97 protein-coding genes, 3 pseudogenes and 1 riboswitch (1 of these 101 running past the window's edge) are annotated in these 115,343 nt (G+C 70.8%); of the genes and pseudogenes, 55 read left to right on the top strand and 45 right to left on the bottom strand.

Annotated elements, in window-relative coordinates; genetic code table 11:
- Together MXD61_RS02075 and MXD61_RS02070 are read right to left on the bottom strand one after the other, a co-directional pair.
- Positions 1-149: the 5' portion of a PPOX class F420-dependent oxidoreductase gene (locus tag MXD61_RS02075; protein ID WP_248811171.1), read on the bottom strand. It extends 256 nt beyond the left edge of the window; the window shows 149 of its 405 coding nt (coding positions 1-149); its start codon is at positions 147-149; its stop codon lies beyond the left edge, outside the window.
- Between the two features lie 164 nt (positions 150-313).
- On the bottom strand, positions 314-1,081 hold the full coding sequence (locus MXD61_RS02070; protein WP_248811170.1) for an SDR family oxidoreductase: 768 nt from the start codon (positions 1,079-1,081) through the stop codon (positions 314-316).
- A 153-nt stretch (positions 1,082-1,234) separates the two neighbouring features.
- Between MXD61_RS02070 and MXD61_RS28620 the strand changes: the two are divergent.
- Positions 1,235-1,435, top strand: a pseudogene (locus tag MXD61_RS28620) (methyltransferase domain-containing protein); the annotation flags it as partial.
- A gap of 162 nt (positions 1,436-1,597) precedes the next feature.
- Here MXD61_RS28620 and MXD61_RS02060 read toward each other — a convergent pair.
- The 3 genes from MXD61_RS02060 to MXD61_RS02050 form a co-directional block, all read right to left on the bottom strand.
- Entirely contained in the window at positions 1,598-4,066 is a 2,469-nt protein-coding gene (locus tag MXD61_RS02060; RefSeq protein WP_374628288.1) for a UvrD-helicase domain-containing protein, read from the bottom strand.
- Between the two features lie 263 nt (positions 4,067-4,329).
- Positions 4,330-4,524 (bottom strand): hypothetical protein, encoded by a 195-nt coding sequence (locus tag MXD61_RS02055; protein WP_248811168.1) that lies wholly within the window; start codon positions 4,522-4,524, stop codon positions 4,330-4,332.
- Positions 4,525-4,647: 123 nt separating this feature from the next.
- Positions 4,648-5,034 (bottom strand): VOC family protein, encoded by a 387-nt coding sequence (locus MXD61_RS02050; protein WP_248811167.1) that lies wholly within the window; start codon positions 5,032-5,034, stop codon positions 4,648-4,650.
- Positions 5,035-5,504: 470 nt separating this feature from the next.
- Here MXD61_RS02050 and MXD61_RS02045 point away from each other — a divergent pair, with 470 nt between their 5' ends.
- A complete protein-coding gene (locus tag MXD61_RS02045) occupies positions 5,505-6,335 on the top strand; it encodes an alpha/beta fold hydrolase (RefSeq protein WP_248811166.1) in 831 nt (276 codons plus the stop codon).
- Positions 6,336-6,363: 28 nt separating this feature from the next.
- Here the strand turns inward: MXD61_RS02045 and MXD61_RS02040 are convergent, their stop codons facing one another.
- On the bottom strand, positions 6,364-6,600 hold the full coding sequence (locus tag MXD61_RS02040) for a DUF6457 domain-containing protein (protein ID WP_248811165.1): 237 nt from the start codon (positions 6,598-6,600) through the stop codon (positions 6,364-6,366).
- Positions 6,601-7,203: 603 nt separating this feature from the next.
- Here MXD61_RS02040 and MXD61_RS02035 point away from each other — a divergent pair.
- The 10 genes from MXD61_RS02035 to MXD61_RS01990 all read left to right on the top strand — a co-directional run bounded on the left by MXD61_RS02035 (position 7,204) and on the right by MXD61_RS01990 (position 27,128).
- Positions 7,204-9,945 carry a vWA domain-containing protein gene (locus MXD61_RS02035; protein WP_248811164.1) on the top strand — a complete coding sequence of 914 codons (2,742 nt, stop codon included), beginning with the start codon at positions 7,204-7,206 and terminating at the stop codon, positions 9,943-9,945.
- Between the two features lie 95 nt (positions 9,946-10,040).
- Positions 10,041-13,220: a tubulin-like doman-containing protein gene (locus MXD61_RS02030; RefSeq protein WP_248811163.1), complete on the top strand. Its 3,180-nt coding sequence runs from the start codon at positions 10,041-10,043 to the stop codon at positions 13,218-13,220.
- Positions 13,217-16,180, top strand: a complete 2,964-nt coding sequence (locus tag MXD61_RS02025) for a hypothetical protein (RefSeq protein ID WP_248811162.1) — start codon at positions 13,217-13,219, stop codon at positions 16,178-16,180. Before MXD61_RS02030 ends, MXD61_RS02025 begins: the two co-directional genes overlap by 4 nt.
- A complete protein-coding gene (locus tag MXD61_RS02020) occupies positions 16,177-16,545 on the top strand; it encodes a hypothetical protein (RefSeq protein WP_248811161.1) in 369 nt (122 codons plus the stop codon). The genes MXD61_RS02025 and MXD61_RS02020 overlap by 4 nt, the downstream gene beginning before the upstream one ends.
- Entirely contained in the window at positions 16,542-17,732 is a 1,191-nt protein-coding gene (locus tag MXD61_RS02015) for a hypothetical protein (RefSeq protein WP_248811160.1), read from the top strand. Before MXD61_RS02020 ends, MXD61_RS02015 begins: the two co-directional genes overlap by 4 nt.
- A gap of 5 nt (positions 17,733-17,737) precedes the next feature.
- Positions 17,738-18,832, top strand: coding sequence for a hypothetical protein (locus MXD61_RS02010; RefSeq protein ID WP_248811159.1), 1,095 nt, complete (start codon positions 17,738-17,740; stop codon positions 18,830-18,832).
- A 7-nt stretch (positions 18,833-18,839) separates the two neighbouring features.
- A complete protein-coding gene (locus MXD61_RS02005; RefSeq protein WP_248811158.1) occupies positions 18,840-20,306 on the top strand; it encodes a hypothetical protein in 1,467 nt (488 codons plus the stop codon).
- A 107-nt stretch (positions 20,307-20,413) separates the two neighbouring features.
- Positions 20,414-23,521 carry an FtsW/RodA/SpoVE family cell cycle protein gene (locus MXD61_RS27845; protein ID WP_285223123.1) on the top strand — a complete coding sequence of 1,036 codons (3,108 nt, stop codon included), beginning with the start codon at positions 20,414-20,416 and terminating at the stop codon, positions 23,519-23,521.
- A complete protein-coding gene (locus tag MXD61_RS01995; RefSeq protein WP_248811157.1) occupies positions 23,518-24,984 on the top strand; it encodes a hypothetical protein in 1,467 nt (488 codons plus the stop codon). Before MXD61_RS27845 ends, MXD61_RS01995 begins: the two co-directional genes overlap by 4 nt.
- A gap of 5 nt (positions 24,985-24,989) precedes the next feature.
- Positions 24,990-27,128, top strand: coding sequence for a hypothetical protein (locus MXD61_RS01990; protein WP_248811156.1), 2,139 nt, complete (start codon positions 24,990-24,992; stop codon positions 27,126-27,128).
- A gap of 25 nt (positions 27,129-27,153) precedes the next feature.
- On the opposite strand, the gene MXD61_RS01985 is transcribed toward MXD61_RS01990, so the two are convergent.
- The gene (locus MXD61_RS01985; RefSeq protein ID WP_248811155.1) at positions 27,154-28,938 is read right to left on the bottom strand and encodes a DUF4407 domain-containing protein; all 1,785 of its coding nucleotides are present in this window, start codon (positions 28,936-28,938) and stop codon (positions 27,154-27,156) included.
- A 194-nt stretch (positions 28,939-29,132) separates the two neighbouring features.
- On the opposite strand from MXD61_RS01985, the gene MXD61_RS01980 reads away from it, so the two are divergent.
- From MXD61_RS01980 to MXD61_RS01970, 3 genes are read left to right on the top strand one after another with little or no spacing between them, the layout of a single operon-like run.
- Positions 29,133-29,501, top strand: coding sequence for a hypothetical protein (locus tag MXD61_RS01980; RefSeq protein WP_248811154.1), 369 nt, complete (start codon positions 29,133-29,135; stop codon positions 29,499-29,501).
- Between the two features lie 8 nt (positions 29,502-29,509).
- A complete protein-coding gene (locus MXD61_RS01975; RefSeq protein WP_248811153.1) occupies positions 29,510-30,445 on the top strand; it encodes a tetratricopeptide repeat protein in 936 nt (311 codons plus the stop codon).
- A complete protein-coding gene (locus MXD61_RS01970; protein ID WP_374628284.1) occupies positions 30,430-31,068 on the top strand; it encodes an MOSC domain-containing protein in 639 nt (212 codons plus the stop codon). The genes MXD61_RS01975 and MXD61_RS01970 overlap by 16 nt, the downstream gene beginning before the upstream one ends.
- Positions 31,069-31,115: 47 nt before the next feature.
- On the opposite strand, the gene MXD61_RS01965 is transcribed toward MXD61_RS01970, so the two are convergent.
- Positions 31,116-32,075, bottom strand: coding sequence for an Lrp/AsnC family transcriptional regulator (locus MXD61_RS01965; RefSeq protein WP_248811151.1), 960 nt, complete (start codon positions 32,073-32,075; stop codon positions 31,116-31,118).
- A gap of 213 nt (positions 32,076-32,288) precedes the next feature.
- Here MXD61_RS01965 and MXD61_RS01960 point away from each other — a divergent pair, with 213 nt between their 5' ends.
- From MXD61_RS01960 to MXD61_RS01950, 3 genes are all read left to right on the top strand, one after another.
- Positions 32,289-33,782 carry an FAD-dependent oxidoreductase gene (locus MXD61_RS01960; RefSeq protein ID WP_248811150.1) on the top strand — a complete coding sequence of 498 codons (1,494 nt, stop codon included), beginning with the start codon at positions 32,289-32,291 and terminating at the stop codon, positions 33,780-33,782.
- Between the two features lie 188 nt (positions 33,783-33,970).
- Positions 33,971-34,050: riboswitch (cobalamin riboswitch) on the top strand.
- 56 nt (positions 34,051-34,106) lie between these two features.
- Entirely contained in the window at positions 34,107-34,319 is a 213-nt protein-coding gene (locus MXD61_RS01955; protein ID WP_248811149.1) for a CbtB-domain containing protein, read from the top strand.
- A 17-nt stretch (positions 34,320-34,336) separates the two neighbouring features.
- Positions 34,337-35,263: a CbtA family protein gene (locus MXD61_RS01950; RefSeq protein ID WP_248811148.1), complete on the top strand. Its 927-nt coding sequence runs from the start codon at positions 34,337-34,339 to the stop codon at positions 35,261-35,263.
- A 13-nt stretch (positions 35,264-35,276) separates the two neighbouring features.
- Here MXD61_RS01950 and MXD61_RS01945 read toward each other — a convergent pair whose 3' ends face one another.
- The 6 genes and pseudogenes from MXD61_RS01945 to MXD61_RS01925 all read right to left on the bottom strand — a co-directional run bounded on the left by MXD61_RS01945 (position 35,277) and on the right by MXD61_RS01925 (position 39,337).
- On the bottom strand, positions 35,277-35,549 hold the full coding sequence (locus MXD61_RS01945; RefSeq protein ID WP_248811147.1) for a hypothetical protein: 273 nt from the start codon (positions 35,547-35,549) through the stop codon (positions 35,277-35,279).
- A gap of 124 nt (positions 35,550-35,673) precedes the next feature.
- The gene (locus tag MXD61_RS01940; RefSeq protein WP_248811146.1) at positions 35,674-36,474 is read right to left on the bottom strand and encodes a hypothetical protein; all 801 of its coding nucleotides are present in this window, start codon (positions 36,472-36,474) and stop codon (positions 35,674-35,676) included.
- 49 nt (positions 36,475-36,523) lie between these two features.
- Entirely contained in the window at positions 36,524-36,922 is a 399-nt protein-coding gene (locus tag MXD61_RS01935) for a hypothetical protein (protein WP_248811145.1), read from the bottom strand.
- A 97-nt stretch (positions 36,923-37,019) separates the two neighbouring features.
- Positions 37,020-37,274, bottom strand: a pseudogene (locus MXD61_RS28615) (SDR family oxidoreductase); the annotation flags it as partial.
- Positions 37,275-37,785: 511 nt separating this feature from the next.
- Positions 37,786-38,811 (bottom strand): oxidoreductase, encoded by a 1,026-nt coding sequence (locus MXD61_RS01930; RefSeq protein WP_248811144.1) that lies wholly within the window; start codon positions 38,809-38,811, stop codon positions 37,786-37,788.
- A 100-nt stretch (positions 38,812-38,911) separates the two neighbouring features.
- Positions 38,912-39,337, bottom strand: coding sequence for a nitroreductase/quinone reductase family protein (locus MXD61_RS01925; RefSeq protein ID WP_163548404.1), 426 nt, complete (start codon positions 39,335-39,337; stop codon positions 38,912-38,914).
- Between the two features lie 368 nt (positions 39,338-39,705).
- Between MXD61_RS01925 and MXD61_RS01920 the strand changes: the two genes are divergently transcribed.
- The 4 genes and pseudogenes from MXD61_RS01920 to MXD61_RS01900 all read left to right on the top strand — a co-directional run bounded on the left by MXD61_RS01920 (position 39,706) and on the right by MXD61_RS01900 (position 44,892).
- Positions 39,706-41,277, top strand: a complete 1,572-nt coding sequence (locus tag MXD61_RS01920; protein ID WP_248811143.1) for an aldehyde dehydrogenase family protein — start codon at positions 39,706-39,708, stop codon at positions 41,275-41,277.
- A gap of 208 nt (positions 41,278-41,485) precedes the next feature.
- On the top strand, positions 41,486-42,718 hold the full coding sequence (locus MXD61_RS01915) for a type III polyketide synthase (RefSeq protein ID WP_285223122.1): 1,233 nt from the start codon (positions 41,486-41,488) through the stop codon (positions 42,716-42,718).
- Complete coding sequence (locus tag MXD61_RS28295; protein ID WP_248811142.1) at positions 42,651-43,901, top strand: cytochrome P450; 1,251 nt, start codon at positions 42,651-42,653, stop codon at positions 43,899-43,901. Before MXD61_RS01915 ends, MXD61_RS28295 begins: the two co-directional genes overlap by 68 nt.
- Before the next feature lie 35 nt (positions 43,902-43,936).
- A pseudogene (locus MXD61_RS01900) lies at positions 43,937-44,892 on the top strand (Fic family protein).
- A 48-nt stretch (positions 44,893-44,940) separates the two neighbouring features.
- Here the strand turns inward: MXD61_RS01900 and MXD61_RS01895 are convergent.
- Positions 44,941-45,417, bottom strand: a complete 477-nt coding sequence (locus MXD61_RS01895) for a MarR family winged helix-turn-helix transcriptional regulator (protein ID WP_248811140.1) — start codon at positions 45,415-45,417, stop codon at positions 44,941-44,943.
- Between the two features lie 179 nt (positions 45,418-45,596).
- Here MXD61_RS01895 and MXD61_RS01890 point away from each other — a divergent pair, with 179 nt between their 5' ends.
- Both MXD61_RS01890 and MXD61_RS01885 read left to right on the top strand, forming a co-directional pair.
- Positions 45,597-46,292: a response regulator transcription factor gene (locus MXD61_RS01890; protein ID WP_248811139.1), complete on the top strand. Its 696-nt coding sequence runs from the start codon at positions 45,597-45,599 to the stop codon at positions 46,290-46,292.
- Positions 46,285-47,424: a HAMP domain-containing sensor histidine kinase gene (locus tag MXD61_RS01885; RefSeq protein WP_248811138.1), complete on the top strand. Its 1,140-nt coding sequence runs from the start codon at positions 46,285-46,287 to the stop codon at positions 47,422-47,424. Before MXD61_RS01890 ends, MXD61_RS01885 begins: the two co-directional genes overlap by 8 nt.
- 74 nt (positions 47,425-47,498) lie before the next feature.
- Here the strand turns inward: MXD61_RS01885 and vanX are convergent, their stop codons facing one another.
- Genes vanX through MXD61_RS01870 form a run of 3 tightly spaced genes read right to left on the bottom strand, consistent with a single transcriptional unit; the run spans position 47,499 to position 50,104 of the window.
- A complete protein-coding gene (gene vanX, locus MXD61_RS01880; protein ID WP_248811137.1) occupies positions 47,499-48,107 on the bottom strand; it encodes a D-Ala-D-Ala dipeptidase VanX in 609 nt (202 codons plus the stop codon).
- On the bottom strand, positions 48,100-49,143 hold the full coding sequence (gene vanA, locus MXD61_RS01875; protein ID WP_248811136.1) for a D-alanine--(R)-lactate ligase: 1,044 nt from the start codon (positions 49,141-49,143) through the stop codon (positions 48,100-48,102). Before vanA ends, vanX begins: the two co-directional genes overlap by 8 nt.
- A 1-nt stretch (position 49,144) precedes the next feature.
- Positions 49,145-50,104: an NAD(P)-dependent oxidoreductase gene (locus MXD61_RS01870; protein WP_248811135.1), complete on the bottom strand. Its 960-nt coding sequence runs from the start codon at positions 50,102-50,104 to the stop codon at positions 49,145-49,147.
- A gap of 568 nt (positions 50,105-50,672) precedes the next feature.
- Between MXD61_RS01870 and MXD61_RS01865 the strand changes: the two genes are divergently transcribed.
- The 4 genes from MXD61_RS01865 (at position 50,673) to MXD61_RS01850 (ending at position 54,226) form a co-directional block, all read left to right on the top strand.
- Positions 50,673-50,855: an alpha/beta hydrolase domain-containing protein gene (locus MXD61_RS01865; RefSeq protein WP_248811134.1), complete on the top strand. Its 183-nt coding sequence runs from the start codon at positions 50,673-50,675 to the stop codon at positions 50,853-50,855.
- A 783-nt stretch (positions 50,856-51,638) separates the two neighbouring features.
- A complete protein-coding gene (locus MXD61_RS01860) occupies positions 51,639-52,514 on the top strand; it encodes an alpha/beta hydrolase fold domain-containing protein (RefSeq protein WP_248811133.1) in 876 nt (291 codons plus the stop codon).
- Between the two features lie 112 nt (positions 52,515-52,626).
- Positions 52,627-53,160 carry a TetR-like C-terminal domain-containing protein gene (locus MXD61_RS01855; RefSeq protein ID WP_248811132.1) on the top strand — a complete coding sequence of 178 codons (534 nt, stop codon included), beginning with the start codon at positions 52,627-52,629 and terminating at the stop codon, positions 53,158-53,160.
- A 130-nt stretch (positions 53,161-53,290) separates the two neighbouring features.
- The gene (locus tag MXD61_RS01850) at positions 53,291-54,226 is read left to right on the top strand and encodes a methyltransferase domain-containing protein (RefSeq protein WP_248811131.1); all 936 of its coding nucleotides are present in this window, start codon (positions 53,291-53,293) and stop codon (positions 54,224-54,226) included.
- A 153-nt stretch (positions 54,227-54,379) separates the two neighbouring features.
- Here the strand turns inward: MXD61_RS01850 and MXD61_RS01845 are convergent, their stop codons facing one another.
- Positions 54,380-55,996, bottom strand: coding sequence for an MFS transporter (locus MXD61_RS01845; protein ID WP_248811130.1), 1,617 nt, complete (start codon positions 55,994-55,996; stop codon positions 54,380-54,382).
- 130 nt (positions 55,997-56,126) lie between these two features.
- On the opposite strand from MXD61_RS01845, the gene MXD61_RS01840 reads away from it, so the two are divergent.
- Positions 56,127-57,059 carry a helix-turn-helix domain-containing protein gene (locus MXD61_RS01840; RefSeq protein WP_248811129.1) on the top strand — a complete coding sequence of 311 codons (933 nt, stop codon included), beginning with the start codon at positions 56,127-56,129 and terminating at the stop codon, positions 57,057-57,059.
- A gap of 241 nt (positions 57,060-57,300) precedes the next feature.
- Here MXD61_RS01840 and MXD61_RS01835 read toward each other — a convergent pair whose 3' ends face one another.
- The 10 genes from MXD61_RS01835 to MXD61_RS01790 all read right to left on the bottom strand — a co-directional run bounded on the left by MXD61_RS01835 (position 57,301) and on the right by MXD61_RS01790 (position 66,700).
- Positions 57,301-57,753, bottom strand: coding sequence for a dCMP deaminase (locus MXD61_RS01835; protein WP_248811128.1), 453 nt, complete (start codon positions 57,751-57,753; stop codon positions 57,301-57,303).
- Positions 57,754-57,856: 103 nt separating this feature from the next.
- Positions 57,857-59,074, bottom strand: coding sequence for a cytochrome P450 (locus MXD61_RS01830; protein ID WP_248811127.1), 1,218 nt, complete (start codon positions 59,072-59,074; stop codon positions 57,857-57,859).
- A complete protein-coding gene (locus MXD61_RS01825; RefSeq protein ID WP_248811126.1) occupies positions 59,055-60,293 on the bottom strand; it encodes an aminotransferase class I/II-fold pyridoxal phosphate-dependent enzyme in 1,239 nt (412 codons plus the stop codon). The genes MXD61_RS01830 and MXD61_RS01825 overlap by 20 nt, the downstream gene beginning before the upstream one ends.
- A gap of 47 nt (positions 60,294-60,340) precedes the next feature.
- Positions 60,341-61,417 (bottom strand): aldo/keto reductase, encoded by a 1,077-nt coding sequence (locus MXD61_RS01820; protein WP_248811125.1) that lies wholly within the window; start codon positions 61,415-61,417, stop codon positions 60,341-60,343.
- Positions 61,414-63,147, bottom strand: a complete 1,734-nt coding sequence (locus MXD61_RS01815) for a carbamoyltransferase C-terminal domain-containing protein (RefSeq protein ID WP_248811124.1) — start codon at positions 63,145-63,147, stop codon at positions 61,414-61,416. The genes MXD61_RS01820 and MXD61_RS01815 overlap by 4 nt, the downstream gene beginning before the upstream one ends.
- Positions 63,144-63,854, bottom strand: a complete 711-nt coding sequence (locus MXD61_RS27450; protein ID WP_248811123.1) for a methyltransferase domain-containing protein — start codon at positions 63,852-63,854, stop codon at positions 63,144-63,146. Before MXD61_RS27450 ends, MXD61_RS01815 begins: the two co-directional genes overlap by 4 nt.
- Entirely contained in the window at positions 63,814-64,476 is a 663-nt protein-coding gene (locus MXD61_RS27840) for a hypothetical protein (RefSeq protein WP_285223120.1), read from the bottom strand. The genes MXD61_RS27450 and MXD61_RS27840 overlap by 41 nt, the downstream gene beginning before the upstream one ends.
- Positions 64,477-64,492: 16 nt before the next feature.
- On the bottom strand, positions 64,493-65,476 hold the full coding sequence (locus MXD61_RS01800) for an iron-containing redox enzyme family protein (protein ID WP_248811122.1): 984 nt from the start codon (positions 65,474-65,476) through the stop codon (positions 64,493-64,495).
- Positions 65,457-66,284 (bottom strand): phytanoyl-CoA dioxygenase family protein, encoded by an 828-nt coding sequence (locus MXD61_RS01795; RefSeq protein ID WP_248811121.1) that lies wholly within the window; start codon positions 66,282-66,284, stop codon positions 65,457-65,459. The genes MXD61_RS01800 and MXD61_RS01795 overlap by 20 nt, the downstream gene beginning before the upstream one ends.
- Before the next feature lie 269 nt (positions 66,285-66,553).
- A complete protein-coding gene (locus MXD61_RS01790) occupies positions 66,554-66,700 on the bottom strand; it encodes a hypothetical protein (protein ID WP_248811120.1) in 147 nt (48 codons plus the stop codon).
- 221 nt (positions 66,701-66,921) lie between these two features.
- On the opposite strand from MXD61_RS01790, the gene MXD61_RS01785 reads away from it, so the two are divergent.
- Positions 66,922-67,344 (top strand): hypothetical protein, encoded by a 423-nt coding sequence (locus MXD61_RS01785; RefSeq protein WP_248811119.1) that lies wholly within the window; start codon positions 66,922-66,924, stop codon positions 67,342-67,344.
- Positions 67,345-67,464: 120 nt separating this feature from the next.
- Here the strand turns inward: MXD61_RS01785 and MXD61_RS01780 are convergent, their stop codons facing one another.
- Complete coding sequence (locus MXD61_RS01780; protein ID WP_248811118.1) at positions 67,465-67,695, bottom strand: hypothetical protein; 231 nt, start codon at positions 67,693-67,695, stop codon at positions 67,465-67,467.
- A gap of 201 nt (positions 67,696-67,896) precedes the next feature.
- Complete coding sequence (locus MXD61_RS01775) at positions 67,897-69,246, bottom strand: IS4 family transposase (RefSeq protein ID WP_248811117.1); 1,350 nt, start codon at positions 69,244-69,246, stop codon at positions 67,897-67,899.
- Between the two features lie 134 nt (positions 69,247-69,380).
- Between MXD61_RS01775 and MXD61_RS01770 the strand changes: the two genes are divergently transcribed.
- The 7 genes from MXD61_RS01770 to MXD61_RS01740 all read left to right on the top strand — a co-directional run bounded on the left by MXD61_RS01770 (position 69,381) and on the right by MXD61_RS01740 (position 78,230).
- On the top strand, positions 69,381-69,605 hold the full coding sequence (locus tag MXD61_RS01770) for a hypothetical protein (RefSeq protein ID WP_248811116.1): 225 nt from the start codon (positions 69,381-69,383) through the stop codon (positions 69,603-69,605).
- Between the two features lie 904 nt (positions 69,606-70,509).
- Positions 70,510-71,718 (top strand): ABC transporter substrate-binding protein, encoded by a 1,209-nt coding sequence (locus tag MXD61_RS01765; protein ID WP_248811115.1) that lies wholly within the window; start codon positions 70,510-70,512, stop codon positions 71,716-71,718.
- 405 nt (positions 71,719-72,123) lie between these two features.
- Positions 72,124-73,353 carry an ABC transporter substrate-binding protein gene (locus MXD61_RS01760; protein WP_248811114.1) on the top strand — a complete coding sequence of 410 codons (1,230 nt, stop codon included), beginning with the start codon at positions 72,124-72,126 and terminating at the stop codon, positions 73,351-73,353.
- Between the two features lie 151 nt (positions 73,354-73,504).
- Positions 73,505-74,050: a nuclear transport factor 2 family protein gene (locus tag MXD61_RS01755; RefSeq protein WP_248811113.1), complete on the top strand. Its 546-nt coding sequence runs from the start codon at positions 73,505-73,507 to the stop codon at positions 74,048-74,050.
- 188 nt (positions 74,051-74,238) lie between these two features.
- Positions 74,239-75,096 (top strand): DUF72 domain-containing protein, encoded by an 858-nt coding sequence (locus tag MXD61_RS01750; RefSeq protein WP_248811112.1) that lies wholly within the window; start codon positions 74,239-74,241, stop codon positions 75,094-75,096.
- Between the two features lie 277 nt (positions 75,097-75,373).
- Positions 75,374-76,672 (top strand): HNH endonuclease signature motif containing protein, encoded by a 1,299-nt coding sequence (locus tag MXD61_RS01745; protein WP_248811111.1) that lies wholly within the window; start codon positions 75,374-75,376, stop codon positions 76,670-76,672.
- 328 nt (positions 76,673-77,000) lie between these two features.
- Positions 77,001-78,230: an ABC transporter substrate-binding protein gene (locus tag MXD61_RS01740; RefSeq protein ID WP_248811110.1), complete on the top strand. Its 1,230-nt coding sequence runs from the start codon at positions 77,001-77,003 to the stop codon at positions 78,228-78,230.
- Between the two features lie 74 nt (positions 78,231-78,304).
- Here the strand turns inward: MXD61_RS01740 and MXD61_RS01735 are convergent, their stop codons facing one another.
- Both MXD61_RS01735 and MXD61_RS01730 read right to left on the bottom strand, forming a co-directional pair.
- A complete protein-coding gene (locus tag MXD61_RS01735) occupies positions 78,305-79,789 on the bottom strand; it encodes a glycoside hydrolase family 27 protein (RefSeq protein ID WP_248811109.1) in 1,485 nt (494 codons plus the stop codon).
- Between the two features lie 45 nt (positions 79,790-79,834).
- Positions 79,835-81,001 carry an ABC transporter substrate-binding protein gene (locus MXD61_RS01730; RefSeq protein ID WP_248811108.1) on the bottom strand — a complete coding sequence of 389 codons (1,167 nt, stop codon included), beginning with the start codon at positions 80,999-81,001 and terminating at the stop codon, positions 79,835-79,837.
- Positions 81,002-81,592: 591 nt separating this feature from the next.
- On the opposite strand from MXD61_RS01730, the gene MXD61_RS01725 reads away from it, so the two are divergent.
- Positions 81,593-82,039, top strand: a complete 447-nt coding sequence (locus MXD61_RS01725; protein ID WP_248811107.1) for an NUDIX domain-containing protein — start codon at positions 81,593-81,595, stop codon at positions 82,037-82,039.
- 34 nt (positions 82,040-82,073) lie between these two features.
- On the opposite strand, the gene MXD61_RS01720 is transcribed toward MXD61_RS01725, so the two are convergent.
- The 8 genes from MXD61_RS01720 to MXD61_RS01685 all read right to left on the bottom strand — a co-directional run bounded on the left by MXD61_RS01720 (position 82,074) and on the right by MXD61_RS01685 (position 92,402).
- Complete coding sequence (locus tag MXD61_RS01720; RefSeq protein WP_251079268.1) at positions 82,074-82,652, bottom strand: GNAT family N-acetyltransferase; 579 nt, start codon at positions 82,650-82,652, stop codon at positions 82,074-82,076.
- 79 nt (positions 82,653-82,731) lie between these two features.
- Positions 82,732-83,382, bottom strand: a complete 651-nt coding sequence (locus MXD61_RS01715; RefSeq protein ID WP_248811105.1) for a flavodoxin domain-containing protein — start codon at positions 83,380-83,382, stop codon at positions 82,732-82,734.
- A gap of 168 nt (positions 83,383-83,550) precedes the next feature.
- A complete protein-coding gene (locus MXD61_RS28285; protein WP_248811104.1) occupies positions 83,551-85,293 on the bottom strand; it encodes a CYTH and CHAD domain-containing protein in 1,743 nt (580 codons plus the stop codon).
- A 144-nt stretch (positions 85,294-85,437) separates the two neighbouring features.
- Entirely contained in the window at positions 85,438-86,298 is an 861-nt protein-coding gene (gene fdhD, locus MXD61_RS01705) for a formate dehydrogenase accessory sulfurtransferase FdhD (RefSeq protein WP_248811103.1), read from the bottom strand.
- Positions 86,298-88,718, bottom strand: coding sequence for an FdhF/YdeP family oxidoreductase (locus MXD61_RS01700; RefSeq protein ID WP_248811102.1), 2,421 nt, complete (start codon positions 88,716-88,718; stop codon positions 86,298-86,300). The genes fdhD and MXD61_RS01700 overlap by 1 nt, the downstream gene beginning before the upstream one ends.
- 51 nt (positions 88,719-88,769) lie before the next feature.
- On the bottom strand, positions 88,770-89,639 hold the full coding sequence (locus tag MXD61_RS01695; RefSeq protein ID WP_248811101.1) for a CoA ester lyase: 870 nt from the start codon (positions 89,637-89,639) through the stop codon (positions 88,770-88,772).
- Positions 89,640-89,907: 268 nt separating this feature from the next.
- Positions 89,908-90,999 (bottom strand): glycosyl hydrolase, encoded by a 1,092-nt coding sequence (locus MXD61_RS01690; protein WP_248811100.1) that lies wholly within the window; start codon positions 90,997-90,999, stop codon positions 89,908-89,910.
- Positions 91,000-91,154: 155 nt separating this feature from the next.
- Positions 91,155-92,402 (bottom strand): acyltransferase, encoded by a 1,248-nt coding sequence (locus tag MXD61_RS01685; RefSeq protein ID WP_248811099.1) that lies wholly within the window; start codon positions 92,400-92,402, stop codon positions 91,155-91,157.
- A 502-nt stretch (positions 92,403-92,904) separates the two neighbouring features.
- On the opposite strand from MXD61_RS01685, the gene MXD61_RS01680 reads away from it, so the two are divergent.
- The 16 genes from MXD61_RS01680 to MXD61_RS01605 all read left to right on the top strand — a co-directional run bounded on the left by MXD61_RS01680 (position 92,905) and on the right by MXD61_RS01605 (position 109,761).
- Entirely contained in the window at positions 92,905-93,189 is a 285-nt protein-coding gene (locus MXD61_RS01680) for a hypothetical protein (protein ID WP_163550740.1), read from the top strand.
- Positions 93,186-93,491: a hypothetical protein gene (locus MXD61_RS01675; RefSeq protein ID WP_248811098.1), complete on the top strand. Its 306-nt coding sequence runs from the start codon at positions 93,186-93,188 to the stop codon at positions 93,489-93,491. Before MXD61_RS01680 ends, MXD61_RS01675 begins: the two co-directional genes overlap by 4 nt.
- An 89-nt stretch (positions 93,492-93,580) precedes the next feature.
- Positions 93,581-94,270, top strand: coding sequence for a nitroreductase family protein (locus MXD61_RS01670; protein ID WP_248811097.1), 690 nt, complete (start codon positions 93,581-93,583; stop codon positions 94,268-94,270).
- 229 nt (positions 94,271-94,499) lie between these two features.
- Positions 94,500-95,555 (top strand): amidohydrolase family protein, encoded by a 1,056-nt coding sequence (locus MXD61_RS01665; RefSeq protein ID WP_248811096.1) that lies wholly within the window; start codon positions 94,500-94,502, stop codon positions 95,553-95,555.
- Positions 95,556-95,703: 148 nt separating this feature from the next.
- Positions 95,704-96,675: an aldose 1-epimerase family protein gene (locus MXD61_RS01660; protein ID WP_248811095.1), complete on the top strand. Its 972-nt coding sequence runs from the start codon at positions 95,704-95,706 to the stop codon at positions 96,673-96,675.
- Between the two features lie 845 nt (positions 96,676-97,520).
- Complete coding sequence (locus MXD61_RS01655; protein ID WP_248811094.1) at positions 97,521-98,486, top strand: ABC transporter substrate-binding protein; 966 nt, start codon at positions 97,521-97,523, stop codon at positions 98,484-98,486.
- Between the two features lie 47 nt (positions 98,487-98,533).
- Positions 98,534-99,550: an LLM class flavin-dependent oxidoreductase gene (locus MXD61_RS01650; protein WP_248811093.1), complete on the top strand. Its 1,017-nt coding sequence runs from the start codon at positions 98,534-98,536 to the stop codon at positions 99,548-99,550.
- Positions 99,547-100,701, top strand: coding sequence for an iron ABC transporter permease (locus tag MXD61_RS01645; RefSeq protein ID WP_248811092.1), 1,155 nt, complete (start codon positions 99,547-99,549; stop codon positions 100,699-100,701). Before MXD61_RS01650 ends, MXD61_RS01645 begins: the two co-directional genes overlap by 4 nt.
- Positions 100,692-101,690 (top strand): ABC transporter ATP-binding protein, encoded by a 999-nt coding sequence (locus MXD61_RS01640; RefSeq protein ID WP_248811091.1) that lies wholly within the window; start codon positions 100,692-100,694, stop codon positions 101,688-101,690. The genes MXD61_RS01645 and MXD61_RS01640 overlap by 10 nt, the downstream gene beginning before the upstream one ends.
- Positions 101,691-102,424: 734 nt before the next feature.
- Positions 102,425-103,336: a hypothetical protein gene (locus MXD61_RS01635; protein WP_248811090.1), complete on the top strand. Its 912-nt coding sequence runs from the start codon at positions 102,425-102,427 to the stop codon at positions 103,334-103,336.
- A 333-nt stretch (positions 103,337-103,669) separates the two neighbouring features.
- A complete protein-coding gene (locus MXD61_RS01630; protein WP_248811089.1) occupies positions 103,670-104,785 on the top strand; it encodes a hypothetical protein in 1,116 nt (371 codons plus the stop codon).
- A 43-nt stretch (positions 104,786-104,828) separates the two neighbouring features.
- Positions 104,829-105,620: an iron-containing redox enzyme family protein gene (locus tag MXD61_RS01625; RefSeq protein WP_248811088.1), complete on the top strand. Its 792-nt coding sequence runs from the start codon at positions 104,829-104,831 to the stop codon at positions 105,618-105,620.
- A gap of 23 nt (positions 105,621-105,643) precedes the next feature.
- Complete coding sequence (locus MXD61_RS01620) at positions 105,644-106,546, top strand: hypothetical protein (protein ID WP_248811087.1); 903 nt, start codon at positions 105,644-105,646, stop codon at positions 106,544-106,546.
- A 94-nt stretch (positions 106,547-106,640) separates the two neighbouring features.
- On the top strand, positions 106,641-107,447 hold the full coding sequence (locus tag MXD61_RS01615) for an SDR family NAD(P)-dependent oxidoreductase (protein ID WP_248811086.1): 807 nt from the start codon (positions 106,641-106,643) through the stop codon (positions 107,445-107,447).
- A gap of 56 nt (positions 107,448-107,503) precedes the next feature.
- Entirely contained in the window at positions 107,504-108,568 is a 1,065-nt protein-coding gene (locus MXD61_RS01610; RefSeq protein WP_248811085.1) for an aspartate-semialdehyde dehydrogenase, read from the top strand.
- Positions 108,559-109,761 (top strand): hypothetical protein, encoded by a 1,203-nt coding sequence (locus tag MXD61_RS01605; RefSeq protein WP_248811084.1) that lies wholly within the window; start codon positions 108,559-108,561, stop codon positions 109,759-109,761. Before MXD61_RS01610 ends, MXD61_RS01605 begins: the two co-directional genes overlap by 10 nt.
- A gap of 77 nt (positions 109,762-109,838) precedes the next feature.
- On the opposite strand, the gene MXD61_RS01600 is transcribed toward MXD61_RS01605, so the two are convergent.
- The 3 genes from MXD61_RS01600 to MXD61_RS01590 all read right to left on the bottom strand — a co-directional run bounded on the left by MXD61_RS01600 (position 109,839) and on the right by MXD61_RS01590 (position 113,280).
- Positions 109,839-110,933 (bottom strand): M14 family metallopeptidase, encoded by a 1,095-nt coding sequence (locus tag MXD61_RS01600; protein WP_248811082.1) that lies wholly within the window; start codon positions 110,931-110,933, stop codon positions 109,839-109,841.
- A 16-nt stretch (positions 110,934-110,949) separates the two neighbouring features.
- Positions 110,950-112,368, bottom strand: a complete 1,419-nt coding sequence (locus MXD61_RS01595; RefSeq protein WP_248811081.1) for an MFS transporter — start codon at positions 112,366-112,368, stop codon at positions 110,950-110,952.
- A gap of 228 nt (positions 112,369-112,596) precedes the next feature.
- On the bottom strand, positions 112,597-113,280 hold the full coding sequence (locus tag MXD61_RS01590) for a TNT domain-containing protein (protein WP_248811079.1): 684 nt from the start codon (positions 113,278-113,280) through the stop codon (positions 112,597-112,599).
- A 192-nt stretch (positions 113,281-113,472) separates the two neighbouring features.
- Between MXD61_RS01590 and MXD61_RS01585 the strand changes: the two genes are divergently transcribed.
- On the top strand, positions 113,473-114,387 hold the full coding sequence (locus tag MXD61_RS01585; protein ID WP_248811077.1) for a PhzF family phenazine biosynthesis protein: 915 nt from the start codon (positions 113,473-113,475) through the stop codon (positions 114,385-114,387).
- A 25-nt stretch (positions 114,388-114,412) separates the two neighbouring features.
- Here MXD61_RS01585 and MXD61_RS01580 read toward each other — a convergent pair whose 3' ends face one another.
- Positions 114,413-114,835, bottom strand: a complete 423-nt coding sequence (locus MXD61_RS01580) for a cold-shock protein (protein WP_163549287.1) — start codon at positions 114,833-114,835, stop codon at positions 114,413-114,415.
- Positions 114,836-115,343: the final 508 nt, after the last annotated feature.

Raw genomic sequence — 115,343 nt, 5'->3', positions numbered from 1 at the left:
ATGAGCACGACGTCGCCGCCGTCGGAGTCCGAGTCGAGGGTCGCCCAGACCGCGGTGACCTGCGGCTGCCCATCCTTGCCGACGGTGGCGAGCACGACCGTGATCGGCTTCTCCAACAGGTCACGATGACTCGGCGAAATACTCGGCATGTCCTTTGGCTCCCCGGATCGCACGTCCACGCACGTTCACCCGCGCCCGCGCACGTCCATACGCGGCCTGCGGCATGACTCCAACCCTGCCAGGGCTGTTCTCCATGTTCGCGGTCGGGCCGGTACACGACCTCCGGCCCGAGCCGGCGACCACGGCGATGCTGCTACGCGGTGGGGCCGCCGGCGAGAACGGACCAGCCGGCGTCGAGGCGCAGGACGGTGCCGGTCGCCGGGTGCAGCGCCGGGTCGAGGGCCAGACCGACGGCGGCGGCGACGTCCGCCGGTTCGAGTACCCGGTGCAGCACGGAGTTGTCGGTCAGCACCTTTTCCCGCGCGGCGTCGAGAACGGCGGCTGTCGCATCGGTGCGTACTGCGCCGGGTGCGACGGTCAGGACACTGATTCCGTCGCGGGCGGTCTCCGCGGCGACGTGGCGGGCGAACGTGGCGAGTGCCGCCTTCGCGGTGCCGTGCGCCAGACGGCCACCGCCCACGTAGTCGGCGGCGGTGCTACCGATGAAGACCAGCCGGCCCGCGCCCTGCGCCCGCATCACCTCCACCGCCTGCCGGGTGATGTGGAAGGCACCGGCCAGCTCGCCGGTGACCTTCGCGGCAAAGTCCGACCAGGCCAGTTCGGCCAGTGAGGCGAACGGCGGCGGAGCGGTGTTGGCGTTCACGACCAGGGCATCGATGCGACCCCGGTCGGCCTTCACCGCCGCGACCAGCGCGGTGACCGCATCCTGATCCGTGACATCGGCAGCGATGGCCGTGGCGCTACCTCCGGCGTCCGAGATGGCGGTGACAACGCTCGCCGCCGCAGCGGCGTCCCGCCGATAGTTCACGATGACGTGCCAACCGCGACGCGCGAGCTCCGCGGCAATCGCCGCTCCGATTCCCCGGCTCGCGCCGGTGACAATCGCTGTCTGTTCCACCATGCCGCCGTCCTCCTCCTGCTGCTGCTCCCGTTCCGTATTCCCGTTCCGGGGCAGGATCGGTGCGTCGCAGCGCTGTTATCACGGATGACCCTCGTTCCGGAAACGTTACAGAACGCGGCCGGTCCGGAGGCTGTCGCTGACTACGATGCCCTGGTGCCCGACGCGCTCTTTTCCCATCCGTTGCTCGCCCGGGTCTACGACGCCTTTGACGGAAACCGCGACGACCTGGCCGCCTACCTCATGATCGCCGGCGAGCTGGGTGCCGGACTGGTGCTCGATGTGGGTTGCGGAACCGGATCCCTGGCCGTTCTGCTCGCCGGCAACGGCCATCGGGTCGTGGGCATCGACCCGGCAGCGGAACCCCCTACGTCTCTTTTCGCTATACCTATTGATTCCTGGCTGACGGCACCATCGTCACGTCGGAGTCGACCCTTCGGTGACGTACGGCAGGCCCCGGACCGCCCGGGCCGCGAGTTCGTGTTCCTCACCGAACGTTCGTCCTGAACCGGCCCGCGGTCACCCCGTCGGGCTCGGCTGTGCGTCGCTCGTGGTGCGCAGGCCGGCCCAGACGCGGTCGCGGGCGCGGGTGATGGCGACGTAGAGCTGGCGGCGTTGGAGGCGGAGACGTTCGCGCAGTGCGTCGTCGGACTCGTCGGCTTTCCGCGGGCGTGGGAACAGGTCGCGGTCGGGGATCCACACGTGCGCGAAGTCGAGGCTCTTCACCCGCGCGTACGTCCCGACCTTGACGCTCTCCTGGCGGCTACCGTCATACGCCCGCAGCGCCATTGCCGGGATCTGACGGCGACGCAGCACCGTCAGCCACCGTTCGACGGCCTGGTCCGTCGGGACGAGCACGGCCATGTCGCTGAGGCGGGCACCACGCTCGGTGTGCAGGCGCAGCAGGTCGTCGCACAGGCGCTCGTCCTGCGCGGCGGCGCTGGGCAGCCGCTCCTCGCGGACCTCTCCGCCGGCACGTTCGACGTCCACAGCCCGCCGGCCCTGCACCTCGACCCCGTCCAGGTCATCGAAACCGTCGTCGGCGAGGACGGCCTGGGCGTACCGCAGGATGTTCGCGCCGTTGCGGTAGTTACGGCCGAGGATCGTGGACCGTCCGACGACGGAGACACCGGCCTCGGCCAGCGTGAACCCACCCGGGTAGATCGACTGCTGCCCGTCGCCGACGACGAGCAGCCCGTTCGGCCGGTCTCCGACCAGGGCGTGCAGCAGCTGCAGGCCCACGCAGGTGAGGTCCTGCACCTCGTCCACGATCACCGCGTCGTACTGCCCGATACCACCGGACGGGCCTGGCACCCCGGAGGCACGCACGAGGTCGCGGGCCAGCAGCAGCAGGTCGTCGAAGTCCAGGACGTCACTCTCGATGCGCAGGGTCTCGTAGCGCTCGTACAGGTCCCAGACCGCACGCCGGTGCACCGGCTGCAGTGCGGTGCTGCGCCCAACCCTGGACAGGGTCGCGTACTGCTCGAACCCACGCAGCCCGCGGCCCTTGATGACCTTGGAGATCTCCTCCTGCCAGTAGGACAGCGGCAGCCCCAGTCCCGACAGCACCGACTGCCGACCCACCTGGCCCCAGGCACGCCTGAAGCAGAGCCTGACCCTGTCCTTCTCGACGAGGCCGGCCAGCCCCCGCGCCTCCAGGCAACGCCGGGCGAGCTGGTGCACCGTGACGAAGTCGACCCGTTCCACGTGCTCCGGCGCCATCCGGGCCAGCAGTGCCCGGTTGACCGGTCCGAGCGTGCTTACCAGCGAGGTGAACAGCACCCGTTCCCCGCGGGCGGCCAGGTACTTGGCCCGGTGCAGCGCGACGACCGTCTTGCCGGTGCCCGCCGCACCCCGCACCCGCGCCGGCCCCGACCAGCGCCGCCCCGCCAGTCTCGCCTGGGACGGGTGCAGCCACGTCATCCAGGTCTCGATCGGCTCCCGCGCCGCCGCGACCAGCAGGTCCTGCCACAGTTCGTCCATCCCCGGCAGCGTCTCCAGAGCCGCCGGCGCCATCTGGACCGCCGACCTCATCTGAGCCGCCGGCGTTGTCCGGACGGCCGGAGTCATCTGGACCGCCGGAGCCGCCGGAGCCGCCGGAGCCGCCGGAGCCGCCGGAGCCGCCGGAGCCGCCGGAGCCGCCGGAACGGCCGGAACCGGCGGGGTGACGGGCGCCGGGTGCGACGGCGGCGTCGTCCGCGTCCGGGCAGCACTGCGGTCGCTGTTCGCCCCGGTGCCGCGGGGGGATGCCGTGACGCCGTGCGCCCGCGTGGGTGTCGGCCCACCCGGCCGCCGGCCCTCGTCGCGCGGCATCGGCGGGCAGCCCTGGTCGAGGCATTCCAGCAGGCGTTCCACCGGCTCCGGGCCCAGACGAACGCCCTGGCGCAACAGATAGCCGGTGAGGTCCTGCTGCCCGAGGATGGTCACCCGGTCGAGCTGCTCGTGGATGCCACGGCGCCCGGCCATCACCAGCAGTGGCACGACCTCGGTCGGTGGCAGCCCCGCCTCGGCTACCACCTCTTCGACGGCGGCGGTCTGCCTCAGCAGCTTCTGCACGTTGTCATCGGCGTCGACCTGCCCACGCCACAGCCGGCCGCCCTCGATGCTGAACTCGCGCCAGTTCTTGACGTCCACCACGAACACCCCGGCGGGGCCGACCACGATCACGTCGATGTTGGCCTTACGGCTCCCCGGCCAGCGCCGATCCGCCAACACCTGCCAGCCGACGTCGACCATGCCGACCAGCACCCGCACCACGCTCTGCTCACCGTGCCCACCGGCGGCCCAGCGATCCCGGGTGCGCACCAGCCCACGGAGCAGGTCCTCGAAGTGGCGCACCTGCCGCGCCACCCCGTCGATCTCGAGCTCGAGCTGTGCGACCTGCCCGAACGCCGACGGTTCGACCAGCTCAGCCTGCTCGGCCCGCCGCACGCGGCCAGGAACGGATGCGGCGGGCAGGGACCTGGAGGCCGGCGGGTCCGAATACACGTCACAGCCTCCTCACGGATCGTCACCATTGACCATACGACACATCACCGCCGTTTACCCCTGTTTGCCATCACATGCGCTCCGCCGACAGAGGATGTGCCCACAGACCGTCGAGCGGTCGGTGCACCGCTCGACGGTCTGTGGATCCACACGGACCGCCTCGGCGGCGGGCCGGTCAGGCCGGCGGGCCACCGCCGGTGACATGGGCGACGTAGAGCGGATGGCCGCCCTCGGACACCGACATGTTCCAGGCGGCCGAGGGGTCACCGGACTTCGCCCAGGGTGACCCAGTCGGGTTGGCTGGAGCCGGCGGCGTTGTCGTCGAAGCCGGTGGGGCATGCGAACGAGAGGTCCACGGACGCCATGGTCAGATCGGGGGTGGCGTACCGGTAGGTGACACTGCCCTCGGCTCCGTGGATGCTGGGTTTCGGGTCCTGCAGGACCAGGCGGGCGGTCATGCCTCGGGGTACGACGTCTTCGTGTCCTGTCCCGCGCCGCCCACGACGCGTGGCGGCCGAGTGGATCGCGTCCGCGGACGGCCCGGCGGACCGGTGAGGACCGGCCTGGCCGGTCAACCCGGCTCAGTGCGTCTGGGTGAGCTGGATGAGGTTGCCGCAGGTGTCGTCGAAGACGGCGATGGTGACGGGGCCGGCATCCTGTGGGTCGAGAGTGAAGTGGACGCCGAGGCCACGCAGGCGGGCGGCCTCGGCGCGGATGTCGTCCACGGCGAACGAGGTGAAGGGGATGCCGTCGGCGGCCAGCGCCGCCTTGAAGGTCTTCGACGCTGGATGGGCATCCGGTTCGAGCAGAAGCTCGACGCCGTCGGGTGCCTCTGGCGAGACGACCGTCAGCCAGCGGTGCTCGCCCAGCGGGACCTCGGTCTTCTTCACGAAGCCGAAAACCTCCGTGTAGAAACGCAGCGCCCTGTCCTGGTCGTCCACGTACACACTGGCCAGGTTCACTCTCATCCGGTTCCGCCCGTCTCTGTGCCGACCGCCGCCCGACGCAGGCTGGTGTAGCCCGCTCAGCCGCCTCGGTGGCCCGCTCTGCCTGCCCCGTCATCGTGGATGTTAGGCGGACCCACCGACAGAAACGGCCAGGCGAGTCGCCGCGGACGGGCTCCTCGTGCCGGGGCGACGCCGGTGCCGGTGCCGGTGCCGGGTGGTGCCGGTGGTGCCGGCGGACCCGGTAAGGCAGCGATCGATGGTGTCGTGGGTGGTGTGGGAAGCCGAAGGTCGCGCGGTGACGTCAGCCGGACCGCGCATACCGGTGCCAGAAGCCACAAAAGACGTGCGTCCACCAGCCCTTTGGTAGATCCCGGTGAACCCGGGCTCGACTGGGTAGGCGTAGCACGGTCGGGTGGCGCCCGGTTGGACCGTTCGCCCGGGGTGCATCCGCTGCACGCAGCAGCCGCTTCACGCAACCTGAGGAGAGATCCATGGGGTTCATCACCGTCGGACAGGAGAACAGCACGCCGATCGAGATCTACTATGAGGATCACGGCACGGGGCGGCCGGTCGTGCTGATCCACGGCTATCCGCTCAACGGGGCGTCCTGGGAGAAGCAGGCCCGGGCGCTGCTGGCCGAGGGCTACCGGGTCATCACCTACGATCGGCGCGGCTTCGGAAAGTCGAGTCAGCCCACCGTCGGCTACGACTACGACACCCTCACAGCCGACCTGAACGCCCTGCTCGAACAGCTCGACCTGACCGACGTCTCGCTCGTCGGTTTCTCGATGGGCACCGGGGAGGTCACCCGCTACCTGGGGCGTTACGGCTCCCGGCGGATCGCGAAGGCGGCCCTGCTCGGTGCCATCCCGCCGTTCCTGCTCAAGACCGACGACAATCCGGACGGGGTCGGCGGATCCGTGTTCGACGGGATCAAGGCGGCGGTACTGGCCGACCGGCCGGCCTATTTCAAGGAGTTCCTCGACAACTTCTACAACGTCGACGTGCTCGGTGGCACGCGCATCAGTGGCCAGGCCTGGCAGAACAGCTTCGTCGTCGCCCTCGGCGCCTCCCCCCACGCGGCGCACGCCTGTGTCGACTCCTGGCTGACCGACTTCCGCGACGACCTGCCGAACATCGACGTGCCGACCCTGCTCATCCACGGCGATGCCGACCGCATTCTCCCCTACGAGAACACCGCCGCCCGGCTACCGGGGCTCATCAAGGACCTGACCACCGTCGCCGTCCACGACGGCCCGCACAACATCGCCTGGACCCACCCCGACGAGGTCAACGCCCCCCTGCTGGACTTCCTGCGCTGACCACGTCGATCAGCCCGGCGCACGTCGATCAGCCCGGCCAGGTGACGGCCAGCGAGGTGGCTGCGGCGAAGGCGTCGGCGGGGTCGGCTCCGCGTCCGATGGCCAACCCGACGAGGAAGGCCGAGACCGGCGCGGCCGGGCGAGCGATGCCATGGGCGGCGTCCCGGGCCAGATCCAGCACCGCTGTGGTGTCGACCTGACCCGGGTCGAGGCCGAGCCCGCCGCACAGCGCGGCCACCCAGGCACTCAGATCAGGCTCGCTCATCGGGCTCCTCCACCTCCACCAGGCTGGCGAACCACCTGTCGCAGGAACGGGATCCAGAGGCAGTCCCGACTTCCCCCATTCTGACCCCCGCCCAGCCAACGGTGGCTACTCCCACCCCCATCACCTGGCCAGATCGGTGACTCAGGGTGATCAGTGCCGGCGGCGCCGGCCCGACCGCTCGCCAGAAAGGGCTCGCCGGCCGGCCGGTACGGCCACGCCGAAACAGGCCGCCCGGATTTCTCAACGGGAGCCGACTGTCCACGCTCTCCACCAAGGCCGTACATGGTCGTACGTTGGCCAGGCAGCTCCCGCCAAATCCCGGACGGAAAGCAAAAAAAGCCCCCTGACCAGGGTCGATATGGACGACGGCAGCCAGGCATCCACTGCGGCACAGCATGATCGCCAAAAGATGACGACATGGTGCCCACTCGGCGCCCGCAACACGACAGAACACGGTGTATCTTGCGACGGTGCGCAGACATACCCTGCCTCGTTACACGAAAACGTGTTTCGGCGGGTATCTCGTGACTCAACCGCGAGCGCATGAGTGACCTGGCACCCGGGGGGTCGGGCGCTGCGTGAGCCTTGGGGGAGGCCACACTGATGGCGAACCGAACCGTTGGCTCCGTTCGCGGGCTGGCCCGTGCGCTGATGGCCGCCGCGGGTGCCGTTGTGCTGGTCGCGCCGCTGGGGACGCCGGCTGTCGCCGCACCGGCCGGCGGGCCCGCGACCGTGGGTGCCGACGGTCGGCCGCGGGTGCACGCCGTGGTGCTCGTCGACGAGTCGGGAAGTGAGACTCCCGAGACCATCCGGCAGGAGGCCGAGGCCGCGGGCCTGATCGCCAGCAGTCAACAGGTCGACAAGGACTCGAAGATCGCGGTGGTCGGGTTCGGCACCGACGACTTTCCCGAGGTCAGCCGCGAGCAGCATGGCGCGACCGATGAGGTCTGCCCGCTCGCACAGGTCGGCAGCACCGACTTCCGGACCTGTCTGGGCAAGCTGCACCCGCGCAGCATCGAGGAGGGCAACGGCACCGACCACGCCGCGGCCCTGACCAAGGCGCTGGACATCCTCGAGGCGGCGAAGGACCCGTCCTACTTCAACGTGGTGTTCCTGCTGACCGACGGCGGTCTGCGCGTGGACAACGTCCAGCGTTACGGGGCGAAGCTGCCCAACGCCGACGCGACGACGCAGTCGCGGATGACAGCCGCGATGGGCGTGACCGAGAGCGACGTCGCGCCGCGGGCCAGGGCGCTGGGCGTGCAGATCTGGCCGGTCGGTTTCGGGAACGGTTTCAACCGGGAGTGGCTGGCCAGGCTGCCCGGCTTCGGCGCCGGCACCAGCCAGGACTGTCAGAGGGTCCCGGTGGCCGCGCCAGCGCCCCTGTACGCCGAGTCCGCCGCGGACATCGCCGAGGCCCTCGACCGGGCGCTGGCGAACGCGAGCTGCATGGGCTTCGCCACCAAGCGCGGCCAGGGCGGACCGGGCAGCCCGGTGACCCTGGCTCTGAACATCCCGGCCACCGCGTCCAGTGCCACCATCAACGCGCTCAAGCGCGAAGCGGGCATCAAGGTCAGCTACACCGACCCCCGGGGCCGGGTCATCCAGGGCTCCGGCCAGCAGGACGGCTCGTTCTTCACCCTGAACAACAGCGCCCCCACCTCCGAGTCGCTGTTCATCGCCAACCCCTACCCGGGCACCTGGAAGGTCGTCTTCACCTGGCCCCCGGACGCCAGGCCGCAGACGGTGCAGGCCGACCTGACCTGGATCGGTCAGCTGAGCTCGGTGGTCCGCCTCTCGCCGGCGTCCCCGAAGCCAGGCGAGTCCGCGACGGTGCACGTCACGCTGCAGACCAGCCGCGGGCAGGCCGCCGACCCCCGCGACCTCGCCGGGCTCGTGTTCGACGCGCGGCTGGCCGGGGACGGCTTCATCCCCGTGCCGGTGGCCCTGAGCGACAACGGCCAGGGCGGTGACGAGAAGGCCGGTGACGGCGGCTACGCCGGCCAGGTCACCGTGCCCGCCGGTGCGACCGGGCTGCTGTCGCTGACCGGCAGCATCACCGGTACGGGTCTGCGGGGCACCGTGCAGCGCGCGACCTACCGGATTCCGGGGGCTCGCGGCGGCGGCGCGGTCGTGGAGATGCGTACGCCGGCGGACGTCCACCGCGGGGCCTCGGTCAGCGGGGTGCTGCGGGCGGACAACCCGTCGGGCACGCCCCGTGAGGTCGCGTTGAGCCTGGCAGGCCTGGCCGGGGTGTCCCTCGACCCGGTCACGGTGACCGTGCCGGCCGGGGCCAGCGGCTTCGAGCGGAAACTGACCCTGTCCGTGGCGTCGGACGCCGCCTACGGACCGCGGCGCGGCGTCATCCGCGTCTCCGTCACCCCCGGCGGCTCGAACGGCGGCGGCGCGACGAACGGCGACAGCGCCACGAGCACGGGTGTCGTGCTCACCGAGGAGCCGGTGAGTTTCGACGTGGACGAACCACCCGGGTGGTTCGCGACGTACTGGTCGTACCTGCTGCTGGCCGCCGTCGTCCTGCTGCTCGCCGTCGGCGCCGCCCTGCTGCTGCTGGCCCGGCGGCGACGCGACGGCGACGTCTCCCAGCTGCGGGCCTTCGCCACCCGCGGGGACGGTGTCGGCGCGGACCTGCCGGCGTCGCGGCAGCGCGCGTCCGTGTTCCGGTTCACCCTCAACGACGTGCCCGGGGTCGCGCTCACCCTCACCCAGGCGAACCCGGGCGAGACCGGTGTCTACACCGTGCGCCGGGTCAAGCACGGGCAGCTCGCCGTGCAGACGCCGGGTGGTGAGGTACGCACCCTGCCCGCGGGCACCCGGTTCCCCGCCGGCATGTCCGGCACCCAGCTGTGGGTCGAGGACCGGCGGCTGCAAGGTGGCGCCGCGGCCCTGCCGCCTTCCGACGATCCGTGGAGCGGAGGCGGCGCCCACGCGAACAGTGCCGACCCGTTCGGTGGTGGCGGCGCCGAGGCCGATCCGTACGCGACCATCGGCGGCCAGGACCCGTTCGGCGGCGCCGGCAACGATCGACACGTCAACGGTCACAGCAGCACCCCGCCCGGCAACCCCGCCCACAACGACAACCCGTATGGCGGCGATCCCTACGGCGGCGATCCCTACGGCGGCAGTCCGTATGGCGGCAGTCCGTATGGCGGCAGTCCGTATGGCGGCAGTCCGTATGGCGCTCCGGCCCGATCGGCGCCAGACGACGACTACCGAAACATGTCCGAGGCACCCACCGTCCAGCCCGGCCAGCGTCCGGCGGTTGGGCCCGGGCAACCGTCGGCGACCCCTCGGCCGGCCGACGACTGGAACGACACGCAGTTCTGACCGGCAGCAGGCAGCAAGGCACCAGGCAGGAACGGGCAGGAGCGACCCGCCCGACACCGGGCACGACCCAGCGCAGAACACGGATCGGGATACGTATGCCGACACGCGACACCGCCTTCGGGCTGAACATCTACCAGCCGCTGGTCTTCGTGGGGCTGGGGGGCACCGGCTGCGCGATCGGCACCGAACTCGAGCGGCGGCTGCGTGAGTCGCTGTGCGGGCCGGACGGCATGGCGTTCGCCGAGCGGATGGGCACCCACGGCAACTCCGGCTATCTGCCCTACCAGCTGCCCGGCTGCCTGCAGTTCGTCTACGCGGACCTCAACGAGGCCGAACTCGACCGCATCCACGGCGCGACCGTCCCCGCGCCGACGCACCATCAGGCGGCGGCCCGTAACGCCCAGCTGGTCCGCGGGCTGGTGCCGAAGTTCCAGACCTACGCGGAGGTCGCGGCGAACCTGCGGATGACCGCCGGGCAGTTCGTCCAGTCGTGGCTGCCGCCGATCCTGGACGAGCCGCTGGTCGCACCGATCACCAAGGGTGCGGGGCAGCTGCCGACGGTGGGCCGGGCGGCGCTGTTCGAGACGGTGCGCGAGGACATCGGCCCGGGCCAGCAGCCGCTGCGCGATGCCATCGACGCCGTCAGCCGGGCCGGTGCCGAACTCGGTGTGCTCGGCGGGCGGTCGAACCGTTCGTGCGACGTGTTCGTCGCCTTCTCGGTCGCCGGCGGCACCGGCACCGGCATCTTCTACGACTACCTGCATCTCATCGCGGACGCGTTCGACCGGGCCCGCATCGGTGCGCAGATCTATCCGCTGGTGCTCATGCCGAGCGCGTTCGACGAGGGCCGCGGCGGGGGGCGTTCGGCGCAGCTCAACGCGGGACGCGCCCTGCTCGACCTGTTCCGTCTGGTGGACGACCAGAACGCCCGCAAGGCCCGGCGGGTCCTGGGCCATTCGGACAACATCGGCCGTCCGATCGACGTCGCCTACCCGGGACGCAAGATCCAGATCGCGTCGGGCACGGTGCAGACCGGGTTCCTGTTCAGCCGCACCCCGGGCATGGACAAGGACGACATCCACCGTTCGATCTCGTCGCTGGTGCTGTCGCTGATCACCTCCGAGCAGCAGGCCGAGCAGGCGGCGGTGGTCGGTCAGTCGTTCCAGTCGTTCGCCGACTCGTTCATCAACAGCGCGGCCGAGCGCCATACCGCCGCCGACTCCGGCATCGGCCATCGCGGCGTGTCCACGGCGCTGGTCGCGTCGCTGACCGTGCCCGGGGACGCGCTCGCCGAGCTCGTCGCCGGCCGGCTGCTGGCCCGGGCCGTCCCGCTGCTGGAGGGGCCGACGCCGGGCGGGGAGCGCAACGTCCCGTTGATCGGGAAGATGGCGCGGGCGGCGAACCTCGACGAGATCCTCGACCGGCCGGACCTGCCGGTCAGCACGCCACGGGTCACCGACGGCGCCGCGGAGATCAAACGTTCGCTGACCGACTACTCCGACACCATCGGCGCCGTCCTGCGGGCGCAGGCCACCCAGCTCAGCGGCCAGGTGCAGGAGATCGCCGGGCAGCGGTTCCAGCCGGTGCAGGCCGCCCGGACGATGCTCGGCGAGGTCGACGTCCTGCACCTGCGCCGGATCATCCGTGGGCATCCGGAGCTGCTCGACCCGCCGGACCGCAGCGGCCTGATCGGCCTGCTCGAGGCACGCAAGAACACCCCGCCGCAGGTCCCGAACCGGCCGCCGGTCAGCGCCGCGGCCCCGGTGCTGCCCGACATCCGCAACCGGTTCCCCGGCAAGGCGAAGTGGGGCGACCCGCCGGTGCAGCAGGCCATCGCCACCCTGCAGCACTGGCACCGCTGGAACACCTGGCGGCTGTGGCATGAGGCGTGGGGCCGCCAGACCCGGGTCTGGCAGCAGAAGGTGAACGTCGCGATCGGCCATGTGGACGACTTCGCCGACGCCCTGATCGTGTTCGCCCGCGCCGAACCGGACGAGTTCGATCGCCGCACGGTCGCGCTCAGCCAGGACCGCACCGGTATCCGCCAGCTACTGCCCGCCGGTGGCAACCTCGAGGTGTTCCACCGCACCGTGCTGCGGGCGTTCCTGCAGCGTGGCGGCCTGCCCGAGGGTTCCACCGAGGCGGATGTGCTGCGGCTGCTGCTACGCGGTTCCGACTGGCAGAAGGCGTTCGAGGAGATCACCGAACGGTCCGCGCCGCAACGGGCGGTGGCGATCCTGCGCGACCGGCTCAAGCAGGAGGTCCGGTCGCTGTTCGCCGAGGCCGAGGGCGGTGGGGTGCCGTTGCTGCCGTCGATGGGCCGGCTGCTGGCCCGGGCCGCCAGCAGCGCCGCACCCGACGTCGACCCGCTGGACCTGCGCCAGTTCCTCGACCAGCTGCGCGCGCTGCTGCCCGGCGGGTTCAGCCCCGACGGCTCCGGCCGCCTGAAGATCCTGATCGCGCATCCGGCGGTGAAGCACGCCGGCGCCGGCGAGGTCGAGGCCTGTCTGCGCGACGAGTTGGCGCTGCCCACCGGACAGGGTGTGACACCCGACTTCCGGCCCGGGCAGCCCGACTCGATCGTCGTGGTGCTCTTTCGCAGTTCGATGGCCGTCAACGAGGTGCGGGAGGTCCGGGAGCTGCTGCGGTTCTGGTCGCAGGCGGTCACCCACAACGACCCGGCCGACTATCTGCGCTGGCGGCAGCGGCTGAGCTACAACTACGGCTGGCTCGCGATGACCGAGGACAACCGCACCACGATCCTGCACCGGCTGCTGTGCGCGATGTGGAACGGGCGGGTGCGGGTCACCGGGTCGCTGGAATCCCCGGAGTCGATCCAGGTCAGCGCGGTCGAGTACGACGAGGCGCAGGCCATGTACCTGCCGCTGCATCGGATCGGGCAGACCTCGTCGTGGGGGTCGTTGCTGCGGGTCTACGAGCAGGCGATCGTCGAGGACGACGACGAGGCGCGCCGGGCGTTCACCCGCAGCCTGCGGATGATCCGTCCGGAGGGGCTCACCCACGAACCGGTGCCGCCCGCCGCGGTGTTCCGCGCCTTCGTCGACGTGGCCGGGTCGGAGGTCGCCCGGATCGAGAAGTTCCGCGCGGGGCTGCCGCCGGCCAGCCGTGGCCGGCTCGACCAGGCCCTCGAGTTCTGGTCCACCACCGTGCCCGCCGCGCTGCACCGACCGTTCACCGAGGAGGGTGCGATCCGCGGCAACCTGCACGACCTCCACACCTACCTGACCGAGGTCGAAGGGGCGGACGAGCGATGACGTCCACCGTGGCGCCGCCCGGCGCCGGCGATGACCATGCCGGGCGCGACGAGGACGACGCGTCGATGGTGGTCGTCCTCGACCTGCGTGACGATCCGCGTCGGGTGCTGTCCACCCCGATCGGTACCCTGCAGCGCGAGCACGCCAGCCAGGCGGGCCGGCGCGACGTGGACACCAGCCGGATCCTGGTCGTCGCCGACGTGGCCCGCCTCGAGGAGTACAGGGACTTCCTCGTCCGGGTGTCCGCGGCGACGACGCAGCTGCTGGTGCTGGGCCTGGGCCGGCGCCCGCACCCCGAGCGGCTGTACCTGCCGGCCGTCGCCGAACTGCCCGTCCTGTGGGCGGGGGACCTGCGCGGGGTGCGCTGGACTCCCGGTCGGCCCGGACGGGTGCTCGGCCCGGACAAGGACGCCCAGCCGAACCTCGCGGCGCTGTTGCAGGCGTTGAGCATCCCCAGCGTCTTCAGCCGGGCGCGTGGTGTGGTCCTGCGCTGCACCTACCAGGTCGCCGCGCCGGCGATCCACCTGCTGCTCGGTCGGGTGAGCCGGGACGTCCTCGACCAGGCCGCAGGGCAGGCCTTCGAGCATTTCACCCAGGACGACAACGGCATCCCGCCTGGTCCCGGTGGCGCCGGTCCGCCGGGTGGGGCGGGCGCGGGCCCCGGCGACGGGACGAGGTCGGTGGTGCCGCAGGAGGCAGCCCGCCTCGACCGGCTGCTGACCGGGTCGGCCACCACCGATGTCGCTGGCATCGGCTCGATCATCAACCCGAACGGCCAGCTGCCGGCGGCCGCCGTCGCCGCGCGCCGGCATCTGGACGAAGCCGCGGCCCTGATCACCGCGCTGCGCGACGAACCGTTCGCCCCTCGCCGTTCGGTGGCCGCGGAGGGTCTCGTGCCCGTCGGGTCGCTGGTCTGGACGGAACTCACCCAGGCCGGCGCCCACCTGGGCACACTCGCCGTGGAACTGCACCGGGCACTGACCGATCAGGGTGGCAGCGACGGCGTCGGCCCGCAGCAGCGCCACACCCTGGCGCTGCTCGGCGTGCAGATGGTGCCCGTCCCCGCGGCGGCGGCCGCCCAGGTGCGCACGGCGCTGGCCCGCCAGACCGACGCGGCGCTGGGCGCCCGCGAGACGCTGGCCGCCACCGCTCGCCGCCTACGTGACCTGGCCGTACGGGCCCGCCCCACCGGCAGCGCGCAGTACGCGCAGCGGGTACCGCAGATCTGCCCGCCCGAACTCATCACGACCCTGCGGACCCCACCGCCGTTCCCCCGCTGGCTGCACCCCGGCATGCTCTCGACCGCGTTCCTGAGCACACTGCTGGCCGGACTGTGGTTCCCGGTCGGCGTTCTCGGTGCGCTGGTCACCGCCGCGCTCACCGTCGGTATCGCCGTGCGCCTGTACCAGCGCCGGCCGATCCCCCAGCCCCGCGAACCCGCCGACCCGCGGGACCTGCCCCTTTCCGCCCTGATCTGGTACGGGTTGGACGCGCTGGGCGGCGCCGTCGTCGGCATCGGCGCCGGCGTGGTCCTGCCGAGGCTGAGCCTGGGCATCGGTGTGGTGCTGCTGCTCGCCGGGCTCGCCCTCGCGTTCGCACCGCTGGTGTGGTGGCGGCGCGCGGTGAACGCCTGGCAGCGCAGGCTGCGGCTGAACGAGGCGGCGAACGCCATCAGCGGGCTCGGCGCGCTGCTGGTGTCGGTCGGTCTCAACGAATGGGTGCTGGCCGACGAACGGCTCGGTGCGGCCCGTCTGGCCAGCGCCGTCGCCGACGCGGTCGACGCCGCCCAGGCGACGCTGCGCGAACTGCGCCCGACGCCCGTCGGTCCCCGCGGTCCCGCCCGGCCCGGTGGTTTCGGCCCGGCCCCCGGCGGTGCCGCGGCGAACTCGGGCGTCCTCGGCCCGGCCGGCGACGGCAGCACCCTCGGCGTGGGCTCGGCCGTCGGCCGCCAGCTGCTGGCGCACCAGGGCGAGCTCGCGGACATCGTGACCGGGGACGTCGCCGCCGCCATCCGCACCGTGCTCAACACCCACGGCGAGGAGATCGCCCGGATGCGCCGCGAGGACCTCGGCCGGGACGTCCACGACGCCCTGCACACCCTGCTCACCGCCTACGACCGGCATCTGGAACGACGTGGCCCGCTGGCACCGCCGCCGTTCGACACCGACCAGCGTCGACGCGTCGAACTCGCCCGCAGGGTCTGGCAGCAGTCCCCCGAGCTCGGCCAGCTCGGCCGCGCCACCTCCAGCCACCCGCAGCTGCTGCAGCTCACCAACGAGGAGGACCTGCGCCTGCTCGATCCCACCCCGGACACGGCGGCGTACATCCGGTTCATCCCCCGCATCGCCAACCCCGGACGGGAGGAGGCCACCGGCTCCCCCGACATCGCCGGCCTCATCCGGCTGACCGAGCTCACCTCCGGCTCTGTCCGACGGGCAAGCCCCCCGTCCACACCACAGCAGCGGCCCACCTCCCCACCTACACCGCCGGTGCCGGCCGGGACACCGGATGTCGTGCAGGGGCCGACCGGCCCGGCGGAGAACGACGACACCTCGCCCTCCCTCGCCGCGCCGCCCACTCCACCAGCACCACCGACACCGGACGGCCCGCCACCCCAGCGCCCGGTATCCGACCCGCCGCCCCCCGCCCCGGCGCGCCCCGCCGACTCCGTCGCGGACGAGGTCTGGTCCGGGGAGACGACCGTCGGCTCCCCCGGCACACCACCCGCGGCCCAGCCGGTCGAGGCGCGCCCCGCCGAAGCCCTTCCCGCCGAACCCAGCCCCGCTCAGGCGCGACCGGCCCCGCTGACGGCGGCCAAACCGGATGTGCCCGCCCCCGTCCCGCCAACCGTGCGTAGCGCACCGCGGCCGGACGTGCCCGAGGCCGCATCCGCGGTGGTGCCGGATCCCGCTGCGGCACGGGTGGAGCGCACCTCGACCGAGGCGGACGATCTCTGGTGATCCTCCAGCTCCTGATCCTTCTCGCGATCCTCGTTGGCCTCGGCGTCCTGGCCGCCTGGCTGTGGTACCTCCCGAGCGACCTCGCACCTGGCCAGCGCTGGGACGACCCGGCCAGTCACGACGCCACCACCAGCGGTGCCGGCGCACCAACCGCCGCGCACACCGCGGCCACCACCGGCCCCCAGGACGCTGACCCGACCCGCCGCGCGGGTTCCCCGGAGACCGGCGGCAGGACGGGCGAGCTGCCGATGCGCCCGCCTCCCGCGCCGCTCGGCCACCGGGCGCGGCACCCCCCGCGCATCCCCGCGACAGGTCCGCGCACGTCGCGCCGGCGCGCCGACCCGAGAGACGAGCGGCCGCGGTGAGCGATCTCGAGACGTTGACGTTTCGCCGTCCGGATGGCGGCAAAGCCGTCTGGGAGGTCGAGATGGATCCGGGGCCACCCGAGGAGACCAGGAACTTCCGGACCCGGCGCGGGCTGTACCAGAACTTTCCGATCGCCATCCGCTACGCGATCGGCGGGGAGAACGCGGAACTGCCCCTGGAGAACGCGATCGCCACCGGCCTGCGGATGCTGCGCCGGTTCGACGCCGATCGACACTTCCCCTGGGAGCGGGGCGCCACGTACTACCCGTGGCAGCTGTCCCGCCTGTTCGGTTACGAGGTCGACCGGGACGAACCGTTCGCCATCACCGCCGAGTACGGGGCGCCGATCGAACAACTGACCAGTCCACTGGTCTCCCCGGATGATCTGGGGAAATTCGCCGGTGGCCTGGCCCGTGGCCTGATCCTGCTCGAGCAGCTGGGGATCTCCCACCGTCAGCTGCGCGGTAACACCCTGCACTGGGACCCCACGAGCCGGACGCTGCAGATCAACCGGTTCGAGTACGCCCGCCGCCTCGGCGAGCCACGTTCCCGGCTCGCGCAGATCCCCACACCGGCCGACCGGACGCCCCGCGAATGGGCATCGCCCGAGCAGATCCTCGGTCGCGGGTTCATCGATGCCGGCGACGACCTGTACGCCGCGGGTTGCGCGCTGCTGAGCGTCGTCACCCCGGGCGGCCTGCACATCGGTCTGGGTGGCCGACCCGATGTCGCCGCCAGCGGCATGCCGTGGCTCGGGCAGATCCTGCACGGCGTGTTCGACGCCCCCGACGCCCGACCGACCGCCACCGAGCTGCTGCGCCGGCTCGGGCAGATCATGGGAGCGGACGAGGTGCCCCGCCACGAGCCGGACACCCTCGCCGAGGGCCGCCGCGCCTACGACCAGCTGATGGCCGCCAAGGGGCAGCCGGCACCGGCCCGCCCGGCTCGGCCGTCCTCGCCGCCGCCGAACGAGCCGCCGGGCGGGCACCCACCGTTCGCAGCCGGCCCGGACGACCCGACCGGTCCGCGCACCACACCCCGCCAGGACGGCTACCCCACCCCGCACACGATCGCCGATCCGGGCGCGAGCACCGATCCGGAAACGCTGACGCGGCCACCGTCCCCCCACGGCGGTTCCACGAGCAGCACGCGTCCGGAGAAACGGCGCCGACGAGGCCGGAGGTAACCGCGATGGCCGTCAACAGCACATCCCCGGGCACGAAAAAGATCACCTGTGTGATCTGCCTGGAGGAATTCGAGTGGAACGAGCGTGACGCGTACCGCCGTGAGAGCAGTGGACCGGCCGTCCGCATCACTCTGCCGCCCCGGGACAGCGCCAAATGGGGGGCCGAGGTGCAGAGCGCCGTGCTGCGCTGCCCGAACGAGGTCAACCGGGTGCCGCACTACTTCCCGGTGGATTTCGTGCTCTACGAACGGCCGGTCGTGATCGGTTTCGTCGGTACCACCATGGCCGGCAAGACCTGCCTGCTCGCCGCCATGTCCGGTGAGATCGACCGGCAGCGGCTCACACCGCGGGGGCTGCGCACGGTACCGGTCAATCTGACCGAGCACTACAGGTACCGCACCGAGGTCGTCGATCCCTTCTTCGACGAGGGTCTCGCCCCGCCGCACACCCATCGCCGCGAACTGGTCAGTTACACGGACGCGGTGCTGATCACCACCGATGACGGACGCACGTTCCCGCTGGTCTTCTTCGACGCCGCCGGTGAACAGCTGCGCGGGCTGCAACAGGATTCGATGGCCCTGCGGTTCCTGCAGCGGGTGGACGGTCTGATCTTCGTCGTGGATCCGGACCTGATCGGCGACGGCAGTGGCCGCGCGGGCACCAGCATTCTGGACGATCCGACGTTCGGCGCCACGATAGCCGGTCTGCGTTTCCGCCCCATGCGGGGCGGCCGGTTGCAGCTTCCGGCCGCGATCGCCATCACCAAGTCGGACACGCTGCGTTTCACCGCACCGGTGGACCGTTGGCTGAGCCGGCCGACCCCGGCGAACGCCGACCGGGAGGCGATCCGACAGGAAAGTCAGGACGCCTACGCGTTTCTGCACCAGCGCCGGGCCACCGCCTGGCTCGCACCGGTCGACCGGTTCCAGTGGTGCACCCTGCACTTCGTCTCGGCCAGCGGCGCCTCCTATCTGAAATCCGACGGCACCCCGGGGGCAGGCCGATTCGTCCGACCAGCGCGGCCACGGCGCGTACTGGAACCGATCATGGCTCTCCTGGCCATGATCGAGGAGCACACCACGCACGCACAGGGGGACTGACGCTCCGATGACCGAACCGGCACAAAGCCCTGTGCACCAGGTGATCCTGCTCTACAGTCGGCAGGCGGGCGGGTTCCGCCCGGCCGCGTCCACCCTGCCGACGGACGATCCCGTGTTCGCCGGCAGCCAGTTGACCATTCTCGCCGATGCGGCCTATCGCCATCAGGACGCCCACGTCGGTTCGAGTTTCTGCTATGCCAGGACACCGGACGATCGCGGCATGATCCTGCACCGCTTCCCGGACGGCGACACCGATCGCCTTTCCGCCGCGACACACGTCCTGATCGGCGACAAGGTGGCCGCCGGCATGGCCCTCGGACTCGCCTCGGGCTGGCCACACTGGTGGCGAGGTGGCCCGTGGGGCGAGCTCTACCCCCTCGACCGCCACCACCTTCTCGAACAGGCCCAGGAACAACTACGCCGGCAACAGCGCACCGCCCGCGCCCGCACCATCGAGGAAGAACTCACCCGCCTGATCGTCGCGCTGGTCGACGTCCGCTCCGCACCCCTGGCCATCACCGGCCACACCCACGACCCCGCGCTGCTCCTGATCGCCGCCCGGGACATCCTGCGCGAATGGGCCAGCCCGGACTGGAGCTTCTCCACCGGCGAACCCGTCCAGCGCTCCGGCGTCCGCATCACCTTCCTGCTCCCCGACGGACAACCCCACTCCGACGGCTACGCCGACCTCGCCAGCTACCCCCAGCACTCCCCACAGCTCATCACCATCGCGAACCTCGTCCGCGCCTACACCAACTCCCCCGACCCCGCCACCTGGTCCACCCTCCTCGAAAAAGCAGGAATCAACACCCTCGACGACCTCCTCTCCTGGGCCGAAGGATTCACACCCACACCCGGCACCGAAGACCTGAGACGCACCCTCAACGACAGCCACAACCAGCAGATCACCGCGCTGAAAGCCACCGCACAGTCCGCCCAGGACGCACTGCGACACGAGATCTTCGAACTGACAGAACAGCGGGACGGCGCGGCTCGGGCCAGCGTCACCCTGCAGAAGCAATGGACCAGCGCACGGAACCAGTGGACCGAGATCCGCGAGGTTCTCGAGACCGAAAACCAGCAGGCAGCCACACGACTCGCGGAACTCGAACAGCGCGCGCTGAGCGCGGAACAGGACAACGAGCACCTCGCCGCGGAGAACGACTCGCTGCGCGATGACGTCAGCAGGATGCAGGACCAACTGGTGGCCGTCCCCCCACCGGCGAGTACACCCGCCGGGAACGCGGGCCTGATCCATCCTGATCCGGACGCGACGGTGAGTACGCTCCCCGGCTCCCGCACCGGACCGTTCACCCTCCCTCGCGCCGCCGTCGCACAGCCGCACGTGACGGGCGACAACGAGAACGGCGATGACCACCTGCCTGTCCAGCCCCTCGACAGGTTGCAGCTCATCCTTGTGGGTGTTGCCTACATCCTCCTGATCCTGGTCGCGTTCCTCAGCGAGACGCGGTGACGACCCACCAGCCAGGCGGCCCTGTCCCCACCTCGGCGACCGGACCCGCTGCCGGCCGGCCCAGCGGCACCCCCGCCAGGCGCGGTGCCCGGAGCGCATCCGCCGGCATGCTCCGGGCACCGCTTGGCGGAACGCCGAGCCGCTGGGCCTACACCGGGGCCGTCGCCTTCCTGCCAGCGCTCGTCGCCTACCTGCTCGTCGCCGGCCTGCAGCGACACCGCCATGATCTGGATCTGGCCCTGACGGCGCCCACCGTGGTGATCGTGGGGCTGGCCGGTTGGATCACCCTGCGTGCGGTCGTCTCCATCACTGACCGTCCGGCCCGACCCAGCCACCCTTCGGCCCGGCTGGCGCCACGCCGACTGGCCGGGAGTCGCTTCGCGCCGACACACCGACCCGAGTTCGGGAACCTCGCCCGGCTGGCGGTGCCACTGGTCGGCGCCGTCTACCTGCTGGTGGCGGTCGGCGTCCTGGTTCGGCTGCGACTGGCCGGGTTGCCAGGCAGCCCTCGCTATCCGCTCGCGGGTCTTACCGTGTCACTCGCGATCGGCAGCGCCGGTCTGATCGCGCTGACCATACTGGTGCGCTCGCAACCCGCCAGACGCGTCGTGCGGTTCACCGAGGACGGCAGGGGCACCCCCGGTCCGGCCGGTATCGCGATCATCGCGGTCACGCTGGTGGGTGTGGTGCTCGCCGGCCTCAGCCGGAACGACGACAACACGTTCGCGCTGGGCACCGAACAGATCCGACCCGCGTCCCTCGTAGCCCTGCTGACCCTGGCCACCTTCGCCATCGTCGTGGAGCTCTGGACCCGACCGCCCATCGACGACGATCAGAACCAGGCCTCGGTGTATCTGGTGCTGCTCCTCGTCGCCGTCGGCGCGGGGCTGGTCCTGGCCATCGGCCCCGACCGTCCCAGCCCGTCGATCGCCGCCGCCGTCGGACTGATCTGGCTCGTCGCCGCACGCACCAAGGACCGCTGGGCACCAGCCCTCGGACTCGCCGCCACCCTCGCCACCTACGTCCTGGTGGCCGCGCTCAGCCACACCTGGCACCGCAACCCCTACACCCCCACCCACGCACATGTCACCGCCCACGCACCTGACGACGCCTACGCCGCTCTCGCGCTGGCCCGTGCCAGCACCTTCGGCCGCGGACCTGGGCAGGGCCTGGCCGAGTCCTATGCCCCGCACGGCACCGTCCCGGACCGCTACGCCCTCAACGTCATCGCCGAAGAACTCGGTCTCCTCGGCCTGTTCCTGATCCTGGCCATCACCATCCTCGTCGGCGCCCTCCTCGTCCGACTCGCCGCCCGCTGCGGCCACGGGCTGCTCGGCGCCTGGGCCCGCGGACTCACCGCCGCCACCCTGATCACCCTCACCCTCCCCGTTCTCGCCCTGCTCTGCCCCACCCTCAACATCGACGCCTCCCCACCCGCCCTCGCCCCCGACAGCCTCGGCCTCATCGCCCTGCTCTGGACCATCGGCGCCCTGCTCGGCGCCGCCAGCCGCACCACCCACACCGCCACACCCGCACAGCGAACACCCCGCCCCACCGCCACCTCCACGCTGGACCGCCTGCGCGAACGCACCACCGGCAGGACCTGGGAACCCGCGGTCGCGGGCCTGTGTGTGATCGCCACACTCGTCGCGGTACCCCTGGCCGCCACCACCGCCGACCACCAGCGATCCACCACCGACCCGGGAAACACCTCCGCCGCCGCTGCCGCCAACACGATCCGCACCGCCAAAATCTCGGTGCGCTGGCCGCAGAGCCCAGGCCTCCTCGACAGCACGACCAGGCAGGCGGTCGACAACGTCGTCACACCAACACGCCAGTGCCCGGCGCAGACCGCCGACCGGCCCACCGACGGCACCTTCACCTTCAGAACCACCTGCTCGCCAGCACGCCTGGTCCCCACACTCGACGTCGCCCTGCAGACCGCCGCGAACAAAGCCATACAGGCACTCCCCACCGGCGTACGCGGCGCCACCATCGCGATCGACACCAGCGACGGACGCCTCCTCGTCCTCACCGACGGCACCGGAACCGCACCCCTCCCCACCGTCCCCGAACCACCACCCGGCACCCACGACAAACCCACTTCCGAGGTGCGGACGAATCCCAAAGGGCCCGCCGACCCTCTTATCAGCGCCGTATCCGTGGGTGCGGACGACGCGGGGGGCGAGGCCGCGGGTACGGATGGCGGCGCCGAGGCGGTCCGATGGTCCACCCCGGTACCCACCGGCGACAGACTGATCGGTGACCTGCTGAACGCGAGCCCCGCCCTGACGCAGGCGCTCCTCGCCGACCTGCGCGTCGACGCACTGACCAAGAACCCCGACGGCATCATGCACCTTCTCAACATTCAGAAGGGCCTGTTCGACCGGGCCGTAGCCCAACCACTCAGCAATGCAAAAGACGTCGCGCCCACACTCAGTGCGGCCGATACTGCGATCCGGGACGCGTTCAAGGGCTGCATCACTTTCGACAACCTTGACAAAATCGACACACCGAAAGAACACACCCTCCATTTCGCCCAGGGAACTGGCTGCGCGGTACGCCTGGCCAACGTCATCCTGGCCCGCGGCGCGGCGAACAGCCCCCAGCCCGGAGCCGTCCGCACCCTGATTGACCGATGGCTACTGACCGGACCGGCCGGCAGCGCGCTCAGCGGCGAGGGCCTGACCGCACCCGTCATCCAAGCCTCCGGCCTCCAGACCCTCAACAACCCCGCCTGCGGAAAAGACCCCGGCTGCCTCCGGATAAGCCCCCTGCAGTTCGCCACCGTCCTCGCTGGCCTCGTCACCCACACCAGGTCCATCGACCTGGCCAAACTCGACGACTCGCCAGCACCTTTCCTCCTCTCCGCCCGGCACGGATCCGCGACCCAGGCAGCACACGACGCGAAACCGTGGCAGCAACCACGGCCAGCCTCATCGGCAACGGACACTCCCCGCCCCGCAGCCGCTTCGAGCGCCGCCGGGCCCTCGAAGCTCCCCGCGCTGTGGAACGACGACACCGACTCCCTCAACGGCGCGGTCACCGGCGGCGCCAGCTGGTCGGTACGCGTCATGCCGAAGGGCGACAGACACGGAAAAATCGTGATCGTCAGCTACCGCACCTCCAACGGAACCGCCCAACCCGACGAGAAGCCAGCGTCCACCCTGACCGATCCGGTCGCCGCCGCCGTGACCAAGGGTGAACCCGGGTGAGCGAACCGACGGTGCCGCCGCGTGCGACCCGGCGGCGGGGGCGGCGCGACGACGATCGCACGTTGAGCCGGATCGGGTTGTGGGGGGCGACCAGCAGCGGCAAGACGACGATGCTCGCCAGCCTGCACACCGCGCTGTCCGAGTCGGACGGGGACGGGCGGGACTGGGTTCTGTTCAGTGGTAACCCGACGACCACGACGTTCCTGGCCCGCGCCCGCGCGCAGCTCACCCGGGGTGAGTTTCCCGCGCCCACCGCCTACGAGGCCAAGGAGCTGTCGCTGCGGCTGCTGCGCGCCCGGCCCGCCGGGGTGCTGCGCCGGCTGGCCCGTCGGCCCGCGCGCCGCATCGAGTTCGAACTCACGCTGATGGACGTCAGCGGCCGGATGTACGACCCCTCGGTGTTCGGCGTGGATCCCGACCGACCCCCGTCCGAGGATCTGTTCGCGGGCGAGGCGGAGGCCGGGGACGCCGTCGAGAGACTCATCGACCACCTGGCCCGCGCCGACGGCATGGTCTACCTGTTCGACCCCATCCGGGAACTCGGCGACCGCGACTCGTACCACTATCTGGAGACGATGCTCGAACGGGTGCTGCAACGGGCCGACGATCTCGGCCGGATGCCCGACGGGAAACTGCCGCACTATCTCGCGGTGTGCATCACCAAGCTCGATGACCGCCGCGTCTTCCACCGCGCCTACGACGGCGGCTTCGTCTCCGCCAGCGACGACGAGGCGATGCTTCCCCTCATCACCTGCGAGGATGCCGCCGACTTCTTCCAGTATCTGTGTTCCCGGGAGACCATGGGACGCCACGCCGGCAGCGGGCCGAAGGTGCGCGGCAGCATCGAACGGCATTTCCATCCTGGACGGGTCCGCTATTTCGCCAGTTCGTCGATCGGTTTCTATGTCGGTCGCAGCGGGATGTTCCGCATCCAGGATTTCGACAATGTCGAACAGGTCGGCGATCAGTCGCGGATACGTGGCGACCTACGTCCGACCGGGGTGATCGAACCGTTTCTCTGGCTGACCGAGTCGATCCGGTCGACCCCGCCGCCACCCGCCGAGCCGGACCCGTCCGACCGGCCCCGAGGCGGCGGTGGTCCGCCCACCGCATCCAACCCGCCGACCGGCTACAGACCGCTGCCGGGACCCGAGCTGCCTCCGCCACGTGCCGAGGACGAGGCGTTCACCTCCCCCGGCTACGACGCACCCGCGCCCTGGCACCGCGACGACGACCGCACCGCCGAGGGGACGGACCGAGCTGATGGGACGGATCGGGCCGAAGGGATGAACAGCGCTGGCGGGATGAGCAGCGATCCGGCCGCCACCCGTGGCGCCCCTGGCTCGTCCCGCGCCTCCTGGCTCGACAAGTTCCTGCTCGGCGGAACTCCCCCGCCGGAGGGCACCCGGGCGCGGGGCATCCGGGCCGACGAGGGTGACGAGGGTGACGAGGAAGGGGAATAGGGGCGGTGGGGACGCTAGTCGAGGCCGGCTGGGCCCTCTACGGCAAGACCGCGGGGTCCGCCGACGACTACCGCGTGCTGCGGGCGAGCGACGCCTATTTCAGCCGCTCCGACTACGACGCCATCCTGCGTCGGTTCGTCCCCGGCACACCGCCGGCGCCGTCACGGGCGGCGGAACCGGGTGCTCTGCCGTGGGCGACGATCAGTTACGCTCCGTTGCGTCCGGGCTCGGCGCCGACGGCCGGCAGCGCGACCGTGCAGGGCCTCGCGGTCTGCGACTGGACGCGGCTACGCGACGCCGCCGGCCGGCCGGTGTCCGTGACCGCCTACCTGTGCGCACCGTTCACGTCGCTGGCCGCCGTCCCCATGAGCTACCAGAGCCTCTACCGCACGCTGCGGACGGACCCGGCGGTGAGCGCGGTGCTCGGCGGGCAGGCGGCGGGCTCCGGCGCGGGCGGCCCGCTCCCACTCGACCTGTTCCCCGGCTTCGACCCGACCATGATCGCGGCACCGCTCGACGCCGACGACGAGACCTTCCGTCTCGCGGCGGGAATCGCCGCGCTGCTGCTCCGCCAACCGGTGGCGCTGGTCGGGGCGCCCGCGTCCGATCCGGCGACGCGGATCACCGAGCGGCTGCGGTTTCTGGACGCGGTGGCCGCGCTGCTGCCGTACGGGCAGCGCGCGCGGCTGGTCGCCAGTACCTGGGCGGACGCGGGCAGCACACACCGCATCCGGCTCGCCTACACCGACCGGGCCCGCCCCGGCGACGCCGAGATCATGCTCCCCGGCCCGCACCGGGCGGGCCGGCTACCACCGCTGCCGCGGGGCGCCGCGGAGTACTACGCGCTGCTGCTCGACCTGCACGGGCGCCACGGGCTGAGCGCCGCGCGGATCGTCGGGCATCTTGCCGCCGCGCCGTACCGGCCCGGCCATCCCGTCGACGACCCCGACCACGCCCTGCTCACCCTCGCCGACCTGCCCGGCCCGGGCTTCTTCGCCACCTGTCTGCCCATCGCCGCCCCCACCGGCGTTCCCACCGCCTCGCCTCCCCTGGTCGAGCCGCCCGTTTCAGCGGGCACAGCCGACCTGGGCGGTCCACCGGCCGCCGACATGCCCGCGTTGACCATCGCGCCGGTGGCGCGGCCCGGGGCCGCCCGGGAGCTGGTCTCGGCGACCACCGCGATGGTGCGGCTCCAGCGGGTCCGCCGCCGGCTGCTCGCCGGGACGTCCACCGTGGAGGTCGACCAGACGGTGCTCGGTCAGGTGGCCGCGCATCCGGTGGGCCCGGCGATCGCCCTCGAACTCGTCCGGCGGGCCATCGAGGACGACCTGCGTGACGAGGCCGCCGGACGCGCGCCGCAGGCCGCCGGGGTACCCGCCGCGGCCGCGCACACGGCGGGTTGGCTGGGCTGGCTCGCCGAGGCGCCACGGCTCGTCGAGGCCGTCCGTCCGTTCGCCGACATGGTCGCGGGCCCGCGGAGGCCGGTGAAGGTGGACTTCCCCGCGCTTACCCGTGTCGGCCGCGCGCTGTGGGGGGACAGCCGCTACCCGCTGGCAGCGGTCCGCCTGGCCCGGCTGACCGGGCACGGCCAGCAGGTGCGGCAACCGTTGCGGGAATGGCTCACCCGGGTGGCCGTGCTCGGCACCCTGTCGCCGGTGGAACGGGCCGCCTGGGCCGAGGAGATCGGCCGGGCCACCGCCGGCACCGGCGACGAGGAGGCCCACCTCGACTTCGCCTGCCTGCTCCTGGGCGCCAGACCGCTGCATCCGCTGGCCACCCGGATGACGAGCCGCTACCGCTTCACCTACCGGGCGGCCCTGTTCGAGGACTTCGACCTGATGGTCGAGCACCACGAATCCCGACCGGAGGCCATCGAGGCCGCCGGCCGGGTGATGGATGGCCTGGCCGCCTCCCTGGACGACACCGGCTGGCCGACCATGCCCGGCGTGCAGGACGAGATCCTGGACCTGCTGGAGATGATGGTCGTGCGGGTGCATCGCCTCCCGAACGGCCTGCGCGACACCATGGGCCGGTATCTGAGCCCCCGCACCGGTCAGAGCCGGCACCCACGCGGAGTTCACCAGACATGGTCCGATCTGATCAGGTCCTATGTGAGCGGCCCGAACACCCGCTCCGCCTCCTGACGGCGCCTCCTGACGGCCCCGCGCATCACCACAGGTCACCGGCGTCCTCCCCCTGCGGCGTGACGACGACCGTCTCCTCCAGGTCATCCGCCGGATCGGCCCGGTTCTGATGGGCCCGGTTCTGATCGGCCCGGTTCTGATCGGCCCGCCTGGCCGTACCGCCCGGCCCTGCCGGCGGGTGGGACGGTCCACCCGCGGCGCCATGGTGGACCACGGTGGGCTCGTCATCGTCGGATGGCTGTGCCCGGGCCGGGTCGCGGTCGGACTGGCGACGTCCGAGGCGTCGGTCGTTGCGGGCGTGACCGACCGGGGGCCACTGCCGCGGCTGGGGTGGGCCGAGCACGTCGTCGGCGCCCACCTGCCGCTGGTAGGCGGGCAGCACGCTCGGGACGGGCGACGGCGTGCTGTCGCGGTAGTTCGGGTCGTGCTCGACCCGGTCCATCTCCTCGTGCTTCCACCGCTCGAGCGCGCGCTCGGCGATCTCGACCTGGTCGCGCACGGTACGGCGGGCCAGCTCCTCGATCGCCTCGTCGCGTTCGTCCCGGGCGGCCTGGACCTCGCGCAACGTATCCGTCTGGTAGATTGTCTGCTCGGCGCGCAGGCGGCGGCTGTGCTGGCGGGAGATCGCCAGATGCTCGCGTTCCTCGGCCTCCAGGCCCTCCTCGTAGCGGTTTCGGTGGCCCAGCAGCATGAACAGTTTGAACAGGATCGGCAGGCAGTCGATGGCGGTGATGAACGCCAGCAGGGTGTAGTGCGTGGTGCGCATCGTCGAGTTGTGTTCGGTGAGATCACCGAGGGCCTGCATGCGGATCAGCAGGCCGGTGTTCTCCCGGTTCGTCGTCTCGAACGCGTTGCGCAGCCGGTCACGCTGCTCGACCAGCGGAGCGAGTTCCTTCTGGTCCTGGGCGATCTGGTCCTTCGCGTCCTGCACGGCCTTCGTCTGCCGGGCGGGCAGCGCCTTCGCCGCGTTCTGCCGAGCCGTGGCCAGCTGGGTTTCCAGGGGTTGCACGTAGTTGCGGTAGTAGTCGTCAGCGCGCTGCTTCGCCCGTTCGGTGCGGAAACCGTTGCCGGGGCGCCCCGAGCCGACCCCGTCACCGCAGTCGGTGCTGCCGGACTCCTCGCAGTTGACCTGTTCCTGGTACCGGTTGTAGGTCCTCACCGGGTCGATGGCCGGGTTCAGCTTCGCGACCAGGGAACGCACCGTCTCGTCGTTCTCGACGCTGGCACCACCATCGGTGTTGACCAGGACGGTCTGCCGGGTGATGTCCTCGCTCAGCTGGCCGATGCGACGCACGATGGGATTGTTCGGATCGCTCCAGTTCTCCTGCTGGCCGGTCGCGGCCTCGGCCTGGATCAGCGCGACCTGCTGCAGGATCTCCGGCTGGAAGATGCGCAGGACGAACGGTGTCGACACCACCAGCCCGATGAGGAACGCCAGCGCCGCTCGGGGCAGCAGCATCCAGATGTTCGACCGCCCCGCCGTCGCCAGCAGCCACCGGTCGAACCCCATGATGGCGCAGCCCCACAGCAACCCGAGGACGACGCACGCCACGATCGGCAGATCCAGCCCCATCCGCAGGGCGAAACCACTGGAGATGGCCGCCATGGCGGAGGTGATGAACACCGCGCTGCCAAGACCGACGTATTTTGGCCGGTCGGACGGAAACCGCTCAAGAACTTTCAGGTTCGCCGTGGACAACCACAGCATGAACTGCCCCATACCGTGGACCGGCGAGCGGACGAACCCACCGACCGCACCCGGCATCCCGCGGTATCCCGTCCCGAACCCCCGCATAGCTGACTCCCCCACGCACCGCATCCCCCGTAACGGCACCGCCTCAGCAGGATACTCCACCCCGCTCTACCCCAACCCGCACGTTTCCAGGGCCCACCGCAACGCACGCCTGATGGTTGGCCCGGCACGAAGGCCCGCGCCCAGGCGAGCAGCCCCGGCCAAGCCCGGGCCAGGCCCCGGTCGCTGGAGATTTCACGTGGCGACCTGACATGACCGCCTGTTCGCCAGCTCTCGATTCTCCCCGCTCACTGACGCCTCGCCGTAACCAGGACGCGCAGGCGTTCCCGAACTTCTGCCTCACCACGGCACCGGATGGTCGCGGCATGGTCCTGCACCGCTTTCCCGATGCCAGCTCCGGCTGTATCCGCGCTCCCGCGCACATCCTGATCGGTGATCACGTGCTCGCCGGGATGGCGCTCGGGCTGGCCTTCGAACGGCCGTCCTGGTGGTGCGACAGAATCCCACCCGACCTGCGGCCCCCGACCGCGAACATCTACTTGACCAGGCGCACCCACTGCTACACCGGCGACACGTCACGGCCCGCTCTCACGGGATCGAGGAGGAGCTCACCCGCCTGATCATCGCCTTGCTGGACGTCGGCTCGACCCTTCTCGCCGTCACCGGCCCCACCCACGCTCCCAGCGCACCCCGCCTCATCACCGTCGCAAACGTGGTCAGGGCCCACACCAACTCCCCGGAGCCCGCTGCCTGGGTCGACCTGTCGGCGAACGCCGGGATCCACAACCTCGGCGGCCCGCTCGCGTGGGCCGGAAGCTTCACATCCGCCACCGGCGCCGATTATCCGCGACGCGACCTCAGAGCCAGACACCAGCGGCATATGGCCATGACCGTGCAGACCCGGACCGCCATACAGAAAAACGTCGAAATCCAGACGGAGGACCTTGAGAAAACGCGTCGGGTTCATGCCGCAGAGACTGATGAACGATCCAGGGAGACTACCGGATCCGCAACGACCACGACCGTCTTGTCAAGCAGCACCACTCACTCCAGGTATACGCACAGAGCAGCGGGTTCGAAAACGTGCAGCTCATCCGAGAGGCCGAAGAACCGCGGATACCCTGCGAACAGGAAAAAGCAGAGCCCGCAATGCTCGAAGTCGCCGCTCGTCCTTTCCTTGATGGTCACGCGGGTCGCGAGGGCACTGGCCTTCACGTGGGATGCGCTCGGCGCGCAGCACGACCTGCTCATCCAGCGCGAACGCGTCTTCGGCGAGGAGCATCGCGATGTGCTGTCCACCGCCTACGAGCTCGCCGAACTCCTGGACCAGCGAGGAAGGCACGAGCAGGCGCGGGACCTGTTCGAGGATGCCCTGGGCCGCCGCTGGCTGCTCGGCGAGAACCATCCTGACACGAGGGCCACCGCCGACGAACTCACCGCCGAGCCAGGCCACACCTGCACCCTCGGTCACGACCGACGATGGTACGTTCGCCGCGGGTGGAGAGAACCGTGCCTCCACACCAGGTGCTGGACGGATGGGCTGACCGCATGGGATGTCTGTTGACGGTCAATCTGGCCGTCGTTCGCGACGGGGCGTGGACGGGAAAGATGGGCCGCAGCGGTATCGACAAGCGGCCGGTCAGCGGCCCGGTGCGGGCCGGACCCGAAGGTCTCGGCGGCGACACGATCTGCGACCGGCGCTTCCACGGCGGTGTCGACCGGGCCGGTTACGCCTTCGCCCACGAGGACTACGCCTGGTGGATCGAGACGCTGGGCCGGCCGATCCTGCCAGGCAACTTCGGCGAGAACCTGACCACGGTGGACCTGGATGTCACCGGCGCCCGCATCGGCGAGCTCTGGGCGATCGGGTCAGCGGTGTTCGAGGTCAGCGCGCCGCGGGTGCCCTGCCGGGTGTTCGCCGGCTTCTGGGACGTCCCCGACCTCATCGCCCGCTTCACCCGGCGCGCCACCCCGGGCGCCTACCTGCGCGTGCGGACGCCGGGGGAGATCACCGCCGGTGACCCGATCACCGTCGTGCACCGCCCCGGCCACGACATCACCGTCGGCCTGGTCTTTCGCGCCCTGACCACCGAACCCGAGCTCCTGCCCGACCTCGGCGACATCGCCGACGTCCTGGCCACGGACATCAGCCGCAAGGTCCGCCAGCGCCTGGCACGCTCGGTCTGACGCCGATCGAAGCTGGCGGGATCGACCTGCGGCGGCCTGCGGTCGGTCTACCGGAGCTGCTTGATCTGGCGCAGCACGGTGGCGGTCTCGACCTGGGTGACCGCGTGGAGGGCTGCGACGCGCCGGGTGAGATAGCTGTAGAGAGCGTCGGCATCACAGCAGATCACCGCGGCAACCAGGTTCGCGCCACCGGTGGTGGCCGCGACGAAGGCGACCTCCGGGTGCCGCGCGAGCTCCGCGCCGGTCGCCTCCAGCGCGGGCGGGACAACGGTCAGCCAGAGCAGCGCGACCATGTGGTAGCCGAGCCGGCCAGCGTCAAACTGAAGATCAAAATACACCGCGCCGCTCGCCTGCAGACGAGCGAGCCTGCGCCGGACGCTGGCTTCGGACAGCTGTACGGATGCGCCGAGGACGGGATAGCCCGCCCGGCCGTCCCGGCCCAGTTCCCGCAGCAGGAGGCGGTCGACATCATCCCTCGCTGGCACCGTCCTGGCTGGCACCGTCCTGGCAGATGACGCCAGCCGCAGGGCGGTGACCTGCTCGGTTGTCAGTGCCCCGCACTTCGCGAACCAGCCGTCCGGGCCGCCATGGACGGTACGCAGCAGCTGCTGGGCCGTGACGGAGACGATCGTCGGGGTGCGCGCCAGCCGGTCCAGCAGCACTGCCGCACTCTCCTCGTCCACGGCATCGAGGACGAGGAGCAGCTCGGAGGTTCCCGAAGTCAGGGCGACGAAGGAGGTGTCCGCGCGTCGGGCGATGCCGGCGGCGACCGTCCCCGCCGCGTCGGGCGCGCACCGGATCCGCAGCATCCAACGTGATCGGGTGGCTGCGCCGCGGCCCACCACCCGCAGACCGGCGGAGGCACGCATCCGGTGGTACCGGCGGGCGACGGTGTGCGCGGACACCCCGGTCACCTCCGCTATGGCGCTGAACGGGGCCCGTCCGTCGATCTGCAGCGCCTGGAGGAGCTGACGGTCCAGCTCGTCCACGGTGAGCGAATCCGTCACCCGCACCCCTGTTCCTGGCCGAACACGTCGGTTTTGCCGCCGGCTCGTTCCGCGTTTCCGATCATTCAAACACGCTTACCCCACCGCCCGAACCGGTCCGGGCCGCGCGCGGATCCGGGGCCGGAAACGGACGACGGACGACGGACGACGGACCGGCACATGGTGCGCGCAGCCGCATCTGCCCCGGGACCTGGACGAGGAAGAGGGAAGCGCATGAGGTGGGATGTTGCGGTGGTGGGCGGTGGCCCGGTCGGCATGTTCCTGGCCGCGGAGCTGCGGCGCGCCGACGTGTCAGTGGCCGTGTTCGAGCGCCGGCAGGCCGGCGCGTCGGCGGCCCCGGACGGGGGCGACCGTGGTCTGCAGGCCCGCACGCTGCAGCTGCTGCGGATGCGGGGGCTGCTCGACCCGGTGCGGGCCCAGGCGGCGGCCACGGGCGGGGCTGGAATCGCGGGCTTCGTCGGATCGCCAGGCAGCGCGGCTCCCGCCGATCTCGCCGAGCTCGTCGACAGCTGGGGCACAAGCCGGTTCAAGGGCCATTTCGCCATGCTGGCGCTGGTTGACCGGGACGGCGAGCTGTCCACCGTCCCGCACCAGCTCGCGGTGTGGCAGGACCGGCTCGTCGAGGTCCTCGCGCAGCGGGCACGCGAACGGGGCGCCCGGCTGCACCACGACAGCGAGGTCGTCGGCGTCACCGACCGGGGAAACCACGTCTCGCTCGAGCTCACCGACGGCACCGAGCATCAGGCACGTTGGGTGGTCGGGTGCGACGGCGGGCATGGCGTCGTGCGCCGGAAGTTCTCCTTCGACAGCACGGCGCCGGCGATGGTCGTGCTCATCGCCGACGTGTCGTTGGAACCAACCGGCGCGGTGCCCCCTGGTGTGCACCGGACGCCCGGGGGGCTGATGTTCGTGAACCCCCCGCCCGGCGACATCGTCCTGGTCGAGTTCGACGGGCCCACACTGGACGCGCGCGGGCCGGTGAGCCGCGAGGAGTTCGTGGCCGCGCTGCGCCGGATCAGTGGCACCGACGTCACGGTGACCGCGTTCCGGGGTGCTGTGCGCGTCACCGATCATGCCCGGGTCGCGCGCCAGTACCGCCGCGGCCGGCTCCTGCTCGCTGGCGATGCGGCCCACCTGCACTCCCCGATGGGCGGCCAGGGCCTCAACCTCGGGCTGCAGGATGCCGCCAGCCTCGGCTGGCGACTCGCCCGCATCGCCACCGGTGCCGAGCAGACGGCATCCCACCAAGCGGGATCCCACCGCCCGACGTCCGGGCAGCAGACCTTTGACCAGGGAGAATCCGGCCAGGTGGCGCCTGACGGGTGGCTGCCTGGCGATCAGCTGCTGGCCGACTACGAACGGGAACGGCAGGCGGCGGCCCGGCTGGTCCTGCGCAACACCCTTGCCCAGAGCGCGCTGCTGCGCACCGACGCGCACAGCAGCGCCCTGCGGGAGATCGTCGCCGAGCTGATCGAGCTTCCCGACGCCAAACTCCATCTCGCGTCCATGGTCGCCGGCCTGTCGACGAGGATCACCGCCGCACCCGGCAGCCATCCCCTGGTGGGGACGTTCGCACCCCCCGCCGCCCTGGACGCGCTGTCGGCGCAGGCGGGCTCAGCCGACGCGGTCGAGCCGGTGACCGTGTGGGTCGACGGTCTACCCGGCCTGGTCGTCCGGCCCGACGGTTACGTCGAGTCGGTGGCCTGAGCCGCACCCGGCTCGCGACCACAGCCGCGGCCTGCCCCACAGGGTGTGCCGCGCGGCCGCGGTCCCGCGACCCCGCGGCGGAACGAACGAGCGACGGCGGTACGGACCAAAAGGGCGTAAACAGTCCGTATCCACTGGCTGCATTGACAATGATCTGGGCTAACCACATACTTCGATCGCCTGTGTGAGGAAGCCGGTGGAAATCCGGCGCGGTCGCGCCACTGTGACCGGCCTGTCCGCACGTCCGCGGAGGGGTCGCAAGCCAGACCCAAGCGCAGGTGAGTCCGAACATCCGGGACGCACGATCCCCCAGGAGGATCCTTCATGACCACGCCTGTCGCCGAACCACGGCAGCATTCCGTCACACTCCCGCTGACCGCCCGCCGGGTGGCGCTGGGGCTCACCGCGCTGCTGTCGCTGGCGCTGCTGTACTTCATCGGCGTCGACCAGGGCGCGACCTCGCTGTTCGGGTCGGACACCCACATCCACGAGTTCGTGCACGACGCGCGCCACTTCATCGGCTTCCCCTGCCACTGAGCGGGAGGGCTGCCGCGATGGAACTTCGCTACATCTACCGCGGCCTGGGTGTGGGGCTGGTCGGCGGGCTGCTGGCGTTCGTGTTCGCCCGCATCTTCGCCGAGCCTTTCATCCAGGACGCGATCGACTACGAGGGCGGCCGGGACGCCGCCCAGGAGGCACTCAGCCACGCCGCCGGGCTCGGGCACGCGGGCGGCGGGCATGAGGAGGCCGAGGTCTTCAGCCGCTCGGTGCAGAGCAACATCGGCATCGGGGTGGGCATGGCCGCGTTCGGGCTCGCGATGGGCGGGCTGTTCATCGTCGCCTATCTGCTGGTCTCGCGGCGCTACCCGGGCGTTCGGCCGCGGGTGCTGGCGGGGCTGCTCGCCGGGGCGGGCTTCGTGAGCCTGTACCTGGTGCCGTTCGCCAAGTACCCGGCGAACCCGCCGGCCGTCGGCCACGAGGAGACGATCGGCGACCGCAGCATCCTGTACGTGACCATGGTCGCGGTGTCGGTGGTCTCGCTGGTGCTGGCCGTCATCGCCGGGCGGTGGCTGGCCGGACGGGTCGGCACCTGGAACGCGAGCCTGCTTGGCGCGGTCGTGTTCTTCGTGCTCGTCGGCGTGGCGATGGGACTGCTGCCACCGCTGGGGCATCTCGCGTCGAACAAGGCCGAGTACGGCACCCTCGCCACGGAGACACCGCAACCGCTGCGCGATGCCAGGGGTGCGATCGTGTATCCCGGTTTCGACGCCGACCTGCTGTTCCGGTTCCGGTTCTACTCGGTGATCAGCCAGCTGCTTCTGTGGCTGACGATCGGCTTCGGCTTCGGTGCACTCGCCGAACGCCTCGCCGGCGAGCCCGCCCGGGTGCGCACCCCGCGTGCCACCACCGGGGCGGCTGTCACCGACCGCGCCTCGGCCGGGGCCCCGTCGTCCACCGCAGCACCGTCCGCCGCAGGCTAGGTTCCACAGCAGGTCAGGTTCCACAGCAGGTCAGGTTCCACCCGCATGCGGTAGGACGGTTCTCGGCGTGGTCGTTGCGACTGCGCCGGGAACCGCTGTGCAACGACCACCACCGCCGGGTGTACGCGCGGTGACAGATCGCGACCGCCGCCGAGGCCAGGGCGAAGTGCACGAGCGCTCCGACGACCGCCACGAGGGTGATCGTCCACAGGGTGCCGCGCTCGGGTGCCGCGCTGTCCGGGTCGAGTGCCTCCTCGGCGAGCAGGTAGCCGGCGGCCAGCGGCACCTGCCAGGCCAGGGACGCCGTGCCCGCAGCAGCGCCGCCACCCGCAGGGCACCGCGCACCGGCGCCGACAGCTCCCGGAACGCCGCGGACGGCTTCGGCCGGGGCTCCCGTCCCCGCCGGGGGCTCACAGGCCGACCTTGCCGGTGGCCCAGTACGGCTTGGTGACGATGGCGCGGCGGTCCAGTGTCGTGGTGGCGCGCAGCATCGTACGCAGGGACTGGATGGTGCCGGCATGGCCGATCAGATGGGCGCGGTCGGCGAGGTCACCGCCCGCCTCGGCCGCCGCATTGCCCACCCAGCCGGCCAGGGCCTCCCCCGGCGCCGCCTGTTCGACGACCACGTCGATCCCGGGCAGCAGCTCGGCCGCCGCCGCCGCGTCCGCCTCGGCCACCTCCACCGCCCCGAGGTAACGGACACCCCCGGCGACCGCGGCGGTGGTGGTGGCCGGCGCACCGTTGTCGCCGCCCGGCCCGACGCCGTCCGCGGCCAGCATCGCCGCGAAGGTGCCGATCGTGCAGGTGTCACCCAGCAGCAGCCGCCGCTCGCCCGGCCCCCGGTCGAGGGCGTGCCCGGGGCCGAGCACAGCGACCTCGTCCCCGGCGGCCCGCCCGAGCAGCCACGTGGTGCCGGGAGCAGTGCCATGCAGATGGACGAGGACGGTCATCACGCCGCCGCCAGCACCACCACCATCAGCATCAGTGGCACCGGCGGGACTGTAGTCCATGACGCTGTAGTGACGGAACGCGCGCTCGCCGACCCGGAGCTCGATCTCGTGTCCCGGCTGCCACGGCTTGCGTTTCGGCTGCGGGCAGGTCACCTGTAGCCGGAGCAGGCCGGGTGAGAGCCGGGTGATCGTTCTGATCGTGCCCGCGATGCCGAACTTCCGCTCGGTGAAGTCCGCGATCGGGGCGGGGATGGACGGCATGGTTCTCCAGTCGGGGTCGTCGGGTCGGTAGTCGTCGGGGGGTGCGCCGTCAGGGGTCGGGCAGGAAGCCCGAGTCCATGGCCGCTGTCGGGTAGCGGTCGACGACGGTGTCGTCGACACTCGGACAGCGCAGCCCGGACCGGTCCAGCGCAGTGCGGGTGTTGCGGTCGTCGAAGCGGTATCGGCCGGACGCCTCGTCGCTCCGCGGACCCGCGGCCTCCAACGCCCGCACGGTGGCGATCGTGGGGCTCTCGGCGGTGGCCGCGGCCACCCGCAGCGCCTCGCCCCAGGCCTGTTCGGACACGACGGTGGACGGGTGGCCAAGCGCGACCAACCGGTCGAGCAGGTTCCCGAGCGGGGTCGGGCGCGGGTTCGTCAGGTGGTGGACGGTGCCGGTGGCCGGCTGGGTGAGGGCAGGTTCGACCAGGGCGGCGGCAACGTAGTCCACAGGGATGAGGCCCCGGTCGAGGCCGCGGCGATGCGTCGTCGGGTACCACGCCTGTCCGGACGACCGCCTGGACGTAGCTCCACGGCACGTCGTCGGTCGTGCCGACGCCGGTGCGGCTGTCCCCGCCGACCCGACCCGGCCGGTAGACGGCGACCGGCAGCCCACGCTCCACCGCCTGGGCGGCCAGTTTCTCGGCCACCCGTTTCGACAGCGGGTAGCCGCCCGGGATACCGAACGATCCAGACCTCGTGATCGTCCGGAAATCCCTGTGCGAACGCGTTGTACGCGTTCGCCCTCCCCCCGGCGTGCGGAAAGACGACCACCCTGCACCCCGGCCGCGAGCGCGGATCACGGCACTGCAGCCACCCGGCGAACCGCACCACCTTCACGACTCGTCTCCCGAGCTCGCCGCCACACCGGCGTCATTCCCGGGACGCACCGATGCCCGCTCGACAAGATTCCTCCAGCTGCACAGGGTCGGCTCCTCGATCAGGGCGCTGAACGTGGCGGGATGCGGTCGGAACATGCACCTGCGGCCGACCTGATTCCCACCTGAGCCCCTCACTACTTAGGTGAAGTTTACCTTAGTAGTGCGCAAGGCGGCTGGCAACCCCTTCACCCCACCTGGACCACGCGAGCGAGAAGATCGGCGGCTCGAGCTGCCGCCCGACCCCGCCCGCCAGACACAGCACGCCGACACCGCGCCGACGGCGGACCAACAGGGGGCCGACACCGATACACTCCGCACACATATCGATACCGCATGGTTGGAAGGTGAGACTACCCTTCCTTGCGATGCGAATGCGCATAGCCAGCAGTTGGCCGCGAAACGGCTCAACCCTTCCACCACAATGTGTTCTGTCTCATATAAGGTTGGCAGTGAGAGGTGGAACCGCGGAGGGCCGGAGCAGATAACGAATGCCGGTGACCCGTTCGGACTCGGCCCACAACAGGCGCTGGCCGGCGCGGTTACGGGCGGCCCGACTCACCCGGGCGAACGTCGGCGCCCCCGTCGTGCCGAACAGGCCGTCCGGGCCGTAGTACTCGCCGCCGGACGCGGCCGGGTCCACGGCCGCCCGGATCGGCGCCAGCGCTCCGGCCTGCGCACTGTGGATGAGCCAGCCCATCATCGGGCTCATCTGGTCAGTCATGAAGGCGCGCATGACCGCTGGCAGTTCCTGCGCCAGCCCGGTCCGGGCCACTCCCGGATGGGTGGCCACCGCGATGGTGGGCGCACCGACAGCGGCCAGACGCCGCTGCAGTTCGAAGGCGAACATCAGCATCGCAAGCTTCGAGGCCGGGTACTGCCTGCGCCCCGTCGACGCCGACACCGAGGCCGGGCCGAACGGCGGGGAGCCGGCGGCGAGGCCGACCGGGTCGATCCGCCCGACGTGGTGCGCAAGGCTGCTCAGGACGACGACCCGTGAGCTCGGGCTGGCAAGCAGGCGGTCCAGCAGCAGACCGGTGAGGGCGAAGTGCCCGAGGTAGTTGACACCCAGCGTCCGGTCGAAACCGTCCTCGGTGGTGGACTCGACCGGCCGCATCACCCCGGCGTTGTTGACCAGAAGGTCGAGGGCCGGATGTTCGACCCGGATCCGCTCGGCCGCCGCGCGCACCGAGGCCAGCGACGCAAGATCCAGGTGCTGCACCCGGACGTCCGCCGGGCGCGGTCCCGCCGCGGCGACGTCGGCGCGGATGCGGTCGGCGGCCTGTCGCGCCAGCAGGAGATCCCGGCAGGCCAGGATGACGGTGGCACCCCGCCCGGCAAGTATCCGGGACATCTGGAAGCCGATCCCGGAGTCGGCACCGGTGACGACGACACGCCGCCCGCGCAGGTCCGGCACCTCGGCGAGACCCCAGCCAGGCGTCTTCCGGTCACGACGGTACATGCGATCGACTCCCGTCCGTTCTCCCCCGACTGGTCTCACCCGACCGATGTCCCCCGACGAATCCCCCGCGTCCCGATGCTGCCCGGCTGCCGTGCTCAGCTCAGACCGGCTCCAGCAGGACGAGCGGGATGACACGTTCGGTCTTCGCCTCGTAACCGCGGTACCAGCGGTTCCTGACGACCAGCGGCCACAGCTGCCCGCGTTCCTGCGGGGTGGCCGGACGAGCCAGCATCGACCGCCACTGTTCGCCCCTGGCCCGCACCTGGACCTTCGGATGCGCGCACATGTTGAGGAACCAGTCGGGATCCCGGTCGTCGCCGCCCCGGGAGGCCACCAGCACGATCGTGGATCCCTGCCGCACCGGCGAGGTCAGCCGCAGGGTGTGCGGACGCCCGGAACGCCGACCGGTGGTGATCACCTCAAGAACCGGCATGCCGGCGGCCCGCCAGCCCAGGCGCCCCCCGGTCAACCGGACGAGCACACCATGCGCACGGTTGAGCAGCCTGAACTTCTGGTCACTCGCCATCCCTAGAACCTCCTGCCCGCGTCCACCGGGATATTCAACCGATCCTGTCGTCCGGCGCTCGGCGCGGGTACGGATTGTCTCGTTTCTGTCCCCCGAACGCGGGCCCCCGTCCCTCGGTCGAGCCTGCTGGTCATACCCGTCGGACGGACGGGTATGACCGGTATGACGGGTGAAACCGCCGGGCCGGCCCTACCGGTCGGATCCGCCGGAGGGGTCCATCGGACGAAGCGCGTCGAAGCGCCGGCCAGGATGCCGGACCGAGGTCCGCGGGCGAGGATCGGGTTGGTGCGCGGGCCGCCCCGCAGCTGCGGGCGCTGTCCCGCGCCCGTGACTCCGAGCCCGGCCGCCGCCGCGAAGGGACGCTGCCCATGAGCACGGTCGTCGTCGACCCGCTTGTGCTGCCGAGCACCGACGAGCTGCGGGAACGCGCCCTGGCCGCCCTGCGCCGCTGCGGCGTCACCGCGGCAGGGCACACTGGCGACACCGGCGACACCGGCGACACCGGCGACACGATCACCGTCCGGACGCCGATCACCGGGGCGGATCTGTTCGACATCCCGGCCGCGGACACCCGCGACGTGGCCGCGGCGATCGACGCGGCACACGAGGCGTTCGGACGCTGGCGGATGGTGCCGGCGCCCGCCCGGGGCGCGCTGGTGAAGCGGTTCGGCGAACTGGTGGGTCGACACCGCGCCGATCTGGCCGATCTGATCGGCATCGAGGTCGGCAAGATTCGTTCCGAGGCACTCGGCGAGGTCCAGGAGATGATCGACATCTGCGACCTGGCGGTCGGGCTGTCCCGTCAGCTCACCGGGCGCACCATGCCCTCGGAGCGGCCGGGCCACCGGCTGATGGAGACCTGGCACCCGCTCGGCGTGGTCGGCGTGATCTCGGCGTTCAACTTTCCGGCGGCGGTGTGGTCGTGGAACGTGGCGCTGGCGACCGTCTGCGGGAACACGATGGTGTGGAAGCCGTCACCGCGCGCCGTGCTCACCGCCACCGCGTGCACGGCTCTGTTCGACCGGGCGGCGGCCGACGTCGGCGCGCCGGCCAACCTGAACGTCCTGGTCATCGCCAGCGCGGCGGACGCGGCGGTGCTCGTCGACAGTCCGCGGGTGCCGCTGGTGAGCGCCACCGGCTCGCAGGCCATGGGTGAGCGGATCGCCCCCCGGGTCGCCGCCCGGTTCGGTCGGGTCATCCTCGAACTCGGCGGGAACAACGCGGCCGTGGTCACGCCGTCCGCGGATCTCGACCTCACGACCCGCGCCGTCGTCTTCGCCGCCGTGGGCACCGCCGGTCAGCGGTGCACCACACTGCGCCGACTGATCGTCCACGAGTCGATCGCGGACGAGGTCGCCGCCCGCCTGCGCGCCGCGTACGCCCGGCTGCCGATCGGCGACCCGTTCACCGAGAGCACACTCGTCGGCCCACTGATCGACGGCCAGGCCCACCAGAGCATGGCCCGGGCCCTGCGGCAGGCCGTCGCGGACGGCGGCACGATCCTCACCGGCGGCGACCGGCGCCCCACCGGCACGTCCGCGTTCTATGTGGAGCCGGCGCTGGTGCGCATGCCGGCGCAGACCGCGATCGTGCGCGCCGAGACCTTCGCCCCCATCCTCTACCTGTTGACCTACCGCACCCTGGACGAGGCGATCGCGCTGCACAACGACGTCCCGCAGGGCCTGTCCTCGTCGATCTTCACCACCGACCAGCGCGAGGCCGAACGTTTCCTGGCCTCGGACGGATCGGACTGCGGCCTCGTGAACGTCAACATCGGCACGTCCGGCGCGGAGATCGGCGGCGCGTTCGGCGGCGAGAAGGCCACCGGCGGCGGCCGTGAGGCGGGCTCGGACGCCTGGCGCGCCTACATGCGCCGCGCCACGAACACCATCAACTACTCGGGCGCCCTCCCCCTCGCCCAGCACATCGACTTCGCCTGACCCGCACCACCGAATCCGCACCCATAAAGATCGACAGGGGACGGTCCGGCGTTCGTGCGTCACGGGGATCCGACCGCAGGCCATTCGATACATGAAGCGACGATGCGAGTACGTGTAGCGACGCAGGGGTAGGTATCCGGCTCGGGGCACGGACGCGGGGAGCGCGGTGAACGTGCCGGGTTGACGCAGCTGCCAGAAAGGCGCCCTGATGCCGATTCTCTGCCGCCCGTCCGTCGCGGTGCCCGAACATGTGATCACCATGGCGCAGACCCTGGACCTGGCCCGCCGGCTGCACGCCGACCACCCCCGGCTCGACCTGGCGTTACAGCTGATCGCGCATACGGGGGTGCGGGAACGCCATCTCGTTCAGCCGATCGCGCAGACGCTGACCCATCCGGGACTCGAGGCCCGCAACAACCTCTACGCGCGCGAGGCACGGCGCCGCGTGCCACCGGTGGTACAGGGCGCGCTGCGCTCCGCCGGGGTCGGCGCCGCCGACATCGACGCGATCATCTTCGTCTCCTGCACCGGGTTCCTGATGCCGTCGATGACCGCCTGGATGATCAACAATCTGGGGTTCCGGTCCGACACCCGGCAGATCCCGATCGCGCAGCTGGGCTGTGCCGCCGGCGGGGCCGCGATCAACCGGGCGGCCGACTTCTGCCTCGCCTACCCGGACGCGAACGTGCTGATCGTCGCCTGCGAGTTCTGCTCGCTGTGCTACCAGCCGGACGATGTCGAGGTCGGCAACCTGCTGGCCAACGGCCTGTTCGGCGATGCGGTGGCCGCCGCGGTGGTGCGCGGTGGGGGCGAGCCGGGGCTGCGGGGCGTCGAACTGGAACGCAACGGCTCGTACCTGGTGCCGGACACCGAGGACTGGATCTCCTACGCGGTGCGATCGACGGGCTTCCACTTCCAGCTCGACCGGCGGGTCCCGACCACCATGGCGATGCTCGCCCCGGCGCTGCGCACCCTGGCCCGCAGTCACGGCTGGGAGGCCGGTGACCTCGACTTCTACATCATCCACGCCGGCGGCCCGCGCATCCTCGACGATCTGGGCGCCATCCTGGACGTCGAGGCCTCCGCGTTCCGGCACAGCCGGGCGACCCTCACCGACTACGGCAACATCGCAAGCGCCGTCGTCCTCGACGCGCTGCGCCGGATGTTCGACGACAACGCGCTCGACCCCGGCGCCCGCGGCATGATCGCCGGTTTCGGCCCGGGCATCACGGCCGAGACCTGTATCGGTACCTGGACCAGCTGCCCCGACCGCCCCCTGGACGACCGTTCCGAGGAAGGACGCGCGCATGCCCGCCAGAACCCGTGTGAAGCCGAACCCCACAGCACCGGCCGGCCCCCCGTCCGCCACGACGGTGTCCGTCACCTCGCGGACCGATCCGGCACCGGCCGACGTGGTGCACTGCCCGTTCGACCACGGTGACGCGCTCGAACCCGACCCGCTGCTGGAACGACTGCGCGACGAGCGGCCGATCACCCGGATCACGATGGCGCACGGTACGGACTGGGCGTGGCTGGTGACGCGGTACGACGATGTGCGCCGGGTGGTCAGCGACCCGCGGTTCAGCCGGGCCGCCACCGTCGGTCGGGACCTGCCGCGGATGACCCCCGAACCGATCGCCCAGCCCGACGCGATCAATCTGATGGACCCACCCGACCTCACCCGACTGCGCCGCCTGGCCGCCCAGGCCCTCGCGCCCGAGCAGATCGCCCGGCTGACCCCCCGCATCCAGACCATCGTGGACGGTCTGCTCGACGAGCTCGCCGCCGCCGGCCCCCCGGCGGAGTTCACCCGGCAGTTCGCCGCCCGGCTGCCCCTGGACACGATCTGCGAGCTGATGGCGATCTCCCCGCACGACCGGCCACAGATCCGCCGCTGGGTCCTCGACCTCATGTCCACCAGCGTCGGCGCCGAGGCCAGCCGCGCGGCCAAGGCGTCCCTGCGCACCCACTTCCGCGAGCTCGCCATCCAGCGCCGCTGCCACCCCGGCGACGACCTGATCAGCACCCTCGCCACCGCCCGCGAGGTCGCGAACGGCGCGAACGGCGCGAACGGCATGGACTCCCTCGACGACACCGAGCTTGGCGTGATGGCCCTCGTGCTCACCGTGAACGGCCACGACACCAGCACCTACCAGCTCAGCAACATCCTCTACACCCTGCTCACCCACCCCGCCGAGCTCGCCCGGGTCCGCGCCCACCCCGAACTGCTCGACCAGGCCCTCGAGGAGATCCTGCGCCACATCCCGTTCCGCCAGGGGGTCGGCATCGCCCGGATCGCCCGCACCGACGTGGACCTCGGTGGCGTGACGATCCGCGCCGGTGAGGCCGTGCACGTCTCCTACCTGGCCGCCAACCGCGACCCCGCGGTGTTCGACCACCCGGGCGACCTCGATCTCGACCGCCCGCCCACCACCCACTTCGCCTTCGGCCACGGCATCCACTACTGCCTCGGCGCGAACCTGGCCCGCGCCGTCCTGCGCCTGGCCTTCGCCACCCTGCTGGCCCGCTTCCCCACGCTGCGCCTGGCCGTCCCCGCGGACGAGATCCCCTGGCACACCGGCTCCATCTGGCGCTACCCCGAACGCCTCCCCATCACCTGGTGACACCCTCATCAACCGCAGGCCACGAGATCGATGGCATGCGTGAGACGCTGCGCCATCAGATCCAGGCCGCGCCGGCGACATGGACCGTGGGGCTCCGGAAGTTCCTGACCGCCGACGCCGTCGCCGCGTCGAACTCCATCGAGGGCGTAGCGACCATCGACGTCGAGGACCTGATGGACGGCGAGCGAGATGTCGAGGTCTCCGACGAGAACCGCGAGGAGACCCTCGCCTGTCAGCGGATGATGACCTACCTCCAGACGCTCCACGACGCCGAGGATTTCCGCTACGGCAAAGGCCTGTTCAACCACTGCACTGGATGCTGCAGGGCCACCATCACACCGTGCGCCGACCGACCGGTCAGTGGCGCCGCGGCTTGGTATACGTCACCGATGCCCGCGACCCCAGCATCGCGGCCTATACGGCGCCGGATGCCGAGACCGTTCCGGCGCTGATGGACGACGGCACCCCCGCGCTCGTGCGCGCGGCCATGGCGCATCTGCACCTGGTGTCCATCCACCCCTGGGCCGACGGAAACGGTCGGATGTCCCGTTCCCTGCGGGAGTACTACCGCGAACTCGCGGACCGGGGCCCGACCTACCTTCCCGACCAGGACGTCTCCAGCTGGATCAGGTTCAACCTGACCGCCTGTCACCAGCAGGCCCAGACCGTGGCGGGCCGGCTCGACCGCTCCGGGCGGGTATGGGGCGCACTCACCTCGTTCGCCGACAGCACCCGTCTGGACGAGCGGGTGGTCACCGCCCTGCACGACGTGGCCATGGCCGGACGGGTACGCCGCTCACGCTACGAACACGCGGAGGGCCTGAGCCTGCAACAGGCCCAACGCGATCTCCGCGATCTCACCACCGCCCAGATCCTGGCGCCGGCCGGTCGCACCCGAGCCCGCTACTACACCGCGGGCCCACGCTTCCCCCAGGCTGCCCTCGACCTCGCCCACACCCCCATGACCCTGAGACATCCCTACGCCACCTGACGAGAACCACCGCGCACCTCCAAGGATGATCCGATGCCCCCGCGGAGGTCAGCGTGCGGGCGCCTGGCGGGCGGCCTCGATGATCCGGGTGAGTGCGCCGTGCAGCTCCTGCAGATCGGCGACCTCGACACCCAGCCGATCGACGACGGCGTGGGGAATCCTCAGCGCCTCCTGGCGCAACGCGCTGCCGGCCGGGGTGAGTTCGAGCGTCAGCAGCCGCTCGTCGGTCGCGGCCCGGCGCCGGGACACGTAGCCCGCCGACTCCAGCCGCTTGAGCAGCGGGGAGAGCGTGGCCGAGTCCAGCAGCAGGGCGGCGCCGAGATCCTTCACCGAGCGCGGCGAACGTTCCCAGAGCGCCAGCATCACCAGGTACTGGGGGTGGGTCAGCCCGAGGGGTTCCAACAGCGGCCGGTACACCCCGATCACCAGCCGGGAGGCGACCGACAGGGCGAAACACACCTGCCGTTCCAGCGCGAGGGGGTCCTCTCCGAGGTCCTCGTCGACAGTCGCACCGTCCTCGAGCACGGGCCGCTCCCTCCGTGGCGTGTGTCATGGCCAGAATACCTGGCGAGCCAACGAAGCGATCGCGTACGATTCATGTGTGCACTAATCAATCGAGCACCAAGCTTCGGCCGGCAGTGCGGCGCGACACGCACCCGGTTTCGGTATGCCGGCGATATGTGCCGGCTCGTAGCATCGGGCGCGTGCGTGTACTGATCGTCGAGGACGAACCCTATCTGGCCGAGGCAGTCCGCGACGGGCTGCGTCTGGCAGCGATCGCGGCCGACATCGCCGGTGACGGTGACGCCGCGCTGGAGCTGTTGGACGTCAACACCTATGACATCGCCGTCCTCGACCGTGATGTTCCCGGACCGTCCGGCGACAGAATCGCCGAAAGCATCGTCGCGTCCGGCAGCGGTCTGCCGATCCTGATGCTCACCGCCGCCGACCGGCTGGACGACAAGGTCACCGGGTTCGAGATCGGCGCCGACGACTACCTCACCAAGCCGTTCGAGCTGCGGGAACTCGTGCTTCGGCTCAGAGCGCTCGACCGCAGGCGCGCGCACCGCAGGCCGCCCGTGCGGGAGATCGCGGGCCTGCGGCTGGACCCGTTTCGCCGCGAGGTCCACCGCGACGGCCGCTATGTCGCGCTGACCAGGAAGCAGTTCGCCGTGCTCGAGGTTCTCGTCGCCGCCGAAGGCGGTGTCATCAGCACCGAAAACCTGTTGGAACGGGCCTGGGACGAGAACACCGACCCGTTCACCAACGCCGTGCGCATCACGGTCTCGGCCCTGCGTAAACGCCTCGGTGAACCCTGGATCATCGCCACCGTGCCCGGCGTCGGATACCGCATCGACACGGCCCCCGGCACCGGACGAACGGGCGAACACCGTGGATAGGGCGCCCGGTACGAGTGTTCGCCTCAGACTCACCCTCAGCTATGCCGGTTTTCTCATGCTTGCGGGTGTTCTGCTGCTCGCGGTCGTGTGGGTGTTCCTGCTGCGCTACGTGCCCGAAACGATCTACACCGCACCGCCCGAGCCGGGGATGCGGCGCGGCCCGCTGATGTTCGTGCCCGACCGGCCGTTCGTACCCGATCGCTCCGACCTGCAGCAGGCCTTCGTGCCCAAGGCAGCCGCCATGCTGACGTTCCTGCTGATGTTCAGCCTGCTGGGCGGCTGGGTCCTCGCGGGCAGCATGCTCGCGCCCCTGCGGCGCATCACCAACGCGACCCGGCTGACCGCGAACGGATCGCTGTCCCACCGAATCCGGCTGGAAGGCCGCCGGGACGAGTTCCGCGAACTCGCCGACGCCTTCGACGCCATGCTCGCGCGGCTCGAGGCACACGACGCCGAACAGCAGCGATTCGCCGCCAATGCCTCCCACGAACTGCGCACCCCGCTGGCGATCACGCAGACCCTGCTCGACGTGGCCCGCAACGATCCGCACCGCGACACCGGCGAGCTGGTCGACCGTCTCCGTCTGGTCAACACCCGGGCAATCGACCTCACCGAAGCGCTGCTGCTGCTCAGCCGCGCCAAGGCGCGAACCTTCACCCGCGAACACGTCGACCTGTCCCTGGCCGCGGAAGAAGCGGCGGAGACGCTGCTGCCGTTCGCCGAACAACACGGCGTCACGATCGAGACCGCCGGCGACGTGGCCGCCACCGTCGGCTCGCATGCGCTCCTGCTGCAGACAGCCACGAACCTGGTGCACAACGCGATCGTGCACAACCTGCCCGAACAGGGCACCGTGTGGGTCACGACCAGCGTGCACCCGACGACGGTCGGGCTCACCGTCGAGAACACCGGTGAGAAGCTCACCCCGCAGCTGACCGCCACCCTTGTCGAGCCCTTTCAGCGCGGTACTGGACGCACCCACGCCGACCACGCGGGTGTCGGCCTCGGCCTGGCAATCGTCAGGAGCATCGTCCAGGCCCACGACGGGACCCTCACCCTCACCCCCCGAGCCGACGGGGGGCTCCGTGTCACCGTGCACCTTCCCCTCGCGCCCTCGCACACGGCCAGGTGAGGCCGCCGTCACCGCTGCCGCGACCGCCGAGGTTGGCTTCCGGTCTCCCTCCCCCCGCCCTCGGCCGGGCGCCGTCACCTGATGGGGACATCGAAGTACGTGTCCGGAAAGGGCTCGTCGTTCAGCGTGTAGTGCCACCACTCGCGGTCGTACCGGCGAAAACCGCAGTGCTCCATGATGGCGCGGAGGTGCTGTCGGCTTCGCATCTCGACCGGTGTGATTCCTTCGGCGTCGTGGTGCGAGATCCGGTCCATCAGGTCATGGCCACCGCCCATGGGGACACGTTCACCGGTGGCCAGCTGGTAGAGCGTCAAGTCGACGGTGCTGCCCCGGCTGTGACCCGACCGGGCAGCCACATATCCCCGTGCGAGGATCTCGGGTCGTTCGATGTTCGGGTAGTGCCGCAGCTTCGTCCGACCGTCCTCCGCCTGTTCCGACCAGCGCAGAAAACAGTCCACGGCGCGCTGCGGGCGGTACCCGTCCCAGAGCAGCAGGCCGAAGCCCAGCGAGGCGGCTTCCTTCTGTGCTTCCGCCAGGGCCGCACACAGCGCCCTCGTGCCGACAATCCTGTTCGCCACGTATCCGTCCACGGGTTTGCCGGTGAAGTTGTCCCAGGTGGCGTACTTCGCATCCCAGCGTATTCCGGGCACGAACTCGTCCACAAAAACGAGATTCTCATGCATGGGGCCTCCCGGCACGTGCCAACGACACAACTCGGTCGATCACCTCGGCCAGCGGCAGTCCGGCGGCCGCCATCATGCGCGGATAGCGGCTGTACGAGGTCAGGCCGGGCAGGGTGTTGACCTCGTTGAGCACCACTGTCGCGTCCGCCCGGAGAAACATGTCCACCCGCGCCAGCCCACGGCATCCCAACGCGCCGTAGATGGCTTTTGCTGTTTCCCGGACAAGCCGACTCGACTCCGCCGGAATGTCAGCGGGCACGACCGGCGTCGAGTTCCCCGAGCCGCGCTCGGGCTCGCTCTCCTGATGGATCCGGAAGAAGCCGTGACGCAGTGAGATTCGATCCACCTCGCCGGTGACCAGCTCCGGGCCGTTCCCCAGGACGGCGCAGCCGACCTCACTGCCGACGACGGCCTCCTCAACCAGCACCTTCGCGTCGTACTGTCGCGCGGTCGCCACCGCCGGCAGTAGTTCTTCCGGCCGAGTCACCCTGCTGACGCCGAAGGACGACCCCGAACGGGCCGGCTTCACGAAGACCGGGTAGGTGAACAGGTCGGGATGGGGATCCGTGTTCGCCGCGACCTGCCAGAAGTTCGGCGTGGCGATGCCCGCACCGCGGGCGACGAGATAGGTGAGGGACTTGTCCATGCACAGCGCGGAGCTCTGCACATCGCAGCCGACGTAGGGGATACCGGCAAGCTCCAGCAGACCCTGCAACGCGCCGTCCTCGCCGAGCCGGCCGTGCACAACGGGCAGCACGAGGTCCAGAGCGACCGCATCGTAGCGTCCCTGCTCGAGGACGAGCAGTCCGTGGATGCCGCTGTCCGGCGCCAGGACGGCCGGACGGCTGCCGTCGCCGTCCCAACCCGCGGCCGGGCCGTCGCACAACAGCCAGGCACCGTCGCGGGTGATGCCGATCCAGAACGGTTCGTACTTTTCGGGATCGAGGTGCCGGGCGATCTCCTGCGCGGACCGGACCGAGACCGGATGCTCTTCGGTGGAACCACCGAACACGATTCCCATCTTCAGTCTGCTCATGTCACTTTCCCCGCGCGAAGTTCAGACAGTTGAGCAGGCTGTTGCGAACGGCGTCACGCAGCGCGTGTTCCGTGTAGTAGGCGGTGTGCGGGCTGATCAGCACGTTCGGCAGCCGCTGCAGCCGCACCAGCAGGTCGTTGTCGATCGGCCCGCTGCCGTGATCGGTATAGAAGATGCCCTCCTCGCCTTCGAGGACGTCCAGTGCGGCGCCACCCAGCCGGCCGCTCTCCAGCTCCAGAACAAGCGCGCGGGTGTCAAGAAGTGAACCGCGCCCGGTGTTGACGACGAACGCGCCGGGTTTCATCCGCGCCAGACGTTCACGGTTGAGGATGTGGTACGTGTCCGCGTTCAACGGAGTATGGAGCGTGACAACGTCGCTCAGCTCCAGCAGGGCGTCGAGGGGAACATGGTCGGTGTCGGTCGCCGGGCTGCTGTCATGCGTCACCGTTCGGCAACCGAAGCCCCGCAGCCTGGCGACGACTGCCGTGCCGATGTGTCCTGTTCCCAGCACCCCCACGGTCAGATCGCGTAGTTCCCGTCCACGTGTCTCACCGAGCCGGTAGTCCTGAGCGTCCGCGCGACGGACCATCGACCTCGCATCGCGCACCGCCATCAGCACCAACATCAGCGTGTAGTCGGCCACGCTGTCAGGCGAGTAGGCGACGTTGCCGACCGTGATGCCGACACTCTCGGCATATTCCACATCGATGTGATTGCATCCGATGCTTCTCGTGGAGATGTACTCCACGCCGGACCGGGCCAGGGCGAGCAGAGTGGGATGCGCGATCCGCGTCCGGTGTCCGACGCTGATGCACCGGTTCCCGACGGCCAGGTCGACGGTGGCTTCGGACACCGCCACCTCGGTGATGGTCGCGGCCACGCCGAAGCAGGCCGCCAGTTCTCGGAACAGCACGGCCTCGTCCCGGTCGCAGCCATAAACCGTGATTCCAGGTGTCGGCACGGGCGTGGCGGGTGTGGACGCCGCCGATCGGGTGCGGGGGGCCGCCGTTCGGGCCGGTTCTGTTGGTACTGGTGCGCGGTGGCTCATGTCCGCCAGTCAAGGGGGCCTGGCGTTACCGGCACGTATGCGGGTTTCGATATGCCGACGATATGGTGCGGACCGGCGACGAGCGGGCTCACCACGATCACGACGTAGCTGGTCAGGTGGCCGGTGCCTGCGTCGGGCCCCCGGAGCGCGCCGGTTCTGCCTACCTCTTTCGGGGTCAGGACGAGGTAGTGGGCGATCGGGGTTGTCTAGCCAGCACGTGCCCCCGCCCCCGGCCCATGCGGCGTCTCCGGACGAGAACATCCAGCGACGCTCAGGAATCGACCAGATGGTGGTGACCGGTTAATGCGAGATTCCACAGTCCGACGCACGGCCGACGCACGGGCGACGGACGGGCGACGGACGGGCGACGGCACCCTGGTCCCGGGCCGACGTTGGTGGCAACGAACCACTCCCCTGCTCGGCGCGCTCGCGCTCGCGCTCGCGGCAACAATGTCGGGTACCGCGCTGGCGGTTGACCTGCGTGTTCTTTGGTTCGACCAAGCAGTTCACCCCCGAGCGGCTGGCAGCGCTCCATCCGTCCCGCTCGGTCTACCGGGCGCGCTACGCCGCCGACGCCGCCGCGACGACCGTCGCCGGTTACGCCCTGGCGGAGGACGAGGCCGCCCTGCTGGCCTATGCCCAGCCGGATCTGATCCACTCCTGATCCCGCACGCCGCCGGGGGCTCCGACTCCGCCGGCCGGACGCGGACAACATCGGCGGCGCGGCGGTCCGATCGGAAACCAGGCGTTTCGCGTCAGACCGACCGCTGGAGCATGGCGAGCTCGCGCTGCGCGAGGCGCTCGTGCTCGCTTTCGTCGTGACGGGCCCGGCGGGGGTTCCACCGGCCGGTCAGGACGAAGACACAGGGCAGGAAAGCCAGTTGGGTGGCGAAGCAGATCCACCACCAGCGTTCCCATTGCCCGGGGTTGTCGTGGAGTGCCTGCTGGACCTCGGCTCCGTGCTGGGCGAGGTACTGGAGGTCGTTCGCGGGGATCGGCTGGGTGGTGAGCTGAAGAAGCCGTTGTAGTGCTCCGGCGTTGTCGGGGGCCAGTGATCTGCTGCGGCCAGGTTCACGTCGTGTTTCCCGTCGTCCGCGGCGCTCCCTCGTGCGATCACGTTACAGCTCGTGGGTTGCCTCGCAGGTGGGAAGCGGCGTCGACCTGTCCCGGCCCACCTTCGTGCAGTCATCCTTGACAAGCGTCGTTACAAGGCCAAAACATGTGATTTACGTAGCGTAAGCTACTGGTCGGTGTTCGACGACCCGCTACGCGGCCGCTGTCCGGGGCATGACCGTCGGCGTCCTGTTCCGTGCAAGCCCGGACCCCCGGTGCTCCTGCACCGCCAGCTGGAAACATCGCACACCTGAATCGCCCGGCCCGGCCCGGCCCGGCTCGAAGCGAGGTCGTCATCAACGTTCGCTCCTGCGTCCTCAATTCTGCTGTCAACGTGGGCATCCGCCTGACCGGTGCCAAGCGATCCTTCAGTACTCCCGAGCGCACCCGCGCCCACGTCGAGCAGCTCGCGCTGCGCCCCACGTCCTACGCGCCGCCGCGCACCCTGTCGCAGGGCACCCGCCTGGGCGTTCGCCAGGTCGCCGGTACTCCCGTCTACACCGTCGCGCCCCCGGTACACCGCGTGGAGCACCGCGTGCTGTACCTGCACGGCGGCGCCTACATCCACGAGATCGGCCCGTTCCACTGGGCCTTCGTCCGACGCCTGGCGCTGGCGGCACCGGCCCAGGTGGAGGTGCCGATCTACCCCCTCGCCCCGCAGGTGACGGCCGAGCGCACCGTCCCCGCGATGACGGATCTGCTCGCCACCCTCGTGCGCTCCGGCCACGGGCCGGTGACCCTCATGGGTGACAGCGCCGGCGGCGGCCTGGCCCTCGCCGCCGCACAACAGCTACGCGATCGCGGCGACCCGCAACCGGCCCGCATCGTGCTGATCTCCCCGTGGCTCGACATCACCGTCTCCGAACCACGCCAGCGCGAGATCGACGCCCAGGACCGCATGCTCGCAGTCGACGGTCTGGTCGAGGCCGGTCGGCTCTACGCCGGCCCGCTCGACCCGCACGACGCCCGGGTCAGTCCCCTGCTCGCAGACCTGCGCGGTCTCGCCCCGATCGACGTGTTCACCGGCACCTCCGACATCCTCAACACCGACGCGCACCGGCTTGCCCACCGGTGCGACGAGGTAGGCCAGCCCATCACGCTCCATGAAGCGGACGGCATGCAACACGCCTATCCCCTCCTGCCACTGATCGCGGAAGGCCGCCGGGCCCGACGAGACATCGCACGACTCGTCGCATCCAGGTTCAGCTGAGGACGGGTGGGGCCAGTCCTTCGTCCTGGCCATGGCGGCGAGGATTTTCATCGATTCGGCGACGACCTGGGAGTCCTCGTTGGCATCGATCTCGACGATCTTTCCCCAGCGCATGCCGACGACATGCACGCCGCGGTTCTCGTGGGACGACCCGTCCGGCAGGGTCTGCGCGGCCGACTGCTTCAACACTCTGACCGGGCAGCTTCGCCAGATCCACGGCTCCAGCCCCGAGGAACACCTGGCCGGGCTCGGACGCTCCTACATCGACTTCGGCCTCGCCAACCCCGCACTGTTCGACCTGATGTTCCGGCCCAGCGAGCTGCGTCCCGAGGATCCCGTCCTGCAGACGGCGCGGGCAAGCGCGCTCGGCATCCTGGGCTCCGCCGTCCGCCACCTCACGCCGACGGAGCCGGCACCGCGGGACGTCCCCGCCCTTGCCCTCATCAGCTGGGCGCTCGTGCACGGCCTCGTCACGCTCAGCCGCAACGGATCCCTGCGGTCGGCGGCAGCCACCGGCGCCGCCGACGCGGACGATGCCAACACCGATGACACCGACGATGCCGAGCCTGCCCGCCGGCTCGGCGACCTCTTCAGCGCATACCTGGCGCGGGTACTCGCCGGGGAGCCACCACGGCCGACGCCCTGACCGGACGCTCACAGCCGTCGCAGTGACGGGGCCCGACGCGTGACCTGAAGCATGCCGGGGACGGCTCGAAAGAGGTTCGCGGCACCGCTGAACAGGACATGTCTTCAGGGACCGGAAGGAGCACCACCTGATGCAGCCGTCCTCGGCCAGCAACCTCAGCACGCCCGTTCTCGAGCACAGCGTTCCACCGAGCCGTCCGTCGGCATCCGACGGCGAGGCCCGGGTGCTTGCCGTCGTCGACGGCCCCGGTGCGGCGGACTACACGGACACCGCCGACTACGTGGCGCACACGGCGACCCTGCGGGGGATCGTCCGCCAGCGGCTGGTCACCCGTGCACTGGTCGAGCACCTGCCGCCCGCGCCCGCGCGGCTGCTGGACATCGGCGGTGGGAACGGCGTGCAGGCGTTGGAGTTCGCCCGGCGGGGATACCACGTGACTGTCTGCGAGCCCGACCCGCACATGCTGGCCGCGGCGCGACGTGGGCTGGCCAACGCCCCCGAGTCGGTCCGCCGACGCGTCGAACTGGTCGAAGGAGACGGACGCGACGCCGTCCACCTGGTGGGGACCGGCTGGGATGCCACCTTCTGCCATGGCGTCATCATGTTCGTCCCCGAGCCGGCGCCCCTGTTGAACGTCCTGGTCGAACTCACCCGGCCCGGGGGAATCGTCTCCGTGGTCGGTAAGAACGGCCCGGCGCTCGCCCTGCGGGCGGGACTGCAGGGTCGCTGGCAGGACACCACCGCGCTGCTCGGTGACCCCTGGCCCGCCGTGACCGCCCGGGCCGCCACCGGTGCCGGTGCTGCCGGTGCTGCCGGACCGGATCGGCAGCCGGCGATGCGAGTACCACCCGGCGACGATCCTGCGAACGTCGCCGGGATCCTCACCGCCGCCGGGACACGGTCACTCGCCTGGTACGGCATCAGGACCTTCACCGACCATCTCGGTGATGTTCCGCCCGGGCCGGACGTGGACGCCGTCGTCGACGCCGAGTGGGTGGCCGGCGCCCAGGACCCCTACCGCGGCATCGCCCGTCTCGTTCACCACATCCACCGCCGGATCGGATAGCACGGCACACAGGGGGCGTGCGGCCGGGTGGGCGGTGGCGGTCGCCGGTTTCGTCGTGGCCGCCCTGGCCGCTTTCGTCCTGATCACCGGTGGTGCCGGTGCGGTGGACGGCGGCAGCCCACGGTCGTCGACCACCGCCGGCGGCTGATCCGCCTACGCCGGGGCCGATCCGGCGGCTGCCGGCAGGGCGGCGCCCTGGGACGACGCTGCCACGCGGTCCTGCGCCAGGTCCCCCGGATCCGCCAGGTCTGCGCGGTCCGTGCGCCGGGGACGACCGGGGCGCACGAGGAAGACGGTGACCAGGACGACCACGACGGCGGTGACGGCGGCGTTCACGCCGAGCGCCAGGTGCAGACCGCCGAGAACGGCATCGGCCGGCGAGTGGTCGCCGTCGGCGCGCAGCGTGTTGGTGCGGGCGTTCGCGACCGCCGACAGGACGGGGATGCCCAGGGTCAGCGCGACCTGCTGCGTCAGCGTCGTCAGGCCCGTGGCCAGGCCCTGCTGGTCGTCACGCAGGCCGGAGGTGGCGGTGATCAGATAGCCGACGATGCCACAGGCGTGCCCGAAGAAACCGACGACCGAGGCAACCAGAAGCAGCGTCAGGGAACCGCGGTCCAGCCCGACGAACACCAGCGCGAGCGCGCACAGCCCCTGCAGGACCAGACCGAACACCAGCAGCGGCTTCGACGGGATGACCGTGAGCAGCCGGGGCGAGATCATTCCCGCGGTGAACGCCGCGGCCCCGGGAACCCCGAAGATGAGACCGGTGGTGACCGCCGAATAGCCGAGCACCTGCTGCAGGTAGAGCGTCATGATGAACACGATCGAGCTGCCCAGCGCGAACACGCCGAAGCCGCCGGCATTACCCCAACCGACATGGCGCATCCGCAGGACGTCCATCGAGACCAGCGGATGCGGGCTGGACCGTTCGATCCGCCAGAAGGCGACCAGCAGGACGAGGCCGAGGCCGATCGCGACCCACACCCACGGATCCGACCAGCCGTCCTCGCCGCCGCGGGACACCCCGTAAACGAAGGCGACGAGACCCGCGGTGACCGTGAGCGCACCCGGAATGTCCAGGCGCTGTCCCGACGTGCCGCGGTCGAGCGGAATGACCCGCGGCGTCGCCACGAGAATGGCCAGCGCGACGGGCACGTTCACCAGAAACGCCCAGCGCCAGCTCAGATAGCCGGTGAGCAGTCCACCCACCAGCGCGCCGACGGTGAACCCGGCGGGCAGCAGGGCACCGTTGAGGCCCAGCGCGCGGCGGCGCACCGGCCCGTCCGGAAAGGTCGTGACCAGCAGCGACAGGGCCGCGGGGACGGCGATCGCCGCGGCCAGCCCCTGCCCGACGCGGGCGACGAGCAGCTCCACCGGGGACTGCGCCAGCCCGCCGAGCAGGGACGCGACCACGAGCAGGCCCAGGCCGATCAGGAAGAGCCGGCGACGGCCGGAAAGGTCCGCGACCCGGGCGAACAACAACGTGAACCCGGCGGACGGCAACGCGAACGCGGTCGCGATCCACTGCAGGTCACCGTCGCCGAGGCCGACGCCGCTCCCGATCGACGGCAGCGCCACGTTCAGAATCGAGAAGTCGATCGCCAGCATGAACTGGCTACCGAGCAGCAGCACCAGGGCGAGCTGCTGGCGACGGGTCATCCGCGACTCGGCGCTCGGCGGCTGCGACCCGGCCGCTGGCACGTCGGCTGCCGGGTCAGGTCCGGACGATCCGGATCCCGCCGTGTGCGGGGCGAGGGAGGATTCGGTCATGCCTCTGCACACTGCCGCCGAATCGGCACGGCAGCCACGACCCTGCGATTGCCACCCCTGCCAGGGGTGGCAATGACAGGGTCACCCTGGGACGGATTATCCGGCCAGCTGGTCGGGGACAATAGCCGCCATGACCGAACTCGGCGAGTTCCTTCGTTCCCGCCGCGCTCGTCTCACCCCGGCCGATGCCGGGCTGAGCCGGCCGGGTGACCGCAGGCGGGTGCCCGGGCTGCGGCGTGAGGAGCTCGCGCAGCTCGCCGGGGTCAGCGTCACCTACTACACCCGTCTCGAGCAGGGGCAGAGCCGCAACGCCTCGGACGCGGTCCTGGACTCCCTGGCCCGGGTGCTGCTGCTCAGCGACGACGAGCAGGCGCACATGCGCTCGCTCGCCCGGCCGGCCCGAGCCGCGCGACGCTCGACGCGCCCCGAACGGGTCCGACCCGCCATCCTGCAGCTGATCGGCACGATGCGTGACGTCCCGGCGCTCGTGCTCGGCCGACGCACCGACGTCCTCGCCTGGAACCGGCTCGGGCATGCGCTGATCGCCTCACACCTGGACTTCGCCGCGCCGTCACAGTGCGCCACCCGGCCGAACATGGCCCGCCTGATCCTGCTCGACGCGCACACCCGTGACCTGTACGTCCACTGGCGGCGCAAGGTCGAGGACGTCGTCAGCTACCTGCGCCTGGCCAGCGGGCAGCATCCCGACGACGCGACGCTCACCTCGCTGATCGGCGAGCTGTGCGTCAACAGCGCGGACTTCGCGTCCACCTGGGCGCGCCACGGAGTGCGCGACTGTGGGCCTGGCCGGCGCGAGTTCCGCCATCCGCTCGTCGGCGAGCTCTCTCTCGCCGAGGAGATCCTGCGGCTGCAGGACGACCCCGGCCAGCGGCTGGTCCTGCTGACCCCCGAACCCGGCTCGACGAGCGCCGAGCGCCTCGCCCTGCTCGCCAGCCTGCACGCCCCCGCCCCCGCCGACTGCGTCGCCTCCCCCACCGGTTCCATCCCTGTCCCCGCTCCCGCGGGTTCCACGGCTGCGGTGTCCGCGCCTGTACCTCGGTGACGTCTGACGATCTTCGGCGGAACGTGTGCTGGAGGCCCCGCAGAAGGTGCGGTGAAGGCCCCGAGAAACGCGTACTCCAAGCCCCGCGAACCAGGTGACCTCGCCGTGAGGTGACTCTGCCACACCCACGAGCCCGCCTGCACCACCTACGCGACCGGGGCGGCCAGGAAATCGACGTGATCAGCGCCCTGTGGGCAGCCCGCACAGGGTGATCGTGTTCATCGCCTGGAAACGAAGGAGTTCAGACCGACAGGTGGGCGTTCATGGCGCGGGCCCGCTCGGCGAGTTCGGGCAGTTCGACGACGGTGACACCGGCCGCGGTGAGCAGCTCGTAGCCCTGGCAGTCGGCGACGAAGAGACCGGGTTCACGCCAGGCGATGACCACCCGGGGGATCTTCGCCGCCAGGATGAGCTGGGTGCAGCTGCGTGGCCGGGAGGTGCGCTGGGAGCACGGTTCCAGGGTGCTGTAGATCGTCGCCGTGGCGAGCCGCGGGTCGTCCGGGTCGATCTTGGCGAGAGCCGACTCCTCCGCGTGCACCGCGTCGTCGACCTCCCGGGAGAAGCCGCAGGAGATCTCCTCGCCGTCCTCGCCGACGAGGACGGCCCCCACCGAGTAGGCACCGGTGGCGGGTGGACAGCGGTGGGCGAGTTCGATCGCCCGGGTCATCCACCGCTGGTCGTCGAGCTGGGGCATGGGATGAGTTGTCCTTCCGGTACGTGGCGCGCCTGCGGTACCTCAGCGGCAGTCTGCCAGCCGGTGTCGGCCTCCCGCAGCGACCGCGGGTCGGATTGTCGGGTCAGGTGAGGATCAGGGTCTGCGGGTAGCGCTGGTACTGCTCGTCGGACCAGGTGACGGTGGCCGGATCGCACCTCGGCCGGGGAATGTGCCGGTGCAGGGCGGCGAGGGCGAGGGTGGCCTCGGTGCGGGCGAGGCCGGTGCCGACGCAGGCGTGCGGGCCGGCACCGAAGCCGAGGTGACGGTTGGGGCGACGGTCGATGCGCAGCCGGTCGGGGTCGGTGAAGGCGCCCGGGTCGCGGTTGGCCGCGGCGAGGGCGAGCAGCAGGGTGTCGCCGGCGGCCAGGTCGTGGCCGGCGATGGTGATCGGCTGGTAGACGGCCCGTAGTGCGATGCAGGCCGGCCCGTCGAAACGCAGGATCTCCTCGACCGCGAGCGGCAGCAGCTCCGGCCGGCCGCGCAGCAGATCCTGCTGGTCGGGGAAGGCGGACAGGGCCAGCACGCCGTTGCCGATCAGGCCGGCGACGGTGTCGTTGCCGGACAGGAACAGCAGCAGGACTGTCGCGACCAGTTGGTCGTCGTCGAACGGCGCGTGCGGCCCGGTGTTGCCCGCGGTGAGCCGGCCGAGGACGTCGTCGGTGGGCCGTCGGCGTCGGTCGTCGAGCTGAACGCGCAGATAGTCGGCAAGGTCCGCCAGCGCCGTCTCGGCGCCGCGGCGGGCGGCCGGCTCCGCGTCCGGCTCCAGGACGGCGGTGATCGCCCGGGACCAGCCCGCGAGACGTTCGACGCCGACGTCGGTCAGGCCCAGCGCGAGCGCGGTCGCCACGACCGGAAACGGTCGCGCGAAGCTCGCCATCAGATCGAAGGATCCGCCGACCGTCGACGGCATGGCCGCCGGTGCGGCGGCGAGCAGGTCGTCCGCGGTCTGGATGAGCCGTTCGCGTAACCCGGCGACCGAGCGCCGGGTGAAGCCAGGGGCGACCAGCGACCGCCACACCGCATGGACCTCGGGCAGACGCACGCCCATCCACTGTTCGATGTAGTGCTCGGCGAGGCCGTCACGGCCGTAGGGGCGGAGGTCGGCGTAACCGCGCAGGCGACGCAGGTCCTTGCCGACCCGGTCGGTGCGCAGCAGCAGGTCGACCTCGCGGTGGCCGACGACGAGCCACGCCCCGTCGACGGTACGGTGCAGCGGCCCGGCGGCGCGCAGCCGGGCCCAGCCGGGAAACGGGTCGCTGCGCCAGGCCGGCTCGGCCAGGTCAACCGGGTGGACCGGCATCAGACCTCCCACCGCGCGCGAGGGCCGCGTCCCAGGCGGCGCAGGTGACCGTGAGCCGGTCGAGGGCCGCGGTCAGGACATCCGGCGGGCAGCCGAAGGACAGGCGCACCCGCCGTCCCGTCCGATCGCCGAAGGGCGCACCGGCGGCGAGGTCGACACCGGCGGCCAGCAGTCTCGACCGCACGTCGGCCCCGGCCTGCGCGCCCGGGAACTCCGGGTCGGCGAGCGGACCGTGGGCCCGCAGCCAGGCCAGGTAGGTGGCCTCCGGCGGACGTCCGGTCAGGGCGGGGACGTAGCGGGCCAGGTGGTCGAACAGCAGGTCACGGTTCGCGGTGAGGTGTGCGCGGGTCGCGGCGAGCCAGTCGTGGCCGCCGTCCCAGGCGGCGGCGCTGGCAATCGCGGCGACGACGGACGTGGTGCCGGTGAGCGCCGCGGGCACGGCGGCGAGCCGGCCGGAGAGCTCCGCCGAACCGGCGTGGACCGCGGCGCAGCGCAGACCGGCGAGGTTGAACGCCTTGGACGCCGACAGGACCGTGACCGTCCGCGCGTCCAGCTCGCCGCCACCGGCGGCACGGGCGGCACGGGCGAAGCAGAGATGTCGGTGGCCGGGATGGACCAGATCGGCGAACACCTCGTCGGACAGGACGAACAGCGTCGGATGACGGGCCACGCGGGCGGCGAGGGCGTGCTGCTCGGCGGCGGTGAACACCCGCCCGGTCGGGTTGTGCGGGCTGGTGAGGACCAGCAGCCGGGGGGTGTTCTGGGCGAGCAGAGCATCGAGCGCGTCGAGGTCGTGGCGGTGGCCGGCGTCCTCGTCCAGCAGTGGCCAGGGCACCAGCCGGCGCCCGAGTTCGCCCACCGCCCGCAGCACCGGCGGGTAGGACGGGGTGAGCACGGCGACCGCGTCCCCGGGGTCGGTCAGGGCGAGGATGGTGACGGCGACGGCGTGGACCGCACCGGAGTACCAGGTGAACCGGCTGGCTTCGGTGGGCCAGTCGTGCTGGTCGGCGAGCCAGCGGCGCAGGCTGTCGGTGGCGAGGTCGAACGCGTCGCCGTAGCCGAGATGGCCGCCGGTGACGTAGTCGGTGACGGCGTCGACGACGCACGGTGGTGGGGCGGCGTCCAGTTCGGCGAGCCACAGGCCGACCGCGGCGGGGGCGGTCTCGCGGGCGAGCAGCGAGTGCGTCCCGCGGCGGTAGCGCGGCGTCCGTGGCGGCATCGAACCCGGTCGCGGGCCGGCGGCACCCCCACCCTGCGTTCGTGGGATCACCAGGCCTCGAAGCGGCCGATGAACGACTCGGGATAGTCCCAGTCCGGTTCGGAGACGGCGTCGATGCGGGCGGTCTCCTCCCGGCTCAGCCGCAGCCGGGCCGCGGCCAGGTTCTGCTCGAGCTGCTCGGCGGTACGCACCCCGACGATGACACTCGCGACCGGACGCCGGGCCAGCACCCAGGCGAGCGCGACCGCGGCCACCGGCACCCGGTGGTCGGCGGCGATGCCGCGTAGTGCGGCGAGCACCGCCCAGGTGCGGTCGGTGTCGCGGCCGGCGAGCTCCTCCTTCCACAGCGCGAGCCGGCTGCCGTCGACGGGTTCGCGACCGCGTTCGTACTTGCCGCTGAGCAGGCCGCGGGCCAGCGGACTGTAGACGGCGACACCGAGCTCGAAGTGGCGGGCGGCGGGCACCAGCTCCCGTTCCACCCCGCGGCCGACCGCCGACCAGGGCAGTTGCAGGCCGACCGGCGCCTCGTACCCGCGGGCGCCGGCGACGCACACCGCCTCGGCGACCCGGTAGGCCATGAAGTTCGACAGCCCGACGTAGCGGACCTTCCCCTGTCGGACGAGGGTGTCGGTGGTGGCCAGCGTCTCGGCGATCGGCACCGAACGGTCCTGCATGTGCAGCCACAGGACGTCGAGGTAGTCGGTACCGAGCCGGCGCAGCGAACCCTCGACCGCCCGCAGCACCGCGCCGCGGGACAGCCCGTAGCTGCTGGCCGGTGGTGGCCCACCACCGGCAGCCCCACCCCCACTGCCATCACCAGCGCCACCAGCGCCACCGGCACCGCTGTCGGGGACGGCGGTCGGGAAGCGGACCTTGGTGCACAGCACCACGTCGTCGCGGCGGGACGCGAGCAGCCGGCCGAGCAGGTGCTCGCTCTCGCCGTAGACGTTGGCGGTGTCGAAGGTGTCGATCCCGGCGTCGAGGGCACGGGCGACGATCCGGGCCGCCTCGGTGGCGTCCGCGCCGATCGCGCCGAACGCCGCGTTGTGTCCGAGGGTCATCCCGCCGAGGCTCAGTGCGCTGAACCGCAGCCCCGAGCGTCCGACCGCCCGCCGCCCGATCACCCGGCCCTGCCGAGCGGCCCGGCCCCGTCCGGCCCGGGATCGTCCGGCCCGCCCGCAGTGGACCTGGCGCCATCGGACCTGACGCCCTCGGCCTTGGTGACCCAGAAGCCGTCGATGCACAGGACGGGGATGGGAGCCTCCGCGAAGGCCCGCACCGCGTCCAGCGGGGTTTCGACGATCGGCTCGCCGCGCAGGTTGAACGAGGTGTTGATGACCAGCGGCAGGCCGGTGCGCCGGCGGAACTCACGCAGCAGCAGGTGCAGCGCCGGATTGTCGGCCTCGGCGAGGGTCTGGACCCGGGCCGTGCCGTCGGCGTGCACGATCGCCGGGGCGAGCTGCGCGGTACGCGGGCGGACATCGGGGGTGAACAGCATGTACGGCGAGCGGGCGCAGTCGAACCAGTCACCGGCCTCCTCCTCGAGCACCAGCGGCGCCAGGGGACGGAACGCCTCCCGTGACTTCACCGCGGCGTTGATCCGCTCCCGCATGTCGACGGTGCGCGGATCACCGAGCAGACTGCGGTGCCCGAGCGCCCGGGGGCCGATCTCGGAGCCGTCCTGGAACCAGGCGACGAGCTCACCGGCCGCGATCCGCCGCGCGGCCCGTTCGGCACACGCCCGCAGCCCGATCTCCTCGACGGCGGCGAGCCCGATGATCTCCTCGAGTGCCGCGAGCACCTGCTCACGCGGGTAGCCGCGGCCCAGACACGGGGTTGCCAGACCGGACGCGGGCCCGCCACGGTGCAGGACGTGCGCCCCGTAGTAGGCGGCGCCCATCGCGATCCCGTTGTCGGCGGCGGCGGGGAAAACCCAGACCCGGGAGAATCCGGCCTGCTCGAGAATCTTCTGGTTGGCGACACAGTTCAACGCGACCCCGCCGGCCATGCACAGCGTGTCGCTGCCGGTGAGCTCCCGGGCCCGGCGGGCGTAGAACACGCCGATCTGTTCCAGGACCGCCTGGAAGCTCGCCGCCATGTCGGCGCGGTCGGCAAGCTCCGTGGATCGGTAGGGCTGCATCGCCCGCCAGATCTGGTCGTTGTCGATCTCCACCTCGTCCGCACCGAAACTGATGTGTTCGAGAATGTGTTTCTGGTAGCGCGGCTCGCCGTGCCCGGCGAGGCCCATCGCCTTGCCCTCGTCGACGACGCTGAACCCGGACAGCAGGGTGGCGATCCGGTAGAAGATGCCGGCGGAGTTGGCCATGTGAATGTCGGCCTTGACACCGGAGACACGCTGCAGGGTGTCGATGCGCGCCTCGGTTCCCGCGTAGATCGACATGGTTTCGAAGGCATCGCCGGACGTGCTGTCCCCGTAGCCGTCCATGATCAGAATGGCCGCGCTGGTCGCGCCGGAACCGAAGAACGCCGAGGCGGCGTGGGCGAGATGATGGTTGAGGTAGACGGCGCGGTCGGCGAACGGGAACGCGGTGTGCAGCGAACTGCCGATCCACAGCGACACCTGCGACTCGTCGATGCCCGCGGCGGCCAAGCAGTAGTCGGTGAGACGGCGCATCCGGGCGTCGTGGAACCCGGCGGTGCCGCCGACCAGGTCCAGCTCGCGGTAGACGGCGGCGTCCCAGCGGTCGCGGCCGGCGAAGTCGAGTGCGTACCGCTGCCGGGTGAGCCGTTCCTCCTCGATCCCGACCAGCGGCGTGGTGCCGCGGAACAGACAGGCCGACCGGTCGTGCACCGAGTCGGAGAAACCGACGATGTACGGCTGCGCACTGCTCACCGCCGCGCCACCTCCGCTTCCATGATCAGGGAGAAGGGGCGGTCGGAGACGATGAGCTCGTTCGCCCAGGAGTAGTCGAGCGCCGGGTCGGCGATCAGGCTGTCCCCGGCCGTGCACCGGCGTACCGCGGTGAAACCGGCCGTGTGCAGCAGGTCGGTCAGCGTCGGTTCGTCGTAGCCGAACCGGTGGCGGTCGGCGACCCACGGGAACTCCCCCGCCCCCGCATAGTGCAGAAAGGATGCCAGCAGCGTCGGCGCCGGAGCCCGTTCCCAGTGCTGCTCGAAGCGGCGGAAGAACTCCGCGTCGTTGTCGACGTAGGCGACGAGAAACGACCGGATGTCCGGCACCACCACGCGCAGCAGTCCGCCGTCGCCCAGCACCCGGCGGCATTCCCGCAGCACGTCGAGCGCCTCGACGGGATACTCGAGATGCTCCAGCAGATGGGCCAGGTAGATCGCGCCGGCCGCGCCGTCGTCGAAGGGCAGCCCCAGCCGCACATCTGCCCGCAGGTCCGCCGTCTCGTGGTAGAGGTCGACGTTCACCCAGCCCGGCAGCCGGTGCTCCCCGCAGCCCAGATGCAGCCGAAGCGCCGCACCCGCCGCACCCGTGCCGGTGAGCGCCGCGGCCTGCCTCGTCGTCCGCTGGCGCTCGGCCGCGGCCAGCCGGTCAGCGGCGTCCCGGACCAGGAAATGCAGCGTCGGCCCCACCACACCCCCGGGGCCCGGGCCCCCGGCGCCCCCCCGCCCCCCCCCCCCCCCCCCCCCCCCCCCCCCCCCCCCCCCCCCCCCCCCCCCCCCCCCCCCCCGGGACCGGTGCCAGCCGGGTCGCCGGCCCGGTGTCCACCGCCCGCGGCGCAGCGGCGTCGGTGTCCACCGGACGGGCGGCGAGCCGAGCGCGCAGGCGCACCACTTCGGCCAGCAGCCCCGCCAGCACGTCGTCGGTCGCCGGCCCGAGGTTCCCACCCGCCCCCTCCGCGCTGCCATCCGCGGTGAGCAGGCCACGGTCGACGGCGTGGCGCAGCGAGGCGGACGCGGCCGGCCGACGTTCGGGTGCCCAGCGCGCGAGCCAGGAGCGGAGGCTGCGAGGCTGGCGAAAGTAGGTGAGCAGATCCAAAGTCGCGCTCGACGGGGAACGCAGCACGACGGCCGTGTGCACATCCGTGGCCCGCAGCACCGTGTACGACCCGCCGAAGCCGACGACGGCGACCTGGGGGCTGGTCCGGTACAGCGCCCCGGAACCGGCCTCGCCGGCCAGGTCCGCATCGACGTCGGCCGGCGCGTCGGGCCTGGTCCGCCGCGGGACGCCGGCAGCGACCGTGGCGTCCGCCATCACCGGCTTCCCGCGATCACACGCCCCATGCGACCGGCCCTGCCTCGGCGCCGTAGAACTCCTTCATCTCCCGATAGCAGCCGTGCTGGACGGCGATGAAGGATTCCAGGTTGGCGCAGATCCGGCGTTGTTCGGCCGCCGACAGGGTCGCCCGTTCGGCGAAGACGGCCTGCGCGATCGCGGTGTGGCCGGATTCCTCGTCCTCCAGTTCGTGACCGCGAAACGGCAGCAGCGCCTCGGCGGGCAGCAGATCGAGTGCGATCAGCTCGTCCCAGCCCTTCTTGATCGCGGTGTCGGTCTTCGGGCTTTCGTTGACGGCCGCGCAGACCGCGTAGGAAAGCAGATCGGTGGCCGCGAGCGTGCGCAGGAAGTTGATGACGCTGCGGGTGGCGGGCAGCGGGGCGCTGCACTCGATCGTCTCCTCGGTCAGGCCCGCGGCGACCAGACCGGCGCGCAGCATCCGACCGTGGTCCGCCTCGTCGTTGAACAGCCGGACGAGCGCCTCGCGCACCTGCGCGTCGGCGACGTGGGCGACGGCAGCACCGAGGTGCACCGGTGCGGACGCGACGAAATGGTAGGTCTCGACCAGGGTGCCGAGCAGGAACCGGCGGTGCGGCGGCGCGCCGAGCAGCTCGACCTCGCTGCTCATCGCGGTGCGCAGGGTCCGGCCGCGGGCGACGGCATGCTCGGCGAACAGCCCGGCCGGCACCTGCGCCCGACGGGTGTCACGCAGGATGCCACGGGTGTAGAGCGCGGTGACGGTGGCGCCGACGGTCGCCTCGGGCGCCGCCAGCCGCCGGGCGATCTCCTCGATGGTCGTCTCCCCGTCGCACAGCTCGAGGATCCGGGCGGTGCGCAACGCGGTGCGGCCGGTGAAGCGGAACTCGCACCAGCCGACGTCGATCCGGTCGACGGCGTCCCCGGCCAGGTCGACCGCCACGTTCGGTTCCGGCGCGGCCGTACCCGACAGCAACAGTTCGTCAGACTTCGGTATCTGCATCGCTCTCCTGCTCGCGGTCGGGACGGCTGCTCAGCAGCTCGGGTGGTGCCAGGGTCGGATCAAGAATCCGCAGGTCACCCGGGCTGTAACTGGTGATGGAGACCCGGCGGCGCAGGGTTGAGGTGTTGTGTTCGGATGCGTGCAGCAGCAGGCTGTGGAAGATCAGACAGTCCCCCGGCTCCAGCGGGACGTAGACGGCGTCGCGTTCCCGCCCGGCCGGGTCGACCTGAAGCTCCCAGTCGACCTTGTGATGCTCGGCGACCTGGTGGTGCGAGCCGGGCACGACCTGCAGGCAGCCGTTCTCCGGCGCCGCCCGGTCGATGGCGATCATTGCACTGACCAGCCGCATCGGTCGAAACGGCCAGTAGACCGCGTCCTGATGCCAGGGTTTCTCCTGCCCCACCTGCGCGGACTTGAGCATGAGGGCATCGCGGTAGAGCTCGATGCGCCGGCCGAGCACCAGGTGCAGCGCCGCGAGCAGGGCCGGCTGTGCCACCAGGGAGTGGAACAGGACGTCGGAGAGCTGACCGAAGCCAGTGATCTTGCGGACGGGTGTGCGGCCGGTCGCGTCCGGCAGATCCTCAAGGTCGTAGGACGGATCCCGCGGGCTCCGTTTGCCGATGACCCGGACGTTCGGCATCGGACTCAGGTCCGCGACGACCCGGTCGATCTCGGTGGAGCATCGCTCGACCTGCGTCGGCGAGAGCAGCCCCGGCAGGACAAGCAGGCCGGTGCGTGCGAAGTACGCGGCGGGACCCTGCGTGCGGATCGCGGCCTGGTCGGCCCAGACCGCTGACGCCGGACCCACCCGGGACACTCTGGTGGTCAGTCTGGTGGTCAAGAGGCCTCCCGCATCCACCGCTGTCGCCGATATCCACCTGTCCGCCTGCCCGTGCCACCCGTCAGTTCCGAGCGCCCACCCCGGCCGTTCCTCCGCTGGCTGCCCTGCCACGCCGGACCGCGGAAACAACGGACGCTCATCATGTGACGCACGAGGTCCGGACACGCCGCCCCGGTTCGGGCGCGGCGTGTCCGGTCGGCTGGTCCGAGCGCGGGGCCCGTCCGCCAGAATGCGGCCTAGAGCCTGGTGAGGGGGTCGTAGGCACAGGTCCTGGCGATGCCGACGATCTCCTCTTCCTCGACGTCGGACCACAGGTCCTCGGCTCCCGGAACAATGATTTCGTCGACGGCAACCCCGTCAAAACCCGCCTGCTCGTTCGCCATGCGATCGCCTCCCTGATCGGAATGTGTGATCAGCATCTTTAGTTGCGGCACGTCCGTCAACCACCCGATTCCACCAACGTCAGCGGATGCCCGATTTCTGACCATGTTCCCGATAGGGCGCCCCCCTTCCGCGCTGCGAACACAGCCCACCGAGACCCGCCATAACATCTCCCCCGAAGTATTTCCAGAGTTTTGCTGAATCATGGCAGGAAGACCGGAAGGTGGGCCGGACGGCCCTGCAAAAGGCCAGCGGCAAGAGCCTCGACCAGCTTGTCGGGCAGCTGGACGGGTTCGCGGCGAAGCTCGGGACCCAACCGCCCACCCCGGCCGGCGCCGCGATCGGCATGCTCACCGCCAAGGAGCTCGCCCAGCTCCGGCCGCCGATCGCCGCCTGGAACGCGGTCGAGAACTACTACCGCACCCAGGCGAGGGCCGCGATGAAGCGGCACACCGGCCAGCCGGAGATCGACCTCAAGGTCCGCGCCGTCGCCGACACCGCTGCCGCCACCGACTGCTGGACGCTGTGGGGTGACGCCGTCACCAACATGCTCGACGCCGCCACCGACGCTCCAAGCGTCCGCGTCCGCGACGACCTGCGGGGACGGCCGCGCACCCGACTACCCGGCACCCGCTTTCCCGTCTGACCGTCTGGCGGCCCCCTGGCTTCTGGCTCCACCGTCTCTCGACCCCGCCGCCCGCGGGTCTGGCGGCGCCGAGCTCGCCCCTCAACGACTTCACCCCGCGCCGACTCCGCCCGAAGAACGTCACCCGATGCCCCCCGTGACGTTCTCGTTCCCCGTCGCCGCGCCGCGGTCGTTCGCACTCGCGGACCTCGCCACGATGATCATCGACGCCACCGCTCCGACGACCCGGACGGTCCCGGCGAGGACGACCCGGACTCCGGCGAGGCGGAACTCGCGAAGGCCACCGAGAACCTCGCCGAGGCCGACGAGGAACGGGCTGCCCGACACCGCCGGGAACAGGCCCAATGCCACGTAGCCTAGTTTGATCATGTTTGGCTGAGAGGGTGGATCCTGACCGTTGCTGGAGCGTGATGGCGGATGCTGGCGGCCTCGCCGGGTTTTTTGACGCGGTAGTTGTTGTGGCGGGCGCGTTTCACCGCGCGGGGGCAGGTGCGTTCACGGCGGTCGGGGATCAGGAGCCGGGCGAGGTCGGACAGGTGCTTGGGAAGGTGGTCAGTCCAGTCCGCAGGGGGAAATGTCCGCCGTCCCGGTGGCGGTACGGCGGATCAGGCGGAGGGCCTTGGCGAAGGAGATCGAGTCCGGGTCGAGGTCCGCGGCGGCGGACGCCTGCGCGGTCAGGTCACTGATCGCATGGTGGACGATCAGATAGGACCAGATCTCCTGGTAGACCAGGTCCGCAAGACGGGACCGTAGGACTCGCCCGGGGCCGCGGAGATGGGTTTTGAGCTGGTCGTTCGCGGTTTCCTCTTCCCACCGCTCGTGGTAGGCGGCGGCCAGTTCGTCGGCGCGGGCGTCACGCGGGTCGGTGATCGTGGTGAGCAGAACGATCAGCTCACCGGTGCTGTTACCGACCCGGTCGGGCACGTCGTACTCGACGACCCGGGCGAGATGCACGACCGGGAGCCCGCGGTCATCGAACGCGTCCGGAACAGTGTTGATGTCGGTGAGGTCCACGCCCGCGCGGGCGGCGGCCAGCAGCCGTTCCCGCCGCCCGCCACGCACGGTCGGCTTGATCAAAACGGTGAGGTAGGTCCCGTCGGGCAGGACCCGCACGACGGGCAACTCCAGCTGGGTCGGTGCCCGCCACAGCAACGCCGCGCCCGTGGCCTGCGCGCTGTCCCAGGCGGCCCACGAGTAGAAACCCCGATCCGCGGTCAGCAGCTCATCACCCCGCAGCCGCGGGTACAGCCGGCTGGCCAGCGTCTTCTCACCCACCTGGTAGGCGTCGACCTCGGCGGCGACGAACGCATGCGTGCCGCACTCGGCCAGCGCCACCACCCGCGCCTTCGGGAACCCCGACCGGTTGTCTCCCGACCCCGCGTAGCCGAACTCCGCGGCGTTCTCCTTGCTGTCAGGCACGTCGACCTCGAACCCGTCGATCGCCAGCAGCCGCCACCGGCGCAGGAACGATCCCCGCGCCGTGCCCAACGCCCCCGCCACCGCCCCCGGACCGGTCGTCCCCGTGACCGGCCCACACGTCCGCTCGAACAACTCGCCGAAGATCGCCCGGCCCAGCCGCTTACGCGCCTGCGTGATCGCACTGGCCGTCGGGACACTCCACCCAGCGTTCCAGCACCCCCACCGGTCCAACGACCCGGTCACCCGGGTCGCGACCTCCTCATAGTCCTCGTCCGGGAACAGACACAACACCAACGTCAAATAGGTGACCACATGCGCGGGCAGCTTGCCGTCCGACCGGCGCTCCCGCACCCCACACACCGCGACCGCCTCGTCCACCGCGTCCCGCGGCACCGCGTTGACCAGCACCCCCAACGACACCTGATCAGGACGCACACCCGAACGATCCGCCTCAACCCCACTCACAACCCCTGATCCAAACACCGACCGCGTCACCCGGTCGCCGCACCACGCCGCACGACCCGGAACCCACCACCCCAGCATGATCAACTTAAGCTACATGGCATTGGGAACAGGCCCAGCGGCTGCGCGACCGGGCCAATACCAATGGTGACGTCGTGGCCGTCCGCATGCTTTCCACCGACGATCCCACCGGTTCGGATGGTCCGGCCGATCTGGGCGGGGCCGCGGCGGGTTCGCTCACGTGGCTGCGGATCCGGATGCTGCCCGCACCCGGTCTCGCCGCTGGCCACACCTGTGAAATCACGGTCCGTGGCATCCTTGACGGCTCTTCCCGGGCGCGCGTTGAGACCCCCTGGACAACCATACGGCGCATTGACTGAACGCAGCCCATCGCTTTCTTTCTGCATAATCAGATAAGCCTCGCCCTTTTTTGGTACACGGACGGTTGCGCCTCGCCGGGATGACCCAGCATTCTCACCGCGTGCACCCTGCCCATCGATACCACCAGACATGGACATTTCGGGCATTTTGCCGGGGAAAGTGTCCCGCCCGCCAGAGCAGGATCAGTCAACACACAGGGATCTCTTCGCAGACACAACCGAATCGACGGCTACGCCTGGTGCTCATTGGGCACCCAACGCATCAGGAGTACCACCCGTCGATAGCGGCACACATAGCACCAAAGTGCTATGGTCTACCAATCTCACACCCTCCGTATGCAACCAGACCCCCGACGTCATCAGACCTGCTTGGCCGGGACGTGGGCGACGGCCAGCCGCCCCCCAGGGCCCGGTATCCCCGCAGAACGGCACGGATCAGCCAGGTCAGGGGCTACGGAGGGCCGCCCGGCCGGGCGCGTCCCGCAGGCAACGGGAACAATTCGACGCCATGGCCTTATCGCCGTTCCAGCCGCCTCCGGCCCACCGGTATGCCCTCGGCGAACTGGACAGCACCGGCCCACATCGTGTTCACGACCGCGCCGCCTCGCGGAACCACGCCGCAGGCGGAGCTCCCCCTTCCGGGACGCGGAGCAGGAAGCGTTCCAAAGCTGCGCGGTTTAGGGAGCCAAGCCAGCCACAGTGGCTTTCGGTGCACCCGGACACAGACATCAGCCCCGAGCCGCGGACGCATCACAACGCGCCCGGCCCGACCCCGCGGACCGGGCGCCACTGCCCAGAAAACCGTCGATCAAAAATAGAACGCTGACCGGCCCCACCTGTCGACCGTGTCCGGATCATTCCAGGAAAGGCGTCACTCGTGAGGTCCCGTGTACTCGCGGCACTGTTGGCCGCGCCGATATTTCTCGCCTCCACGGCAGCCTGTAACAGTGCACCGAAAGCCGTCGCGGAAAGCTGCGACACAAAGGCACCGGGAGTATCACCGACCGAGATCAGAGCCGGTTTCATCTTTCCCGCCAGTGGGGTACTGGCGAGTACGTTCGTCCCGGTACGGGCGGGGCTGGACGCACGTATTGAGGCGGCGAACGCCGCGGGTGGCGTCTACGGCCGTCAGATCAAATACGACTGGGTCGATGATCGCGGCAAACCCGACACCAATGCCGTGTCCGCTCGGAGTCTGATCGAGGACAAGGGGGACTTCGCCATCATGGAGACCTCCCCGGTGTCGTCCGGTGGAGCGGCCTACCTCGCCTCGAAGCAGATCCCCGTGGTCGGCCTGGCCATCGAGCCGGTGTGGTCGCAGTACCGCAACATGTTCGCCTTCAGCTACACCCCGGGCGCGCTGAGAACAGCCGAAGCGGTAACCACGTTCGGGAAGTTCGCCCGCCAGGAGGGTGGCACACGGGCTCTCCTCATCACCGACCCCATCGGCCTGGGCATGTCGGCCACCTCACACGGAACGATGCAGGCCAGCCTGGAATCCGCCGGCATTCACGTGGATCAGGCCCAGACCGACCAGGAACCCTCCGCCAGCCAGCTGAACGAGATCATTCGCCGGATCACCACCGGCCATATCGACACTCTCATCGGCACACTGACAACCGAAACCTTCGCGAAAATCATCGTGGCCGTGAGACAGCATGGTCTGCAGCCCAAGGTTCTGCTCACCGGTAGCCAGTCACCCGACAGCGACCTGCTCGCCAAATACGGTTCGCAGTTGGCCGGCCTGACCACCTTCAGCAGTGAACCGATGGACCCGAAGGACCCGGCCGTGGCGACCTATCAGGCGAATCTCAACCGCTACGCCCCTGAGCTGGAGGACTCCGGCCAGCAGGTCGCGCTCGCCGGCTATGTCAGTGCCGACCTGCTGGTTCGCGGCCTGCAGGCGGCCGGCCCGTGCCCCACCCGGCAGAGCTTCATCACCGGCCTACGGGCCGTGAAGGGCTACACCGCCGGCGGCCTCGCCCCATCCATAGATTTCGAGGCCGACTTCGGCAGAACGCCGACCTGCTACCCGTTCATCAGCGTCAACGCATTTGGTAACGGCCTGGTGACCAAAAGTGCCAGTTTCTGCGGAGAGCGTATCGGCACCTGATCCGGCCCGGCCCATCCACCCAGACACACAGACGTTCGAGGTCCCGAGGTCACGTGGAGCCAGAAAGGAAAAAATCCTTTCTGGCCGAACTTTCCGATTTACACCTTTTTTCCGATATGCACAAAAGAGGAGATTTACCTGGCCGCCGATACTCGATCACTCGGACCAGGCCTTCCATGCCCAGCCCACGGCAAGCGCAGGAGATCCGACAGCCAGGCCTCCACCCTCACCGGGAGATCAACAATGCCTCAGGCGTCAAGCTGGACACTTTCCGTCACTCATTCTTCACACATGGAGCCCGCAATGCGACCAGCACCAGACCGTTGTGATTAATAGTTAGCTAATTGTTCTTTGACGGCTACCATGTCGGCCACCCGGCAACACCGTTCAGGAAAGGGCCTCCAGGTGTCAATCCGCGCACTGTCGGCATTACCCGTCGCGCTGCTGTGTCTGTCGGCGCTGGTCGGCTGCAGCGCCGACTCGGCCACATCGGCGGCGTCCTGCAACGGACCCGGAGTCTCCCCGAGCGAGGTCAAGGTGGGCCTCATATATCCGGACACAGGGTCACTTTCCACCATATTTCAATCGACCCGGGCCGGACTGAACGCCCGCCTCGGCGCGGCGAACGCCGCCGGCGGCGTGAACGGCCGGAAGATCATCTACGAATGGGCCGACGACCGGGGTCGAGGGGACACCAACGGAGTGGTCAGCCGGAACCTGGTGGACGACCGGAACAGCTTCGCGATCCTCGAGGCGACCCCCACCTCGTCCGGTGGAGCCGGCTACCTGGCTTCCCGGGGAATTCCGGTGCTCGGCGTCGCCGCGGAGCCCGTGTGGTCACAGTACCGGAACATGTTCACCTACAGCTACTCCCAGGGGACCGTCAACTCGACGGACTCGGTCACCACCTTCGGGAAGTACGCCCAGCAGCTCGGCGGGACCCGGGCGCTGGTCATCGTCGATCCCGCCGGCATCGGCGTCTCCGACAAGACGGCCCAGCAGCTCCGGGCCAGCTTCCAGTCGGTAGGGATGACCGTGGGTTCGGCGGCGGCCGACGAGGACCCGACCCAGAGCCAGATCGACGAGATCGTCCGGCAAGTCGCTGCAGACAAGGTGGACACGCTGGCCAGCGCGCTGTCCATCGGCACTTTCGCGAAGATCATCGCCGCGGTGCGACGCAGCGGCGCCAGTCCGAAGGCCATCCTCAGCGCCAACGAGACTCCCGGTACCCAGCTTCTGCAGGAGTACGGCCCGCTGCTGGCCGGTCTGACCGTCTACTCCGCCCAACCGGTCGATCTGACCTCGCCCTCGTTCACCGCCTATCGGGACGCCCTGGCCCGCTACTCCCCCGACCTGGGGGACACCAGCCAGACCCTCGCGCGGGTCGGCTACATCGTCGGCGACATGCTGGTCCGCGGTCTCCAGGAAGCCGGTCCCTGCCCCACCCGGGCGGGCTTCATCAGTCATCTGCGCGCGGTGAAGAACTACAACGCCGGAGGTCTCATCACCCCCGTCAACTTCGACGCGGACTTCGGGAAGCTTCCGGTCTGCTACCCGTTCACCGCGGTCAACTCGGCCGGTAACGGCCTCATCACCACCGCCGCCGACTTCTGCGGGGAGCGCGTCAGCGCCTGACCCGCCGTTGTCGCACCCGCGCCGCCGTCCAGCCCGCCAGCCGTCGACTGCCGTTCTCCCAGCCGGCCGCGGGGCTGCTCTCTCCCCGTACTGCCCCACCTGACCGTAGCCGTCGCGTCCCGGCCAGGCGGGGCAGTACGCTGCGCGGACTATGGAACTGTGGAAGATCGCGGCGCGGGAGCGCATTCGCGACTCGCTGGTGCGGTACAGCTGGTCTGGTGACGGGCTGCGCCTGGACGAGCTCGCGCTGGCCTTCTGCGAGGACGGCGAGCTGGAACTGCGCGGCCAGGCACCCCTGCGCGGCCGAGCGGCGATCGTCGCCTTTCTCGGCGGCACAACGGCATCGGCGGCATCGGCGGCGTCCAGGCATCAGCCGCCACCCGACGGGGCTGCCGTGGACGGGCGGCGGATCGTCCGACACAACCTGACGAACACCCGGTTCCTCGAGCTCTCCCCGACCGAGGCACGGGTGGCCACCTATTTCACGGTGGTCACCGAGATCGGGCTGGACCACTATGGACGTTATCGGGACACGTTCGTTCCGGTCGGTGACGAGTGGCTGATCCGCCACCGGTTCGTCTCGACGGACTGGCACGCGCCGAACTCGACGATGGTCGCCCGTCCGAGCGCGATCTCGGGCTCCGACAATCAGGGTGCGCTGCGGGGCTCGGCCACCCAGGTCGCGAATCCCGGCTGATGACGGGGGCGACCTGACCCCCTGCCCGCACCCTGGGTGGCACGATGGAACGCACGGGCGGTCGACCTCGACGACACGCCGGCGCCGGTTCACCAGACGCCCCCGATGCGCCGACCATGGTCCGACAGCGGTAGCGTCGCAGTCGTCCGCCCCCATGGATCCGCGCACGCTGGAGGATGCTGCACCCGATGCGGCTGCATGTCGGCGCTGCGATGTGGGCGCACGCCTCGTGGAACGGGCGGTTCCTCCCGCATCCGCTGCCCGCCTCCGAGCGGCTGCGTCACTACGCGAGCTGGTGCACGGCGGTCGAGGGCAACACCACCTTCTACGCCACCCCGGGTGTGGACACCGTGCGATCCTGGGCCCGGCAGACCGACCCGGCCTTCCGCTTCGTCCTGAAGCTACCCAGAGTGATCACCCATGACCAGCGGCTGAACGATGTGGACGCACCGCTGCGCGTCTTCCTCGACGCGGTGGAACCCCTGGGGCCCCGGGTCGCGGCACTGTGGCTGCAGTTCCCGCCCGCGTTCACCCCGTATGACGTCGCGGCGCTCGCGGCCTTCCTGCGCGGCCTGCCGCGGACACACCGATACGCCGTCGAGGTCCGACATCCGGCGTTCTTCACCGATCCGGCGGCCGCACAGGTTCTGGAGCGGGCGTTGCTGACCGTCAGTGCCGAATGGGTTCCGTTCGACACCACAGTGTTCTTCGCCAGCCCACCCAGCAGCGACGCCGAACGGGACGCCTGGATGAAGAAGCCGCGGGTGCCACGCCGCACCCACGCACTGACCGACCGCCCGATCATCCGCTACCTCGGCCGCGACGACCCGGTGCGCACCGCCGCGGGCTGGCAGCCCTGGGCCGACCGCTGTGCCGCCTGGCTACGGGAGAACCGCTCCCCCACCGTCTTCATCCACACCCCGGACAACGCCGACGCGCCGCGGTTGGCCCGCCAGTTCCACGACGATGTCCGCGCCCGCGTCCCCGAACTCGATCTCGCCCCGCTACCGGCTCCCCTGCCCGCCGCACCCCCCACCCTGTTCTAGTCCCACCGGTCCGTTCGTCCGGCCGGCTCTTCTCGTCAAAACAATCAAAGCCAGGAACCCTGGGGCTACGGTTGTACGATCCTTCGACAGCGGTGCATTCCACCGAGCTTGTCTTCTTTTCCTGGTTCTTCTTGCCGCGGCGGATCAGAATCGACTACAGTCCGCGGTGAAGGTCGGCTGGCGGGTGCCGATCCGACCTCCGACGGGAGCTGGTGTTCGTTCAGTCAGGTCAGATTCCAGTCAACCTTTTCTCATGTCTTCCCGCAAGGAGGCGTGGATGGCCCCCAGAACAGATCAGGCCGCCAGCCAGACCGCGTCGACCGCAGATACGGAGAATCCCAGCGAGTTCCGCGATCTGCTGACGACGGTCCGGGTGAACGGGCGTCTGGCCGCGGAACTCAGCCCGGCCGACTGTCTCCGGGAGGATGCGGCGCGGGCTGCGCTGCTCGGCCGCATCCAGGCCGAACAACTGCTGCTGCGAGCCCAGTTCGCCCGCAGTCGTCCCGCGGCGCTGAGCGGCGGGGAGCAGGAGCCTCAGACATACGACCGATACGCCGGTGACGAGCTGGCCCTCCAGCTGGGGCTGGCTCCGAGCGAGGGCAACCAGGCACTCGCCTTCGCCGACCGGGTGGTCCGCCGACTGCCACGTGGGCTCAGGGCCCTGCACGACGGCGCGATCGACCTTCCCCGCCTGCGGGCCCTTGACCAGCTCACCGCCCAGTTGGATGACGTGCAGGTGGACGCCGTTGTCCAGCCGGTGCTGGACAACGGCGGCGGGCGGCCGACACTGAGCGCGTTCCGCACCGCGGTCAGACGACGCATCGCCAGGATCGATCCCAAAGGTGCCGAACGGCGGAGCAGGCGTGCGCGCAGGACCCGCAAGGTCGGTGTCCAGGCGGAGGCGGACGGGATGGGCCGGATGTCCGCGCTGCTGCCAGGCCCGGAGATGCTGGCTGCCTTCCACCGGGTGGACCAGCTCGCGCGGCGCTTCGACCCAACGGATGAGCGCACACTTGACCAACGGCGGGCGGATGTCTTCGTCGACCTGCTCATGGGCCGAGACCGTGAACACGTCGACATTGAGATGCAGGTAATCGTCCCACTGGAGACCCTGACCGGCCAGGCCGACAAGCCCGGCGAGATTCCGGGCTTCGGGCCGATTCCGGCCGGGATTGTTCGCGAGATGGCGGCGGACCCCGGCTGCACCTGGCGACGGATTCTTGTCGATCCGATGAAGGGAACGATCGCCGAGGTGGCGGACCGCCGCCATCCGTCCGCCGGGCTCGCTCGCAACGTGCGGCTGCGCACACCGACCTGCGCCTTTCCGGGATGCTCCAAGCCCTCCGTCGACTGCGACCTCGACCACACCGTCGCTCGTCAGCACGACGGGCCCACGACCGGGGCGAATCTCGAACCGCTCTGCAGGCACCATCACGGCCTCAAGCACTCCGGCGACGGACTGGACCCGTCGGAGCCACGCTGGGACCTGACCCAACCCTCGCCCGGCGAGTTCGTCTGGACCACGCCGGAGGGGTTCCAGCACAGGTACCGACCGGAGACCTATCCCGAGACGTAGTCCGATCCGGCCGCGCTCACGGAGCCGCACGAGCTGCCCGGTGGGCAGGAGCAGCGGGTGACGCCTGCCCGGGCAGTCGCCGATCGAAGCGCGGGTGCCGCGTGCTCGACGAGCCGCTGTTCGCGCTGGACGCGCAGGTCCGGGTGCCACCGCGGGAGGCCAGGGTCGCATGGAATAATTCGGGCATTAAACCCTTAGGTTGATATTTTACCAAGCCGGCTACAGGTCAGTGCCGCCGTCGTGGTCAGCGATTCGGGCCTTGCGCACCCATTGTTGTATGCCCGCTAGCATGTCGAACCTGCCCAGACCGTGCTAGAGAGGCTCTTCCATGACCAACCGCTCACTGTCGGCTTTAGCTGTCGCACTGTTATGCCTGGCCACCGCGGCAAGCTGCCGCGGTGGCCCCACCTCCGCGGCGGCGAACTGCGACGCCCCCGGAGTCACCAGGAACGAGGTCCGAGTCGGCCTTATCTATCCTGACAGCGGCGTCTTCGCCCGGACGTTCACACCCACCCGCGCTGGCATCGACGCGAGGTTCGGGGCGGTGAACGCGGCCGGCGGCGTGAACGGCCGAAAGATCACCTACGACTGGGAGGACGACCAGGGCAGGCTGGACACCAACGGCGTGGTCGCCCGGGACCTGATCGAAACAAAGAACGTCTTCGCCATCATGGAGGCGAGCCCGGTATCGACCGGCTCGGCGGACTATCTCGCCAACCTGAATGTCCCGGTGACCGGCCTGGCCGCCGAACCGGTCTGGTCGCAGCACCGCAACATGTTCACCGTCCAGTACACATCCAATGCGGTCGATCCACGACAGTCGGTCACCACCTTCGGGAAGTTCATCCGTGAGCAGGGCGGCACCCAGGCCCTCATCGTGCTCGACCCGGCCGGTCTCGCCCTCTCCACAACGATCGCCAAACAGGTTCAGGCGAGCCTACGGTCGGCCGACATCCCCTTCACGACCGTCGAGGCGGACGAGACCCCGACCGCGTCCCAGCTCGACCGGATCGCCCAGAAGCTGCTCTCCGGCGGTATCAACACCCTGGTCAGCACGATGACGATCGAGGGGTTCACCCAGATCGTCGCTGGTGCCCACCAGCGCGGCGCGCGGCCCAAGGTCATCCTCAGTGGCAGCCAGACGGTCAACGACAACCTGCTGCGCACCTATGGCGCCCAGCTCGCGGGCCTGACCACCTACGCGGCCCGAAGTGTCGATCCACGCGATCCCGCGGTCGCCGCCTACCAGGCCAATCTCACCCGCTACTCCCCCGAGCTCCAGGCCCAGGGGGACACCCTGGCGCGCATCGGGTACATGACCGCCGACATGATCGTTCGTGGTCTGCGGGAGGCCGGGCCGTGCCCGACCCGGGCGAGCTTCGTCTCCGGTCTGCGTGCCGTGAAGGGCTACACCGCCGAAGGCCTGACGCCCGCCGTCGACTTCGAGCAGGACTTCGGAAAACTCACTGTCTGCTACCCGTTCATCAGGGTCAACGCCGCGGGTACCGGCGTCGAGACGATCAGCGACAACTACTGCGGCGAGCGCATCACCAGCTGAGGCCCGGGTTGGTGTGGGTCCGCGCCCGGCGCCCACACCAACACGCGTCCAGCACATCGGCCTGCACGGAGCGCTCAGCCGGCGGTGCGGCCGACCGGCGTGAGCCGCAGCAGAGCGGCTTCGTGCGGCGCGAGGTCCACCGACAGGGTCGGGACGGTGCCGGCCGGCCTGGTGAGCCGACCCGTCCACAGATCCGCGATCTCGTATCCGGCCGGGTTCGCCCGCAGTGCCAGCGGCGAACCGGGGAGATCCGCCGCACGGCGGGTGTCCCCCCGGTTGACGACCAGCACGGCCGTGTCCCCGCCCGCCAGGGGTCGGGTCCACACCGACAGCCCGTCCCACGAGTCACCGCCGCGGCGGCTGGCCGGTCCGCCGAGGGGATCCTGGTCGATGGCGAGCACCGCCCGGTTCGTCAGCATGGTCCGGGTCGCGGGGCTCATCGTGGTCAGATCGTTGCCGGCGATCAGCGCGGACGCGAACATCGACCAGACGCTCAGCTCCGTACGGGCCTCGATGTCGTCGAGCTGGTTGGACACCCGGCCGGTGGCCAGGCTCGCGAGGTTCTCGACGTCCGGATTGACCGCGCTCGGGGTAAGCCCGACGGCGAGCATGTCCAGGTCGTTCCAGTGCCCAGGCCCGCCCTCGGATGCCCAGGCCGAGGCGGGATCAAAACTGTCCGACGTGCACACACCCGGGTAGTAGTCCATCGGCAGCACGGTCGCCCAGCAGGGTGCGTGGTCGTTGGTGACCCGCCACAGGTTGGCCACCGACGGTGCCCATGACCAGGCCCGTTCCCCGGCGGGGTCGCCGGAGGAGGACGGGTTGATGCTGTAGACGATCGGGCGTCCGGTGGCGTCCAGGGCGTTGCGCATCCGGGTGAAGCCGGCCACGAGCCAGGCTCGTGCGCTGGTGCCGGCCGGGCGCAGGCCTGGGTAGCTGCACGCGTCGTACTTGAGGTAGTCGACGCCCCAGGCCGCGAAGGTGACGGCGTCGTGGGCCTCATGGCCGTAGCTGCCCGGGCGGCCCTGGCAGGTCGTGCGGCCCGGTGACTCGTAGATCCCGAGCCGAAGGCCCCGGGCGTGCACGTAGCGGGCGAGTGCGGCGATACCACCGGGGAAACGGCCGGGGTCGGCGATCAGGGTGCCGTGTTCGTCGCGGGCCGGGAACATCCAGCCGTCATCGATGGTCACGTAGCGGTAGCCCGCGTCGCGCATGCCGGTGGCGACCAGCGCGTCGGCCGCCGCCCGGATGTCGACGGCGCTCACCGCGGCGCCACGCAGGTTCCAGCTGTTCCACCCCATCGGCGGGGTACGGGCAAGGCCCGCCGAGACCTCCCGGTGCGCGGGAATGCCGACGCCGACGGACGCATCGGACGCATCGGGCGCGTCGCCGCACAGGCCGCACAGGCCGCCGAGGACCAGTACGGTCAGAAGCGCCGGCAGCGACAGCCCGAAGCGGCTGCGGACCCATGCCGGCCGCCGCACGCGGGCCGCATCGTCGATCCGCCGCACGCGGGCCGCATCGTCGATCCGCCGCACGCGGGCCGCATCGTCGATCATGGGCCCATCGTGGCAGCCCAACCTGTGCGTTCGGCCGCTGCGGCGTCAGGACAGTTCCTGTCCGCACAGGTTGGGTTCCACCACGACGAAGCCGTCACCGGTCACGTTGGCCTGGACGAACGAGTAGCAGGAGTTGATCTGGGCAGCCACGGAACGCAGGCTGATCGGGCTGATCAGACCATCCGCGTCGTAGCTGTTCAGGGTGCGCAGCGCGGCTGTGAAGCCGGCACGGGTCGGGCATGTGCCGGCGAGTTGCAGTCCGCGCAGGAACATGTCCGTGCTGATGTAGGCGGCGACCGCCGTGTCCTGCTCCGGCTCGGCGACCTGCGGGGCGTACCGGCGCATCGCGTCGACATAGGCCTCCACGCCGCGGCCGCCGAGTTCGAACGGCCGGTAGAACACCGGGATGCTGATCCCGGCCATCCGCGAGCCGACCGTACGCAGCAGCTGATGATCATATCCGGCGGCGGAGAGCACGACCTTGAGCGGGTAGCCGCCACCGCGCACCGCGTCCACCAGGGTGACAAGATCCCTGGGCGCCAGGACGCCGACGACCGTGTCCGCCCCGGAGGCGGCGATCCGGCGCCCGACCGCGGCGGGATCATCGATTCCGCCGGTGTAGGTGATCGTGTCCAGCACCCGCACCCCGGCGGCGGTCAGGCTGCGCGCGTACGACGCGGCGCTGTTCGACACAGCCTGGGACAGCGCGGTGTGCAGGATCACCGCCCGACGCCCGCCCTGTTCCTGAACGAACCGGCCCTGCGTGTCGACGGCGACGTTGTTGGCCCAGACCTGACCGTAGGCGGTGCCCGTGACCGGCACTCCCTCCCGGGCAAGGTAGTCGGTGCTCGCCGAGCCGGCCACCGACAGTTCGATGATGCCGAAGACATGTCGCTGTTCGACGAGCGCCCGGGCGGCAGCGGTGTTCGTGGGCGCCGTACCCTGATCATCACGCCACTGGTAGACGACCCTGCGTCCGTGAATGCCGCCGGCCGCGTTGACCGCGCCGAGCCGGGCGTCGACTCCCGCTCGGACCGCCCCGAAGATTCCGGATGCCGGCCCGCTCTGAGGGTAGATGATGCCCAGGTCGATCTGATGGTCGTCGATCCCCGGGGACGAGCACGCCGACGCCGACGCCGAATCCGTGGACGAACATCCGGCGAGCCCCACCGAGGCCAGCAGCGCGACCGCCATCATCACCACGAAGGGCACGAGAGCTCTGCCACACCGAAACGGCGACCATCGACCAGGCTGACTACTGGAACCGGTGAACACAAGGCCAGGAAACACAGGTCCCCCTGCGCGGTCGGTGGGGTAAAGGAACCCGACGAGGACTGGTTTCGGCGGGCCAGACGCATGGAACATCACCGGGAACGAACCTCTGGTTGCGACACCGTCGGATTCATCGCGGCAACGCACGCTACCAAACTGGATTCTCCTGATATCCAGCAGACATAGCTGGGGGCGCCACCGTTCAAGCCTTTCCCCGACGCCCCGAAGAATCACTACCCGAAAAGCCACAGAAGTTTGGCGACCGTTCACCGACCGGCTACCGCACTACCGGCTCGCCGACGCAGCCCCGCCAGTCGTCGGACACGATTCCCACCCGGACAACAACCACCGTCGTCGACGATCACACAAAAGTGACCCTCCTTACATGCACCCAGCTCGACCCGCTTACCGTCCCAGCACCCACCCACCATGTCGAAGAACGCGAGCGGCGGGTGTCCGGGCGTGGCGAAGGCGGAGGCCCCACCGGGCGGGCCACGCGGATGGTCCGCCCGGCGCAGGTGAGGAGCGGGAATGCGGGTACGCGACGAGCCCAGGTCCCCGGTGGATGTGCTGGCCCTGGTGCTACGCGAGGACCGCCTGCTGCTCACCCTGCGGGCCGGTGAGATCTACGGCGCCGACTGGTGGGCGCTGCCCAGCGGGCGGGTGGAGCCCGGCGAGGACGTCGTGTCGGCACTGGTCCGGGAACTCGACGAGGAACTCGCTCTCACCATCGACGAGGCGGACGTCACCTTCACCGCCGTCACCCACGCCCAGCCACCCGACCACGAGGCGCGTATCGGCTTCGGTTTCGCTGTGCGGCGTTTCACCGGTGAACCGACCATCCGCGAACCCGACCGGTGTGCCGATCTGCGCTGGTGCCCCCTCGGCGAGCTCCCCACCCGAACCATGCCCTACACCGGCGAGATGATCCGCCTCTACCAGCAGGCCACAACCTTCTCCCGTTTCAACTGGCCCTGACGCCGGGATCGCCCGCGGCGCGCGCCAGGCTCGACTATCGCCCGGCGTGCTGGTCGGCCACCAACCACGAACCCAGAAAGTCGGTGCGCAGGAGGTCCATCAGCAGCCCGTCGCGCAGGACACCATCGGGGCCGAGTTCGTACTGTCGCATGATTCCCACCGGGCGGAACCCGACCTTCGCATAGGATCGGATAGCCGCGGCATTGGCGGCGGCCGGGTCAATGGTGAGCCGATGGTGGCCGCGTTCCGCAAACAGGAACCGGGCCAGCATGGCCACCGCGCGTGTCCCCACGCCACGGCCCTGAAAATCTCTTCCGAGGAAGATGTCGATGCTGGCGGATCGAAAGCGCGGGTCGCTGTCCTCGCTGTACTGGATGCCACCCGCCGCCGTTGCGCTGACGTCGATGACGAGCAGCACCGGGTCGGTCTCGGCCAGCAGGTCCTCGTGCAGCGTCTCGGACGACGGCGGCGCCCCCCACCAGTCGGTGACCGACGGCTGCGCCAGAATCGCCAGCACCGGATCCACATCGCCGCTGTGACCCGGCCGTACGGTCACCTCACCGTCGACAAGCTCTGGTCGCAGCAGCACCGCGGGCCCCCTCGGTAGCCTCATCCCTTCCACGGCCTATCTCACCTAACGTAACCGAAGATGAGCATTGCGACAGCTCACCGTGGTCCGTCCACCGAGGTTCTCACATGGTCACGCTGGTCGGCGAGCCGTCCGGTGAAGGATCCCGCGGGGCCAGCAGGTGCGGACTGAGCCCGTCCGCCACGACGAGTCGCAAATGGGAGCGGGCGCCAGCGACGCTCCCGCGGCGGCCACGGGCGCCCGGTCCCCACGCTGGAACCGCGTGCAGAAGTCGTGACGGCGCGACGACACCCAGCGCGGTGACCGCCTCGACGAGTCCAAGCAGTGCCTCGACGGAAAGCTGCCGTCCCACGGTCAACGCGCCCCGCGCGCCGATCAGGCTGGCGAGAGCGGCCAGCTGGGAAACCGACGCGGACCCACCGCCGGTGCCGCCGTCGGCAGTCGCAGTAGCGATGGCAGCGACAGTGGGGTTGGCAGGACGGGTGTCGAGGCCGGGCTCCGCGGCCACCAGCCACACCGGCAGTTCCGCCAACGCGTCCCGCCGATTGCGAATCATCCGCCGGACATCACTCGACCAGCGGCCGGCCCGTACCGCGCCCGCCGCCACCACCGCGTCGTAGCCCTCGAACTCGACCACCCGCCGCGCCGGGCGCAGATCGGCAGCCACCCCACTGCCGGCCAGCGCGGAGCCGATCGTACGAGCGAGTTCGTCCGCTCCCCCGCACCGCATCCCGTAGACCACCAGAGCTCGCATCGCCGCGCCTCCAACCTCGCCGCTGCGCGCCATCGAGTGAGCGCGCCGACGGCACAGGACCGTCGCATGTCCGTAACCCAGTGGACATCCGTGGCGCGGCCCACACCAGGCGTCGAACGTCCGCGGACGGCGGGACATCCGGACTCGCCACGGCGGGCTCCGTGGCCATCACATGGTCCGGCCCGAACCGGCCGGTCGGGGTCCAGACGGTCGGGCCCGCAGCCAGCGGCGCAGGCCGGGACGGGTCGCCTTCCGCCAGGTCCGCGCGACATCACGACGCAGCGCGGCCGCCCGATCCTGCTCCTGCGCGGTGAGCAGACCGTAGGTGAACGACGGTTCCCCGGCGTGGTTCGAGGCCACCGCCAGCGCGCGCAGACGTGCCACTGCCATGACCGCGTCCTGATGCGCGCCCAGTTGCTCCTGCACCCGCCGCGCCCGCGCCGCGAGCCGGCGAGCATCCCTGCCGACCAGCGGTGACATCAGCTCGCAGGCGTAGCGGAGCCGCTTCGCGGACTTGCGCGCCCGGTGGTAGGCCACGTCCTGGGCGGTGCCGGGCGGCGCCAGCCGGGCGGTGCGCACCCGCCGCGTGAGCCGCCGGTCGGCGCGGCGGACCAGCCGCGGTAGCACCCGCCGGGCCGGCTGCCGCGCCAGGTCGGTCGTCCCGACCGAGGCGACGAAGGCCAGCAGGTCGTCGATGAAGCGGTAGTAACGGTCGCTGCGCAGATAGGCGAGCGCCTCAGCCCGTCCGCGCAGCACCTCCCCGAGCAGGGTCTCCTGCACACGCGCCGCCACCGGACCCAGTACCTGCTCGCCCGGTGTCGCGGCCAGGGCTCGCCGCAGCCGGGCATGCTGCACCTCGGCGTCACGCGGACGCCCCAGCACCTCCCCGATCTCGCGCAGCCCAGCCTCGATCCGCCCGGCCTGTTCGCCGTCGAGCAACGGCCGAAATGTCTGGATGGTGCTGCGCAACCGCCGAGCGGCCACCCGCAGATCATGGACCGACTCGGGTGTTCCCAGCCGCACCCCCGGGTCGGCGGCGAGCAGCGCCGTCGCGTGCCGAGCCAGGTACGTCCGCACCACCTGCCCGGCGCTGCCCGCCCCACCGCGACCGGGATCGGTGGCAGTCCCAGCGGCGGTGCCCGGGCCGCTCTCGGTGCCCGTCGCGACCATCGCCGCGAGCTCGGGCGGGCCCACGTCCACGGCCAACGCACGGCGCAGTTTGGACGAGCCCACCGCCACCCGCGCACCCGCGTCCAGCAGCAGATGATCGGCGGTGGCCAGCAGCCGTTCGCCCGCCGGGTCGAGCACCTCGACGTCGATCTCCCGCCAGCGGGACGCCACCACCCGCCCGCCTCCGGCCAGCGGCCGACCCATCGTCCGCGTCCGCACCTGATCGTCGGCGACCTCGAGCAGATCGTGCCCCTGCGCATCACGCAGCAACCAGGTGCGTCGCACCGTGCTGACCCGCGCCACCGGCCGCAGCGGCGCCCCCCGCACCCACACCGCGATCAGATCGGCGAGATCCTCCGGTACCCGCGGCACCACGACCCTGGCCTGCCCGCCAAAGCCCAGGCCCTGCTCCGCACCCGCTTCCAGGTCCGGGCGGGCCGCGTCCCGCGCGTCCCACTCGTCCCCCGCGGGCACGATGTCCAACGGCCGCCCGATCTCGTCGTGGGCGCCGTCGGCGCCGGGCAGCTTCAGGTGCCAGCCGGCGTCGGCACCGCCCTCGCGACGACGCAGCGTCATCTGGTTACGGGCCAGGCGCAGGTCGTCGGTGTCGTAGTAGACGGCGTCCAGGCGTGTCACCCCCATCGCACCGACGGACGCGACGCCCTTGAGCGCGTCGAAGGCGGGAACGCGGAACGTCTCGTCCACGGCGAAGGCATGCTCGATCTCGTGGGTGACTGTCACCTGCCACTCCTTCCGGTGGTGTCCCCCCTGGTCGGACGCCCGAGCGGGACGTCAGCCGGCGGGACGCCATCCGCTGTTCGTTCCCCCGTCCCGGGCCAGAAACCCACCCCGTGCCAAGCCGCCGTCCAGCCCCAGCGGACGCGTTCACCCACACAGGACGCGGTGCGCGCCGCTGTACAGGTTCATCGTGTCGCCGCGGACGAACCCCGCCAATGTCATCCCCGACTCCACCGCGAGATCCACCGCCAGCGTGGACGGCGCGGACACCGCGGCGAGCATCGGCACCCCCGCCAGCAGCGCCTTCTGCACCAGTTCGAACGACGCCCGGCCGCTGACCACCAGGATCTGCCCGACCAGCGGAACCCGCCCGGCCCGGGCCGCCGCGCCGATCACCTTGTCGACGGCGTTGTGCCGCCCCACGTCCTCCCGCACCGCCCAGAGCGCACCGTCCGCCCCGGCCAGGCCCGCCGCGTGCAGACCGCCGGTGGTCGCGAACAGTCGCTGCGCGGCCCGCAACGTCTCCGGCAGCCCGGTGACCTGTTCCGGTGCGACCCGCAGGGGGTCGTCGGCGATGTCATACCGTCCGCGCACCCGCACCGCGTCGATACTCGCCTTCCCGCACAACCCGCAGGAACTGCTCATGTAGAAGGTGCGCGCGTCCTCCAGCGCCGGCGGCGGCACACCGGCGGCGAGCGTCACCTCCAGCACGTTGTAGGTCGGCCGCCCGTCCTCGTCCACGGCGCCACTGTCCACGGCACCACTGTCCGGGGCGGCGCAGTAGCGCATCGCCGCGACGTCGGCACCGGTGCCGATCAGCCCCTCCCCGAGCAGGAAGCCGAGCGCCAGGTCCATGTCGTCACCGGGCGTGCGCATGGTGACCGCGAGCGCCCGCCCGCCGACCCGGATCTCCAGCGGTTCCTCGCCGACCACCGTGTCCGGCCGGACCGCCGTCGCCACCCCCGCCCGGACCCGCGTCACCCGCCGCCGGTCGCTGGCCCGGCCCATCAGGCCCGACCCGCCGTCGGTTCCAGCCGGATCACCAGCGACTTGGACGTCGGTGTGTTGCTGCGTCGCGCCGTCGCGTCCAACGGAACGAGCACGTTCGTCTCCGGAAAATAGGCCGCGGCGCAGCCGGACGCCGTCGGATACGACACCGCGCGGAAGTTCTCCGCCCGCCGCGTCGACCCGTCCGTCCACACACTGACCAGATCGACGTGCGTGCCGTCGGCCACGCCGAGCGCTGCCAGATCGTCCGGATGCACGAGGACGACCCGACGCCCACCGCGCACCCCGCGATAACGGTCATCAAGCCCGTAGATGGTCGTGTTGTACTGATCGTGTGATCGGATGGTCTGCAGGAGAAGATGCCCTGGCGGGACGGTGAGCGCCGGCGCCGTGTTGACGGTGAACGCGGCCCGCCCGCTCGGCGTCGGAAAGGTCCGGCTGTCGCGTGGTGGATGCGGCAACGCGAATCCGCCAGGTTCGGCCAGTCGTTTCTCGAAATCGTCGAATCCCGGCACGACCCGCGAGATGTGCGCCCGAATCCGCGCGTAGTCGCCGCCAAGTGCCACCCAGTCCACATCCGCCGTCCGCCCGACCGCGGGAACCGTCTCCGCGGCCGTCTGCGCTGTGGCTGCCGTCTCCGTGGCTGCCTGCGCTGTCCGTCTGGCGAGGGCGGCGAAGGTGGCCTCGGCGAGCCCGCAGACGATCGCGACCTCGGAGCGCAGCTGCGCCCCGGCCGGAGCGAGCCGACCCCGGGAGGCGTGCACCATGCCCATCGAATCCTCGACGGTGACCTGCTGCGGCCCGCTGACCTGGACGTCCGCCTCGGTGCGGCCCAGCGTCGGCAGGATGAGCGCCGCCCGTCCGATGACCGCGTGCGACCGGTTCAGCGTGGTGGAGACCTGGACGGTGAGCCGGCACGACCGTATCGCCGCTTCGGTGACGGCCGAATCCGGGGTGGCGGCGACGAAGTTCCCGCCCATTGCGACGAACACCCGGACCCTGCCGTCGCGCATGGCCCGGATGGTGTCGACGACATCCAGTCCGTGTCGCCGCGGCGGCGCGAAACCGAACTCCGCGCCGAGTGCGTCCAGGAACGCCGCCGTGGGCCGTTCCCAGATTCCCATCGTCCGATCACCCTGGACGTTGGAATGCCCGCGCACCGGGCACACTCCCGCCCCCGGCCGGCCGATGTTGCCCTGCAACAGCAGGACGTTGACGAGTTCCTGAATCGTCGCGACCGCCCCCGCGTGCTGCGTGAGCCCCATCGCCCAGCACACGACCACCCGTTTCGCCGAGAGCATCCGCCCGGCCAGCTCGTCGATCTCCGCGCCGGTCAGCCCGGTCGCGGCGGCGATCTCCGCCGCCGAGAGCCCCCCGACGGACGGCCCCCCGTCCCCGCGGATGTGCCTGACGTAGTCGTCGAAGCCGGTGGTGTGGCGGGCGATGAAGTCATGGTCGACAACGGTGCCCGGTGCGGCGTCCTCCGCGTCCAGCAGCCGCCGTCCCAGCGCCTGGAACAGGGCGAGGTCGCCGCCGAGGCGGATCTGCAGGAACTGGTCGGCGAGCGCCGTGCCCCGACCGACGACGCCCCGCGCGTGCTGCGGGTTACGAAACCGCAGCAGAGCCGCCTCCGGCAACGGATTGACGGCGACGATCCGCCCACCGGCGCGTTTGACCTTCTCCAGCGAGCTGAGCATCCGCGGATGGTTCGTCCCCGGGTTCTGCCCGACCACCAGCACCAGATCGGCCGCTTCGAGGTCTGCGAGTGTCACCGATCCCTTGCCGATGCCGATCGTCGAGGTCAGTGCGGTGCCGGACGACTCGTGGCACATGTTCGAGCAGTCCGGCAGGTTGTTCGTGCCCAGGGCCCGGGCGAACAGCTGGTAGACGAACGCGGCCTCGTTGCTCGTGCGCCCCGAGGTGTAGAAGGCCGCCTCGTCCGGGCTCTCGAGTGCCGCCAGTTCCCGCGCGATCAGCGTGAACGCCGCGTCCCAGCTGATCGGCCGGTAATGGTCGGCGTCGGGTGCGCGGTACATCGGTTCGACGAGTCGCCCCTGGCCGCCGAGCCAGTGCCCGGTGCGCCCGGCGAGATCGGCGAGGCTGTGTTCGGCGAAGAACTCCCTGGTCACCCGCGCGCGGGTCGCCTCCTCGGCGACCGCCTTCGCGCCGTTCTCGCAGAATTCGGCCGCCGACCGTTCTCCCGGTGGCGGCTCCGGCCACGCGCATCCCGGACAGTCGAACCCATGGTCCTGGTTGACCAGCCGCAACGTCCGCACCGACCGTCGGGTCCCCATCCGGGTCAGTGACCGCGCCAGCGCGTGCCCGACCCCCGGCGCTCCCGCCGCCCACCGTTTCGGCTCGGAGATCCGAAGCCCCTCGTCCTCGTCCCGCTCATCACCGCTGCCTGTCACGTCAGCCATGACCCCACCATCCCCGCCGACGCGACCGGACACCATCCACCTGGTCGCCGGTCAGGTCTCCGGCGCTGTGATGGTGGGGAACTCGCCGGTGGACGGGTCGATGTCGGCGGCGCGCAGCAGATGTTCGGCGTGCCGCAGGACGGGTGCGTCGACCATCCTGCCCTCGAAGGTGAAGACCCCGCCGCCGGCCCGCTCGGCGGCGCGCAGGACCCGGTCGGCCCAGGCCAGCGACTCCTCGTCGGGCCGAAACGCGTCCCGCACGACCGGCACCTGGTTCGGATGGATGCACGCCTTGGCCGCGAAGCCGGTCGCCGCCGCGTCACGCGCCTCGGCGGCGAGCCCGGCCAGGTCGGGGATGTCGAGGTAGACGGCGTCGATCGCGGCCCGCCCGCACGCGGCCGCGGCCAGCAGCACGGTGGACGAGGCCTGCCGGGCCACATCCCGGTAGCGCCCGTCGGGATGCCGGCTGGAGCGCCCACCGAGCGCGGCCAGCAGATCCTCGGCGCCCCACATCAACGCCACCACGTTCGGCACCGCGGCGATCGCCGGTGCCGCCAGCACCCCCGCCGGCGTCTCACACAACGCGATCACCGTGCGGGTGGGGCCCAGGCGGGCGGGCTGGTCGGCGGACTCGGTCTTGGCCAGCATGCACATCCGCAGGCCCGTCCGGTCGAGCGCGGCGAGGTCCGCGGCGAACGCGGCGCTGGTCGCCGGGTTGACCCGCACCACCGTCCGCGCCGGGTCGAGCTCCGGCGCGGCTCTGACCAGTGCCGCCCGGGCCCGCGCCCGGTTCTGCGGTGCGACGCCGTCCTCCAGGTCGAGCACCACCAGGTCGGCCACGGCCGCGGCCCGCGCGTACCGCTCCGGCCGGTCCGCCGGACAGAACAGCAACGCCCCGGCGACCGCCCGCTGCCCGCCCATCACGCCTCCGCCGACCGTCTGCCCTGACGATTCACCTGACCTGGGCGAACGCTACGCCGCCCGACGCCACCAGGTCCCTCGCCGCGCGGCGAACCCACACCGAGCCGCCGCCGCGGCCCGATGTCACCTACGACGTCTTCCTGGACGAGTGGCGGCTGCTCCCGGTGCGTGTCGACGACTGCGCCCCCGACGGCATGCTCCGCTCGCTTCGGCATATCGACCTGGCCGGCCTGACCCGAGACGATGCGATCAGCACGCTGCGCGGAGCTCACCCCGTCTCGGGGTTCCTTCCGAACAGTTCCAGGTAGCGGCGGGAGCTGTTCGGGTTCAGGACGGGGTTGTGCAGCGAGGAACGCACGTTGTCGGCCTCGGCGTTGTTGTAGTACGCCTCATAGGCAAGCAGGTCGGCGTTGTGCGTGAAGAACTCATGCATCTTCTCGATGAAGAACGGATTGTCCTGACCCCCGCCGTTCGAGTAGGACAGCCCCCACTCGGGCACGGCGAGTGGTTTGCCGTGCGCGCGGGCGAAATCGGTGACAGTGCACAGCCCGGACGGCTCGGTGCACTGCTTGTCCCACGCCTGCTGCGTCGTGGAAGCCGGATAGATGTCATAGTCGTCAATGCCGACGACATCGACGTAGGCGTCACCCGGATACGCCGACCAGACATCGGCACCGCTGCCGGGCAGTGTGTTGCTGTGCGCGCTCATGGTCCACTCGATCTTCACGTGGGGGGCGGTCGACCTGATCGCGGTGACCGCGTGCACGAAGCAGCTCTTCCACGTCTGCGGGTCACGCACATGCCAGTACATCCAGCTACCGTTGAACTCCCAACCCAGCCGGATGTAGGCGTCCCCGCGGCCGTACCGGGTCAGGGTCGTGCCGAACTGGGCCCAGTGACCGTCGTAGTCACCGCGGGCGCAGGCCTGTTCGTCACCACCTTCGGGATACAGCGGCTGCGCCACCGAAAGCCGACCGGTGAACGCCTCCCGGGAGAACGCGCCGACCGGCCAGGTCGCCGTCGTGATACTCGGCCAGTCCTTGCGGGTGGTGAACACCACGGCCACATCGACGGGGCGACCCGTCCAGGTCGCCCAGGCGTTGATGTCCGCGGGATAGTTCCCGTTGGCACCCGAAGCCCAGCCCAACCCGGAGCGGGGAACCAACGGCGACGGTGTCGCGGCGGCGGTCTGCGAGGACGACGGTGACGGTGTCGCGGGTCGGGAGGTCGGCGCGGAGGAGCCGGAGCACGCCGCGACGCCCAGCAGAAGTGCGATCAGCGCGCTCAGTACGAGCAGCGGTCCGCGTCGGCGCGCGCACCAGTGCGCGCGTTGTGAAACAGGTCCGGAGCAGGGGAGCACCGCAGTCCTTTCCCGCCACCTCACAAGGGGGCCGGACTTTCTCATGTGATCCTCGAATCCATCCGCGTACTCCCGGCCGACAACCCACCGCTGGCAGCCTTGCGACCAACCCTAACGTAACGTCAATGTCAAGCCGGCGGTCGAGGTTCCCCCGCTCACCGCAGGTCAGCGGACGGCCACGAACCGCCCCGGGGCGCCGCCCGGTGCCCAACCCCCGGCCACCCCGGATCCGCGGTCGATCCCGGCCCGGTGGACTGGCCCGGCACCGCGGCACCACTCGGCCCGGACGTGGCCGGCCGGACGGCGGGAGCACGGAACGCACGTAGCAGATACCGCTGCGCGGGCTGCTCCACTCCATGATGCAGAACCGCGGCGCATCCGAAGGCGAGGAGGAAACCCGCGAGGACGCCCAGTGCCATCCCGGGTGCGGTCGTCGCCTCGAACCAGCCAAGTTCTCCACCGGCGGTCAGCGCGACGGGATGGACGAGATAGAACGCGTAGGAGATCACCCCGAAGTACACCAGCGGACGGGCGCTCGCCCCGGCCACCCGACCACCGTCGGCCTCCCGGGTGCCGACCAGGAAGATCGCCACCGCGAAGGACGGTAGTGCGAGGGTGTCGATGAGCCCCTGCCGGTCACCGTGGGAGAAGCCGAGGGTGACCGGGACCGCCAGCCAGGCGGTCGCCAGAACGGCGAGGGTCCGGCGCTGCCCCGCCGTGCCGCGCACGCCGTCCCGCGCCAGCAGCGCCAGGACGATGCCCAGGACGAACTCGCCGATCCGCACCGCCGGATTGACGTAGACGGCCAGATCAAGCCGAGGGTCGACCACCCCGGCCAGACAGGAGATCGCCGCCGTCGGCAGCAGGACGACCAGCGCCAGGCGCATCCGGCCCGCCTGCGACCGGGCGGCAAGCCGCGGATAGAGCAGCGGAAAGGCGAGGTAGAAGAACGCCTCGCAGGACAGCGACCACAGCACCGCCCCACCCCACCCGAAATAGATCGACTGTGTGGGAATCCAGGCCTGGACCAACAACAGGCTCGGCAGCACGGCGATGGGTTTCGAGCCGAACTCACCCATCTTTCCCAGCGGCCAGGCAACCGCGAACCACAACAGGACCGCGACCAGATACAGCGGGTAGACCCGGGCGAACCGGCGCCAGTAGAACCGAGCGCGTGACGTGGGCCCGGCCGCCCAGGTGAGCACGAAACCCGAAAGCACGAAGAAGAACGAGACTCCCGCGTATCCGATGTCGCCGAGGGGGCCGATCGGCAGCGTGTCCGCCACCTCCGCATCGATATGGCGGAAGAAGACGAGGGTGGCCGCGACTCCCCGCAGACCCGTCAGCGCGGGCAGGTTGGCCCGGGACCGCGAGGGTGGGCCGGCCCGCTGCGGGGAACTCATCCGATGACGGCCTACCGGTCGAGGCGATGTTCTCTGCGTCACCGTGTCCTTTCTCGCTTCTCGCTCGTCCAACGGACGCCCGCGCGGGGGTGCCCACGAGGGCGACCGCGGAACACGGATTCGTGGCGGTGGCCGGCCGTGCCAGCCATGAACCAAAGGCTCGTCCGTAGGCTGCGTATTCGGCCTGCCGTCCGCTCCTTCCTGGTCCCGCACATCGCGGTCTGACCGCACCGACACCGCGCTAAACATACCCTTACGTCAAGGTCTAGTTCGGACGGGGTAAACAGCGCCCCGTCGAACACACCCGCCGCGATCACACCCAGCGTCCGACGCACCGCACCCGCACCGGCACCGGCGGCCCACCCCCATCACCGTGGGCACCAACCCGGACACTCCCAACCCCCAAAGTGCCGGCGTTCTGTTTAGATTGACTACATAGCCGAGCCGCTCGCCTCCGCTGGGCCCACAACGCAGTTAATCTTCCGGACGAACACCGGCTGCGATGCGCACGACGGAGGCAGCCGTGACCTGGGGTCGGCATGCAGACAAGAACGGCAACACGTCCGGCGGCAGCAGCACCGGCCGCAACGGGCAGAAACGTGGAGGGCGCACCTACACCGCCGACCAGGTGGTGGCGGCCGACCTCGGCGTACTGACCTGCCCGCGCTGCTCAGGCGCGGGCGACCTCTTCATCCCGAAGGCGGAGATGGACCGTAGCGGCTCGTTCGACGGCTCCGACGAGGTGACCTGCCCGCGCTGCGGTGGCACCGGAACGGTATCGGCATGAGCGAGGACACACCACCCGAGCACGAGGCCGCGGGATCGGAAACGTCGGAAGGGCCGACCGGGCCGCCGCCGCAGGTACGCGCGCTGTTCCCCACCTGCCCCCGATGCCGCCGCGAACGCGCGCGGACCCTGCGCGCCGCACGCACCGGAGCCGCGGCCCGCCGCGGCCTGCCGCGGCTCACCCTGCACCGACCAGTGCTGCGCTGCCCACACATCCCGGACGTGTGGGCTCCCGGCTTCGGCCCCGGCGCCGAACCGCCCTCGGGTTCCGGCTGGCCGACGCGTCCGGCCGGCCCGGCCTGATCGCGGCCCGACCGAAACCGACCACCGCCCGCTTCGACGCTGGCAAGGCTCGACGCTGGCAAGGCTCGACGCTGGCTAGGCTCAGGGACATGGAGCTGCGCGAGGCGATGCGCACGGCCGGGGCCGTGCGGGAGTTCACCGACGAACCGGTCCCCGACGGGGTGCTCGAGGGTGTGCTGGAGGCGGCCCGGTTCGCGCCCAGCGGTGGCAACCAGCAGCCCTGGACGGTGCTGGTCCTGCGCGACCCGCGGCTGCGCCGGGAACTGCGTGACCTCTCCCAGCTCGGCTGGCGGGAGTACGTGGCGCAGCGTGACGCCGGGGTGCGCCCGTTCGCGCCGGGTCCGGACGGGCGCTGGCAGGGTCCCGCCATCGACCTCGACGCCGCGGCGCGCACACCGGCGCCGAGCCCGTTCGTCGACCACCTCGACCAGGTGCCGGTGCTGCTGGTTCTGCTCGTGCGGCTCACCGCGCTCGCGGTCACCGACGTGGAGCTGGAACGCCACAGCGTCGTCGGTGGCGCGTCCATCTACCCGTTCGCCCAGAACATCCTGCTCGCCGCCCGTGACGTCGGCCTCGGCGGCACCCTGACCACCTTCGCCGTGCGGCGCGAACCCCGTCTCGCCGAGTTGCTGCGCATCCCGGCCGACCACGCGATCGCCGCCGTGCTCACCCTGGGCTACCCGACCCGCCAGCCTCGGCGCCTCACCCGCCGTCCCGTCGCCCAGTTCGCCCACCTGGACACCTTCGACGGCCCTGCCTTCGGCACCAGCACGACCTGAGCCGACCTTCGGCCCCCTGTCAGCATCGGAAAAGACCGAAGCAAAGAAATCCGACGATAGCCCGGATGGCCGACGTCACCGGTCAGGGTGGTTGACGCCGAAATCCCGTCCGGCGACGGGATACAACGCCGGAGTTGACGTTTCTTTGAAGCCCCGATGGTCAGATGTACCAGGACCAGGTCACTGCGGCAGAACGGTCACGCGGTGGCGACGGAGATTCGGGGGAATCATGGTCAGCGAATTCCTGTCAGACCGCGGCGTCACCACGGAGGACGGCGACGCCGCACTGGGCCAGGGCGGCGGGGCGGCGGGCGGGCGGATCGACGTACACCATCACGCGATGCCGCCGCAGGTGCGGGCATGGCTGGTGGAACATGGGCAGTTGCCGCCGGTCGGCGGGCCGCCGTTCGCGAACTGGTCGCTGGACGCCGCGCTCGACACGATGGACCGGGCCGGGATCGAGCTGGCGTTGCTGTCCGCGGCGATTCCCGCCGAGTTCACCTCGACGCCGGAGCTCGCCGCCGAGCTCGCCCGCATCGCCAATGACGCGCTCGCCGATCTGGTCCGCGCCCAGCCGAACCGGTTCGGATTGCTGGCGAGTATTCCGCGGGCGACACCGGAGATCGCGGTGGCGGAGATCCGCCGGGCGTACGACGTGCTACATGCGGACGGCGTGCTGCTCATGGCGCACGACGGGTTGACCTATCTGGGCGATCCGGTGTTGGCGCCGATGATGGCCGAACTGAACGCGCGCGACGCGGTGGTGCTCGTCCACCCGTACAACCTGCCGGCGACCGGATCGGTGGCGATCCCGCCGTTCGTCGCCGACTTTCTCGCCGACACGACCCGCGCGGCCGTCCAGCTGGTCGTGCGCGGCGATCTGGACCGTTATCCGCGCATCCAGTGGATTCTTGCCCATGGCGGCGGATATCTTCCGTTCCAGGCGGCGCGACTGAACCTTGGTCAGGCGTTCGGTTACGGGGTCGACCCGGGGGTGCTGCGGGCGGCGCTGCACCGCTTCCACGTGGACACGGCCGCTCCCATGTCGCCGTACAGCACGCCGAGCCTGCTGGCCGCGATCGGCGCCGAGCACATCCTGTACGGCTCGGACTACAACGCCGTGCCCGCGGACACGGTGCTCGCCGCGCAGGGTGCCCTGCTCGCCGACCCGGCGTTGAACGCCGTCTCCCGGCGCCGCATCGAGCGCCGCAACGCCCTCGTCCTGTTCCCGGACCTCGCCCGTCGCCTCGGCGATCCCGTTCGGCACCTGCGCGCCCAGCCCTGACCCACCGGCCCTGACCCACCGGCCCTGACCCACCGGTCCGGGCGCCCGGTAGCGGGATGCCATCGGCCAGATGCCGGTGGCATCCCGAATACTGGTGACCAGACACAGCGGCAAGGTCAGGCACGCGGTCACGGTCAAGGAGGACCTGATGCAGCCAGTAGCGCCATCCGGACGGCAGGCGGAGCTCGTGCACGGCGACGCCCGGGTGGTCGTCACCGAGGTCGGGGCGGGGCTGCGGGAGTACCAGGTGGGCGATCGGCACATCCTGGATGGCTATCCGCCTGACGCGATGGCCAGTCGCGGCCGCGGCCAGTTGCTGGCGCCGTGGCCCAACCGGATCGCCGACGGGCGCTACGCGTTCGCCGGCTCCACCTATCAGCTCGCGCTGAACGAGGTGGCGCTGCGCAACGCCACCCATGGACTGGTCCGCTGGTCGGCCTGGCAGCTCGAGCAGTCCACGCCGGACGCGGTGCGCGCGTCGTTCGTGCTGCGGGCGCAGAGCGGCTATCCGTTCACCATCGCCTTCACCGCCGACTACCGGCTCGCCGGCGACGGGCTGACGATGACCTTCACGGCGACGAACGTGGGCGCCGGCCCCGCCCCGGTGGGCCTGGGCGTGCACCCGTACTTCGCGGTCGCGGGCCTGGGCGGCGGCGCCGAGGTCGCGGACGAGGTGACGCTCACCGTCCCCGCCGCCACCCGTCTGCTCACCGACGACCGCCTGATCCCCACCGGCACGGCCCCCGTCGACGCCCACCCGGTCGACGGCGGCCCGGCCGGCACCACCGTGGGCTCGTTCGACTTCCGCCGCGCCCGTCCGATCGGCGAACTGGTGCTGGACACCTGCTACACCGATCTCGCCCACGATCCGGATGGACGGGCGCGGGCGGTGCTCGCGGTCCCCGGCGGGGACGCGCTCACGGTGTGGATGGACGAGGCCTGGGGGTATCTGCAGGTCTTCACCGCGGACACCCTGGGGCCGGCGCAGCGGCGGCGCAGCATCGCGGTGGAGCCGCTGACCTGCCCGGCGAACGCGTTCAACAGCGGTGCGGGGCTGCGCACGCTGGCCCCCGCGGAGTCCTTCGGCGGCTCCTGGGGCATCTCCCCCGCGTTCGGCTGAGTACCCGTCCCACGTTCGGCCGGGCGCGCGTCCCAGGCCTGGCCGGACGTGGGATCGCCCTGTCCCGCGCGGGCAGGACGCGGATCACATCGCGTGCGTGTTCCGACCGGCGCAGGTTACGTCGCCCGGTCAACGCGGAAACTCCACTGTTACGCGACATCGGCACGTGACGTGACGGACTCTCAGGTCCAGATACTCACCGCGACAACCAGGCGCAAAATTTTTCGCTCGCGGCACTGATACACCGAACTTCTAGGCAAGAATTCCCTTCGTAGCAGGAGTTTCTTACTCCACCCCCCGATACTCTCGGTGACTCGTCAAGCTGGACGAGGAAAACGCTCCGCCCGGTGACCCTCCCGGGCACACAGAGCCACGCTGGTGTCCATATCCGCAGATCAGGATCTCTGGCTGCGTGACAGACGCAGATGCGGGGTCTATGGTGCATCCCAGCCGCGTTCGCGGAGTTCAGGTGCACCGGAGCACCGTCCGCCGACCCGCAGCCACCCAGCATGGCGACACACCGTCAGTGTCGAGTTACTCACCTTCTGCTTTCATCGGCATCCACCCGTTCGGGGGACGAAGACGTGGCATCCGGCTCCACCTTGTTTTCCCGGTACACCGTCGCGCGAGCGGCCAGGCACCGAGACGCCGCGGGTCCGGTATCCCGCGGCCAGGCCGCGCCAGCGGCCTCGACAACGCCCGGAGCGCTCCTGACGCGCCCCCGCCCACTGGCCCTGGGGACCGCCGCCGCGGTGCTGGCGCTGGCCGCCGGCTGCGGCTCGTCCGGCTCCTCGGGTCCGTCCACGGCCGCGAGTGCCGCACCCACGACGCAGGTCGTGACATCCATGAGCGGGGAGAAAGTCACCGTCCCACTCAGGATCAACCGAATCGCCGAGCAGTTCCCCGCCCATACCATGACCGACATCATGCTCGGGGTGGGTCCGAAGCTCGTGGCGATCCCGCAGAACGTCAAGACGATTCCGTTCCTGCGCAAGGTGTTCCCCGGTGTGAACGACCTGCCGGAGCTGTTCCGCAGCGGCGGCAAGGTGAACATGGAGGAGCTGCTCAAACTCAGGCCGGACGTCGTTTCCACGATCGACGGCGGCGCCACCCTCACCCCGTTCCAACAGGCCGGGCTGCCCGCACTGAACATGGACTTCGACACCTTCGACCAGCTCGTGCCGTCCATCGAACTCGCCGGAAAGGTCTATGGCGGCGAAGCCGCGACGCGGGCCAAGGCATACGGGGAATACGTCAACGCGAAGCTCGCGATGGTGAAGTCGCGGCTGGCGAGTCTGCCGGACACCGAGAAACCAAGCGTGGTGCATGTCGCGAGCTACCCGCCCCTGGTGGTGGACGGCGGCAAGTCCCTCATCGACGGCTGGATCAGGCTCGGTGGCGGCACGGACTCCGCCAGCGGCGTCAAGGGCACCCACGTCACCGTCACCATGGAGCAGTTGCTGCAGTGGAACCCGGACGTGCTCGTGGTCGAGACCCCCGGTGGTGACCAGGGGCTCGCGGCGAACACCGCCCGGTCGGTGATCAGCGAGTTCGAGAAGGCCCCGGGCTGGAAGAGCCTGAAGGCCGTCCAGACGAACCGCGTCTACCTCAACCCGCAGGGTCTCTACCCGTGGGAAAGGTTCGGTCCCGAGGAGGCGCTGCAGATCCAGTGGATCGCGAAGATGCTGCACCCTGACCTGTTCAAGGATGTCGACATCCGCGCCGAGACGCGTTCCTTCTACCAGAAGTTCTTCGACTACCAGGTGACCGACGCCGACCTCGACCAGATCCTCCAGGTCGGCTCCCGGTAATCACCTCTGGACGGGAAGGGCCGCGCCCCCGGCGCAGTGACACAACCATGATGATGCGATTCGGCCTGCCCGGCGGACGCGGTGATCTCGGCGGTAACGGTGCCACCTCCACGGTGGAACTCGCCCGGATCGCCGAGACCCTCGGCTATGACAGTCTCTGGTTCACCGACGGCCACCTGAGCTCCGTCGGCTCCCGCACGGTGACCTCCCGGCCGTCGCCGATTCCGCTGGCCGCGGCGGTCGCCGCCGCCACCACCCGGATCAGCCTCGGCTTCACCGCGCTGCACCTGTCGATGCACGACCCTATCCAGCTCGCCGCCGACCTCGCCACCCTGGACCACCTCAGCGGCGGTCGGGTCATCCTCGGCATCGGCTGGCCGGTGGACGCCTACGCCGCCGCCTACCGCGGCGGCACGGAGCCGGCCGCCGCCGATCTGCCCGAGGCCCTCGACACGCTGCTCGGCTACTGGCGCGGCCGGACCCGCAGCGCCGCCGACGGCACGCAGTACCGGGTCGGCCCGATCCCGCTGCAGCAGCCGCACCCACCGATCGAGATCTCCCCACGCTCGGAGGAGTCGATCATCTGGGCGGCCACCCGCCGCCACCGGCTGGTCCTGCCCGCGGTGACGACGACCGCGTCGATCGCCACCTGCGTCGCGCTCTACACCGCGCACGGTGGGCAGGCCAGCGACATCCGGATCGAACGGTTCTGCCTGGTCGCCGAGAGCGACGAGGCCGCCCGGGAGCGGGCCACCCCGATCGTCGTGCGCCTCACCAGGCGCCTGGCCGCCCTCGGTGGGGACGAGCACGGCCACCAGATCGTCGGCGACAGCGACTTCGATCCGTCCCGGTTCCAGGAGGACACCGCGGTGATCGGTAGCCCCACCACCGTCGCCCGTCGGATGGCGCTCCTGCGCGACTCGCTCGGCGTGGAACGGATCAACCTACGTCCGTCGTTCAGCGGTACCGCGTCGCTGGCGATGCAGCAGAGCACCGTGCGGATGTTCGCCGGCAAGGTCGTCCCGCTGCTCGCCCAGCCCGCGACCTTCCGGGCGATGTCATGAACCGCCCCGCCCCGCCCTCGGCCGCCGCCACCGCCGACACGAACCCTTCCACCGGTGCGGATCTGACCGCCGCGACCGACACCGCGACCGAAGCCGCTCCGGCGAAGGGACGACGCGAGCGGGCCACCGCCAGGGTGCGACTCACCATCGGTGACCACATGCGGGTCGTCACGCTCGGTGTGGTGCTGATCGTGCTGGTGGTGGTCTCGTTCGGGCTCGGACGGTTCACCCTCAGCCCGTGGACGGTGCTGCGGGTCCTCGGCCACGAGCTGTTCGGCATCGGCGACGCGGTCGGCGGCCAGGACCGGGCCGTCGTCATGGACATCCGGATGCCGCGCATCCTCGCCGCGCTGCTGGTGGGTACGGCGCTGGCGTCATCCGGCGCCGCGTACCAGACGATGTTCCGCAACCCGCTGGTCTCCCCGGAGATCCTCGGGGTGGCCGCGGGAGCCGGGTTCGGCGCGTCCGTGTCGATCCTGATCGGTCTGGACACGTCGCTGCTGCAGATCATCTCGTTCGCCTGCGGGCTGACGGCGGCGGCGCTGTCGATGGCCATCGCCCGGTTCGTCGGCCGCGGCTCGCTGATCATTCTGGTCCTCGGCGGCATCATCATCGGTGCGATGTTCAACGCGCTGATCTCCAGCGTGCAGTACTTCGCGAACCCGGAGACGACCCTGCCGGAGATCACCTTCTGGTTGTTCGGCAGCCTCGCCCGGGCCAGCATGCACAGCCTGATCGTGCCCGCGATCATCGTCGCGGTGTGCCTGGTCGTCCTGTACGCGGTGCGCTGGCAGCTGACGGTGCTCGCCACCGGGGACGACGAGGCGCGTTCGCTCGGCGTCAACCGGGCCCGGATCTGGACGCTGACCATCGGTGCGTCCACCCTGATGACCGCGACCGCGGTCAGCGTCGCCGGCATCATCGGCTGGGTGGGACTGGTCGTTCCGCATCTGGCCCGCTTCGTCGTCGGACCGTCGTTCAACCGGCTGCTGCCGGTCGCGGCCATCATCGGCGCCGCCTACCTGCTGGCCGTGGACGACGTCGCCCGCACCGCGACCTCGCTCGACCTGCCGCTGGGCATCCTGACCGCACTCATCGGCGCACCGTTCTTCGTCGGACTGCTCGCGAAGGCGGGACGCCAATGGCTGTGACCGGAGCGGAGAACGCGACCAGTGTGACGCCCGCGGCGCCGGAATCATCCGTGCCGTCGCCGTCACCGGGGGTCGCCCCGGCCGCGCCGTCGGCCGCCTCGGCCACCTCGGCGCCGCAGGTCGAGGTCAGCGGCCTGTCGTTCGGGTACGGACGGCACGGTCACCGGATCGTCGACGTGTCCCTGTCGGTGGACTCCGCCGAGGTGTGCTGCCTGCTCGGACCCAACGGCGCCGGTAAGACGACGTTGTTGCGCTGCCTGCTGGGCCTGCTGCGCCCGCAGAGCGGCGTCGTGCGCATCGGCGGACGCGATATCAGCGAGTTCACCCCGCGTGAACTCGCCCGTCGGGTCGCCTACGTGCCGCAGTCCACCTCGTCGCCGTTCCCGTTCACCGCGCTCGACATCGCCGTCATGGGCCGCACCCCCCACCTGGGGCTGCTCGAGGCACCGGGTGTCACCGACCGCCGCCGGGCTCTGGAGCAGCTCGAACGGCTCGGCATCGGACGCCTGGCCGAACGATCCTTCGCCGCGCTCTCCGGCGGCGAACGTCAGCTCGTCCTGCTCGCTCGGGCGCTGGTGCAGCAGGCCGGGATCCTCATCCTCGACGAGCCGACCGCCGCCCTGGACTACGGCAACGAGGTCCGTACCCTGCTCGTCGTCGCGGAACTGGCCCGCGAGGGGCACTGCATCATCATGACCACCCACCAGCCCTCACATGCCCTGACGTACTCCAACCGGGCGGTGCTGATGCGCGACGGGGTGGTCATCGCCGACGGTCATCCCGACGATGTCGTCACCGGCGAACGGCTCAGCGACCTGTACGGCGTCCCCGTGCACGTCACCGGCGTGACCCTGCCGCCCGGCCACGGCCGGCGCGACATCCGTACCTGTGTCCCGATCCCCACCAGCCCGTCGGGCATGGTGCGCCCGTCCGGCGCGGGCCCCGGCTCCGGCCTGGGCCCCGGCTCGGTCGCGCGGAGCGGGGATTGAGTCCCGCGGGACGGCCCGGGCCCGGCGGTGCTCCCAGCCGCCGCCCGGCGAGCACAGTACCGGGCCCGGCGGCCCTGCCCCCGCCGTTCGCGGCCACCCGGCCATTCACCGCGGTGCGGTCAATGCCGACCGACGCATGTGCCGTTCCCGGCCGACGAATGGTCGCGACCAGCAGTTCACGACGGTCATCGCAAAGTAACCCCGATTGATTTCCCGAAACCGCTTCCACCGGAATCCAGACCACGTTATAGTTTTTTCCAGAGGGTCCGTACCGGTTCACGGATCAGCGCGATTCACCAGCCGAGCATGCCGCACCAGTCGAATCTGGTTCACCGGCCGCGCGTGGTGTGCCTGTCAGTACGGTTCACCGGTCAGCGCGGTTCGCGAACAAGTGCGACCCCGGAGCACTCCGACAGCCCAGCACCCCTGCGCGTCGGACGGCATTTCCGCCCAGCTTGGCACAACACCGTGACCGCGCTCGCACCGGACCCGACAGCACATCTGGTTCACTCTGTTCACCGCACGCTGCGAAGTGCACTGGAGAAGAGATGACCTCGTCCGAGATCGTCGTTGATCCGTCCCGGATACGCCAGTTCGGCGATCCCGCCGGTACGGTTTTCTGTCTCGTGACCAATGCCAGCCTCATGGACAGGGTCCGCCTCGTCCGGGACGCCGCCTACGTGGACTATCGCATCATCGACTTCCGCGGTGGTGAGGACGAGTTCGCCCGTCTCATGCGCGAGGAGGTACCCGAGCAGGCGCACGTGCTGGTCATGTCGCCCGAGGCCTTCTTCCAGTCACCGCCGGTGGACGTGCTCGGCCCGCGACGCAAGCTGCTCGGCATGGCCTGCAACTCCACCCCGACCGACCTCGAAACCCTGAAACACTTCCTGACCTGCGTCGAAGCGACCGACCCGCAGGCCCAGGAGGAGTTCTCCGACCGCTTCTTCGAGCTCGCCGAACGTGGTGAGTCCCTGGAGTACCGTGACGACCGGTACGGCACCGTGGCGGTGCTGCGCCTGTTCGACCGGGAGCTGGTCTGGAACCAGCAGGCCGGGCTGGTCGGCTGGGGCGAGCAGCAGATCGTGCCCGCCGGTGAGATCAGCGTACTGCCGATCGAGATCCGGTCTTTTGAGGACTACCTGCGCCTGCCGCTCGACGGCGATATCGTCTTTCAGGGGTACCCGATCCTGCACTCGGGCACCCCGTCGTTCTCCCGGAACGACCAGGAGCGTATTCACGGCAAGTTCTGGCCGATGCGCGAGTACGCCGTGATCGCCCACGTGGAAAACGGACTCATCACAGAAACGTCTTCCCCGAACCCGGGTGGGCATGTTATTCTGGAAATGTTCGAGGCGCTCTTCACGGTAGACTCCCGATACCGACTGGTCTGGGAGATCGGCCACGCGCTGAACACCACCCTGAACATTCTTCCCGGTAATCACGCGATGAACGAGGTCTACGGCGGAACCCAGGGCTGCCTCCACTGGGGGATCGGGCTCACGCCGTTCACGCAGTACCACCTCGACATCATCTCGCCGGGAACCGTCGTCCGAAACGACCAGGGCGACATCATGCTCGGCACGCCGACCGACGCCGCCGCGTCGACGGCGACCCCAAGAAGTCCGGTTGGTCTGGCCACCTGACCGGGTCGGGGCGAGGTTCTCCTCGTCTCTCACCGCACTACCGTGGATAACCGGAAGGAGGTGATCACTGTGGAGAAGGTCGCGCAGAAGAAGATCCAGGTGAAGAAGAACGACCGCTACCTGGGCACCCTCCTCGGCTGAGATGCCGCGGGGTAGGGGTGGGTTGACTGGACCGGGTTAGCCCACCCCGACTCGGGGCGCAACGCGCAGCGTTGCGCCCCGAGTCCCAGGAATGTTCACCGCGTCCCCTCCGGTCGTCCCGCCACGCGTCAAAGCCATCCGTCACCTACCATCCCGTTCTCCGTCGCGTCGCGCATCCTGGTGGTCCCCCCCATGGCACAGTTCGTCGTGCGTCCCGACTCCCATCGGGAGTTCCCCGGCCCCCACAACACGTTCTGCCTGCTCACCCAGGCCGACCGGGCCGCCGACTTCGCCGTGGCCACAAGCGAGCGTTACCGCGAGGTCGTGCACCGCACGATCGAGGCCGACCAGAGCCTGGCCAACGCCCTGCGCGCGCCGGGGATGCCCGTCGAGGCCGACGTGTTCGTCGTCTGCCCCGACCGTTTCCTGGTCTCCCCCGAACCCGACGAGATCGGGCCGGGGCGGCGTCTGGCGGCGATGCCCTGCGGTTCCACCCCGGTCACCGACGCGCACGTCGCCTACTTCCTCGACGTCGTGCAGCGCACCGACAGCGGCACGCTCGAGGCTCGCGCCGACCGGCTGTTCGAGGCCCTCGGCGACGCGGACGAGGTCCTGCTGGCCGACCACGCCGGCCACGCCTCCGCCCGCCTGGGCATCTCGGGTGACTACGAGTGGAACCAGCAGGCCGGGGTGCTCGGTCCGGGCGAGCAGCAGATCGCGCCGTCCGGGGAGGCCAGCGCCGCGCCGACCGGACTTTACCGCTTCGACACGTCCAGCCGGCTCGCCCTGCGCGGCAGCATCGCCCTGCGCGGCGCGCCGATCGTGCACCGCGGTGACAACCCGGCGGTCCTGCGCGAACAGGCGGAGCTGTTCGCCGACCTCGACGTGCTGCGCGACGCGACGATCGTGCTCGACCTCGCCGACGGTGCGGTCACCGACGTACGCGCCATCGACCCGGCCGGGCAACGTGCCGTCGACGCACTCGGCAAGCTCTACGCCGCCGACGAGTCCTATCGGATCGTCTGGGAATTCGGCATCGGCCTGAACCCCGAACTCGTCCAGCAGCCCGGCAACTGTGGCCTCAACGAGATGTTCGGCGGCGCCGACGGCACCGTCCACCTCGGCTTCGGCCTCACCCCGACGACCCGGTACGCGCTCACCTTCACCTGCGCCGACACGGTGATCACCGATGCGGCCACCGGCGCCCGGATCGCCGGCCCCGAGGCCCCGGTCTGCGCCGCGCGCGCCTCCGGATCGACGCCCGTCCGGCGGCTCAACCGGCGCCGCACCCCCACCTGCGGCTGCTGAACCGCCTACCTGTCACCGTCCCGCCCGGAAGGAGCCCCTCGCGATGACCGACGACCCGCGCAGCTGGTACGGAGACCCGCGGGCGGCCGCCGCCGCCCGCACCGCCGATCTCGGCGCGCTGCGCACGCAGGTCGACGACCTGCTCGACGCCATGATCAACAAGTTCTACGCCGAGATCCCCTACGCGGACCACCAGGCCCGCGGCGAGGAGCTCAACCTCGAGTACTACAAGCGCCACAACATCGAGACCATCCTGCGCCTGCGCCGCAAGCGCACCATCGACGCGCTGGCCATCAACTACTTCACCAAGCGTGACCCGGTCCGCGGTGCCGCCTGGGCCCACTACGTCGAGGACGAGATGCTCCACGACGAGTGGTTCGCCGGCGACCTCGGTCGCATCGGTGTCACCAAGGACGAGATCTACTCCACCGACCCGTTCCAGGCCACCAAACTGCTCACCGGCTACCTGCAGTACGGCATGGAGTTCGAGGGCACCCCGCTGGCGTTGCTGTGCAGCGTGTACTTCGTCGAGTACACGACCACCAAGACGCAGCCGTCCTGGGTGAAGAACCTCGAGGAGAAGCTCGGCCGGGAGAAGGTCGCCGGCGCCCGCCGCCACGTCGGTACCGACATCGACGACGAGCACGCCGACTTCGTCTGGGGTGTGCTCACCTCACTGGTGTCCTCCACCGAGGACGAGGCGAAGGTCATCCAGCACATGAGGATCGTCGCGAACCTGTGGGTGGCCTACTTCCTCGAGCTCTACCAGGCCGTGGTCGCCCCGGCGAAGAACTCCTTCGAGGCCGCCGGCTCGCTCGCCGGTCGGTTCGCCTGAGCGCGGCGGCCGGTCAGGCCACGATGCCCGACTTACCGTCGTCGCGGACCGTCATGCCCCGTCTCGACGAGCCCCCCACCGGCCAGGCGTCGGCGTACAACGTCGTGCGGTTCTCCCGCGACACCGACCCGCTCAGCGAGGCTGAGCATCACTGGTTGCGGGCGGGCCTGACCGCCGCCCTGCCCGACCTGCGGATGGACGCCCTGTTCGAGGCCCGGCCCGACCTGTTGCGCGAGGCGCAGCATCTGGTCGTCGGCGTCGAACGCGACAGCGGCGCACCCGTGTCGGCGCTCGGTGCGAGCTGGGCGGCCACCGCGTCCGGCCAGCCGTTCCTGCACATCGGCATCCAGTTCGTCGGCGCCCGGCTGCGCGGCGGCCAGGTGTTCGCCACCAGCTGGCTGGCGCTGCTCGAGGAGGTCATCGTCACCGGTGGTTTCCCCTACCTGGCGGCGCTGCGCACCTACAACCCCGTCGCCTACTGCGCGATGCGCTCCTACGGCGAACTGCCCGGCGCCGCCCTGTATCCGGAGACAGATACGGCCCCGGAGACAGATACGGCCCGGGCGGGGGGTGCGGTGGCGACGGGCGGCGCTGGCCATGGTGGGGGGGAGGGCGCGGGCGGCCGCGAACCGCGGGTCATGGCGCTGGCCCGCGAGATCGCGGCCGCTCTCGCCCCGCACGCGCCCTTCGCTGCCTCCAGCGGGCGTCTCACCGGCATCGGCGTGCCCCGCGACCTGTACCGCACCCGTCCACGCTGCGACGACGCCCGGGTCAACGCCCATTTCGAACGGCACACCGAGCCCGGCGACCGCGTTCTGTGCGTGGTGCGCATTCCCGCGGAGACCGTCGAGGCGATCATGGCGAACTTCGTTCGCCGGACCGACCAGAACCACCGGTCCACGCGTGCCTCCGCCCGCTCCGCGTAACCGCCCCGAACACTGGCCGGTTCTTCTTTCACCCACCCCGACCCCACCGCCGTCGCCCAACAACACGGTGGGGTCCCAGGACACAGGAGCACAGGTGCTGGATCTGACAGGCAAGGTCGCGGTGGTCATCGGCGCCGCGTCCGGTATCGGCCGTGCGATCGCGATCAGCCTGGCCGCCCAGGGCGCCACCGTCGACTGCGGTGACATCGACACCGCCGGTGTCGAGGAGACCGCCGCCACCATCGTCGCCGCCGGTGGCACCGCGAAGGCGACCACCACGGACGTCCGGCTCTCCGCCGATGTCGACACGCTGCTGACCAGCGTCGCCGCCGAGCACGGGCGGCTCGACATCGCCGTCGGCACCCCCGGCATCAACATCCGCAAGCCGCTCATCGACTACACCGACGACGAGTACACCGCCGTCACCGACGTCAACCTGCGCGGCTCCTTCAACGTCCTGCGCGGCGCCGGACGGATCATGGCCGTGCAGGGCAGCGGCAGCATCATCGTCATCTCGTCGATCTCCAGCCGCGCCGTCGAACCCGGTCAGGTCATCTACGCGGGCACCAAGGCCGCGCTCGCCCAGATGGTGCGGGTCTTCGGCGCCGAACTCGGGCCCATGGGGGTCCGGGTCAACGCGATCGCCCCCGGCCCGGTCGAGACGGCGCTGACCGTGCCGATCCGTTCGTCCTCGGCCTGGGCGGACGCCTACTCGGAGAAGGTGGCGCTGCGCCGCTGGGCGAAGCCCGCCGAGATCGCCGGCCCCGCCGTGTTCCTCGCCTCGGACGCCGCGAGCTACGTCAACGGCGAGGTCCTCTTCGTCGACGGCGGCTGGGTCGACCTCGACGCCAACTTCGCCGACGAGAAGGCCGTCGAGACCGACACCGACGCCTCCGCCTGAGCGGCCGCGCATCACAGCACAGCACCTCGTCATCGATCTACCAGGGGGAATCGCACGTGAACATCGCCGTCATCGGCGCGACCGGAGTCGTCGGCCGGGAGTGCCTGACCCTGTTGGACTCGGGCCTGGTACCCGGGGTCGACCGGGTGGTGCCGGTGGCCTCGGGCGGGTCGGCCGGGCGCGACCTCGGCGCGGAACTCGGCCTGAACCTGAAGGTCGAACCGGTGGTCGCGCTCGAGGAGTTCGACCCGTCCACGGTGGACGTCGCCGTGTTCAGCGCCGGCGCCCCGATCAGCACCGCCTACGGCCCGATCGTCGCCGCGGCCGGTGCGCTCGTCGTCGACAACAGCTCGGCCTTTCGGATGGACGACGACGTGCCGCTCGTCGTCCCGCAGGTCAACCCGCAGGCCCTGGCCACCAGGCCGGCCCGCGGGATCGTGGCCAACCCGAACTGCTCGACGATCCAGCTGGTGCGGGCGCTGCATCCGTTGCGCGACATCGGCGAGATCGACCGGGTGATCGTGTCCAGCTACCAGTCGGCGTCCGGCGGCGGGCTGCGCGGCCTGGAACAGCTCGCCGACACCACCCGCGGCCTGCTCGACGGCGCCGACCCCGCGGACACCACCGCCGGCAGGTTCGGCCCGCCGCTCGCGTTCAACCTGATCCCCGAGATCGGCCTGCGCGATGACGACGGCCATTCCCACGAGGAACGCAAGCTGCGCCGCGAACCCCGCAAGATCATGGATCTGCCGGGTCTGCGGGTCGCCGCGACCGCGGTGCGGGTCGCCGTCATCAACGGCCATTCCGAGGCCGTGCACGTCACCTTCACCGCCCCCGTCCGCCCCGAGGATGCCCGTGCCGCCCTGCGCGCCGCGCCGGACCTGCGCGTCTACGGCGATCCCGAGCCTGGGGGCAGCCCCGCGAATGCCTATCCGATGCCACGGTTCGTGTGCTCCTCACCGACCGAACGCCGCCTCGTGCACGTCGGCCGGGTCCGCTCCGACCCCGATGACCCGCACGCCCTGTGGATGTGGGTCGTCGCCGACAACCTGACCGTCGGCGCCGCCCTGAACGCCCTCCAGATCGTCGCCCTCGCCGCCGGGACGCCCTGGTGGCGCTGACCACTGAGCTGACGGCCGCATCGGACCTCGGGGACGAGTCGGCCTCGGCCGAGACGCTCGTGCTGAAGTTCGGCGGGGCGGCGTTCGCCGCCCCCGGCGCGCACCGCCGGATCGCCACCTACATCGCCGAGCGGCTGCGCACGGGGGGCCCAGCCGCCTTCGACGACACCACCGGCGATCCGGCCGGCACGTCCGGCCGGGGGCGGGCGGTCGTCGTGGTCAGCGCGGTCGCCGGGGAGACCGATCGGCTCTCGAACGCGGTGCGGGCCGTGAGCCCCGACCCCGACCGGGAACTGCTCGCCGCGGCCCTCATGACCGGTGAGACCGTCAACGTCGCGGTGATGACCGCCGCGCTGCGCGACGCGGGCCTCACCGCACTGCCGCTGGGCCCCGCCGACGCGGGCCTGCTCGGCGCCGGCGAGCCGCACAGCGCCGAGTTGCGGGCCATCGACCCGTCCGCGCTCACCGCGCGCCTGGCCGGGCAGCCTGCCGGGACGGTGCTGGTCGTCCCCGGTGGGCAGGCCCTGGATGCCACCGGCCACCCGGTGATGCTCGGCCGCAACAGCTCGGACCTGTCCGCGATCGCCGCCGCCATCGCACTCGGCACCCCGGCCTGCGAGATCTTCTCCGACTCCCCCGGTATCTGCACCGCCGACCCCCGTCTGGTTCCCACCGCCCGCACCCTGGCCACCGTCGACCACGACACGATGATCACGATGTCCCGCCACGGCGCCAAGGTCCTGCACCACAGCGCCGTCGACTGGGCCCGCCGCCACCAGGTGGAGATCCACTGCCGCTCGCTGTTGCCCGAGGGCCGAGTCCATTCGATCGTGGGTACGGCCGCCACCAGTGCGGCGGCCGTGCTCGTCCACACCCACGGTGCGGTCTGGACCGGCGCCGCCTCGCTCGTCCACGACCTCTGCGCCGAACTCACCGCACAGGGTTCGGACGCCGTCGTCGTCCAACCCGACAGGTCGTCGCTGGTCCTCGCCGACACGGTCCGGGATCTGCGGGGCCGCGGCCTGCGGCCGTGCCCCGAGCTACGTCTGGTCACCACGCTGTTCCCGGACGGCCGGCTCGAACACCGGCTCGTCACCGCCGAGGACGCCCCCGGCGTCGCCCGCGCCGCGCACGACGCCGTCTTCCGACCGTCCCCGCTCGCCACCGTCGGCGCCCCGCCACCCGCACCCTGACCAGCACCCCACCGCCGGGACCGTGCGCGGACCGTCCGACCTACCGGCGGTCCGCGCGCTGACGCCGACCGGAGCGGTCAGCGGCGGAGGTCGGCGGCGGCGCGCACACCGGTGGCGGCGCGGGTGATGACGTCCAGGCCGTGGTCGAGGACGTCGGTGCGCCACTGGGCGTCGTCCGGGTTGAAGGCGGCCCGCATCAGGTCGCCGATGTGGGCGCGCCCGGCCTCGTCGACCGGGCCGCGCTGCTGCCACAGCCAGTTGTCCCCCTGGAGGGCACGCAGCACCGTCAGGCCGTCCTGGGTGCCGAACTCGCAGGTGATGGCGGTGATCTCGGGGGCGCCGGACGGCCAGTCACCGAGTTGTGCCACCAGGGCACGGGCGGAGTTGCCGCCGATCGGCGTGGAGCTGGACGTGCCCTCCTCGGAGTCGGTGAGGACGTCACCGAACCAGGCGCGGGCGCGGCGCGGAGCGTCCGGATCGGGGCCGCCGCGAAAGATCGGCTCGGCGGCGCCGCGGGCACCGAGGCCGCTGTGCAGGTCGATGTAGGCGACCCGTTCGTAGCCGGTGAGGAAGGTACCGATGGTGGAGTGCCAGGTGCGGTGGGACCAGCTCGGCGCCGAGCCACCGTAGAAGAGACCGTCCGGATGGGTGTACTGGCCGCCGGTGATCCGCTGCTGCACCTCGCGCAGGCCAAGCCGGTCGGCGTGGGCGAACAGGGCGGTGTCGGCCGCGGCGTGGGCGGGGCCCTCCCAGTCGCCTGGCAGCAGGGCGTCGTGCAGCTCACCGTAACCGCGAGGCGCCGGCGGCTGGTCGTGGTCGATGAAGTTGCGGTTGATGTCGACGTTGTCCTCGTTGACCCGGCGGCGGTGGGCGAAGCCGAACGGGTTGAGCGCGTGGACGAACACGATCGGCAGGTCCGTCCAGGCCGTCTCCCGCAGCACACGCAGCTGGCAGGCGGACCCGGCGAACCCCTCGATGCCGTGCGTCCCGCTGACCAGGACCAGCACCGCCGGCCCCGTGGCGGCGCCGATCCGGGCGACGTCGGTGGTCAGCGCCTCGCCGGACGGGCCGAGCGGCCCGTCCAACGTGCTGGACGCGAGCTGCGCGCCGCGCTCGACGGCCGCGTCCAGAAAACGACGCCGTGCCTGGGCGTAGTCCGCGCTGAAGTACACCTGCCCGTCCTTCCCGTCAGTTCCGGGGCGCGCCGGCCGGTTGGCTGACCGGGGCCGCCGGATCGGCCGCGGGCCGCGGTGGCTGATCCGGCGCCGACGCACCGACGGCCGGAGGCCGCGCCTGACCGCGCACCTGGCCGAGCACGGTCACCACGCTGGTGATCCCGATGAGCAACACGAACAGCCCGCGGTAACCGTGGCTGTCCACCACCGCGCCAGCGACGATCGGGAACGCGAGGATCGCGACCTCGAACAGCAGCCCGGCCATCGGCAGCATCCGCACCCGTTCGGCCGGGCCGGCCAGGTTGACCGCGCGGGCCTGGAAGGCCGGCAGCCCCAGACCGTAGGTGCAGCCAAGCAGCAGCGAGGCGAGGCAGTACAGCACCGGGCTGGACCCCACGAACACGAAGGCGACCGAGGCTGCTGTCATCCCGAGGGTGGTCAGGGCGACGACCCGGTCGGACGCGCTGTCGGAGAGCCTCCGCGCCAGGCCCAGCCGGACCGCGATGACGGCGATCGTGTAGGTCACGTAGAACACGTCGAAGTCGAGGTGCCGGCTGTCGGCGAACGTGGTCTGGAAGCTGTTCATCGTGGTGAACACGCAGGCGCTGAGCAGCACCATCGTCAGCGGCACGACGCTCGGCGAGCGCAGCATCCGCCGCACGTCCCTGCCAGCACCACCGTCGTCGCCGGCCGGTGTGCCCCCCGCCCGCGCTGGCTGCGACCCGGATGTAGACACCGCTGGCGCGGCCGTGGCCCGGGCCGCGTTCGCCGCCGCCAGCCGGCGCAGCTGCACCGTCAGCGGGACGACCAGCACCGCGGCCCCCAGCGCCAGGCCCGCACCGACCAGGAAGACATGCTGGTAGGACAGGCCCGCGTCGCGCAGCCCGCTCCCGAGCACCGGCCCGATACCGAAACCGGCCTGGATGGTCCCGGTGGCGTAGCCGATCAGCGTGGCGCGGTTACGGTCGTCGGACAGCTCGGAGGCGATCATCGGGGCGGCCGTGTAGGTGACCGCCCAGGCGGTGCCCAGCACGATCGCGGCGACCACCAGCGCCGGCCCCTGGGAGTGCACGCTGGCCGCGAGCACCGCGGCCGCCGTGTACACCAGGCATGATCCGCCGAGCAGCAGGTTCGGTGCCACCGCCCGCGGATGGCGCAGCAGCAGTGCGAGGGCGATCGCGGTGGGGATCGCCGCCGCCGCGCACAACGCCCCGTAGGTCCGCTCGGTGCCACCGACCGTCTTCACGAACGGGCCGAGCAGCAGCAGCACCCCGAACGCCGACGACGACAGCAGCACAACGCCGAGCAGCAGCCACAGCACCGCGCGGTGGCCGCCCCCGGACGTGGCGTCGCCGCGCCGGTTCATCTCACCGACGTGCTCGGTGTGTACCTGCTCGATGTCTCTCGTCCCACAGCCCCGGCCTCTGGCCACTGTCGCCGATCACTGGGCCGCACTCTCGGCTACCAGCCAGCATCTGCGGATTGAAGGCCGACATCTAATCCGCAGATGCGGGTTGAAGCTAGCACAGGCTCCGAACGTTCGGACCAGCAATCCACATCTCGACCGGCCACCTCCGGCCAGGACGGCCACAGCATCCGTCAGCCATCGCCGGTCTTCCCGGCATCCGCCGAAGGTGTTCACAACATCCACCGGAGCTTGTCAGCGCTCCCGGTACAGAAAGCCGTGGCCGAGCAACCAGGAGACGTCCACCCGCGCCGGCGCACCGGGAATGAGGGTCCCGTCCAGCTGGTACTGAAGTCCGCCGCCGGGCTGCCCGAACCAGCCCGCGATCGGGCCGCCGTAGACGGCGAATGGCCGCAGGATCCGGTACTCGTGGTAGTCGCAGCCGGCCGCCGGGCTGTCCACCAGACTCGACGGTGGGATCGAACGCTCACGGTAAGGGGTGTGCGCGGGCGCCAGATAGCGGCCGCCTTCGGCGCCGTAGCGGTCGACGTCCGACCCCGGGGCGAGGACGGTCACAGCCTTCACCGGCGAGCCGTCCGGCCGCAGGACGAAGCCGTCCTGCGGCGGGTAGCGCCAGCCGGCGAACGCCGGGTCCCAGAAGACCTGCAGGAATCGCTGTTGCGGGAAATCCCCGGTGCGCGACCAGAAGTAGAGCTGATGCCCGACCTCGCCGAGCAGCGGCAGGTTCGCCGGCCCCAGCCGCGCGTCCTGCTGGTAGAGCTGCGTGGAGCAGGTGTCCAGCGACACCGTGGGCGGACGCACCTGCGGCGCCGGCACTCCGGTGACCAGCGGCGGCGATGCCGCCTGAACCGTCGTCGCCCCGCCGAACACGAGCGCCAGCGCGCCCACCGCCGACGCGACCAACCTCCGAGCGCGCACCCGCGACCCTCCACCCCATCACTGCCAGCACGTAATGGTGGCGGACAGTAACAGCGCGGCCCCTCGCGGCGAACGAAGGTGACGCTGGTGTGTGCCCCGGCGTGGCGTGGCGTGGCGCACCGCCAGCCGCGCGGGTGACCGGCTGGCCGGTATCGACACCCACCGTGCTCAGCCCTGGTTACGCTTCTGACCATGACGGATGTGGACGGCGACCACCCCGCCCCGGCACCACCCGGCCAGTCCGCCGTCAGCTCGCAGGAGCCGACCCGCACGCCGACGGCGCGGCCGTTTCGTCAGGTGGACGTCTTCACCACGACGCCGTTGCTGGGCAATCCCGTAGCCGTGGTTCTGGACGCGACCGGCCTGGACACCGCGACCATGCAGGCCTTCGCCCGCTGGACCAATCTGTCGGAGACGACCTTCGTCCTGCCCCCGACCTCGCCCTCGGCGGACTACCGGGTGCGGATCTTCACCGCGTCGACGGAGCTGCCCTTCGCCGGCCATCCCACCCTCGGGACCTGCCATGCCTGGCTCGAGACCCAGGCTGACGCGGCCAGCCGGACGCGCTTCCGTCAGGAATGCGCCGCCGGACTCATCCCACTGCGCCGCACCCCGGACGGACTGGCCTTCGCCGCACCACCGCCGCGCCGCACCGGACCCGTCGACCCGGGTCTGCTTGCGGGGCTCGCGACGATGCTGGGCATCCCCCCGGACGAGATCGTCGACGCCGCCTGGGCGGACAACGGACCGGGCTGGATCGCGGTCCTGCTCGACAGCGCCGAGGCGGTCCTCGCCCTACGGCCCCGTGATGTCGACGGGAGCATCGGTGTGGTCGGACCCTGGCCGCCGGGTTCACCCACCGCCTTCGAGGTCCGCGCCTTCCTGGGCGGCGGCGGCGTCACCGTGGAGGACCCGGTGACCGGCAGCCTGAACGCCTCCGTCGCCCAGTGGCTGATCGCCACCGGACGGGCCCACCCGCCCTACACCGTCAGCCAGGGTGCGGCCCTTCACCGCGCCGGACGGGTACGGATCACCGTGGACCCCGACGGGACCGTCTGGGTGGCGGGTGCGACCATCACCTGCCTGAGCGGCACGGCCCTGCTCTGACCGTGCCGCCAACGCGGCGACCGGATCAGTTCTCGACCCAGCCGTAGCGTTCCGCGATCCGAATGAGCTCGGCGCGAATCCGCACGATCTGCGTGCTCGTCAACGCCGGGTCGACCCGCAGCAGCGTCTCGGTGACCTCCTGCGTGAGCTCCCCGACCGGCAGGACGTCACACAACCCGTCGGCGTCCTCCGCGTGCGAGACAACCCGCACCGGCGCGATCGGGGACACGGACGGCTCCGGCGCCGACCCCACGATGCGGGCCGCACTGGCTTTCAGCCCGCGTTCGCCTTCTTCCACCTTGAAGTCCATGAGGACACCCGGCACGACAAGATGCTTTTCCACCAGAAGATCGTTCGCGTGGAGAAAGATATCGTCGCCGCCGTCGCTCGGGGCGATGAAACCATAGCCACGAACCTGATCGAACCGAAGAACCTTACCTGTACTCACGACTCACCTCAGCAACACCAGAAAGACTTTGTCCCCGCCGTGACAGCCCGTACCACTCCACCACCAACACAGCGGACCCGACCTAAGGGCACTCAGCATACCCGCCCCGCCAGCACTCTGTGCACCGACTCCGAACCACCGCCCGACGCGCAGCCCGACAGTGACTCGGCCGACGCGGGTTCATCGACCATCCGACCCGACTCGGCTCCCATTGACGACCACTTCCGCGAGCACGGGAGCAGAGCCCATGATATCGATCACATGTTCGATATTCGCATTCGACGGCACTATCCTGACGATGTCGACAGGCCGGTTCCACCCCCTCTCTCGACGCAGAACCGATCGGCGATCGATCCACCCGGGCGAAGCACCACCCGACCACCCCCGCGCCCCGGTATCGGCAGACCATCCACATGCCCGCCCGCAATGCCAACACTCCGGCCAGAGCAACCCGGGCGCCACCACCGCACCCATTCCGCCCAGACCCGACCCCCGACCCGACCCGACC

Source organism: Frankia sp. AgPm24, from assembly GCF_023243055.1.
Taxonomy (GTDB): domain Bacteria; phylum Actinomycetota; class Actinomycetes; order Frankiales; family Frankiaceae; genus Frankia; species Frankia umida.
Note: the sequence above shows the minus strand (reverse complement) of the source record. Positions and strands in the feature narration are given on the sequence as shown.

Coding starts and splice junctions, on each gene's coding strand:
- MXD61_RS01930 (WP_248811144.1), bottom strand. CDS start 38,811: ATGTACCGTCGTGACCGGAAGACGCCTGGCTGGGGTCTCGCCGAGGTG.
- MXD61_RS01925 (WP_163548404.1), bottom strand. CDS start 39,337: ATGGCGAGTGACCAGAAGTTCAGGCTGCTCAACCGTGCGCATGGTGTG.
- MXD61_RS01750 (WP_248811112.1), top strand. CDS start 74,239: ATGCGGCTGCATGTCGGCGCTGCGATGTGGGCGCACGCCTCGTGGAAC.
- MXD61_RS01660 (WP_248811095.1), top strand. CDS start 95,704: ATGCAGCCAGTAGCGCCATCCGGACGGCAGGCGGAGCTCGTGCACGGC.
- MXD61_RS01695 (WP_248811101.1), bottom strand. CDS start 89,639: ATGGGCGGGCAGCGGGCGGTCGCCGGGGCGTTGCTGTTCTGTCCGGCG.
- MXD61_RS01955 (WP_248811149.1), top strand. CDS start 34,107: ATGACCACGCCTGTCGCCGAACCACGGCAGCATTCCGTCACACTCCCG.
- MXD61_RS01745 (WP_248811111.1), top strand. CDS start 75,374: ATGGCCCCCAGAACAGATCAGGCCGCCAGCCAGACCGCGTCGACCGCA.
- MXD61_RS01665 (WP_248811096.1), top strand. CDS start 94,500: ATGGTCAGCGAATTCCTGTCAGACCGCGGCGTCACCACGGAGGACGGC.
- MXD61_RS01680 (WP_163550740.1), top strand. CDS start 92,905: ATGCGCACGACGGAGGCAGCCGTGACCTGGGGTCGGCATGCAGACAAG.
- MXD61_RS01650 (WP_248811093.1), top strand. CDS start 98,534: ATGATGATGCGATTCGGCCTGCCCGGCGGACGCGGTGATCTCGGCGGT.
- MXD61_RS01845 (WP_248811130.1), bottom strand. CDS start 55,996: ATGACCGAATCCTCCCTCGCCCCGCACACGGCGGGATCCGGATCGTCC.
- MXD61_RS01850 (WP_248811131.1), top strand. CDS start 53,291: ATGCAGCCGTCCTCGGCCAGCAACCTCAGCACGCCCGTTCTCGAGCAC.
- MXD61_RS01625 (WP_248811088.1), top strand. CDS start 104,829: ATGACCGACGACCCGCGCAGCTGGTACGGAGACCCGCGGGCGGCCGCC.
- MXD61_RS02005 (WP_248811158.1), top strand. CDS start 18,840: ATGACCGAACCGGCACAAAGCCCTGTGCACCAGGTGATCCTGCTCTAC.
- MXD61_RS01740 (WP_248811110.1), top strand. CDS start 77,001: ATGACCAACCGCTCACTGTCGGCTTTAGCTGTCGCACTGTTATGCCTG.
- MXD61_RS02045 (WP_248811166.1), top strand. CDS start 5,505: ATGGGGTTCATCACCGTCGGACAGGAGAACAGCACGCCGATCGAGATC.
- MXD61_RS02050 (WP_248811167.1), bottom strand. CDS start 5,034: ATGAGAGTGAACCTGGCCAGTGTGTACGTGGACGACCAGGACAGGGCG.
- MXD61_RS01790 (WP_248811120.1), bottom strand. CDS start 66,700: ATGGCGAACGAGCAGGCGGGTTTTGACGGGGTTGCCGTCGACGAAATC.
- MXD61_RS01635 (WP_248811090.1), top strand. CDS start 102,425: ATGCGCGAGGAGGTACCCGAGCAGGCGCACGTGCTGGTCATGTCGCCC.
- MXD61_RS01960 (WP_248811150.1), top strand. CDS start 32,289: ATGAGGTGGGATGTTGCGGTGGTGGGCGGTGGCCCGGTCGGCATGTTC.
- MXD61_RS01755 (WP_248811113.1), top strand. CDS start 73,505: ATGGAACTGTGGAAGATCGCGGCGCGGGAGCGCATTCGCGACTCGCTG.
- MXD61_RS01980 (WP_248811154.1), top strand. CDS start 29,133: ATGACCGCCTGTTCGCCAGCTCTCGATTCTCCCCGCTCACTGACGCCT.
- MXD61_RS01940 (WP_248811146.1), bottom strand. CDS start 36,474: ATGCCGTCCATCCCCGCCCCGATCGCGGACTTCACCGAGCGGAAGTTC.
- MXD61_RS01675 (WP_248811098.1), top strand. CDS start 93,186: ATGAGCGAGGACACACCACCCGAGCACGAGGCCGCGGGATCGGAAACG.
- MXD61_RS01585 (WP_248811077.1), top strand. CDS start 113,473: ATGACGGATGTGGACGGCGACCACCCCGCCCCGGCACCACCCGGCCAG.
- MXD61_RS01735 (WP_248811109.1), bottom strand. CDS start 79,789: ATGATCGACGATGCGGCCCGCGTGCGGCGGATCGACGATGCGGCCCGC.
- vanA (WP_248811136.1), bottom strand. CDS start 49,143: ATGAGCAGACTGAAGATGGGAATCGTGTTCGGTGGTTCCACCGAAGAG.
- MXD61_RS02040 (WP_248811165.1), bottom strand. CDS start 6,600: ATGAGCGAGCCTGATCTGAGTGCCTGGGTGGCCGCGCTGTGCGGCGGG.
- MXD61_RS01715 (WP_248811105.1), bottom strand. CDS start 83,382: ATGCGAGCTCTGGTGGTCTACGGGATGCGGTGCGGGGGAGCGGACGAA.
- MXD61_RS01835 (WP_248811128.1), bottom strand. CDS start 57,753: ATGCCCCAGCTCGACGACCAGCGGTGGATGACCCGGGCGATCGAACTC.
- MXD61_RS01950 (WP_248811148.1), top strand. CDS start 34,337: ATGGAACTTCGCTACATCTACCGCGGCCTGGGTGTGGGGCTGGTCGGC.
- MXD61_RS02035 (WP_248811164.1), top strand. CDS start 7,204: ATGGCGAACCGAACCGTTGGCTCCGTTCGCGGGCTGGCCCGTGCGCTG.
- MXD61_RS01830 (WP_248811127.1), bottom strand. CDS start 59,074: ATGCCGGTCCACCCGGTTGACCTGGCCGAGCCGGCCTGGCGCAGCGAC.
- MXD61_RS02070 (WP_248811170.1), bottom strand. CDS start 1,081: ATGGTGGAACAGACAGCGATTGTCACCGGCGCGAGCCGGGGAATCGGA.
- MXD61_RS01645 (WP_248811092.1), top strand. CDS start 99,547: ATGAACCGCCCCGCCCCGCCCTCGGCCGCCGCCACCGCCGACACGAAC.
- MXD61_RS02025 (WP_248811162.1), top strand. CDS start 13,217: ATGACGTCCACCGTGGCGCCGCCCGGCGCCGGCGATGACCATGCCGGG.
- MXD61_RS01725 (WP_248811107.1), top strand. CDS start 81,593: ATGCGGGTACGCGACGAGCCCAGGTCCCCGGTGGATGTGCTGGCCCTG.
- vanX (WP_248811137.1), bottom strand. CDS start 48,107: ATGCATGAGAATCTCGTTTTTGTGGACGAGTTCGTGCCCGGAATACGC.
- fdhD (WP_248811103.1), bottom strand. CDS start 86,298: ATGGGCCGGGCCAGCGACCGGCGGCGGGTGACGCGGGTCCGGGCGGGG.
- MXD61_RS01640 (WP_248811091.1), top strand. CDS start 100,692: ATGGCTGTGACCGGAGCGGAGAACGCGACCAGTGTGACGCCCGCGGCG.
- MXD61_RS01920 (WP_248811143.1), top strand. CDS start 39,706: ATGAGCACGGTCGTCGTCGACCCGCTTGTGCTGCCGAGCACCGACGAG.
- MXD61_RS01720 (WP_251079268.1), bottom strand. CDS start 82,652: ATGAGGCTACCGAGGGGGCCCGCGGTGCTGCTGCGACCAGAGCTTGTC.
- MXD61_RS01855 (WP_248811132.1), top strand. CDS start 52,627: ATGCCGACGACATGCACGCCGCGGTTCTCGTGGGACGACCCGTCCGGC.
- MXD61_RS02055 (WP_248811168.1), bottom strand. CDS start 4,524: ATGACCGCCCGCCTGGTCCTGCAGGACCCGAAACCCAGCATCCACGGA.
- MXD61_RS01800 (WP_248811122.1), bottom strand. CDS start 65,476: ATGCAGATACCGAAGTCTGACGAACTGTTGCTGTCGGGTACGGCCGCG.
- MXD61_RS01915 (WP_285223122.1), top strand. CDS start 41,486: ATGCCGATTCTCTGCCGCCCGTCCGTCGCGGTGCCCGAACATGTGATC.
- MXD61_RS01700 (WP_248811102.1), bottom strand. CDS start 88,718: ATGGCTGACGTGACAGGCAGCGGTGATGAGCGGGACGAGGACGAGGGG.
- MXD61_RS02010 (WP_248811159.1), top strand. CDS start 17,738: ATGGCCGTCAACAGCACATCCCCGGGCACGAAAAAGATCACCTGTGTG.
- MXD61_RS02030 (WP_248811163.1), top strand. CDS start 10,041: ATGCCGACACGCGACACCGCCTTCGGGCTGAACATCTACCAGCCGCTG.
- MXD61_RS01670 (WP_248811097.1), top strand. CDS start 93,581: ATGGAGCTGCGCGAGGCGATGCGCACGGCCGGGGCCGTGCGGGAGTTC.
- MXD61_RS01840 (WP_248811129.1), top strand. CDS start 56,127: ATGACCGAACTCGGCGAGTTCCTTCGTTCCCGCCGCGCTCGTCTCACC.
- MXD61_RS01655 (WP_248811094.1), top strand. CDS start 97,521: ATGAGCGGGGAGAAAGTCACCGTCCCACTCAGGATCAACCGAATCGCC.
- MXD61_RS27840 (WP_285223120.1), bottom strand. CDS start 64,476: ATGGCGGACGCCACGGTCGCTGCCGGCGTCCCGCGGCGGACCAGGCCC.
- MXD61_RS01620 (WP_248811087.1), top strand. CDS start 105,644: ATGCCCGACTTACCGTCGTCGCGGACCGTCATGCCCCGTCTCGACGAG.
- MXD61_RS27845 (WP_285223123.1), top strand. CDS start 20,414: ATGCTCCGGGCACCGCTTGGCGGAACGCCGAGCCGCTGGGCCTACACC.
- MXD61_RS01630 (WP_248811089.1), top strand. CDS start 103,670: ATGGCACAGTTCGTCGTGCGTCCCGACTCCCATCGGGAGTTCCCCGGC.
- MXD61_RS01970 (WP_374628284.1), top strand. CDS start 30,430: ATGGGATGTCTGTTGACGGTCAATCTGGCCGTCGTTCGCGACGGGGCG.
- MXD61_RS01685 (WP_248811099.1), bottom strand. CDS start 92,402: ATGAGTTCCCCGCAGCGGGCCGGCCCACCCTCGCGGTCCCGGGCCAAC.
- MXD61_RS01825 (WP_248811126.1), bottom strand. CDS start 60,293: ATGCCGCCACGGACGCCGCGCTACCGCCGCGGGACGCACTCGCTGCTC.